The organism is Saccharothrix obliqua, assembly GCF_019375475.1.
In the GTDB taxonomy this organism is placed as follows: domain Bacteria; phylum Actinomycetota; class Actinomycetes; order Mycobacteriales; family Pseudonocardiaceae; genus Actinosynnema; species Actinosynnema obliqua.
In genome coordinates, this window is sequence record NZ_JAHXGQ010000014.1 from 57,672 (window position 1) to 141,134 (window position 83,463).

At 73.7% G+C, this 83,463-nt stretch carries 76 protein-coding genes (1 of these 76 cut by a window edge); 59 read left to right on the forward strand and 17 right to left on the reverse strand.

Translation table 11 applies throughout. From position 1 onward, the window contains the following. The 4 genes from KZQ38_RS32095 to KZQ38_RS32110 all read left to right on the forward strand — a co-directional run. On the forward strand, window positions 1-1,808 hold the 3' portion of the coding sequence (locus KZQ38_RS32095) for a KedN5 family methylcobalamin-dependent radical SAM C-methyltransferase (RefSeq protein WP_219447627.1). 130 nt of this gene lie to the left of the window's left edge; the window shows 1,808 of its 1,938 coding nt (coding positions 131-1,938); its start codon lies beyond the left edge, outside the window; it ends in the stop codon at window positions 1,806-1,808. Further along, window positions 1,805-3,079, forward strand: coding sequence for a GNAT family N-acetyltransferase (locus KZQ38_RS32100; RefSeq protein WP_219447629.1), 1,275 nt, complete (start codon window positions 1,805-1,807; stop codon window positions 3,077-3,079). Before KZQ38_RS32095 ends, KZQ38_RS32100 begins: the two co-directional genes overlap by 4 nt. Before the next feature lie 15 nt (window positions 3,080-3,094). Then, a complete protein-coding gene (locus KZQ38_RS32105) occupies window positions 3,095-4,345 on the forward strand; it encodes an activator-dependent family glycosyltransferase (RefSeq protein ID WP_219447631.1) in 1,251 nt (416 codons plus the stop codon). 121 nt (window positions 4,346-4,466) lie between these two features. Next, window positions 4,467-4,685 (forward strand): helix-hairpin-helix domain-containing protein, encoded by a 219-nt coding sequence (locus KZQ38_RS32110; protein ID WP_219447632.1) that lies wholly within the window; start codon window positions 4,467-4,469, stop codon window positions 4,683-4,685. Between the two features lie 389 nt (window positions 4,686-5,074). On the opposite strand, the gene KZQ38_RS32115 is transcribed toward KZQ38_RS32110, so the two are convergent. Genes KZQ38_RS32115 through KZQ38_RS32125 form a run of 3 tightly spaced genes read right to left on the reverse strand, consistent with a single transcriptional unit; the run spans window position 5,075 to window position 8,315 of the window. Continuing rightward, window positions 5,075-6,175 carry an LLM class flavin-dependent oxidoreductase gene (locus KZQ38_RS32115; protein ID WP_219447633.1) on the reverse strand — a complete coding sequence of 367 codons (1,101 nt, stop codon included), beginning with the start codon at window positions 6,173-6,175 and terminating at the stop codon, window positions 5,075-5,077. Then, window positions 6,172-7,167, reverse strand: a complete 996-nt coding sequence (locus KZQ38_RS37355; RefSeq protein ID WP_219447635.1) for an acyl-CoA dehydrogenase family protein — start codon at window positions 7,165-7,167, stop codon at window positions 6,172-6,174. The genes KZQ38_RS32115 and KZQ38_RS37355 overlap by 4 nt, the downstream gene beginning before the upstream one ends. An 8-nt stretch (window positions 7,168-7,175) precedes the next feature. Further along, window positions 7,176-8,315, reverse strand: a complete 1,140-nt coding sequence (locus tag KZQ38_RS32125; protein ID WP_219447637.1) for an acyl-CoA dehydrogenase family protein — start codon at window positions 8,313-8,315, stop codon at window positions 7,176-7,178. 141 nt (window positions 8,316-8,456) lie between these two features. On the opposite strand from KZQ38_RS32125, the gene KZQ38_RS32130 reads away from it, so the two are divergent. The 17 genes from KZQ38_RS32130 (at window position 8,457) to KZQ38_RS32205 (ending at window position 24,354) form a co-directional block, all read left to right on the forward strand. Continuing rightward, a complete protein-coding gene (locus KZQ38_RS32130) occupies window positions 8,457-9,647 on the forward strand; it encodes a steroid 3-ketoacyl-CoA thiolase (protein ID WP_308258694.1) in 1,191 nt (396 codons plus the stop codon). Between the two features lie 8 nt (window positions 9,648-9,655). After that, window positions 9,656-10,876 carry a CaiB/BaiF CoA transferase family protein gene (locus KZQ38_RS32135; protein WP_219447640.1) on the forward strand — a complete coding sequence of 407 codons (1,221 nt, stop codon included), beginning with the start codon at window positions 9,656-9,658 and terminating at the stop codon, window positions 10,874-10,876. An 85-nt stretch (window positions 10,877-10,961) separates the two neighbouring features. After that, window positions 10,962-11,702, forward strand: coding sequence for a beta-ketoacyl-ACP reductase (locus tag KZQ38_RS32140; protein WP_219447641.1), 741 nt, complete (start codon window positions 10,962-10,964; stop codon window positions 11,700-11,702). Next, window positions 11,699-12,154: an ApeI family dehydratase gene (locus KZQ38_RS32145; RefSeq protein WP_219447643.1), complete on the forward strand. Its 456-nt coding sequence runs from the start codon at window positions 11,699-11,701 to the stop codon at window positions 12,152-12,154. Before KZQ38_RS32140 ends, KZQ38_RS32145 begins: the two co-directional genes overlap by 4 nt. Then, window positions 12,147-12,626, forward strand: coding sequence for a 3-hydroxyacyl-ACP dehydratase FabZ family protein (locus tag KZQ38_RS32150; protein ID WP_219447645.1), 480 nt, complete (start codon window positions 12,147-12,149; stop codon window positions 12,624-12,626). Before KZQ38_RS32145 ends, KZQ38_RS32150 begins: the two co-directional genes overlap by 8 nt. Before the next feature lie 40 nt (window positions 12,627-12,666). Continuing rightward, on the forward strand, window positions 12,667-12,921 hold the full coding sequence (locus KZQ38_RS32155; RefSeq protein WP_219447647.1) for an acyl carrier protein: 255 nt from the start codon (window positions 12,667-12,669) through the stop codon (window positions 12,919-12,921). 3 nt (window positions 12,922-12,924) lie between these two features. After that, on the forward strand, window positions 12,925-14,130 hold the full coding sequence (locus tag KZQ38_RS32160; RefSeq protein WP_219447649.1) for a beta-ketoacyl-[acyl-carrier-protein] synthase family protein: 1,206 nt from the start codon (window positions 12,925-12,927) through the stop codon (window positions 14,128-14,130). A 5-nt stretch (window positions 14,131-14,135) separates the two neighbouring features. Then, entirely contained in the window at window positions 14,136-15,185 is a 1,050-nt protein-coding gene (locus KZQ38_RS32165) for a beta-ketoacyl synthase N-terminal-like domain-containing protein (RefSeq protein WP_257902781.1), read from the forward strand. 73 nt (window positions 15,186-15,258) lie between these two features. Beyond that, on the forward strand, window positions 15,259-16,383 hold the full coding sequence (locus KZQ38_RS32170) for a beta-ketoacyl synthase N-terminal-like domain-containing protein (RefSeq protein ID WP_219447653.1): 1,125 nt from the start codon (window positions 15,259-15,261) through the stop codon (window positions 16,381-16,383). Continuing rightward, window positions 16,380-17,252 (forward strand): beta-ketoacyl synthase N-terminal-like domain-containing protein, encoded by an 873-nt coding sequence (locus KZQ38_RS32175; protein ID WP_308258695.1) that lies wholly within the window; start codon window positions 16,380-16,382, stop codon window positions 17,250-17,252. The genes KZQ38_RS32170 and KZQ38_RS32175 overlap by 4 nt, the downstream gene beginning before the upstream one ends. Next, window positions 17,245-18,039 (forward strand): alpha/beta fold hydrolase, encoded by a 795-nt coding sequence (locus KZQ38_RS32180; protein WP_219447655.1) that lies wholly within the window; start codon window positions 17,245-17,247, stop codon window positions 18,037-18,039. The genes KZQ38_RS32175 and KZQ38_RS32180 overlap by 8 nt, the downstream gene beginning before the upstream one ends. Beyond that, the gene (locus KZQ38_RS32185) at window positions 18,036-18,956 is read left to right on the forward strand and encodes a thioesterase family protein (protein WP_219447657.1); all 921 of its coding nucleotides are present in this window, start codon (window positions 18,036-18,038) and stop codon (window positions 18,954-18,956) included. Before KZQ38_RS32180 ends, KZQ38_RS32185 begins: the two co-directional genes overlap by 4 nt. Further along, window positions 18,953-19,588 carry a 2-hydroxychromene-2-carboxylate isomerase gene (locus tag KZQ38_RS32190; RefSeq protein ID WP_219447659.1) on the forward strand — a complete coding sequence of 212 codons (636 nt, stop codon included), beginning with the start codon at window positions 18,953-18,955 and terminating at the stop codon, window positions 19,586-19,588. The genes KZQ38_RS32185 and KZQ38_RS32190 overlap by 4 nt, the downstream gene beginning before the upstream one ends. Then, window positions 19,585-19,707: a hypothetical protein gene (locus KZQ38_RS36685; protein ID WP_257902751.1), complete on the forward strand. Its 123-nt coding sequence runs from the start codon at window positions 19,585-19,587 to the stop codon at window positions 19,705-19,707. The genes KZQ38_RS32190 and KZQ38_RS36685 overlap by 4 nt, the downstream gene beginning before the upstream one ends. Further along, window positions 19,704-20,441: a class II aldolase/adducin family protein gene (locus KZQ38_RS32195; protein ID WP_219447661.1), complete on the forward strand. Its 738-nt coding sequence runs from the start codon at window positions 19,704-19,706 to the stop codon at window positions 20,439-20,441. Before KZQ38_RS36685 ends, KZQ38_RS32195 begins: the two co-directional genes overlap by 4 nt. A gap of 32 nt (window positions 20,442-20,473) precedes the next feature. Then, window positions 20,474-23,362: a cytochrome P450 gene (locus tag KZQ38_RS36690; RefSeq protein ID WP_257902755.1), complete on the forward strand. Its 2,889-nt coding sequence runs from the start codon at window positions 20,474-20,476 to the stop codon at window positions 23,360-23,362. 2 nt (window positions 23,363-23,364) lie between these two features. Beyond that, window positions 23,365-24,354: an NAD-dependent epimerase/dehydratase family protein gene (locus tag KZQ38_RS32205; protein ID WP_219447663.1), complete on the forward strand. Its 990-nt coding sequence runs from the start codon at window positions 23,365-23,367 to the stop codon at window positions 24,352-24,354. 195 nt (window positions 24,355-24,549) lie between these two features. On the opposite strand, the gene KZQ38_RS32210 is transcribed toward KZQ38_RS32205, so the two are convergent. The 7 genes from KZQ38_RS32210 to KZQ38_RS32240 form a co-directional block, all read right to left on the reverse strand. Continuing rightward, a complete protein-coding gene (locus KZQ38_RS32210) occupies window positions 24,550-25,830 on the reverse strand; it encodes a class I SAM-dependent methyltransferase (protein WP_219447665.1) in 1,281 nt (426 codons plus the stop codon). After that, the gene (locus tag KZQ38_RS32215) at window positions 25,830-27,503 is read right to left on the reverse strand and encodes a (2,3-dihydroxybenzoyl)adenylate synthase (RefSeq protein WP_219447673.1); all 1,674 of its coding nucleotides are present in this window, start codon (window positions 27,501-27,503) and stop codon (window positions 25,830-25,832) included. The genes KZQ38_RS32210 and KZQ38_RS32215 overlap by 1 nt, the downstream gene beginning before the upstream one ends. A 249-nt stretch (window positions 27,504-27,752) precedes the next feature. Beyond that, window positions 27,753-28,190 carry an enediyne antibiotic chromoprotein gene (locus tag KZQ38_RS32220; RefSeq protein WP_219447675.1) on the reverse strand — a complete coding sequence of 146 codons (438 nt, stop codon included), beginning with the start codon at window positions 28,188-28,190 and terminating at the stop codon, window positions 27,753-27,755. Between the two features lie 202 nt (window positions 28,191-28,392). Further along, entirely contained in the window at window positions 28,393-30,075 is a 1,683-nt protein-coding gene (locus KZQ38_RS32225; RefSeq protein ID WP_219447677.1) for an MFS transporter, read from the reverse strand. A gap of 176 nt (window positions 30,076-30,251) precedes the next feature. Beyond that, entirely contained in the window at window positions 30,252-31,862 is a 1,611-nt protein-coding gene (gene cmdF, locus KZQ38_RS32230) for a tyrosine 2,3-aminomutase (RefSeq protein ID WP_219447679.1), read from the reverse strand. A gap of 7 nt (window positions 31,863-31,869) precedes the next feature. Further along, complete coding sequence (locus KZQ38_RS32235) at window positions 31,870-35,376, reverse strand: AMP-binding protein (protein WP_219447681.1); 3,507 nt, start codon at window positions 35,374-35,376, stop codon at window positions 31,870-31,872. Further along, window positions 35,373-36,749 (reverse strand): condensation domain-containing protein, encoded by a 1,377-nt coding sequence (locus tag KZQ38_RS32240; RefSeq protein WP_219447684.1) that lies wholly within the window; start codon window positions 36,747-36,749, stop codon window positions 35,373-35,375. The genes KZQ38_RS32235 and KZQ38_RS32240 overlap by 4 nt, the downstream gene beginning before the upstream one ends. Before the next feature lie 281 nt (window positions 36,750-37,030). Between KZQ38_RS32240 and KZQ38_RS32245 the strand changes: the two genes are divergently transcribed. From KZQ38_RS32245 to KZQ38_RS32320, 18 genes are all read left to right on the forward strand, one after another. After that, window positions 37,031-38,500, forward strand: a complete 1,470-nt coding sequence (locus KZQ38_RS32245; protein ID WP_219447685.1) for a nitroreductase family protein — start codon at window positions 37,031-37,033, stop codon at window positions 38,498-38,500. After that, entirely contained in the window at window positions 38,497-38,625 is a 129-nt protein-coding gene (locus KZQ38_RS36695; RefSeq protein ID WP_257902759.1) for a hypothetical protein, read from the forward strand. The genes KZQ38_RS32245 and KZQ38_RS36695 overlap by 4 nt, the downstream gene beginning before the upstream one ends. Next, window positions 38,622-38,750, forward strand: a complete 129-nt coding sequence (locus KZQ38_RS36700) for a hypothetical protein (RefSeq protein WP_257902760.1) — start codon at window positions 38,622-38,624, stop codon at window positions 38,748-38,750. Before KZQ38_RS36695 ends, KZQ38_RS36700 begins: the two co-directional genes overlap by 4 nt. After that, a complete protein-coding gene (locus KZQ38_RS32250) occupies window positions 38,747-39,913 on the forward strand; it encodes an acyl-CoA dehydrogenase family protein (protein WP_219447687.1) in 1,167 nt (388 codons plus the stop codon). The genes KZQ38_RS36700 and KZQ38_RS32250 overlap by 4 nt, the downstream gene beginning before the upstream one ends. Then, complete coding sequence (locus tag KZQ38_RS32255; protein ID WP_219447689.1) at window positions 39,910-41,370, forward strand: class I adenylate-forming enzyme family protein; 1,461 nt, start codon at window positions 39,910-39,912, stop codon at window positions 41,368-41,370. The genes KZQ38_RS32250 and KZQ38_RS32255 overlap by 4 nt, the downstream gene beginning before the upstream one ends. A gap of 1 nt (window position 41,371) precedes the next feature. Beyond that, window positions 41,372-41,644 (forward strand): hypothetical protein, encoded by a 273-nt coding sequence (locus KZQ38_RS32260; RefSeq protein WP_219447691.1) that lies wholly within the window; start codon window positions 41,372-41,374, stop codon window positions 41,642-41,644. Further along, entirely contained in the window at window positions 41,641-42,525 is an 885-nt protein-coding gene (locus KZQ38_RS32265) for a hypothetical protein (protein ID WP_219447693.1), read from the forward strand. The genes KZQ38_RS32260 and KZQ38_RS32265 overlap by 4 nt, the downstream gene beginning before the upstream one ends. A gap of 1 nt (window position 42,526) precedes the next feature. Next, the gene (locus KZQ38_RS32270) at window positions 42,527-43,399 is read left to right on the forward strand and encodes a 4-hydroxy-tetrahydrodipicolinate reductase (RefSeq protein ID WP_219447694.1); all 873 of its coding nucleotides are present in this window, start codon (window positions 42,527-42,529) and stop codon (window positions 43,397-43,399) included. Beyond that, a complete protein-coding gene (locus tag KZQ38_RS32275) occupies window positions 43,390-45,288 on the forward strand; it encodes a non-ribosomal peptide synthetase (protein ID WP_219447695.1) in 1,899 nt (632 codons plus the stop codon). The genes KZQ38_RS32270 and KZQ38_RS32275 overlap by 10 nt, the downstream gene beginning before the upstream one ends. Further along, complete coding sequence (locus tag KZQ38_RS32280; RefSeq protein ID WP_219447696.1) at window positions 45,285-50,693, forward strand: type I polyketide synthase; 5,409 nt, start codon at window positions 45,285-45,287, stop codon at window positions 50,691-50,693. Before KZQ38_RS32275 ends, KZQ38_RS32280 begins: the two co-directional genes overlap by 4 nt. After that, window positions 50,690-51,586, forward strand: coding sequence for a 3-hydroxyacyl-CoA dehydrogenase family protein (locus KZQ38_RS32285; protein WP_257902761.1), 897 nt, complete (start codon window positions 50,690-50,692; stop codon window positions 51,584-51,586). The genes KZQ38_RS32280 and KZQ38_RS32285 overlap by 4 nt, the downstream gene beginning before the upstream one ends. Next, on the forward strand, window positions 51,583-51,858 hold the full coding sequence (locus KZQ38_RS32290) for an acyl carrier protein (protein ID WP_308258696.1): 276 nt from the start codon (window positions 51,583-51,585) through the stop codon (window positions 51,856-51,858). The genes KZQ38_RS32285 and KZQ38_RS32290 overlap by 4 nt, the downstream gene beginning before the upstream one ends. A gap of 5 nt (window positions 51,859-51,863) precedes the next feature. Next, window positions 51,864-53,057, forward strand: coding sequence for an acyl-CoA dehydrogenase family protein (locus KZQ38_RS32295; protein ID WP_308258697.1), 1,194 nt, complete (start codon window positions 51,864-51,866; stop codon window positions 53,055-53,057). Beyond that, on the forward strand, window positions 53,054-54,121 hold the full coding sequence (locus KZQ38_RS32300) for an HAD-IIIC family phosphatase (protein ID WP_219447701.1): 1,068 nt from the start codon (window positions 53,054-53,056) through the stop codon (window positions 54,119-54,121). The genes KZQ38_RS32295 and KZQ38_RS32300 overlap by 4 nt, the downstream gene beginning before the upstream one ends. Next, on the forward strand, window positions 54,118-54,861 hold the full coding sequence (locus tag KZQ38_RS32305) for a thioesterase II family protein (protein WP_308258698.1): 744 nt from the start codon (window positions 54,118-54,120) through the stop codon (window positions 54,859-54,861). Before KZQ38_RS32300 ends, KZQ38_RS32305 begins: the two co-directional genes overlap by 4 nt. Before the next feature lie 13 nt (window positions 54,862-54,874). Beyond that, window positions 54,875-55,423, forward strand: coding sequence for an ACT domain-containing protein (locus KZQ38_RS32310; RefSeq protein ID WP_219447703.1), 549 nt, complete (start codon window positions 54,875-54,877; stop codon window positions 55,421-55,423). Between the two features lie 10 nt (window positions 55,424-55,433). Continuing rightward, window positions 55,434-56,624 (forward strand): cytochrome P450 family protein, encoded by a 1,191-nt coding sequence (locus KZQ38_RS32315; protein ID WP_219447705.1) that lies wholly within the window; start codon window positions 55,434-55,436, stop codon window positions 56,622-56,624. Between the two features lie 458 nt (window positions 56,625-57,082). After that, complete coding sequence (locus tag KZQ38_RS32320; protein WP_219447711.1) at window positions 57,083-57,856, forward strand: helix-turn-helix transcriptional regulator; 774 nt, start codon at window positions 57,083-57,085, stop codon at window positions 57,854-57,856. Window positions 57,857-57,911: 55 nt separating this feature from the next. On the opposite strand, the gene KZQ38_RS32325 is transcribed toward KZQ38_RS32320, so the two are convergent. Then, complete coding sequence (locus KZQ38_RS32325) at window positions 57,912-58,181, reverse strand: phosphopantetheine-binding protein (RefSeq protein ID WP_219447712.1); 270 nt, start codon at window positions 58,179-58,181, stop codon at window positions 57,912-57,914. A gap of 255 nt (window positions 58,182-58,436) precedes the next feature. Here KZQ38_RS32325 and KZQ38_RS32330 point away from each other — a divergent pair, with 255 nt between their 5' ends. The 3 genes from KZQ38_RS32330 to KZQ38_RS32340 are packed head-to-tail and all read left to right on the forward strand — an operon-like array spanning window position 58,437 to window position 61,502. Then, complete coding sequence (locus KZQ38_RS32330) at window positions 58,437-59,912, forward strand: tryptophan 7-halogenase (RefSeq protein ID WP_219447713.1); 1,476 nt, start codon at window positions 58,437-58,439, stop codon at window positions 59,910-59,912. Next, window positions 59,909-60,898 carry a Gfo/Idh/MocA family protein gene (locus tag KZQ38_RS32335; RefSeq protein WP_219447715.1) on the forward strand — a complete coding sequence of 330 codons (990 nt, stop codon included), beginning with the start codon at window positions 59,909-59,911 and terminating at the stop codon, window positions 60,896-60,898. Before KZQ38_RS32330 ends, KZQ38_RS32335 begins: the two co-directional genes overlap by 4 nt. Before the next feature lie 7 nt (window positions 60,899-60,905). Then, window positions 60,906-61,502, forward strand: a complete 597-nt coding sequence (locus KZQ38_RS32340; RefSeq protein ID WP_219447717.1) for a dTDP-4-dehydrorhamnose 3,5-epimerase family protein — start codon at window positions 60,906-60,908, stop codon at window positions 61,500-61,502. 262 nt (window positions 61,503-61,764) lie between these two features. On the opposite strand, the gene KZQ38_RS32345 is transcribed toward KZQ38_RS32340, so the two are convergent. After that, entirely contained in the window at window positions 61,765-62,199 is a 435-nt protein-coding gene (locus KZQ38_RS32345) for a DUF6389 family protein (RefSeq protein WP_219447720.1), read from the reverse strand. A 125-nt stretch (window positions 62,200-62,324) separates the two neighbouring features. On the opposite strand from KZQ38_RS32345, the gene KZQ38_RS32350 reads away from it, so the two are divergent. Continuing rightward, window positions 62,325-63,539, forward strand: coding sequence for a TolB-like translocation protein (locus KZQ38_RS32350; protein WP_219447722.1), 1,215 nt, complete (start codon window positions 62,325-62,327; stop codon window positions 63,537-63,539). Window positions 63,540-63,607: 68 nt separating this feature from the next. Here the strand turns inward: KZQ38_RS32350 and KZQ38_RS32355 are convergent, their stop codons facing one another. Then, window positions 63,608-64,075: a GNAT family N-acetyltransferase gene (locus KZQ38_RS32355; protein ID WP_219447723.1), complete on the reverse strand. Its 468-nt coding sequence runs from the start codon at window positions 64,073-64,075 to the stop codon at window positions 63,608-63,610. A 19-nt stretch (window positions 64,076-64,094) separates the two neighbouring features. Continuing rightward, a complete protein-coding gene (locus KZQ38_RS32360; RefSeq protein WP_219447724.1) occupies window positions 64,095-65,225 on the reverse strand; it encodes a hypothetical protein in 1,131 nt (376 codons plus the stop codon). Window positions 65,226-65,510: 285 nt separating this feature from the next. On the opposite strand from KZQ38_RS32360, the gene KZQ38_RS32365 reads away from it, so the two are divergent. From KZQ38_RS32365 to KZQ38_RS32375, 3 genes are all read left to right on the forward strand, one after another. After that, window positions 65,511-66,653: an MFS transporter gene (locus KZQ38_RS32365; RefSeq protein WP_219447725.1), complete on the forward strand. Its 1,143-nt coding sequence runs from the start codon at window positions 65,511-65,513 to the stop codon at window positions 66,651-66,653. A gap of 107 nt (window positions 66,654-66,760) precedes the next feature. Further along, window positions 66,761-67,132: a YciI family protein gene (locus KZQ38_RS32370; protein ID WP_219447726.1), complete on the forward strand. Its 372-nt coding sequence runs from the start codon at window positions 66,761-66,763 to the stop codon at window positions 67,130-67,132. Further along, window positions 67,129-68,340, forward strand: a complete 1,212-nt coding sequence (locus KZQ38_RS32375) for an RNA polymerase sigma factor (RefSeq protein ID WP_219447727.1) — start codon at window positions 67,129-67,131, stop codon at window positions 68,338-68,340. Before KZQ38_RS32370 ends, KZQ38_RS32375 begins: the two co-directional genes overlap by 4 nt. 13 nt (window positions 68,341-68,353) lie before the next feature. Here KZQ38_RS32375 and KZQ38_RS32380 read toward each other — a convergent pair whose 3' ends face one another. The 3 genes from KZQ38_RS32380 to KZQ38_RS32390 all read right to left on the reverse strand — a co-directional run bounded on the left by KZQ38_RS32380 (window position 68,354) and on the right by KZQ38_RS32390 (window position 70,834). Next, window positions 68,354-68,914 (reverse strand): hypothetical protein, encoded by a 561-nt coding sequence (locus KZQ38_RS32380; protein WP_219447728.1) that lies wholly within the window; start codon window positions 68,912-68,914, stop codon window positions 68,354-68,356. 56 nt (window positions 68,915-68,970) lie between these two features. After that, window positions 68,971-69,612: a hypothetical protein gene (locus KZQ38_RS32385; RefSeq protein ID WP_219447729.1), complete on the reverse strand. Its 642-nt coding sequence runs from the start codon at window positions 69,610-69,612 to the stop codon at window positions 68,971-68,973. 133 nt (window positions 69,613-69,745) lie between these two features. Further along, a complete protein-coding gene (locus tag KZQ38_RS32390; protein ID WP_219447733.1) occupies window positions 69,746-70,834 on the reverse strand; it encodes a phenylacetaldoxime dehydratase family protein in 1,089 nt (362 codons plus the stop codon). Between the two features lie 325 nt (window positions 70,835-71,159). Between KZQ38_RS32390 and KZQ38_RS32395 the strand changes: the two genes are divergently transcribed. From KZQ38_RS32395 to prmC, 13 genes are all read left to right on the forward strand, one after another. Next, window positions 71,160-72,194: a hypothetical protein gene (locus KZQ38_RS32395; RefSeq protein ID WP_219447734.1), complete on the forward strand. Its 1,035-nt coding sequence runs from the start codon at window positions 71,160-71,162 to the stop codon at window positions 72,192-72,194. 715 nt (window positions 72,195-72,909) lie between these two features. Further along, window positions 72,910-74,319: an AMP-binding protein gene (locus tag KZQ38_RS32400; RefSeq protein WP_219447739.1), complete on the forward strand. Its 1,410-nt coding sequence runs from the start codon at window positions 72,910-72,912 to the stop codon at window positions 74,317-74,319. Continuing rightward, entirely contained in the window at window positions 74,309-74,572 is a 264-nt protein-coding gene (locus KZQ38_RS32405) for an acyl carrier protein (RefSeq protein ID WP_219447747.1), read from the forward strand. The genes KZQ38_RS32400 and KZQ38_RS32405 overlap by 11 nt, the downstream gene beginning before the upstream one ends. Further along, entirely contained in the window at window positions 74,569-74,943 is a 375-nt protein-coding gene (locus tag KZQ38_RS32410; RefSeq protein ID WP_219447750.1) for an ectoine synthase, read from the forward strand. Before KZQ38_RS32405 ends, KZQ38_RS32410 begins: the two co-directional genes overlap by 4 nt. A 13-nt stretch (window positions 74,944-74,956) precedes the next feature. After that, on the forward strand, window positions 74,957-76,093 hold the full coding sequence (locus KZQ38_RS32415; RefSeq protein ID WP_219447752.1) for an acyl-CoA dehydrogenase family protein: 1,137 nt from the start codon (window positions 74,957-74,959) through the stop codon (window positions 76,091-76,093). A 10-nt stretch (window positions 76,094-76,103) separates the two neighbouring features. Further along, a complete protein-coding gene (locus KZQ38_RS32420) occupies window positions 76,104-76,757 on the forward strand; it encodes a transglutaminase-like domain-containing protein (RefSeq protein WP_257902764.1) in 654 nt (217 codons plus the stop codon). Window positions 76,758-76,768: 11 nt separating this feature from the next. Beyond that, the gene (locus KZQ38_RS32425) at window positions 76,769-77,686 is read left to right on the forward strand and encodes a pseudouridine-5'-phosphate glycosidase (protein ID WP_219447757.1); all 918 of its coding nucleotides are present in this window, start codon (window positions 76,769-76,771) and stop codon (window positions 77,684-77,686) included. Then, complete coding sequence (locus KZQ38_RS32430) at window positions 77,683-78,360, forward strand: HAD family hydrolase (RefSeq protein WP_219447758.1); 678 nt, start codon at window positions 77,683-77,685, stop codon at window positions 78,358-78,360. Before KZQ38_RS32425 ends, KZQ38_RS32430 begins: the two co-directional genes overlap by 4 nt. 23 nt (window positions 78,361-78,383) lie before the next feature. Next, window positions 78,384-79,766 (forward strand): MFS transporter, encoded by a 1,383-nt coding sequence (locus tag KZQ38_RS32435; protein ID WP_219447760.1) that lies wholly within the window; start codon window positions 78,384-78,386, stop codon window positions 79,764-79,766. 3 nt (window positions 79,767-79,769) lie between these two features. Beyond that, window positions 79,770-80,561 (forward strand): maleate cis-trans isomerase family protein, encoded by a 792-nt coding sequence (locus KZQ38_RS32440; RefSeq protein ID WP_219447762.1) that lies wholly within the window; start codon window positions 79,770-79,772, stop codon window positions 80,559-80,561. Beyond that, the gene (locus KZQ38_RS32445; protein ID WP_219447764.1) at window positions 80,562-81,491 is read left to right on the forward strand and encodes a class I SAM-dependent methyltransferase; all 930 of its coding nucleotides are present in this window, start codon (window positions 80,562-80,564) and stop codon (window positions 81,489-81,491) included. 1 nt (window position 81,492) lies between these two features. Continuing rightward, window positions 81,493-82,326, forward strand: a complete 834-nt coding sequence (locus tag KZQ38_RS32450) for an EamA family transporter (protein WP_219447766.1) — start codon at window positions 81,493-81,495, stop codon at window positions 82,324-82,326. Between the two features lie 11 nt (window positions 82,327-82,337). Then, complete coding sequence (gene prmC / locus KZQ38_RS32455; RefSeq protein WP_219447767.1) at window positions 82,338-83,195, forward strand: peptide chain release factor N(5)-glutamine methyltransferase; 858 nt, start codon at window positions 82,338-82,340, stop codon at window positions 83,193-83,195. Window positions 83,196-83,463 lie beyond the last annotated feature (268 nt).

The following is an 83,463-nucleotide window of genomic DNA, read 5'->3' on the forward strand; positions in this document are numbered from 1 at the left end:
GCATCCACAACTTCGACGGCGGGGTGAGCCTCTTCGAGATGGCCAACTCCCTGTTCCGCGACGGAGCGCCGGACGTGCTGGCTTTTTCCGTCCTGGGCTGGAACTACCACGCCTTCGGAGCGCTGGCGGAAACCTTCAAGCAGATCAACCCCGACGGCTGGGTGGTGTTCGGCGGCAACCACGTCTCGCACCAGGCCGAGCGGGTGTTCGGCACGTTCCCCGACGTCGACGTGGTGGTCAACGGCGAAGGTGAGTTCACCTTCCGCGAACTGCTGTTGGCCAACCTCGACGGGCGTTCGACGGACGCGTTGCACGACATCCAGGGCATCTCGTTCCGGGCGGACGGCGGTATCACGACCACCGAGGACCGGCCGCGGCTGGAGAACCTGGACGAGATCGGCTCACCGGTGCTGACCGGATCGGTGCCGCTGCTCGGCGACGACGGCGAGTTCCGCTACGACGTCGCGCTGCTGGAAACCAACCGCGGCTGCCCTTACAAGTGCTCGTTCTGCTACTGGGGCGGCGCGGTGGGGCAGCGGGTGCGTGCGTTCTCGCGCGAGCGGTTGCGCCAGGAGGTCGAGGTCTTCGCGCAGCACAAGGTGCACACCATCGTGCTGTGCGACGCGAACTTCGGCATGTTGCCGATCGACGTGGAGTTCATCGAGGACGTGATCGCGATCCGGGAGAAGTACGGGTTCCCGAAGAGCATCGAGACGTCCTGGGCGAAGAACAAGTCGAAGGTCTTCTACAAGATAGTCAAGATGATGAAGGAAGCGGGCCTGCACAGCTCGTTCACCCTCGCCCTGCAAACCCTGGACGACAACACGCTCGACCTCATGAGCCGGCGGAACATGAAGGTCAACGACTGGGAAGAGCTGGCCGAGTGGCTGGACCGCGAGGGGATGCAGTGCTACGCCGAACTCATCTGGGGCGCGCCGGGTGAGACCGTCGAGTCCTTCATCAAGGGCTACGACCGGTTGGCCGCGCACGTGTCGCGGGTGGCGGTCTACCCGATGCTGATCCTGCCGAACACGACCTACCACCAGGACCGCAAGCGGTTCGGGCTGGTGACCGTGCGCGGCGACAGCGACGACTTCGAGTACCTGGTCTCCCACGACACGATGTCGGCGGCGGACAACCAGTACATGAACCAGCTCATCTTCTTCGCCCGGCTGGTGGCCGAGAACCCGGTGTTCCGCACCCTGTGGACGCCGTTGCGGGAACTGGGCGGCGTGTCCCAGTCGCAGGCGATCCGCTCGTTGATGGAGTGGTTCGAGGCGGCGGAGGACCAGGCTTCGCAGCCGTTCCGGTCGGGTCTGGAGAAGGCGTTCACCAACCCCGACGTGCTCGGCCCCGTGTCGGAGTACACCTACGGCAGCCGGGACGCCCGCGGCGCGTTGCGCCGCTGGTGGCGGGAGGCGATGCTGCCGCTGGTGCCGAAGGAGTCGGCCGACCTGCTGAACAGGGTGTTCGAGTACGACATGCTGACGCTGCCGGTGTACACCAGCCCGGGGCGCGAGCCGTCGCACGAGGTGGTCAACGAGAGCCTGCCCGTCGAGGTGATCGAGGGCGAGCGCTTCTACGTCTGGCACGACGCGGTCCTGCCGTGCGACGCGCCGACCTTGGCGTGGTCGTTGAAGCACGGCGAGCCTTACGACCACGTGCTTGGCGAATGGCGCACCACGATGTACTACAAGGTTGGCGCGCACCACTTCGTCGGCTCGACCAACCACGAGGAGATCGTCTACTACTCGGGCCGTCCGGCGCGCGAGCTGTTCGGCCGTGGACAGGAAGGGGCAACCGCGTGAGCCAGAACCTCCCGGCCGGGCTGCGGCTCGTCGAAGGCATCCCGGACGACCGGTACCCGGACTGGTTGGACTGCTGGCTCGGCGTGTTCGGCGGCCCGGTGGGCTCCGAGCCCGCGCTGGTGGACTTCTACCGGCGCAACTACCCGCCGGAGCGCGGTCTCGCGGTCGCCGCCGAGGACGACGCGTACATCGCCACGAACATGGCGGTGGACCGGGAACTGGTGCTGCCCGGCGGGCACGTGGTGCCGGCCGCGGCGGGCACCGGCGGCTCCGCGCACCCGGCCGCCGCGCGCCAGGGCCTGATGCGGCTGACCGCCGACATGCTCACCCGCCGCGCGGTGGACGAGGACAAGGCCATCATGATCGGCGGCGCGTCCGAGTGGCCGATCTACGGCAGGTTCGGCGTCGGCCCGGCGACGTGGTGCGACTCGGTGGAGATCGACGTGCGCGCGGCGGGCCTGCGTGACGACGTGCCGGGCCGGGACGTGCGACCGCGGCGCGTGACCGCGGAGCAGGCGCGGGAACTGGCGCGGGAGCTGTACCGGCGGCAGGCGCTGGAGGTGCCCGGCGAGGTGCTTCCCCCGGCGGCGTACTGGGACCGGCTCACCGACGACCCGGCCCTGGGCCGGTTGGAGGAGTCGCTGGCGCTCGGGATGCCCGGCCCGGGGCCGCGGTTCTGCCTGGCGGTCGAGGACCGCGGCCTGGTGACCTACCGCGTCGCGCCGAACTGGACGCCGGAGAGCGCGCCGCACTCCACGTTGCACGTCATCGACTTCCTGGCGCTCGACGCGGAGGCCGAGGGCGCCCTGTGGCGGCACCTGTTCTCCGTCGACCTGGTGCGCGAGGTGCACGTGTGGCGGCTGGCCGTGGACAGCCCGTTGCGCTGGTGGGTCTCGGACGCCCGGCGCGTGCGGTCCAAGCGGCAGGACGCCCTGTGGCTGCGCCCGCTGGACGTGCCGCGCCTGCTGAGCACCCGCGAGTGGGCGTGCGACGGCACCCTCACCCTGAGCGTGCACGACCACCTCGGCTTCGCGGAGGGCACGTACCGGCTCACCGCCGAGTCGGGCAAGGCGTCGTGCGAGCGCACCACCACTGACCGCCCCGACATGGAGATGGACGTCAGCACCCTCGGCGCCATCCTGCTCGGCGGCAACCCCGCCGTCAGCCTGGCCCTCAGCGGTCGCATCCGGGCCACTGAGGCCCGCGTCGCGCACCTCTGGGACACCATGGCGACCCCGGCACGCGCGCCCCACATCAGCTACTGGTTCTGATCGGAAGGACTGCACATGCGGGTTCTGTTCGCCACCTACGCGGAGAACACCCACTACCAGAGTCTGGTCCCGCTCGCCTGGGCGCTGCGCACCGCGGGGCACGAGGTGCGGGTAGCGACGCAGCCGGCGCTGGTCGACACCGTCACGCGGTCCGGGTTGACCGCCGTGCCGGTGGGCGAGGACCACCGGTTCATGGAACTGCTCGCGACCAAGGAGTTCGACTGGGAGTGGGGCGCCCGGGTCGCGCACGCGCTGAAGTCCGGCGGGCAGGACATGGACTACGACGGGTTGCTCCGGTTGTTCGACGAGGCGACCAACGACGTCGGCAAGGTGCTCAACGACCCGATGGTCGACGACCTGGTGGACTTCGCCCGCGCGTGGCAGCCGGACCTGGTGCTGTGGGAGAACTTCACGCTCGCGGGCGCGGTGGCGGCCCGGGTGACCGGCGCGGCGCACGTGCGGGTCCTGTGGGGCGTGGACGCGCAGACCCGGCTCTACCAGAGGTTCCGGGAACTGCTGGAGCAGCAGCCCGAGGAGCGGCGGCGCGACCCGATGCGGGACTGGCTGACCGAGGTCCTGGAGCGGCACGGCTCGACCTTCGACGAGGCGGTCCTCACCGGTCAGTGGACGGTCGACCAGGCGCCGCGCAGCATGCGGCTGTCGTTGGGCCTGCCCACGATCCCGGTCCGCTACGTCCCCTACAACGGGCCCGCGACCGTGCCGGACTGGCTGCGCCGGCAGCCGGAGCGCCCGCGGGTGTGCATCACGCCGAGCATGTCCATGCGGCAGATGCTCGGCCACGACCCGGTGCCGGTGTCCGCGTTGGAGGTCTTCGCCGACCTGGACGTGGAAGTGGTGGCGGCGCTCGCGGTCGGCGACGACGAGCGGGTGAGCGTGCCGGACAACGTGCGCGTGGTGGATTTCGTGCCGATGCACGCGATCCTGCCGACGTGCTCGGCGATCGCGCACCTCGGCGGTGTCGGCGTGGCGTCCACCGCGGCCCTCAACGGCGTGCCGCAGCTGACGCTGGTCTCGCCCGACCTGTGGGAGGTCGAGGTGCGTGCCGACATGGTGCGCGACCTGGGCGCCGGGCTGAGCCTGCCGCTGCCGGAGCTGACGCCGGAGCTGTTGCGGGACAACGTCTTGCGGCTGGTGGAGGAGCCCGGTTTCCGGACGGCCGCGGAGAAGCTGCGGCAGGAGGTGCTGGCCGAGCCGTCGCCGAACGACGTCGTGCCCGAGCTGGAGCGGCTCGCCGCCCGGCGGTGATCGCGCGGCGGTGATAGTCTTCGCGAGACCGGGTGTTTGCCACCCGGTCTTCGCGTTGTGCGGCACCGACCGCGTGGCAGGACGCGCCGGTCGTCCCGCGATCCGACGGACGAGGAGGAACATGGCCGCCGAGGAATCGGAAGTGGAAACCGAGTTCCCGCACCGGATCGGCAGAACCGCCAAGAGGGTGCTCGCCCTGGAGGGTTACACCAAGTACGAGCACCTCACGAAGACCACGGCGAAGGACCTGCTCAAGATCCACGGGATGGGGAAGAAGGGCATCACCATCCTGCGCGAGGAGCTTTCGGCCAGGGGACTCGCGTTCGCCGACGAGTCCTGACGGGGCGGTCCGCTTCGCCCGCGGCGGTTCAGGCCGGCGGCCGGTTCCGGGGCCCCGGCTGCCGGGTTGGCGGCTGGGTTCCGGGGCCGCGGCGGTGCGGGCGCCGGGACGGCGGGCCGGCCGGTGGCCGCGAAGCGGGATTCGAGGCAGCGGGCCGGTGCCGAGCCGGTGGGCCGGGTGTTGGGCCGGTGGCCGCGGCGTGGGTTTCGAGGCGGCGGACCGGGTTTTGGGCCGGGGCACCGGTGTCGGGTCGGCGCGCGGCCGGTCCGCGTGTCGCGGCGTGGTTTCGGAGACGTCGCTTGAGTCCTCAGGCGACTCGGGGCGGGGAGCGTCGACCAGCGGCGCGGCCCGCCCCGAAGCGTTTGTCCGCCCGGGTCGTGCCGAAGCGGTCAGGCCGGTCCGTGCCCGGCCACGACGCCGCTCTCCCGCAGCAGCGGCAGGACGCCCTCGCCGAACGCGTACGCCTCCTCCACGTGGGGCTGCGCCGACAGGATGAGGTGGGTCAGCCCGAGGGCGTGGTACTCGGCGATGCGCTCGGCCACCTCCTCGTGGCTGCCGACCAGGGCCGTGCCGACGCCCGGCCGCACCAGGCCGTAACCCGCCCAGACGTTGGGGTGCACCTCCAACCGGTCGGTGCGCCCGCCGTGCAGCGCGGCCATCCGCCGCTGGCCCTCCGACTCGCTGGCCGCGAAGCGGCGCTGCGCCTGCGCGATCCGCTCCGGCTCCATCCCGTCCAGCAACCGGCGCGCCACCCGCCACGCCTCGGCCGAGGTGTCCCGGCTGATCACGTGGAACCGCGTGCCGAACGCCAGGTCCCGCCCCGCCTCGGCGGCGGCGCTGGTGCCCCTTGCCACGAAGTGCGTCATCGCCGCGGGCGCCTCACCCCACGCGAGCAGCACGTCGGCGTGCCGCGCCGCCACCTGCCGCGCGGCGGCGGAGGAGCCGCCGAGGAGCACCAGCGGGCGCACCGGGTGGGGGCGGGTCACCAGGCCGCCCGAGATCCGGTAGTGGTCGCCGGCGAAGTCGAACCGCTCGCCCGACCACGCCCGGTGGAAGACCTCCAGGAACTCGCCGGTGCGCGCGTAGCGCTGGTCGTGGTCGAGCCAGTCGCCGTAGCGGCGTTGTTCGTCGGCGTCGCCACCGGTCACGATGTTGAGCTGGAGGCGACCGCCGGACACCCGCTGGAACGTCGCGGCGGCCTGCGCCGCCAGCACCGGCGACACCAGGCCGGGCCGCAGCGCGATCATGAACCGGATGCGGCTGGTCGAGCCCGCGAGCGCCGCCGCGACCACCCACGGGTCCTCGCAGAACATGCCGAACGGCACCAGCATCCCGCTGAAGCCGAACCGGTCGGCGGCGAGCGCGACCTGGGTGAGGTAGGCGGGGTCGGGGTCGCGGCGCGCGCCGGCCGGGATCGTCCCGTCGACGCGCTTGGCGACCTCGCGGCCGTCGCCGTGCGAGGGGAGGAACCAGTGCAGTTCGAGCGTCATGGCGTTCCTTCCACGGTTTCCGGGCCGAGCAGCGCCGCGGCGATCGCGTCCACCGGGTCCGGTCCGGCCGCGACGCGTGCCTCCAGCCACAGCGCGCGGCGGTACCAGCGGTGCAGCGGGAACTCCCAGGTGACCCCCATCCCGCCGCAGACCTGGATCGCGGTCTCGCCGCAGCGCGCGGCCGCCCGCGCGGCCGACCACGTGGCGCAGTGCGCCGCGTCGGGCAGGTCCGGCGCGCAGGCGGCCCGGTAGACCAGGGAGCGCGCGGCCTCCACGTCGGCGTAGCACTCCGCCAGCGCGTGCCCCACCGCCTGGAAAGCACCGATGGGGCGGCCGAACTGCACGCGGGTCCGGGCGTGCTCCGCCGCGAACTCCAGCGCACGCGTGGCGACACCGACACCCTCGGCGGCGGCCAGCAGCGCCGACCGGCGCGTGACCTCGGCGAGCACCGGCGCCGCCGCCGGCGGTCCCAGCAGCAACCGGCCGACCACGTCGGTCAGCACCAGGTCCGCCGCGGTCCGCAGCAGGTCCGGTCCCGGTCGGTCGGTCAGCGTCACGCCGGGCGCGTCCGGCCGCACGCCGAACAACGCCACGCCGTCGCCGGTGTCGGCCGCGACGACGATCTCCGCGCACGTCCGCGCGTCCACGACGGCGTTGCACCGGCCGTGCAGCCGGCCGTCCCGGACGACGCAGGAACCCGTGCCGTCAACCGACGTGACGGGACCGGGCAGCTCCGCACCGGCCGCGCGGTAGACCGGGACGGCCCGCGTGGTGGCCCACCACGGCGCGGGCAGCAGCGCGCGCCCGCTCTCCTCGGCCAGCAGCACCAGTTCCACCGCGCCGAGGTCGGGGTCCAGCCAGCCCGTGCGGACCAGCTCCGGCCACAGCTCCGCCGCGTGCTCGGCCGGCCGTGACGGCGGGCACCGGTCGTCGAGGTAACGCCGGGCCGCGGCCCGGATGTCCGCCTGGGTCGGCGTGAGCGAGAGGTCCACGTGTGCTCCTACCGCGACCTGGGCAGCCCGAGCACCCGCTCGGCGATGACGCCGAGCAGGACCTCCGACGTGCCGCCCTCGATGGTGTTGGTCCGCGCGCGCAGCCGTTCACGGGTCCAGTGCGCGTACCACGGGTGGTCGGCGCGGGCGGCCACGCGGCACGCGAGCGCGGTCAGCCGCTGGTTCGCGCGCGACCAGCCGAGCTTGACCACCGTGCTCTCCGGTCCGGGCTCGCCGGTGCGCAGGAGGGTCGCCAGGGCGCGGTAGCCGGTGTGGCGCAGACCCTCCAGCTCGACGTGCAACTCCGCGAACTCCCGGCGGACCACCGGATCGCGGTCCGCGCCGAACGCGGTGATCGTCCGGCGCAGGCGTGCGTGCTGCACGGCCAGCCGCGCGGTCAGGGCGATGCCGAACGTGCCCCGCTCGTGCGCCAGGGTGGTCATCGCCACCCGCCAGCCGTCGCCGGGCGCGCCCAGCACGCTGTCCGCCGGCGTGAACACGTCACGCAGGACGATCTCGCTGAACGAGTCGTCACCGGACAGCTTGCGCAGCGGGCGCACCTCGACACCGGGCGCGCGGAGGTCGAGCAGGAAGCAGGACAGGCCGCGGTGCCGGGGCGCGTCCGGGTCGGTGCGGGCCAGCAGCAGGCAGTGGTCGGCCAGGTGCGCGTAGGACGACCACAGCTTGTGGCCGTTGAGCAGGTAGCCGCCGGGCACGGGGGTCGCGCGGGTGCGCAGCGCCGCGAGGTCCGAACCGGCCTCCGGTTCGGAGAACCCTTGGCAGAAGGTGGTTTCACCCGACAGTATGCGTGGCAGGTGGTGTGCGCGTTGTGCTTCGCTGCCGTGCGCGATGATCGACGGTCCCACCATGTTGAGCCCGATGACGTTGGCCTGGTCGGGTGCTTCGGCCAGCGCGCTCTCCTCCGCGAAGACGGCCTGGTAAGCGGGGGACAACCCGCGCCCGCCGTGCTCCACCGGCCACGTGAGCCCGGCGTACCCGGCCTCGTGCAGCGCCGCGCTCCACGCCCGCAGCTCGCCGTCCGTCCACTGTGGAGGGAGGCCGTCCGGCGCGGCGGGCACCGCCGTCCGCAGCCAGGCGCGCAGTTCCGAGCGGAACGCGCGCTCCTCGTCGCTGTCGTCCAGCCGCATGTCCGGCACGCTAGCCCAAGCAAACCCGGAAACCCCGTCCGCGCGGGAGGAACGGCAACACGGGAGAAGCACCCGTCGAGCGGGTGGTTCCCCGCACGGCAGGAGACGCGGCCCGCGATCACCGGCGGTGACCATCGCTGCGTGACGACCACGGATCTGGCTGACCGCACACCGGTCATCGTGGCGGCGGCCCGGACGCCCATCGGCCGGCGCGGCGGCGGGCTGGCCGGGCTCAAGGCGGTCGAGCTGCTGCGGCACGTGCTGCTGGAGGTGATCGCCCGGGGTGGGATCGAGCCGGGCGACGTGGAGCAGGTGATCGGCGGCTGCGTCACGCAGGCGGGCGAGCAGAGCTTGAACGTCACCCGCAACGCGTGGCTGAACTCGGGGCACGACCCCGGCGTCGGCTGCACCACGGTGGACGTCTCCTGCGGTTCCGGGCAGCAGGCCAACCACCTGGTGTCGGCGTTGATCGCCGCGGGCGCCATCGACATCGGCATCGGCTGCGGCGTGGAGTCGATGAGCCGCGTGCCGATGGGCGTCAACCTGTACCAGGGTCCGGGCCACTACAAGGCCGCCGACTACCCGTGGGACGACCCGCCGCACGCGCAGTTCGGCGGCGCGGAGCGGATCGCGGGCAGGCAGGGCATCACGCGTGCCGACGCCGACGCCTTCGGCGCGCTGTCCCAGCAGCGGGCGGCGCACGCGTGGCGGGAGGGGCGGTTCGACCGCGAGGTGACGCCCGTCCAAGCGCCGGTGGTGGACGGGGACGGCGCACCGACCGGCGAGGTGCGGACGGTGTCCCGCGACGAGGGGTTGCGGGACACCGACGTGCGGGTGCTGGCCGGGCTGCGGCCGAACGTGGCGGACGGCGTGCACACGGCGGGCACGACCTCCCAGGTCTCCGACGGCGCGGCGGCGATCCTGTGGATGTCGCTGGGCCGCGCGCGGGCGCTGGGTCTGCGGCCCCGCGCCGCGCTGGCGCACCAGGTGGTCACCGGGGCCGATCCCTACTACCTGCTGGACGGTCCGGTCGTGGCCACCGAGCGAATCCTGCGCCGGTCGGGCATGGCGATCGGGGACGTCGACCTGTTCGAGGTCAACGAGGCGTTCGCGGCCGTGGTGCTGAACTGGCAGCAGGCGCACGACGTCGACCCGGCGCGGGTCAACCCCAACGGCGGCGCGATCGCGCTCGGGCACCCGCTGGGCGCCACGGGCACCCGCCTGCTGGTCACGGCCCTGCACGAGCTGGAGCGCGCGGACGCCGGGACCGCGTTGGTCACGATGTGCTGCGGCGGTTCGCTCGGCACCGCCTCCCTGCTGCGACGACTGTAGGAAAAGCCTTGCTGGAGAACGAGTTCTTCGCCGAAGCACGTGACGACCGCACCGGGCCGCTGGACGGGCTGCGGGTCCTGGACGTCACCAAGGTGTGGTCCGGCCCGCTGGCCACGTGCGTGCTCGCCGACCTCGGCGCGGACGTGATCAGCGTGGAGCTGCCGCACGGCCGCGAGGGGCAGGTGCCGCCGAACATCCCCGGCACCGAGCTGTCGTGGTTCCGCGAGACGGTGCGGCGCAACAAGCGCAGCGTCGGGCTCGACCTGCGCCTGCCCGAGGACCGGGACGTGTTCCTCCGGCTGGTGGCCACGGCGGACGTCGTGGTCGAGAACTACCGGCCGGGTGTGCTGGCGGGGTGGGGCGTCGGGTACGCGGACTGCCGTGCGGTGCGCCCGGACGTGGTGTACGTGTCGGTGTCCGGTTGGGGCCAGTACGGTCCGGACGTCGACCGGCCCGCGTACGACCCGGTGGTCCAGGCCGCCGCGGGGTGGATGCACCTCAACGGCCCGCCCGACGGCGGACCGGTGCGCGCGCCCACCTTCATCGGCGACGAGCTGGCCGGGCTGCACGCGGCCATCGGCGCGCTCGCGGCGCTCGCGCACCGGGCGCGCACCGGCGAGGGCCAGCACGTCGACGTGTCCATGGTGGACGCACTGCTGTTCGGCAGCAGCGGCTTGCCCACGCTCGCCGCGACCGGCGCGCCACCTGCCCGGCTGGGCAACGAAACGGGTTTCGTCGTCCCGTCCAACGTCTACGAGTGCACCGACGGCCACCTGTACCTGGCCGTGGCGCTCAACAAGCAGTGGCGCGCGCTGGCCGAGGAGATCGGGCTGCCCGAGCTGGGCCGCGCGGACGGCTTCCGCACCAACGCCGAGCGGCTGGCCAACCGGGACGCCGTCAACGCCCTGGTGGCGCGGTGGTGCCGCGGTCGGACGGTCGCGGACGCGGTCGCCGCCCTGGCGGCGCGCGACCTCGTCGTCGCACCGGTGCGCACCCTCGCCGAAGCCGTGGCGGACCCGCACGTGCGGGCGCGGGGGATGCTGCCGGAGGTCCGGCTGCGTGACGGTTCGGTGGTGCCGCTGGTCGGGCCGCCGGTGAAGTTCTCCCGGACGCCCACGGCGATCCGCCGACCCGCGCCCGCACCGGGCGCGGACACCGCGGCGGTGCTCGCCGAGCTGGACCGTCGGTCGGCAACCGATGAGAAGCCTTTGCCGACAAGGGATCTATAGAGTTCCAGACGTGCGCGGGCGTCGCGCCGACCAATCCCGCCCGGTGACCGGGCATGTCGAACCACGACTGTGCCGAGGAGACGACGTGGCCGAGCAACCCCGGGTCCTGGTGACCGGAGCCTCGCGCGGAATAGGCCGTGCGGTGGCGTTGCGGCTCGCCGCCGGCGGGTACGCGGTGGCCGGTTGCCACAGCGGGCCGAGCGACGCGGCGCGGCGCACCGAAGCGGAGGTGCGGGCGCTGGGCGTGCCGTGCCACTTCGGGACGTGCGACGTGTCGGACCACCGCGCGGTGGACCGGTTCGTCCGCGAGGCGGAGGACCGGATCGGGCCGCTCGGGATGCTGGTGAACAACGCGGGCATCAGCAAGGACGACCCGCTGGTGCTGTCCACCGCGGCGGACTGGGACCGCACGCTCGCGACCAACCTCACCGGCACGCGGAACCTGTGCCGCGCCGTGGTGTTCCGGTTGCTGAAGCAACGCGGCGGGGCGGTGGTCAACATGTCGTCGGTGGCGGGCGTGCAGGGCAACGCCGGGCAGACCGCCTACGCGGCGAGCAAGGCGGGGATCATCGGGCTGAGCAAGTCGCTGGCGAAGGAGGTCGCGCCCCACGGGGTGCGGGTCAACGTCGTCGCGCCGGGTTTCATCGAGACCGACATGACCGGCGTGCTCGGCGAGAAGCTGCGCGCCAAGGCCCTCGACCGCATCCCGCTCGCCCGCTTCGGCACACCCGAGGACGTCGCCGAACTCGTCGAGTTCCTGCTGTCCGACCGGGCTTCCTACATCACCGGCCAGGTGTTCCACGTGGACGGGGGTATCGCGCTGTGACCGGGCAGGGCGTCATCGGGGAGGCGTCGCCCTGGCTGGCGCCGCACCCGCCCGTCGCGGCGCGGCCGATCACCGCCGTGGACCGCTGGCGCGCCGTACCCCACGACGAGGGCCTGACGATCACCTCGCGGGTGCGCGTGGACGGCGACGAGCAGCACCTGCGCGGCCACTTCCCGAACCGCCCGGTGTTCCCCGGCGTGTTCGCGATCGAGGCCGTGTGCCAGGCGATGGCCGCCGCCACCGCGGCCGGTGTGCCGCCACCCGAGCTGCGGGTGCTGCGTTCCGCGCGGTTCACCGCGCCGCTGCTCGGCGGTGACGAGCTGACGCTGGAGATCGCCGCGCGCCCGCACGAGGGCGGTTGGGCGGTCGTCGCGCACGGCACCCGGCGGGACGGTACGCCGGCGGTGCGCATCACCGCCGACTTCGGACCGGGTGGTGGCCGTGATGCGTGAGCACGCCGACGTCCGCGCCGCCCTGCCGCAACGCCACCCGCTGCTGCTGGTGGACCGCGTGCTGGAGCTGACGCCGGGCGAGTCGATCACGACCGTCAAGGCGATCACCGCGACCGAACCCTGCTACGCCGGACTGCCCGACGGGCCCGGCGTCTCCTACGCCTACCCGGTCTCGCTGCTGATCGAGTCGTTCGGCCAGAGCGCCGCGCTGCTGTGGCTGGCCGGTGGCGGCGACGCGCGTGACCGGGACGCGGTGCTGATGTTCGCCGGCGCGCGGGAGTACCGCGTCGAGGGCAGCGCGCACCCCGGCGACGTGGTGCGGCACGAAGTGCGGCTCGACTCCGTCATCGCCGACACGGCCATCGCGTCCGGCACGAGCTGGGTCGGCGGGCGGCGCATCGCCACCGTCGCCACGCTCATCGCCACGCGGCGGCCGGTGTCCGGGTCGGTTCCCGGGCAGGCGTCGGGGTGACCGCCACAGACAGGCCATTGATCCGGGAAGGGGTTGTGTGATGGCGCACGCGGAAAACCGTTTGGAAGAGCTGCGCGAGCTGGTCGCGGACGTGTTGGAGATCGAACCGGAGGAACTGACCGACACCGGTGACTTCATGGCCGACTACGAGGCGGACTCGCTGCGCGCGATCGAGATCCTGGCGCGCATCGACAAGCGCTACAAGGTCGAGATCCCGCAGGAGGAACTGCCGGGTCTGACCAACCTGAAGGCCGTCCACGACGCGCTGGCGCGGCACTCCGGCGGGCGGGGCTGAGCCGTGGTCCGGATCGCGGTGACCGGGCTCGGCCCGGTGTCGAGCATCGGGACCGGGGCCGCCGCGTTCGCCGCCGCGCTGCGTGCCGGTGCGTCCGGCGCCTCCCCGATCACCGGGTTCGACGCCACCGGGTTCCCGTACCGGAACGCGGGTGAGGTGCGTGATTTCGACCCGCGCGCCCACCTGCGCAGGCTGGACCCCGCGCGGTGGGGGCGGTCGGGCCAGTTCGCCGCGAGCGCCGCGCGGTTGGCGGTGGCCGACGGCGGCCTGGACCCGGACCGGATCGACCCGGCGCGGGCGCACGCGGTCATCGGCACCACCAGCGGCGAGTCGGCGGTGGCCGAGGCGTTGACCGAGCAGGTCGTCGGCGGGGGTTTCCCCGCCCAGGACCCGGAGCTGGTCGCCCGGCTGCCCGCGCACCGGCTGGCCAACGCGGTCAGCGAGGAACTGGGGCTGCGTGGCGAGTCGCTGACCGTGGCCACCGCGTGCGCGGCGGGCAACTACGCCATCGGGTACGCCTACGACCTGCTGGTGTCCGGCGAAGCGGACGTGGTCCTGGCCGGTGGCGCGGACTCGGTGTGCCGGTGGGCGCACGCGGGTTTCTACCGGCTCGGTGCGCTCACCGAGAGCCGGTGCTCGCCCTTCGACCGGGACCGGTCGGGCATCCTCACCGGTGAGGGCGGTGCGGTGCTGCTGCTGGAGACCTTCGAGCACGCCGAGGCGCGCGGCGCGCGCATCCACGCGGAACTGCTGGGGTACGGCATGAACTGCGACGCGCGGCACGCGGTCGCACCGGACGGGGCGAGCGTCGCGGAGTGCATGCGCCTGGCGCACCGCAACTCCGGCGTGCGCCCGGAGGACGTGGACTACGTGTGCGCGCACGGCACCGGCACGCCCACCAACGACCTGGTGGAGGGCCGGGCCATCCTGGAGGTGTTCGGCACCGAGCCGCCGCCGGTCAGCTCCATCAAGTCGATGATCGGGCACACCATGGGCGCGGCGGGCGGTTTCGGCGCGATCGCGTGCGTGCTGGCGATCGCGGAGGGCTTCCTGCCGCCGACGATCAACTGGGCGAACCAGGACCCGGACCTGGTGGGCATCGACGTGGTGCCCAACCAGGCGCGGCGGGCGCGGGTCCGCGTCGCCCAGAACGACGCGTTCGCGTTCGGCGGCAACAACGCCATCGTGATGCTGGGGGCGGTCGCGTGACGGCGATGGTGATCACCGGGTGGAGCGCCGTGACGGCGGCGGGCATCGGGGCGGAAGCGTTGGCGCGCCGCGTGGCGGACCCGGCGTCCGCCGGCCGGGGTGTGGTGGTGGACGGCCTGTCCGACGTGCCGCTGCCCGCGCCGACCGGGCACGCGTTGCCCGGGTTCGACGTGCGTGCCGAGTTGGGGCGCAAGGGGACGAGCTGGTACGACCGGACGACGGCGCTGGCCGTCGTCTGCTGCCGGGACGCGCTGCGGTCCGCCGGCGCGCCGGCCGGGGGTGACGACACGGCGCGGATCGGTGTCGCGCTGGGCACGACGCTGGGCAGCCACAAGTCCGTCAGCGACTACACCCGCGAGACGCTGGTGCAGGAGCGGCCGTACTGGGTGAACCCGGCGTTGTTCCCCACCACCGTCATGAACTGCGCCGCCGGCCAGGTGGCGATCCGGCTGGGGTTGCGTGGTGTCAACGCGACGCTCGCGGGCGGCCCGCTGGCGTTCCTCAACGCCCTGCGTTACGCCGACACCGTCATCGGGCGGGGGTACGCGGACGTCATGCTCACCGGCGCGGCCGAGGAGTACGCGCCCCACCGCGCGTGGGCCGCGCACCACACCGGCACCACCGCCAACGTGCCGCTCGGCGAAGCCGCCGCGGTGTTCGTCCTGGCGGCGGCGGGGGAGGGCGTGACCGGGCCGCGGGTGCTCGCCGTCGCCACGGGTTACGCACCCGGTGGCGGAGCGGCGGCCGGGCAGGCGTTGGGGGGTTGCGTCGCCCGCGTGCTGCGCCGGGCCGACGTGGACCCGGCGGGGGTTTCCGCGGTCTTCACCGGGGAGGCGGATTCGCGTGACACCCGGGAGTTCGACGCCGTGACGCGCGTGCTGGGCCGTGCGCCCGAGCGCGTGCTCGCCAAGCCGATGTTCGGCGAGTGCGACGCGGCTTCCGGGGCGGTCGCCCTGGCGGTCGCGTTGTCCCGCGCCGACACCGGCCAGGTGCTGCTCACCGCGGTGGGCGCCGACGGCGCGGTGGGCGCGGCGCTGGTGGAGGTGGGTGCGTGATGGGCGCGGTGCCGACCTCTGGGCGCGTGCTGGTCGACGGGTGCTTGTCGGGCGCGGCACTGGTGGGTGCGTGATGGGAGCACTGGTCGCGTCCAGCGCGGTGCGCACGTGCTTCGGCGACGGCGCGCAGACCTTCGCGGCGCTGCTGAGCGGCCGGTGTGGTGCGGGCCCGCTGCGGTACGGCGACCCGGCCGCCCTCAACGTCGCGGTTGGCTACCACGTCCCCGACGACGTGGGCGGCGACCACGCCGGGCGGGCCGGGCGGCTGCTCGCGGACTGCCTCGTGGACGCCGTGCGCCGCGCCGGGCTGGACCCGGCCCGGCAGCGGGTGCCGGTGCTGGTCGGCACGGGGCTGCGCGAGCTGGGCGGTGTGGAGGACTGGGCGCTCACCGGCACGCCGTTCCCGTTGTCGCGCCTGGACTTCGGCGACGTGGTGCGCACGGCGCTGCCCGGTGTCGCGGACGTCGTCACGCTCGCCAACGCGTGCAGCGCGGGCGGGCACGCGTTGGCGTTGGCGCAGGACATGGTCGAGTCCGGCGACGCGGAGGCCGTCGTGGTGGCGGCGGCCGACACCATGACCCGGTCCATGCTCGCGATGATCGGCAAGGTGACCCCGGAACCGGGCACGCGCGTGCGCCCGTTCGACCGGGACCGCACCGGTGTGCTGCTCGGCGAGGGCGCGGCCGCGGTGGTGGTCGTCGGCGAGGGCGGGCCGGGTCCCGCCGTGGCGCGGATCGTGGCCACGGGGCTGTCCTGCGACGCCCACCACGAGACTTCGCCCGACGTCGACGGCATCGTCCGCTCGATGCGCGACGCGTTCGACCGTGCGGGTCGCGCTCCGTCCGAAGTGGACCTGGTGGTGGCGCACGGCACCGGCACCGCGCTGAACGACCCGGCGGAGTGCCGAGCGCTGCGCGAGGTCCTGCTCGCGGCGGGCGGCGATCCGCTGGTGACCGGCGTCAAGGGCGCCGTCGGCCACACCTCGGGCAGCGCGGCCCTGGTCAACCTGGACGTGGCGGCCCGGTGCCTGGAGCACGGGGTGGTGCCGCCGGTCGCCGGGCTGCGGGAAGTGCTGCCGGAGGGCGCGGGGCTGCGGTTCGCGCGCGGCGAGCGGGTCGCCACGCGCCCGGAACTGGTGCAGGTGAACGCGTTCGGCTTCGGCGGCGTCAACGCGGTGACCCTCGTGGAGGCGGCGTGACCCCGACCCTGCTCGCCACCGGCTGGAGCGTCCACCTGCCCGGCGTCGTGCTCGCGGAGAGCCTGGACCGGCCCGGCGCGTGGGCGCACGCCGCCGCGCCCGGCCCGGACCAGGCGGCGACCCTGCTGGGGCGCAAGGGTTTGCTGGCCAAGGAGCCCGCGACCCGGCTGGCGTTGTGCGCGGTGCACCGCGCGCTGGGCCTGCCGCCGGGTCGGCGGCCGGCGGGACCGCCGTCACCGCGCACCGCCGTGGTGGCGTGCGGCAACCTCGGCAACGTCAAGACGGTCGCCGACATCGCGCGCGCGGTGTCGACCGAGGGCCTGAAGGGGGTCAGCGCGTTGGACGCGCCGAACGCGTCCAGCAACGTCCTGGCGGGCACGGTCGCGTTGTGGTTCGGGTTCGGCGGGCCGAACCTCATGGTGTGCTCGGGCGCGGCGGCGGGCGCGGACGGGTTGCGCCTGGCGGACCTGCTGCTGCGGGCGCGCCGGGCCGACCGCGTGGTGCTGGTCGGCGCCGAGCCCGCCGACGAGGTGGCCTCCGCCCTGCACGGGACGGTCGACGCGCGGGGCGGTTTGCGCGCCGGCGCGGCGTGCCTGGTGCTGCGCCGGGCGGAGGGGGCCGACGTGGTCGGTGGCGCGGCGCTGGCGCTGCTGCCCGACCACGCCGCGTGGCCGCGCCCGCCGCACGTCGTGCTGGGACCCGACGGGTTCGACCCGGTCCGCCACTGGGGCGACTGCCACGGCGCGCAGGGCGTGGTGTCGGCGGCGCTCGCCGCGCACCTGGCCGTCGACGACGGGCACGGCGCGGTGGGCGTGCGGGACGGCTCGCTCGCCGTGCTGGTGGAGGCGGCGGGAGGCGGCGGTGGCTGAGCGCGCGCCGCGGGCGCACGTGCTGGCGCCGGGCGGACCGGGTGGTCCGCTGGTGGTGCTCGCCCACGGCCTGGAGGACGGCTGGACCGGGTGGCGTGCCGTGGCCGCGCACTGGCCGGCCGGTGCGCGCCTGGTCGCGCTGGACCTGCCGTGGCGCGCGGGCAACGACTACCGGTGGCGGCAGCGCGACCCGGGGTGGTGGCTCGCCGAGGGCCTGGCACCGCTGGGCGCCGTGCCGGACCTGCTGGTCGGCCACTCGTTCGGCGCGAACGCCGCGCTGGAGCTGCTGTGCGCCACCACCGAGCCGCCACGCGCCGCGGCGTTGCTGTGCCCGCTGTACCGGGTTCCCGGCGCACCGCTGGGCGAGCACGCCGAGCACCGGTCGCGGGCGGCGTTCGCGCGGCTGTTCCGGGAGGGCGTGCTGGCGCGGCTGGGCGACCGGGCGGCGTCGATGGAGGAGGGGCTGCGGGACCGCGTCGTCGCGCTGGCCGCGGGCCAGGTGGGCGCACCCGGCTACCGCGCCGCGTTCGAGCAGTACCACGCCAGCGCCGCCCTGCCGCTGGGCCGGGTCACCACGCCGACGCTCGTGCTCGGCGGCGGGGCCAACCCGACGCTGTCGCGGACCGAGGCCGCCGCGCTGGCCGACGGGATGCCCGGCGGGAGCCTCGTGTTCCACGACACCTACGACCACTTCTGCCACATCCGGCGGGCCCGCGACGTCGTGGCGCAGCTCGTGCGCCTGGTCGAGCCCGCGCCGGCGGCACCGCGAGACGGAGGACCCCGATGACCGCCACCACCCGAGCCGAGCCGACCGTGCTGCGCGCCCGTCCCGCGTACGAGGGCGCCAACATCCGCACGTGGGTCGGGTTCAAGCACTTCGACTACCTGGTCGAGCAGGCGGTGTTGCAGTGGTTGCGCGACCGGGGTACCGGGGCCCGCGCGCTCTACCTGGAGCACGGCCTGGGCGCGGAGATCGTCGACTGCTCGCTGCAACTGCCCGCCGTGCTGGAGCTGGACGACGAGGTGCGCGTCGAGGCGGTGGAGGAGGACGCGGGCGGAGGCCGGTTGTCGGTGCGGATCGCGGTGGAGCGCGAGGGCGCGGAGGTCACCGTGCTGCGCGGGCGCGTGCGCGTGGCGCTGGTGCGGGAGCGCAGCGCCGACCGGTACCGCCCGGCGCCCGCCGCGCTCGCGGCGCTGGAGGTGGCCGCGCTGCCCGAGCCGGCGGGCGTCCCGCTGGCGGGTCGGCCCGCCGCCGAGGTGTTGGCGGAGCGACCCAACGCCTTCGTGTGGTCGTGGCGCGCGCCGTACTACTACTGCCACTTCTCCGACCGGGTCCAGCACTCGGGTTTCGTGCGGGCGCTGGAGGAGGTCGTGGACCGCTTCCTCGCCGATCGCGGCATCTCCGTCGGCCGCCTGCTGACCGAGCGGTCGTGGATACCCGTGGTGTCCCGGGCGCGCGTGCGGTTGCTCGCCGCCGCGCACATGGAGGAGACCGTGCACACGGTGTTCCGCGTCGTGGACGTCTTGCGCGGCACGCTGTTCGACGCCGAGATGGACTGCTACGTCCAGCGGGGCGACGAACTGGTGCCGGTCGCCGCGGGTCGCATCCTGCACGGGTACGCCGTCGCGGCGGGCGACGGGGCGGGCGGCCTGGCCGAGCTGACCGACGACGTGGTGCGTGCGTTGACCGGGGGTGCCGCGTGACCCGCCGCCGCCCGCGCGTGTACTTCTCGCTGCGCAGCCCGTACAGCTGGCTGACCGTGCGGCGGCTGCGCGAGGAGGTGCCGACCTGCCTGGACGAGGTGGACTGGCTGCCCTACTGGGATCCCGACCCGATCACCTCGGCGGCCCTGGAGGAGCGCGGCGGCGAGTTCCACTACGTGCAGATGAGCCGGGCCAAGCACCTCTACATGCTGTTGGACACGAAGCGGTTGGCGCAGGCGCAAGGCGTCGACATGGCCTGGCCGGTGGACATCGACCCGTGGTGGGAGCTGCCGCACCTGGCGTGGCTCGCGGCGCGCCGACTCGGCCGGCCGTGGGAGTTCTACGACGCGCTGGTGGCGGCCCGCTGGGGTCGCGGCGACGACATCTGCCTCCCCGAGGTGGTGCGCGTGGCCGCCGAGCAGGCGGGCCTGGACCCCGAGGTGCTGCTGGCCGCGCCCGACGACCCGGAGATCCGGGAGACCGCGGCCGACTGCCTCCACCAGGCGTACCTGGACGACGTGTTCGGCATCCCCTACCTGAAGTGGGGCCGGCACCGGTTCTGGGGCTACGACCGGCTGGACGCCTTCCTGGACGTCTGGCGACCCGCGCGGGAGGGAGGGAACCCGTCGTGACCGAACCCGAGGAGCCCGGCGTGCCGGCGACCGAGGACGACCCGTGGCACGGCATCCCCGTCGAACTGCTCGACGGGACCACCGGCTACGACACCGACACCGCGGGCGGCTGCGGATGAGCACCACCCGCACCGCCGAGGAGGAGCGGCTGCACCGCAAGCGCAGGCTCGCGGCCACGATGCGGTTGTTCGCGCGGCTCGGCTTCGACGAGGGCTCCGGCGGCCACGTCACCGCGCGCGACCCGGAGCACCCCGACCGCTTCTGGATCAACCCGTTCGGCGTCCACTTCGGCCGCGTCCGGGTCAGCGACCTGCTGCTGGTGGACGAGACCGGCGCGGTCGTGTCCGGCGAGGGCTCGGTCAACGAGGCGGGTTTCGTCATCCACGCCGCGGTGCACGCCGCGCGGCCGGACGTCGTCGCGGCGGCGCACACCCACTCCGTCCACGGCAAGGCGTGGTCGGCGTTGGGTCGGCGGCTCGACCCGCTCACCCAGGACTCGTGCGCCTTCTACGCCGACCACGAGGTGTTCGACGCGTTCAGCGGCGTCGTCCTGGAGCACGACGAGGGCCGCCGCATCGCGGAAACCCTCGGCTCGCACAAAGCGGTGATCCTGCGCAACCACGGCCTGCTCACCGTCGGCGGTTCGGTGGCCGAAGCGGCGTGGTGGTTCATCTCGATGGAGCGCTCGTGCCAGGTGCAGCTCCTGGTGGCGGCGGCGGGCGGCGCCGAGCCGATCCCGGACGCGGCGGCGCGTGCCACCCACCGCACCATGGGCGCCCCCTGGATGGGCCGGCTCAACTTCCGGCCGATGTACGACGACATCGTGCGCGCCCAGCCCGACCTGCTCGACTAGCGCAGCACCCGATCCCGAGGGGAGTGCACACCATGCCGGCACTGCTGGACGACCACATCGCCGCCGACGGCACGGGCATCGCGATCACCGACGAGACCGGCGAGGTCACCTGGGCCGGTCTCGGCGACCGGGTGAACCGGTGGGTCGACCTGCTGACCCGCCGCGGGCTGGGCCGGGGCGACCGGCTCGCCTGCGTGCTGGGCAACCGGCGGGAGACCGTCGAGGTGCTGCTCGCCGCCCTGCACGCGGGCATCACGGTGGTGCCGGTGAACTGGCACCTGACGGAGCCGGAGATCGCGCACGTCCTGGTCGACTCGGGCAGCCGCGCCCTCGTCGTGGAACCGGCGCACGCGGCGGTGGCCGGCGCGGCGGCCCGCGGCGCGCGGGACTGCGGGGTCCGGCTGGTGCTGGGTGAGCACGACGTCGACGGCTTCGCGGCGGTGGAACCGCTGCTGGCGGACGCGTCCGGGGACGAACCGGCCGACCAGGTGTGCGGTTCGGTGATGCTCTACACCTCGGGCACGACCGGCGCGCCGAAGGGCGTCGTCAACGGGTTGTTCGTGGTGGGCGCGTCCTTCGACCGGGTCGGCAGGCTCATCGAGTACGCCCGCGTGCTGCTGCACGTGCCCGCCGGTGGGCGTTACCTGCTCGACGGGCCGTGGTACCACTCGTCGCAGCTCTTCTTCGCGTTGCTGGCGTTGTTGCGCGGCGCGCGGCTGTACTTGAGGCCGCGCTTCGACCCCGTGGCCACGCTCCGGCTCATCGACGCCGAGCAGATCACCGCCACCCACCTGGTGCCCACCCAGTTCATCCGGCTGCTGCGGGTCGATCCCGCGGTGCGGTCGGGGTTCTCCGGTGCGAGCCTGCGGCAGGTGTGGCACGGCGGCGGGCCGTGCCCCGTCGAGGTCAAGCACCGGATGATCGAGTGGTGGGGTCCGGTGCTGCTGGAGTATTACGGCGCGACCGAGGGCGGCGCCGTGACCCTGATCGACTCGGCGGACTGGTTGCGCCGACCCGGCAGCGTGGGTCGCGCCGTGCCGCCGTACGAGGTCGTGGTCGTGGACGACGAGGACCGGCCGCTGCCCGCGGGGCGACGGGGCCGGGTGTTCATCCGCCGCCGGTCCGGGCGGACGTTCCACTACCACAACGCGCCGGAGAAGACCCGTGCCGCGCACCTGGGCGCCGCGTTGTTCACCTTCGGCGAGGTGGGGCACCTGGACGAGGCCGGTTTCCTGTTCCTGTCCGGCCGGGCGCAGGACCTGATCGTGTCCGGCGGGGTGAACGTGTACCCCGCGGAGGTGGAGGCCGTGCTGCTGACGCACCCGGCCGTGCGGGACGTGGCGGTGGTCGGCGCGCCGGACGACGAGTTCGGTGAGCGCGTGGTGGCGGTCGTCGAGGCCGACGGCCCGACAGCCGACCTGCCGACGACGCTGGACGACCACAGCCGTCGCTCGCTGGCCGGCTTCAAGGTGCCGCGCGCGTACCACTTCGTCGCCGAGCTGCCGCGCGAGGCCAACGGCAAGATCCGCAAGGACACCCTCCGCGGTGATGTGGCAGCCGCCGCGCCAAACGGTTCCGCCTCAATCGCCTCAGCCTCGGCCGCCTCCGCTCCGGCCGCCCCCGCCGCTGCCCCTTCGGCTCCCGTGTCGACCGCACCCGTGTCGGCCCCGTCCGCGGCTGCGGTCGACCGGCCCGACATCGCCCACCCGGCGACGTTCGTGGCCGGTGTGCCGCACGACGAGTTCGCCCGTCGGCGGCGGGAGGAGCCGGTGGGGTGGGTGACCGAACCGTTGTTGGTGCGGCACAGCGCCATGGGGCGCACGGCCGAGCGCGGTTCCGGCTACTGGGCCGTGACCGGCTACGACGACGTGGTGTCGGTGTCGCGTCGGCCGACCGAGTTCTCCTCCGCCGCGAAGGGCGCGTTCCTGGTTGACCCGCGCACGCCGGCGGCGTTGCGCCAGACCAGGCAGCTCCTGATCAACATGGACGACCCGGAGCACGTGGCGATCCGCAAGCTGGTCGCGCCGATGTTCACCCCGCGTGCCATCCGCCAACTGCTGGACGGCATCGACGCGCACGCGCGGGCGTTGGTCGACAACGTGGTGCGGGCGGGCGAGTTCGACGCCGTCACCGATCTGGCCGCCGAGCTGCCGCTGCTGGTGCTGACCGACCTGCTCGGCGTGCCCCGGCAGGACCGCCACCTGCTCTACCGGTGGAGCAACCACCTGGTCGGGTTCGACGACCCCGAGTACGGCGGCGGCGACGTGGACGTCTACCGGGCGACCTTCACCGAGGCGTTCCAGTACGCGTTGGACCTGGCCGCCGACCGGCGGCAGAACCCCACCGGCGACCTGGTCAGCCTGCTGGCCAACGCCGAGACCGACGGCAGGCGGTTGAGCGACCGCGAGTTCTGCAACTTCTGGCTGCTGCTCGTGGTCGCCGGCAACGAGACCACGCGGCACCTGGTCAGCGGTTCGCTGGAAGCGCTCGCGCGGCACCCGGCCGAGCGCGCGCGGCTGGTGTCCGGTGAGGTCGGGCTGGACACGGCCGTGGAGGAGCTGATCCGGTGGATCACGCCGATCATGCAGTTCCGCCGCACGGCGGTGCGCGACACCGAACTCGGCGGGCAGCGCATCGCCGAGGGTGACAAGGTCGTCGTCTACTACACGTCGGCGAACCGGGACGCCGCGGTGTTCACCGATCCCGACCGGCTCGACCTCGGGCGCGACCCGAACCGGCACCTGTCGTTCGGGATCGGGCCGCACTTCTGCCTCGGCGCGCACCTCGCCCGGTTGGAGCTGCGTGCGTTGCTGACGGCCGTGCTGCCGCACCTGGGCGGGTTGGCGTTGACCGGGCCGCCGGTCCGCATGGCGTCCAACTTCGTCAACGCGGTCAAGTCCATGCCGGCCCGGATCGGGTGACCATGACCGATCGACACCTGTTCGGGTCCGCCTTCGCGGCCCGCTCCGACCGGCCGCTGGTGGTCGTGCTGGGTGGTTCCGGGTTCATCGGTTCCGCCGTGGTGGACCGGCTCGCCCGCCTGCCGGTCCGGTTGCGCGTGGTCGCGCGTGGCCGAGCCGCGCTGCCCGCGCGGCCGGTGGCGGACGTCCGGTTCCACGCGGCGGACCTCACCGACGCGGACGCGGCACGCGCCGCGGTCGCCGACGCCGACGCGGTGATCCACCTGGCCGCCCACATGGGTGACGGTGGGTCGTGGCGCGCGGCGGGTGACGAACCCGCGCGGCTCAACGCCGACCTGATGCGCGTGCTCATCACCCCGACCGGCGACGTGCCGCCGGTCGTCGTGTTCGCCAGCACCCTCCAGGCGGAGTCGGGCGCGGCGGCCGGCGCGACGGACTACGTGCGCCACAAGGCCGAGGCGGAGCAGGTGCTGCTGACGGCGACCAGCGCGGGCCGAGTGCGGGGCATCGCGATCCGGCCGACGACCGTCTACGGGCGCAGCCCGCTGTCCGGGTCGACCGGGCGCGGCGTGATCTCCGTGCTGGCGGGGCGTGCCGTGGCCGGTGAGCCGATCACCATGTGGCACGACGGTTCGGTGCAGCGGGACTTCCTGCACGTCCGCGACGCCGCCGCCGCGTTCGCCGCCGCGCTGGACCACGTCGAGCCGTTGTGCGGCGGGCACTGGCCGGTCGGGACGGGTCGGCAGGAGCGCCTGTCCGAGGTGTTCGGGGCGATCGCCCGCGCCGCGGCGGAACGCACCGGTCGGCCGCCCGTGCCGGTGATCACCGTGCCGCCGCCGGACTTCGCGAGCGCGCACGACTTCCACAGCCCGGTGGTGGACTTCTCGGCGTTCCCGGCGGTGACCGGGTGGGAGCCGGAGGTGTCGCTGGCCGAGGGGTTGCGCGGGGTGGTCGACGCGGCAGTTGACACGGCGGTCGACGGGACGAGCTGAGCCGCGGCCGCGTGCGCTCGGCGCTTGTGCGGGGTGCTGCCGGCGGCGCGCGGGGTGACCGATGCGGCGTTTTGAGGCGTGGCAAGGGTTCCGGCGCGCTGTGGTAGCCGCATCGGGCGGTCGGCGAGTCAGCGTGAGCCGGGGTGGTCGGGGCCCGGACGCGGTGGGGGTGTGCCGCGTCCGGGCCCGCCTTCGCTAGTTGGTCTCGGTGGCCGGCACTCGGCCGTTGTCGGCGTCGACGACGGTCAGGTCCGGCAGCGGGAACACCATTCGACCGCCGCGGTCCAGGAAGTGCTGTTCCCGGCCCAGGAAGTCGTCGCGGTGCACCCACGGCAGCACCAGCAGCTGGTCGGGCTTGCGGGCGTGGGCCTCCTGCTCGGAGACGATCGGGATGCCGGTGCCCGGCGTGAACCGGCCGGACTTGTCCTCGTTGACCTCGCCGACGCACGGCAGGTCCGCCGGCGTGACGCCGCAGAACTGGAGGATCACGTTGCCCTTGGTCGAGGCGCCGTAGCCGAGGGTCAGCTTCCCCGCCGCCCGTGAGCGGTCGAGGAACTCGCGCAGCTCCTCGCGCAGCCGCGTCGACCGGTCGGCGAACGCGGTGAACGGGCGCATCCCGTCCAGGCCGAGGTCCGCCTCGGCCCGCCGGATGGCCTCGACGCCACCGCGGTCGGGCCGGTGCCGCCGGCCGTTCTTCGCCATCACGAGGTTGAGGCTGCCGCCGTACACGGGGGTGATCTCCGCTCGGACGACGGTGAACCCGACCTGCTCGGCCATCCACTCGAACTGGCGCAGCGCGTAATACTCCAGGTGCTCGTGGCACACCACGTCGTACGCGCCCTTGGCCAGCATCGCGGGCAGGTAGCTCTGCTCGGACACCCACACGCCGTCCTCGTCCAGGACGTCGTAGATGTCGCGCATGGTCTCCAACGGGCTGGGCAGGTCGTAGAACATCGCGATCGACGTGACGACCTTCGCCTTGCGCCGGTCACCGAACCGCGCGGTGAAGACGTCCTTGGAGAAGTAGTCGGTGACCAGCTCGATCCCCGGCGGGTACTGCGCGCGGAACTGCTCGCCGTTGGGGTCGATGCCGACCAGTTCGAGCCCGCGCCGGGGGAAGGCGCGCAGCATGGTGGCGTCGTTGCTGCCGATGTCCAGCACGAGGTCGCCGGGTGCCAGGTCGACCACCTCGGTGATCCGCTCGACCTGCCGTCCGAGGTGGTCCACCATGTACGGCCGGATGCTCGACCGGTAGCCGTAGGACCCGGTGCCGTACATCAGGTCCACGTCGGTGGAGTGCCGGAGCTGCGCCAGGCCGCACCCGTCCGGGCCGCACTTGACCAGCTCCAGCGGCACGACGGGCACGGGCTGGTCGGGCGACTCGGGGAACACGCTGGTGACGGCCTGCTCGCCGAGGTCCAGCACGGGGATCAGCTCCCGGTTGCCGCACACGCGGCAGTTCGTGATCGGCGTCATCACACGGCCGCCCGTTCACCCGCGAGGCGCTGCTCGACGTCCGCCCGCAGCGCCTTCTTGTCCACCTTCTGCATCCCGGTCAACGGCAGCGCGTCCACCACCACGAGCCGTTCGGGCAGCTTGTACCGCGCCACCCCCACGCGCCGCATCAGGTCGAGCACGTCGGCGAGGCGCACCTCGCGGCCCGTCCGGGGCACGACGTACAGGCAGACCCGCTCGCCCAGCTCGGCGTCGGGCATCGCCACGGCGGCGGCCATCAGCACGCCGTCCACCTGGAGGGCGAGGTTCTCGACCTCCTCCGCCGAGACCTTCTCCCCACCGCGGTTGATCATGTCCTTCTCCCGACCCTCCACGACCACGTTGCCGTCCGGCCGCAGCCGCACGATGTCGCCGGTGCGGTACCACCCGTCGGGGGTGAACACGCGGGCGTTCTGCTCCGGGGCGCGGTAGTAGCCCCGCGGCGTGTACGGGCCGCGGGTGAGCAGCACACCCGGCTCGCCCGCGGGCACCGGTTCGCCCGCCTCGTCGACGACCAGCAGCTCGTCGCCCTCGGACAGCGGGCGGCCCTGGGTGTGGCAGGCCACCTCGTCGCCCTCGGCCGGCCGGGTCAGGCAGACCAGCCCCTCGGCCATCCCGTAACCCTGTTGCAAGGCGCAGCCCAGCTCGGGCCCGATCCGGGCCGCGACGTGGTCGGGCAGGCGCGAGCCGCCGACCATCAGGCCACGCAGCGTGCCGAGGTCGTGGCCGGGAGCGGCGGCGCGGTGCTCCAGCCACCGCTGCGCCACCGCGGGCACCAGGCCGGAGTGGGTGACGCTCTCGCGCTCGACCAGCTCGAACGCCTGCTCCGGCTCGGGGGAGCCGAACACCACGCGGCCACCCTCGAACAGGGTCGCGAGCAGCACGCCCAGCGAGAAGTTGTGGCCGACCGGCAGCGCCACCAGGTTCACCGTGTCCGGGCCGTACCCGGCGGCGTCCACCGTGCGGTGCACGTAGTGCGCATAGTCGTCGTGGGTGCGCGCGATCAGCTTCGGCAGCGCGGTGGTGCCGCCGGAGAGCAGGAAGAGCGCCGTGTCCCGGCTGCCCGGCTCCTCCCGGTCGAGCGCGGCCCGCGCGGCGACCGGGTCGGCCGCGGGCGCGCACAGCTCACGCAGGTCGACGTCGCCCGGCTGCCCGCCGCCGGAGACGAGGAGGTGCGTCACGGTGGGGTGGTCGGCCGCGATGTCCGCCGCCAGCGCCCGGTGGTCGAAGCCCTTGAACGTCGCGGGCACGGCGATCGCCGCGGCCTCCGCGTGCTCGGCGAGGTAGGACAGCTCGTGCCGGCGGTGGGCGGGCAGCGCCAGCACGGGCAGCACGCCCGAGCGCAGGCACGCCAGGAACAGCACCACGAACTCCCAGCGGTTGGGCAGCTGCACGAGGACGCGGTCGTCGGCACGCAGCCCGAGGTCGCGCAGCCGCAGCGCCGCGCCGTCCGCACGTGCCGCGAGGTCGTGGAAGGTCAGCCGCGTGTCACCGTCGACCAGGGCGACGGCGTCCGGGGCGGCGTCGGCGGCGGCGAGGAAGTGGCGGCCCAGCGGAACGCCCTGCCAGTAGCCCTTGGCGACGTACTCGGCGACCACGTCCTCTGGCCAGGGCACGGTTCCGGCGCGGCTCGGCCGCACGGCTCGCACAGTCATGCCGGTTCTCCTCGGATCGGGCGGCTTCTTTCCCACGGAACCGATTGTTCGGACGACCTCCGGCAGCGTCGTCTCCTGCTCTGCGGTCGGTTCGCCCGCGCCGCCCGACGCGGGCGAACCGAACCGGTGCTAAACGGGCGTCGCGTCCGGTCTCCCCTGGCGGAGTCGGGGTCGACCGGACGCGACGGTATTCCTGTTGGCCACCGGAAGCCGTTACGGGGTGATCAGTCCCGCCGGTTCCGGCTCATTTCACCCGAAGGAGATGGCCGCGTTGCCGTACTCGCCGGTGTTGCCACCGACCACGATCTGGCAGCCGCCGGGTGCGGTGTCGCAGTCGACCGTGCCGACCTCCGGGCCGTCGGGCATGACGTACCCGGTGAAGCTGCGGCGCACGACCACGGAGGTCGAGCCCGCGCCGCCGCTCAGGTTGAAGTCGTGGAACTCTGCGACGTTGCACGCGCCCTTGCCGTCGGCGAGGATCGCGCACTGGAGAGCGGTGGCCGAGGTGCTGGTCGCGAAGCCGGACGCGGACACGGTGACCGTCGCGCCGTCGGCCAGGCCGGTCGCGGGGGACACGCTGACCGCCGCGGAGGCCGCGGCGGACGCCGGCGTTCCGAGGGTCAGCGCGAACCCGGCCGCGGCCACGAGAGCGGCACTGGTCTTGAGCGCGGTTTTCCACTGAAGCATTGGATGGGTCTCCTTGTGCGCAGACGATATTTCTTCGGACAAGGCAGCGCGGGGCCGGCGCCAGTGAGCCCCGGAAGCGCCCGAAAAAAAGTTATCGCGTTTGCGCGCAGTTCGTCAACCTCTATCGGTCGCCAATGTTCCAGGGGTTCGCGACCAGCACTTCGGACATTATTCCGGAATCATTCCGGCATTGTTCCGGTGGTTATTCGGAACCTCCCCGGCGTTGTTCCGCGCGGGGCACCGGCACGTCCTCGGCCGAGGCCGACCCGTCCGGCAGGCCCTCCGGCGCGGGACCCTCCGCCGCCGCGCTCTCGGTGAGCGGGTAGCCGCCCGCCGGCCCGCCCTCGCCCATCCCGTCCGGCGGGCCCATGGGCGCGGCCTCGACGTTGCGCAGCGAGAAGTAGGCGAACACGGCGAGCCCGACCATCAGCACCGCGCTGACGAGGGACACCACGTTCAGCCCGGACGTGAAGGCCGCCCGCGCCGGTTCGAGCACCTCGGGGAAGCGCTCCGCCGTCTCCAGCGCGCCCGGGATGCCGTGCTGCGCGGTGTCCGCCGCGTCGGCGGGCACGCTGGACGGCATGTTCTCGCTCAACTGACCGCGGTAGACGGCCATGCCGAGGCTGCCCAGGGTGGCGATGCCGATCGCGATGCCGAACTCGTTGCCGGTCTGCTGGAGCGACGAGGCCGCGCCGGTCCGGTCGGGCGGCGCCGCGCCCATCACCAGGGCGGTGCCCAGCGACGACGGCAGACCCATGCCGAACAGCAGGACGCCGAAGCCGGTCACCACCAGGGCCAGGCCACCGGCCGCCTCCACCTGGGAGAGGATCACGTAGCCGACCGTGGAGATGCCCAGGCCGAGGGCGATCACACCACCGGGGCGCAGCTTCGCGGCCAGCGGCGGCGCGAGGAACAGGCCGATCACCATCGCGACGGACGGCGGCAGCAGCCACAGCCCGGCCTCCATCGGCGACAGGCCCGCGATCACCTGGAAGAACTGCGTGACCAGCAACGACACGCCGCTGTTCAGGGCGCCCACCATGATGCCGAGCACCAGCGCGGTGCGCAGCGTGTTGATGGAGAACAGCTTCAGGTCCAGCAGCGGGTTGTCGAGCTGCCGCTGGCGGCGGACGAAGACGACCGAGAACACGACGCCGACCAGGAGCGCGACCAGCGGCGCCACGGCGAAGCCCTGCTTGGCCAGCTCCTTGAAGCCGAACACCAGCGGGATCATCGCCAGCAGGGACAGCGCGACGCTCGTCCAGTCCAGCTTGCCCGCGTTCGGGTCCTTGCGCTCCGGCAGCAGCACCACCGCGAGCACCACGACCAGGACCATCACCGGCACGGCCAGCAGGAACGCCGAGCCCCACCAGAAGAACTCCAGCAGGACGCCGCCGATCAGCGGGCCGATCATGAGCCCGACCATGAAGGTGCTCATCCAGGTGGCGATCGCCATGCCGCGCTGGACCGGGTTCTTGAACATGAAGGTGATCAGGGCCAGCGTCGCCGGCAGCGCCACCGCGCCCGCGACGCCCAGCAGCGCCCTGGCGGCGATCAGCGTCTCGGGGTTGGGCGAGTAGGCGGCCAGCAGGGAGGCGGCGGCGAACGCCGTGCAGCCGATGATCAGCATCTTGCGGTTGCCGATCCGGTCGCCGAGCGTGCCCATGGTGACCAGCAGGCCGGACGTCATGAAGCCGAAGATGTCGACGATCCAGAGCTGCTGGGTGGCGCTGGTGCCCAGCTCGGCGCTCAACCGGGGCAGGGCGAGGTACAGGACGGTCAGGTCCACCGACGCGAGCAGCGTGGGCAGGCACAGCACCGCCAAGCCGATCCACTCCCGCCGCCCGGCCATCGGGCCGGCGGCGGGCGCGGGTGTCGAAGGCATTGGCTCCTCCAGGGGGTGGGTTCGCTCTTGCGAGGCGGCCAGCCTGGTCTGGGGGCGTTCCGGATTGGTTCCGTTCGGGTTTTGGCACCCCTCCCGGCCGGGCGCGGGAACGACGACGCGCGAGGTCGGGGCGTCCGACCTCGCGCGTCGAGTGGTTCAGATCACACGCTGCGGGGCTAGCGCAGCTCCACCGAGTGCTCCGCGGCGGCACGCAGGAACTCGCCACGCGCCACCGCGGCGGCCACCCGCTCCATCTCGTCGGCCATGTACCGGTCGCGGTCCAGGGTCGGCGCGAGCGAGCGCACCAGGTCGTAGGTCGCCTTGCCGACCGGGCTGAGGAGGTCGTAGGTCTCCCCGAGGTCGACCGCCTGCGCGGCCGACAGGAACTCCACCGCGAGGATGTGGTTGTTGTTGGCCAGCACCCGCCGCGCGTTGCGCGCCGCGATCAGGCCCATGCTCACGACGTCCTGGTTGTCGCTGTTGGACGGAACGCTCTGCGTGCTGGCCGGCCCGACCGTCCGGTTCTCGGCCACCAGTGCCGTCGCCACGTACTGCACGGCGGTGAAACCGCTGTGCAGGCCGGGCTCCCCGTTGGACACGAGGTACTCCGGCAGGCCGCCGTTGAGGTGCCGGTTGAGCAGGCGGTTGGTCCGGCGCTCGGACATCACGCCGAGCTGCGTGAGCCCGAGCATGAGGAAGTCCATCGCGAAGGCCACCGGCTGGCCGTGGAAGTTGGCGCCGTGGAACACCTCCTGCCCCTCGAAGAACAGGGGGTTGTCGTTCGACGAGTTCAGCTCGGTCTCCACGACCCGCGTCGCGTGGTAGGCGGTGTCCCGGATCGCGCCCACGACCTGCGGTATCGCGCGCAGGGTGTACGCCTTTTGCAGGTAGGTCTTCGTGCGCTGCACGTTGGCCATGTCCTGCGTCTGCTCCTTGACCTGCCGCCGCAGCTCAGCGTGGTCCAGGGCGATCCGGCTGCCGCTCAGCAGCGCGCGCATGTTCGCGGCGTTGTCGACCTGCCCCTGGTGGGGGCGGGCCAGCTCGTGGCCCTCGGCCATGAACGCGCCGGTGGAACCACGCATGGTCTCCACCACGAGCGCCGCCACGATCTCCGCCTGCCGCACCTGGTCCAGCGCGCGGGCCGTGACCAGCGCGCCCAGGCCGGTCATGGCGGACGTGCCGTTGATCAGCGACAGCCCCTCCTTGTACCGGAGTTGCAGCGGCTCGATGCCCAGTTCGCGCAGCACCGGGCCGGTCGGCACGGGCCGGCCGTCCCGCAGCACGTAGCCCTCGCCGATCAACGCGCTGGCGATGTGCGACAGCGGCGCGAGGTCACCGCTCGCGCCCAGCGAACCGAGTTCCGGGATGGCGGGCGTGATACCCCGGTTGAGGTAGAGCGCGAGCTGTTCGAGCACCTCCACGCGCACCGCCGAGTAGCCGCGCGCGAACGCGTTGAGCCGGGCGGCGACCATCGCGCGCGCCTCGTCCTCGGGGAAGACCGGGCCGACGCCCGCGCTGTGGCTGCGCACCAGGTTCAGCTGGAGTTCGGTCTCCTTGGTCGTGTTGACCGCGATGTAGCCCAGGTCGCCGTACCCGGTGGTGATGCCGTAGACCGGCACACCCTGCTCGACGACCTCCTCGCACAGCGCCCGGCCCGCGGCCACCTTGGCCAGGGTCGCCGGGCTGAGCCGGCTGGGCGCCCCGCCCTCGGCGACGCGCCGGACGGACGGGATGTCGAGCGTCTCGCCGTCGAAGTCGACCTGGGAGGTCGTCTCGGCCGGAGTCATGTCCACCTCACTGTTCGTTCGTCGTTGTGCGCGCCGCGGCCACATCGGCCGCGGCGACCAGCGCGGCGAACTCGGCCACCGTGGGGCGGGCGAGGCAGTCGCGCAGGTGGATCCGGACGCCGAACCGCGCGTGGACGCGGTCCAGCAGGTGCAGCAGCAGCAGGGAGTGCCCGCCGTGCGCGAACAGGGAGTCGTCCGGCGCGGGTGTCGTCCCGACCAGCTCCGTCCACAGCGCCGCCACCGCGGCCTCGACGGCCTCCGCGGCCCGCACCGCCGGCGCGGCCGGTGGTGCCGGCAGCCGGCGGCGGTCGAGCTTGCCGCTCGCGGTGCGCGGCAGGTCGGCCACGGCGGTGAACGCCATGGGCGGCGTGGCCGTGCCGAACCGCTCCCTCAGGTGCGCCCGCAGCGGCGCCGCGAGCGCGGCGGCCTCCCGCGGCGCGGTGGGTTCGGGCACCACGTGCGCCGCGAGGCGCAGCACCAGCCCGTCCCCGTCGACCACCGGGACGATCGCGCACTGCGCGACCGACGGGTGGTCGGTCAGGGCCGCTTCCAGCGAGGTCAGCTCCAGGCGGTTGCCGAAGAACTTGACCTGCGCGTCGCGGCGGTCCTGGAACTCCAGCAGGCCGTCCCAGCGCTGCCGACCGATGTCACCGGTGCGGTAGCACGGCAGCGGGTCGTCGTCGCGCAGCCGGCGGAAAGCCCTTTCCCCGCCACCGCCGACGTACCCCGTCGTCACGTACGGGCTCCGGATCACGAGCTGACCCGGGACACCCGGCGCGCACGGCCGGTCGTGGTCGTCCAGCACCAGCACCTGGCGGCCGGGCAGGGGGCGTCCGATCGGGACCATCCCCCGGACCGGCGTCGTGACGTCGTGCCAGGTCGCCAGGATCGCCTCGGTCGGGCCGTACAGGTTGATCAGCCGGACACCCGGCAGCTCCGCCCGCAGCCGTCCCGCCAGGTCGCCGGGCAGCGGTTCACCCGCCAGCAGGAGTTGCCGCAACGCGGGCCGGGGCAGCTCGGGGTCCCGCTCGCGCAACGCCTTGAGGAGCTGCCGGGCGAAGCTCGGCACCGTCTCGAACAACGTCACGCGCTCGTCGACCAACCACCGCACGAGCTTGCGCGGGTCCACCCGGACCTTGTCCGGCACCGGGCACAGCGTCGCACCGGCCACCAGCGGGGTGAAGATCTGGCACAGGCTCGCGTCGTACCCGGGAGCGGACCACTGCGCGACCCGCGCGCCGGGACCGATGCCCAGCTCGGTGACCACCCAGTCGACGAACTGGGCGAAGCTCGCATGGGTGTGCGCGATGCCCTTGGGCCGCCCGGTCGAGCCCGACGTGTGGACGATGTAGGCGAGGTCGTCCAACCCGTTCGCCTCGTCGTCCTCCTCGACCGGCCCGTCGCCGGGTTCGTCGTCCGGCTCATCGTCCGGGGTGTCACCGCGAGGGCCGACGCCGCCCGACTGGTCGTGGGGTGCGCTGTCCGGGGTGCTGCCGGGTCCGACACCCAGGACGCTGCCGGGCGCGCTGCGGAGGCCGGCGAACTCGTCGTCGGGTTCTCCGGGTGCGGCGGCCGGGTCGTCGCCCCCGCTCGGCTCGTCGCGTGGTCGGACGCCCAGGACGCTGCCGGGTGCGCTGCGCGGCCCGCCATGGGCTTCACCGCGAGCCGCACCACCGGAGGTGCTGCCCGGCGGGACCCGGTCCGGCGGCGCGGAACCGGGTGAGACCGCGCTCGGCAGGCGGGGAGCCGGCACAACGGGGTCCGGCTCGGCGTCGGGCACCGCGTCCGCCACGGCGACCACCTGCCCGCCGATCTCGTCCCGGTACCACCGCGCCAACTCGCCGGCCGCGTCCTCCGCGTCCGCCACCACCAGGCACGGTGGTCGCAGCTCGGCCAGGATCTCCCGGTCCCGGCCGCCGGTGACCCCGCCGCCCAGGCACACCACGTGCCCGCCGGCGGTGAACGCGCCGAGCAGCGCCACGACGTGCTCCGGCCCGGTCGGCACCCGCACCGCCACGGGGCCGCCGCCCGGTCGCAGGCGGGCGGCGAGCGCGCCGGCCCGCGTGGTCAGCTCGGCGTACGTGACGACCTCGCCCTGCCAGGACACGGCGGGCGCGTCGGGCAGGTGCGCCGCCTGCTCGCGCACGGCCACGTGCACCGGCCGCCGCGGTTCCGGTGCGCTGCCGACGAAATCGGCCGCCCGCACCGCCGCCGCGGTCTGCCCCGGCGTCTCCAGCGGCAGTTCGCCGACCGGGGTCGCCGGGTGGCGCAGGGCTGCGGTCAGCAGGGTGCGCCACTGGGCGAGCACCGCGGCGGCGGTGGTCGCGTCGTAGCGGTTCTCCCGGTACTCCAACCGCCCGCGCACGGCGGTACCGACCGGTTCCACGGTCAGGGCCACGTCGGTGAGCAACCCGCCGGTGCCGACCCGCGTGCCGTGCGCGACCAGGCCCGGCAACCACAGCTCCGGCACCGTCTCGACGGCGAAAGTGGTGTCGCACAGCGGAATCCGGTCCACCGCGCGGGGACCGCCCAGCAACCGCACCACATCGCTGTACGGGAGCTGCCGGTGGGCGAGCGCGTCCGCGCGCCGCCAGTCGACGTGCCGCGCGAGGTCGCCGAACGACGCGGTCGGGTCCACGTCGGCGTCGACCAGCACCAGGTTGCCGAACGGTCCCACGACGCGTTCCGACCGGCCGCCGATCGGGCGCGCGTCGACCAGGTGCCCGACCGAGACCCGCCGCTCGCCGCCGTAGCGGGACAGCAGCGCGAGGAAACCCGCCAGCAGGAACACCTCGGGCGCGGCGCCCTCGGCGGCGGACCGCTCCGCCAGCGCACGGCCCAGGTCGGGTCCCCAGTCGAAGCGGATCTCGCCGGCGGCGCGGGACGGTTCGGCGGGGCGGACGCGGTCGGCGGGCACGGCCGCCGGCGCGGGACCGGCGGCGAGGGCCGCCCGCCACCACCGGCGCAGCGCCGCCGCCTCCTCGCCGACGGGTCCGCGGTCGGTGAACCGCGGCGCCGGGGGCAGGTGCGTGCCGGGATCGGCGTAGTACCGGCCCAACTCGTCCACCAGGACCGCGAGCGACGACTCGTCCGCGACGAGCCGGTGCGCCGCGAGCACGACCAGGTGCCGCCGGTCGTGCACGCGCAGCACGGTGAGCGTGACCGGACCACCCGCCGCGAGGTCGAACGGGGTCGCGGCGATCTCCGCGCGCCGCCGCTCGGCCGCCGCCGCGTCACCGGCCAGGTCGACCACCACCGCGTCCGCGCCCGGCCCGGACGCGTCGAGCACCGGCAGCCCGCCGACTTCGCGCACCGAGTACCGCAACGCGTCGTGCCGGCGCAGCAGCGTCCGCCAGGCGGCACGCAGCGCGTCCACGTCGAGCGGTCCCGTGACGTCGTAGGCGAAGCACGTGTTGAGCGCGCTGTCGGGCAGCAGCTCGTGCAGGAACCACAGGCCCTGCTGGGCCGGTGTCGCGGGCTGGTCCGCTGTGGACGGTCGGCGTGGCGCGGTCATCGGGCGATGTCGGCGAGCGGCGCGTCCGGCTCGCCCACCCCGTCGCGGAGCGCCGCGTGGAACTCCGCCATCATCCCGGCGATGGTCTCCCGGTCGTAGCGGTCGATGCTGCTGTTGACCGCGAACAGCAACTCGCCGGAGTGCGCGACCTCCGCCGTCCACAGGATCGCGTCGTCCGGGATGTCCGGGCCGAACTCCTGCGACAGCCGCCGCTGCACCTGCGTGCAGGACAGCCCGCCGGCGGACTCGGCACGCACCGACAGCGGGTAGGGCGACATCTGGAAACCGGGCACCACCATGCCGCCCCGCTCCAGCTGCCCGATGGCGTCGGACGCCTGGCTCGCCAGCTCCACGAACGGGATCTCCCGGGACAGCGCCTCCACGCACGTCGCCTTGGTCCGCTCGACGACCTCGCGGAACGTCGTGCACCCGGCGAGGTCCGTGCGCAGCGGGAACATGTTGACGAAGTAGCCGACCGTGTTCTCCATCCACCGGTCGCGCCGACCCGGACCGGAGGTCAGCGTCCACACCACACCGTCCCGCATCCCGGTGCGCCGCAACAGGTGCAGCCGGTAGGCGGCGAACAGCACCATGAACAGCGAGCAGCGGGACGCCTTGGCGAACTCGCGCGTGGCCGCGCCCAGCTCGGCGTCCAGCAGGAAGCGGTCGCACCGGGTGCCGGTGACGCCGTCCGGCGCGGGCGGCCGGTCCGCGGTCAGGGCGATCGCCTCGGCGCCCCGGAGCTTGTCGCGCCAGAACGCGTGGACCTTCTCGCCCGCGCCCCGCTGAGCCGCCTGCTTCGCGGCGTAGTCCCGGTAGGCGGGGATGTCGGCGGCCTCCGGCTCCCGGCCGGCGGCACGCGCCTGGTACGCGGTCGTGATGTCGCGCGCCACGATGCTCAGCGACCACACGTCGACCACGAGCAGGTGGGCCACCAGGACGAGGACCGCGTCCCGGTCGTCGAACCGGCCCAGGAACGCGCGGAACGCGGGACCCTCGCCGACCTCCCAGGTGCCGCCCTCGATCTCGTTGAGGAAGTGCTCGGCCCGCTCGTCGCGCGGCACGTCCGGGTCGTGGGGGAGGTCCCGGACCTCCAGCGGCGGCGTCGCGGGGGCGTGCACCTGCTGGCGCAACCCGTCCGGGCCGACCACGACGGAGGTGCGCAACGCCTCGTGGCGTGCCACCACATCGGACAGCGCCCGCTCGAACAACGCCAGGTCCAGCTCCCCGGTCAGCCGCCACCCACCGCTGGAGATCAGGCGCGGTGCGGAATCACCGGCCGACCCGTCGTGCTCGTGCTGCGCTCGGAGGAATTCCTGCTCCAGGGATAGCGCGAAGTGCGAGCCGTCCACAGCGCTGGTGCCTTGCCCCATCGTTTCGACCTTCCTTCGGCGCGTGGTGCCGGACGGACCCGCCGCCCGGTCGGCGGTCACGCGACCGGCGTTCGCCCTCCGGCGGGGAATCGGATCCGGTGCAGCCTGGCACCGGCCGGCGCGGTGCGGCGTCTTGTGGATTGCCCGCCGCTGCTTTTTGCTGCGCAAGTTGAAAGACGCCCGCTTCGGCGCCCGGTGACCACGATGGATCCCGGCCGAAGATCACGGCGACGCGCGGCGCTCGGACGTCGGCGCGCCAGGCGGAAAGCGGGTCCGATCAAGTGTCTCTGCTCCGATTCTGGGAGGCCACCAGGCTGCGCGCGGGCCACGCGCTCCCCGCGGCCGTCGCGGGCGACGGGCCCGCGCGGGATGTCGACGGCTTCCGTTCTGCGCTGGCCCTCGTGCTCGGCCGCGGCTGCGGTCCGCGAACAGGGACGGTGGTCGGCAAGCACGGCATCTCCGTGCAGGCGCGCACGACGCCGTCCGCGGGTGCGCTGTACCCGTTCGAAGTCGTCGTCGGGCTGCCCGACGGCACCAGCCACCTCTACGACGTCGACACGGCCCGCATCCGCGCGCTGCCCGGGTGCGGGGTCGTCCCCCTGCCGGAACTGGTCCGGCGCACCGGTTTGGCGGTGCCACCCGACCGGTCGCTGCGCGCGGTGGTCACCCTGGTGGCACGACCGTGGAAGGCGATGGTGAAGTACGGGCTGCGCGGCTACCTGTACACGCACCTGGACATCGGCCACGCCGCGAGCAACATCGCGGTGTCGGCCCGGGAACTCGGGCTGGACGCGGTGGTGCACGTGCGGTTCGACCGCCGACGCCTCGCCGAAACCCTCGCGCTGACCGACATGTGCCGCGAGCCGCAGGTGGTCGTCACGTTGTCCGGCGGCCGGTTCGACGGGGGCGAACCGCACGCCGGCGCGCCGGCACCGGTCTGGCACACCGGCCGACCGGCCCGCCTGGAGCCCCCGGACGCGGAGGAGCGGGCGAACTGGGAGGAGCTGCGCGAGGTCAGCCCGTACGCGGCGGAGGTCGCCGCGCCCAGGCTCGGGCGCTCCACGTCCGTCGAGCCGCCGGAGCAGCCGGCGCGCGAGGTCGTCCCGCTGCCGCACGGCGTGGCCGCGGCAGGCGAGGACTTCACGCGGGTCGCGCTCGACCGCCGCTCGGCCAAGGGTTTCCTCCCGCGACCGCTCACCGCGCGGCAGGTGCTGGACCTGTTCGCCGACGCGGCGGACCCGGCGGACGTCGACTGCGCGGATTCCCGGGGGGTCGGGGTGCGCGTCCTGGTGCGGTCCGCGGACGGGCTCGCGCCCGGCGTGTACGCGTACTCGCCGCCCGCGCACGCACTGCACCTCGTCGGCGAACCCCGTGCGGTGACCGAGGAGGAGGTCCTCGCGACCTGCATGGGCCAGCCGGGGCTGCGGCACGCCGCCGCGTTCGTCCACCTGCACGTCCCCGTGCGCCGGCTGCTGGCCGAGCGGGGTCGCGCGGCACTGGCCGAGATCCACTACCACGCGGCGCACGTCGCGCAGTCGCTGTGCCTCGGCGCGGCGCGGCACGGTGTGGGCATCACGTGCATCGGGGGGTTCGACGAAGTGCGGTGCGGTGACCTGATCGGGCTGCCCGAGGAGGACGAGGTGGTCTACCTGCTGGCGATCGGGGTGCCCGACCCCGGCGCGCGCAAGCTCGATCGCGATGCCGTCGCGTACAGCCACGGCCGTGCGGCGGTGACCGGGTGGGGTGGGTGAGTGTGTTGGGGATCGGGGATCTGGTGGCGTTGTTGGCTTCGGCGCGCTACGTGCCGCGGGTGTGGGGTTTCTTCACCGGCGCGTACAGCCACGGCCGCGAGCCGGGGTCCGGGTGGGGTGGGTGAGTGTGTTGGGTAACGGGAATCTGGTGGCGTTGTTGACTTCGGCGCGCTACGTGCCGCGGGTGTGGGGTTTCTTCACCGGCGCGTACAGCCAGGGCCGTGCAGCGGTGACCGGGTGGGGTGGGTGAGCGTGTTGGAGAACGGGAATCTGGCGGCATTGCTGACTCCGGCGCACCACGCGCTGCGGGCGCGGGCGCGTGACTTCTTCACCGACGCGCGGTTGGCCGGTTGGCGGGAGTCCGCGAACGGGCCGCTCACCGGGCGAGCGTGGCGGGAACTCGGCGAGGCCGGCTACCTCGGGGTGTCGCTGCCCACCGAGTTCGGCGGCGCGGGACTGGGCGTGCTCGGCAGCCTGGTGCTGGGCGAGGCGGTGTCCCGGCTCGGCGATGTCGGTCTGCCCCTGGGGATGCACGTCCAGAACGAGGTCGCGTGCCAGTGGCTGGTCGACGCCGATCCCGCGTTGCGCGCGGAGTTCCTGCCCCGCCTGCTCGACGGCCGCCTGGTCGCGTGCCAGGCCGACACCGACCCGTCGGCGGACGAGCCGACCACGGCGGTCCGCGACGGTGACGACCTGGTCATCAACGGCGCCAAGCTCTTCGTCATCAACGGGGCCGTCGCGGGCCTGTGCTTCACCCGCGTGCTGCTCGACGGTTCGCCCGCCATCGTCGCGGTGGACAAGGACCGGCCCGGCCTGCGGGTCGCCGAGGTGTACGACAAGCTCGGCACGCGGTCCGCAGACTCGGCCCGGCTGGAGTTCACCGACGTGCGCGTGCCGGCCACGCGGATCGTCTCCAGCGGCGGCGTCGGCAGGCACCTGCGCTGGAACCGCGTGATGACGTTGCTGCGCTTCCTCATCGCCGCCGACGCCGCGCTGGTCCACCGCCGCCTGCTCGACCGGATCACGCGGTACGCGGGTGAGCGCGCGCTCGGCGGGCGACCGCTCGCCGCGTGGCCGGTCAACAGCCACGCGCTGGCGCGGTTCCGGGCGGACCTGGAGCTGGCGGAGGCCGGTGTCGCGCGTGCCTGCGCCCGGCTGGACTCAGGCTCCTGGCCGGTGCCGGAAGTCGCGGCGCTCAAGTGGTTCTGCGTCGAGCGGGCGTGCGCGTTGGCCGCCGCGTGCTGCGACCTGGAAGGCGGCGCGGGTTACATGTGGGGCAACCCGTCGCTGCGGGACCTCGCCCAGCTGCGCGGCCTGCGGATGGCGGGCGGCAGCCAGACCACGATGCTCACGATCACCAACCACAGCTTCGCGGCGCGTGCCGAGTGGGACACCGCGGGGGTGGCGCGGTGAACGCCTCGGCGCTCTACGACGACGTGGCCGACGCCTGCCGCCGCGCCGGTGACCGCACCGCGCTCGGTGAAGGCGCGGACCGGTTGTCCTACCGGGAATTGGCGGTCGCGGTGGCGGCTCGTGCCATCGACGTGGACGAGGCGTTGCGTGGTCGTGCGACCGACCGGGTCGCGTTGCACGCGGCCAACAGCGTCGAGTACGTCGTCACCTACCTCGCGCTGCTGCGCACCGGCCGCGTGCCGTTGCTGGTGGACGCCGAGTTCGGCGGTTCCGAGCTGGCGGCGATCCGGGAGGGCTGCGGCGTCGAGGTGTTCCTCGTCGACCAGCCGAGGGTGGAGCGGGTGCCGCACGCGGAACGCGTCGTCCCGCTGCGTGGCGACCGGTACGCGGTGGTCACCACCGCACCCGTCGCGGACGACCCGCCCGCGCTGCACCCGGACACGGCGGTGTGCCGGTTCACCTCCGGCAGCACGGGATCGCCCAAGTGCCTGGAGTTCTCCCGCACAGCGGTGGTGAACGCGGCCCGCAACTGGGTCGAGGGCACCGGGATGACCGCCGACGACCGGACGCTGTGCCTCGCGGCCCTCACCAACGGGTTGGCGTTCAACACGTCCCTGCTGTCGACGTTCCTGGTGGGCGCCGAGCTGCACCTGTTCCGCGGACTGCCGACCTCGGCCCGCGTCCTGCGGGCGATGGCCGACTCGGGTGCGACGCGGCTGGTCGCGTTCCCCGCCGTCTACCGCGTGCTGGCGGACGCCGACCTGCCCGCCGACCGGTTCGCCGGGCTCGCCGTGTCGTTCTCGGCGGGCGCGCCGCTGCCGCCGGACGTGCGGGCGCGGTTCGAGCAGCGCTACTCGGTCCGGATCGCCGACTACTACGGCATCGCGGAGACCGGGCCGTGCACGTTCGAGCGCGACCCCGCCCACCGGCGGGGGCTGGGCACGCCGCTGCCCGGGGTGACGCTGCGCATCACGCGCAACGCCGCCGGGCAGCAGGAGGTCATGGTGCGCAGCAGTTCCATGGCGACGCGCTACCTCAACGCACCCGGCGTCCTGGAGGCCGCGCGGGACGCGGACGGCTTCCACCCGAGCGGCGACACCGGGCACTGGGAGGGCGGTCGGCTGTTCGTCACCGGCCGCACCGGCGGTCCGGTCAACCTGGCCGGGCGCAAGGTCGACCCGCGCGAGGTGGAGCAGGTCGTGCGTGCGGTGCCCGGTGTGCGTGACGCCGTCGTGTTCGCCGACCGGGACGCCGACGACCAGGTCTTCCTGCACGCGGCGGTCGCGGCGGACGGGTCCGTGGGGCGTACCGACGTCGTGGCCGCGTGCCGGGGCTCGCTCGCGCCTTTCAAGGTGCCGCAGAAGGTGACTTTCGTGCCGGACGTCCCGCGCTCGTCGCCGGGCAAGGTCCGGATGACCGACCTGCTGCGGCTGGTGCGCGGCGGAGGGGAGGGGTGACATGAGCGCACGGGGTGTCGGAGACCTGCGTGACCAGGTGGAGTCGCTGGTGGTGGTCGCCACGGGGCGGGTCGTCACGGCGGAGGACCTGCGGGACAGCGGTGGCTCGCTGGAGGCGGCCGGGGTCAACTCGATCGCCTACCTCAACCTGGTCGAGGCGTTGGACCACCGGTACGGCGTCGTGGTGGACCCGGAGCGGGACGGCGACGCGCTCGCCACGGTGGACGGGATCGTGGCGTTGATCCGCTCGGCACGTGGCGGTGGCGTCGGATGAGCGCGTTGACCGGGTTGCTGGTCCGGCTCGCGCCGGGTGAGGCCGTGCCCGCCGACGTGCCGTTCGTGGTGGCGGCGGCGGCCAACGAGCACCTGAACGGCGTCCGGCCGCTGCTGGCGGAGTTCCGCGACCACCCGACCCTCGTGGCGGCGCGTGCCGGGCGGCTGCCCACCGCGCTCGCGGCGTTCACCGCGAACGCCGCGCTGGCCTGGGGGGAGCCCGCCGTCCACGCCCGCGAGGAGGGTGGCCGCGTCGTGCTGGCCGGTCGGTTCCGCGTCGCGTTCCCCGGTGCCGCCGCGGTGGTGGTGACCGGTTTCGCGGACGGGACGCGGCTGTGCCTGGTGGACCTGACCGCGCGGGGCGTGGTGGTCGGGGACGCGGGCTGGGTCGACGTGACCGACGTCGTGGTGGACCCCGCGCTGGTGTCCGGACCGGTGCGGGTCGCGGACCCGGGTGGTCCGTTGCTGCGGGCGATCGACACGTGCGCGTGGGCCTACGCCGGGATCGCGTGGCGGCACGCCACGGCGGTCGTCGCCGATCTGCGGCGCGTGCTCGCGGCTACGGCGACGTCCGGCCCGGTGTTCAGCACGTCGCAGCTCCTCGCGCACGAGTTGACCCGGCTGGACATCGAGCTGTCGTTGCTGGGGGACGCGCTCGGGGAGCACGGCTCGCGCGTGGTGGAAGTCGGTGGTGAGGCGGTGGTCGCGGTGCTCGCGGCGGCCACGGACCTCGTGCACCGCACCGGTGCGGTGGCCGCCGACCTGGTCGCGGACCTGGGCCTGCCCGCCGGGCCCGTCACGCCGGACGGCTACTTCGGCGGGCGGCGGATGGTCGAGGCGGAGTTGGCGCGCCGCATGGGCGTGTCGGGGGGAGCGGGCTGACATGGGTATCGCCACCGCGGTGTGCGGCAGGAGGGGCCGGATGGCCCGCCTGCTCGCCGCCGCCGTCGCGGGCAGCGAGGACCTGGCGCTCGCTGCCCGGCTGAGCCTGCGTGACGGGTGGGAGCGGCCGGACGGGGTTGACGCCTCCGCCGACTCCGAGCGGTCTGCCACAGGGGCTCGTGGGGCGGGCGACGCGCCGGGGTCTGCCGGGAACGGCGGCCACGACCCGGGGCGGTCCGCTGTCGAAGCCCGCGGGGCGGGCGACGAGCCGGGGCCACCGGGCGCGGCCGGTGCGCAGGCGGGCGTTGTCGGGGCGTTGCGCGACGTGCCCGGTGTCGCGCCGGTCGTCATCGACTTCACCACGCCGGAGGGCACGCGGCGGTTGCTGCGCGAGGCGGGCGGGACCCGCTGCTCGCTGGTCATCGGGACCAGCGGTCTCACGGCGGCCGACCTCGACCTGCTGTGTGAGGTCGCGCGGGAACGGGCGGTGTTGCGGGCGGCTAACTTCAGCACCGCGCTGGTCGCCGTGCGCGCCTTTGTCGCCGCACTTGCCGAACGGGTCGGGTCGGACTGGGGCGCGGGCGTGGTGGACGTGCACTTCGCGGGCAAGCGGGACCGCCCCAGCGCCACCGCGCTGGACCTGGCGGACGTGTGGCGCGGGCGGCACGGCGAGCTGCCGGAGATCGCCTCGTTCCGGATGGGCGGCGGCGTCAGCGAGCACCGGTTGCTCGCCGCCGGCGCGGGGGAGCTGGTCGAGCTGCGGCACCGGGTGGACGACCGCGCCGCGTTCGTGCCCGGTGTCCTGGCCGCCGCCCGCTTCGTCGCCGAGGCCGCTCCCGGTCTGTACACATTGGAGGACGCGCTATGCCGGTGACCGACACCGAGGACCACCTGCTCGACGTGCTGGAGGCGCGGGCCGAGGCGCTGGGCGACGCCGCCGCGCTGTCCGCGCCCGACCACCGCGACCTCGGCTACCGGGCGCTGGTCGCGCTGGTGCGCCGGACCGGCGAGGCGCTGCGCGGGCTCGGCGTCGGCCGGGACGACGTGGTCGTGCTCGCCCTGCCCAGCGGGCCCGCGCTGGCCGCCGCGTTCCTCGGCGTCGCGGCGCACTCGCTCGGCGCGCCGCTGAACCCGGCGCTCCCGGCGGACGAGCTGGGCCGGCTGTTCACGGCCCTGCGCCCGCGTGCCGTGCTGGTGCCGCCGGACGCGGCCGGTGCGGCGGCGGACGTGGCGCGGGCGCACGGCGCCGCAGTGCTGACCGTGACGCCGGATTCCGCCGTCGCGGGGGTGTTCGAGCTGGCGGGCGAGCCGGTCGGGCCGCCCGCGCCGGACCGGCCGGCCGCCGCCGAGGACGACGCGCTGGTGCTGTTCACCTCCGGGACGATCGCGCAGCCACGCCAGGTGCGGTTGACCCACCGCAACCTGTGCGCGGCGGCACGCAACACCGCGCGTGCCTTCGCGCTCGGCCCCGCCGACCGCTGCCTGAACGTGATGCCGCTGTTCCACGCCCACGGCCTGGTCAGCACGCTGCTGGCGTCGGTGGTGCGCGGCGCGTCGGTGATCTGCCCGCCGGGCTTCGACGCGCACGGGTTCTTCACCTGGCTGAGCGAGTCGCGGCCGACCTGGTACACGGCCGTCCCGGCGATGCACCGGGCGTTGCTGGAAGCCGCACCGGCGCACGCCGCCGAACTGGCCGCCACGCGCCTGCGGCTCATCCGCTCGGCGTCCGCGCCGCTGCCCGGTCCCGTGCTGGATGAGCTGGAACGCGTGTTCCGCGCGCCGGTGATCGAGGCGTACGGCATGACCGAAGGGGCTTCGCTGGTCACCAGCAACCCGCTGCCGCCGGGTGTCCGGAAGCGGGGTTCGGTGGGCCTGCCGGTGGGCGAGCCGGTGCGCGTGCTCGACGCCGCCGGCCACGACGTGCCCACCGGGACCGACGGCGAGATCGCCATCCGGGGCGCGAACGTGACGCGCGGCTACCACGGCGACCCGGACGCGACCGCCGCCGCGCGCGTCGGCGACTGGCTGCGCACCGGTGACTTCGGCCGGCTGGACGAGGACGGGTACCTGCACCTCGTCGGCCGGGTCAAGGAGATCGTGAACCGGGGCGGGTCGAAGGTCGCGCCCGCCGAGGTGGACGCGGTGCTGGCCGACCACCCGGACCTGGCGCAGGCCGCCGCGTTCGCGCTGCCGCACGCCACCCTCGGCGAGGACGTGGCCGTGGCCGTCGTGCCCCGGCCCGGTGTCGAGGTGGACGAGGAGGGGGTGCGGGCGCACGTCGCCGCGCGGCTCGCCCCGTACAAGGTGCCCAGCCGCGTGTTCGTGGTCGACGACCTGCCGCGCAACGCCACCGGCAAGGTGCGCCGGCTCCGGCTGGCCGAGCTGTTCGCCGCCCGCGTGGACGGGCCGGGCGCGCCGCCCGGCACCGGCACGGAACGGGCGGTCGCCGCGATCTGGGGCGAGGTCCTGGGCCGGGAGGTGGTGGACGCGCGGGTCAACTTCTTCGACCTGGACGGCGATTCGCTGGCCATGGTGCGGGTCGCGGACCTGATCGCGGCGCGGATGGGCCACGAGGTGCCGGTGTCGGTGCTGCTCGTGCACCCCACGGTGCGCGCGCTCGCCCGCTACCTGGACGACCCCGCGGCGGTGCCCGACGTGGTCGCCGCCGGGGACGTCGCCGCCGGCGCCGCCCGGCTGGCCGCCGGCCGCGACCGCCTGCTGCGTGCGCGGCGCGAGGCCGATCAGCGCGAGGAGGACGCGTGACCACCGGTCTGGAGATCGCGATCATCGGCATGGCGTGCCGGTTCCCCGGCGCGCGCGACCGGGACGAGTTCTGGCGCAACGTGCGTGGCGGCGTCGAGTCGATCACGCGCTTCACCACGCGGGAACTGGCTGACGCGGGCGTGCCCGAGGACGCCCTGGCCGACCCGGCGTACGTGCGCGCGCAGGGCGTGCTCGCCGGGGCCGACCTGTTCGACGCGGGCTTCTTCGGCTTGAGCCCCAAGGAGGCCGACCTGGTCGACCCCCAGCAACGCGCGTTGCTGGAGTGCGCGTGGGAGGCGTTGGAGGACGCGGGGTGGGACCCGGCCCGCGTGCCCGGTCCGGTCGGCGTCTTCGCGGGCACCTACTACAACAGCTACCTGCCGGGGCTGCCGCCGACGGACGACCCGGCGGAGCGGTTCGCCCGCGACATCGCCAACGAGAAGGACTACGTGGCGGCCCGCATCGCCTACAAGCTCGACCTGACCGGTCCGGCCGTGACGGTCCAGTCCGCGTGCTCCACCTCGCTGGTCGCGGTGCACCTGGCCGGGCAGGCGTTGCTGAGCGGCGGTTGCGACCTCGCGCTGGCGGGCGGCGCGACGGTGCGCGCCCGTCAGGTGGTGGGCTACCACCACCAGCCCGGCGGGATCTTCTCCGCCGACGGCAGCTGCCGCGCGTTCGACGCCGACGCCGACGGCACGGTGCCGGGCAACGGCGCGGGCGTCGTGGTGCTCAAGCGGCTGGCCGACGCGCTCGCCGACGGGGACACGGTGCACGCCGTGATCCTCGGCTCGGCGATCGGCAACGACGGCGCCGACCGCGCGGGTTTCACCGCGCCCGGCGTGACGGGCCAGGCCGCGGTGATCAGGGCGGCGCACGCGATGGCGGGCACGGACCCGGCGAGCGTCGGCTACGTGGAGACCCACGGCAGCGCGACCCGGCTCGGCGACCCGATCGAGGTCGAGGCGCTGACCCGGGTGTTCCGCGCGGCGGGCGCGCCCGCCGGCACGTGCGCGATCGGTTCGGTGAAGACCAACATCGGGCACACCCACGCGGCGTCGGGCGTCGCCGGGCTGATCAAGGCGGCGTTGTCGGTCCGCGACGGCGTGCTGCCGCCGAGCCTGCACTTCACCCGCCCCAACCCGGAGATCCCGTTCGACCGCACGCCGTTCCACGTCAACACCGAGCTGCGCGACTGGCCCGCGGACGGGCGTCCGCGCCGCGCCGGGGTCACGTCGCTGGGCATGGGCGGCACCAACGCGCACGTGGTGCTGGAGCAGCCGCCACCGCCGCCGCCCGCCCCGACCGGTGGTCCGGCGCGGCTGCTGGTGCTCTCGGCGCGCACCGCGGACGCGTTGGAGGAGGCGACCGACCGGCTGGCCGGGCACCTGGCCCGCACGGACCAGGAACCGGCCGACGTCGAGCACACCCTGCGCACCGGTCGGCGTGCGTTCGCGCACCGGCGGTTCGTCATCGCCGACGACCTGGCCACCGCCGCGCGGTCGCTGGCCACCCGCGACCCGCGTGCCGTGCACACCGGCCCGCCCGCCGGGCGGGAGCGGCCGATCGCCTTCATGTTCCCCGGCCTCGGCGAGCAGCGCCCCGGCATGGGCGCGGGCCTGTACCGGACCCAGCCGGCGTTCCGGGAGGCGGTGGACCGCTGCGCCGAGCTGCTGCGCCCGGAACTGGGCCGCGACATCCGCGAGCTGCTGCACCCGGCCGACGCCGAGGAGGGCGGCCGGGTCGACCTCCGCCGCGTGCTGGGCCGCGGTGGCGCGCCCCGGACGTCGGAGCTGGACCGGACCCGGTACGCGCAGCCGGCCGTGTTCGTCACCGAGTACGCGCTCGCACAGCTGTGGTTGGCGCACGGCGTGCGCCCGGACGCCATGATCGGCTACAGCATCGGCGAGTACGTCGCCGCGTGCCTGTCCGGTGTGCTCACGCTGGAGGACGCGCTGCGCCTGGTCGCGTGCCGGGCGCGGTTGATCGACGGCCTGCCGCCCGGCGCGATGCTGGCCGTGCCGCTCGCCGAGGACGAGGTCTCCGCGTCGCTGCCGCCCGGTGTCGCGGTGGCGGCGGTCAACGGGCCGCGCCTGTGCGTGGTCGCGGGACCGGTGGACGACGTCGCCGCGCTGCGTGACCGGCTCGCCGCGCGGGGCGTGGCGGCCACCGCCGTGCAGACCTCGCACGCCTTCCACTCGCCCATGATGGACCCGATCGCCGAGGAGTTCGCCGAACTGGTGGCCGGCACGCCGGCCGGTGCGCCGCGCATCCCGTACCTGTCCAATGTGGATGGTCGGTGGGTGACGGCGGAGGACGTGGCGGACCCCGCCTACTGGGTGCGGCACCTGCGGATGCCGGTGCGCTTCGCGCGGGGCGTCGAGCGGCTGTGGGAGCAGCCGGGCAGGCTGCTGCTGGAGGTCGGTCCGGGTAGGACGTTGAGCAGCCTCGCGCTCCAGCTCGCGCCCGACGACCCGGACCAGGGCGTCCGCGCGGTGCCCAGCCTGCCCGGCGTGTTCGACCGCGAACCCGAGGACCGCTTCTTCCTCGGCGCGGTCGGGAAGCTCTGGCTGTCCGGGGTGGACGTCGAGCGGCCGGCCGAGCCGGGGCCCGCGCCCCGCCGGGTGCCGCTGCCCACGTACCCGTTCCAGCGCGAGCGCCACTGGGTGGAGCCCGCGCCGGAGCCCGCGCGGGCGCGACCGCCCGCCACGCAGGAACCCGCCGTGGCCGACTGGTTCCACGCGCCCGCCTGGGCCCCGCTGCCGCCGCACCCGCGGCACGCGGCCGTCCCGACGTCGACCGGCGAGCACTGGCTGCTGCTGGCCGACCGGGCCGGGGCGTGCCGCGACCTCGCGGACGCGTTGACCGCGGCCGGGCACGAGGTGACCGTGCGGGGCGGCCCGCCGCCGGACCACGACTACGACGCGTTGCTGGCCGAGCTGCGGGAGCAGGGCCGGGCGCCCCGGCGGATCGCGTACCTGCTGGGTCCGGACGCGGTCGGCGAGGACGGTTCGACCGCGTTCTCCGACCTGCTCGCGTTGACCGGCGCGCTCGGCAGGCTGCCGGGCACCGACCCGGTGGACCTGGCCGTCGTGACGCGCGAGCTGATGGTGGTCACCGGAGCGGAGCGCGGCTCGCCGGAGCAGGCGGCGGTCCTCGGCCCGTGTCGGGTGCTGCCCCTGGAGCACCCGCACCTGGCGTGCCGCGTCGTCGACATCGCGTTGGACGGCGACCCGACCGAGCGCACCGGGGGCCTGTTCGCGGAACTGGTCGACCCCTCCGGTGAGGCGGTCGTCGCGCTGCGCGGGCGGCGGCGCTGGCGGCAGGTGTTCCACCGGGTGCGGCTGGCCGTCGACCGGCCCGCGACGCCCGGCCGCCACTACGTGATCACCGGCGGTCTCGGCGCGGTCGGCCTCGCCCTCGCCGACCACCTGGTGCGCGTCGAGCACGCCGTGGTGACGTTGATCGGCCGCACCCCGCTGCCGGACCGCGCGGAGTGGCCTGCCTGGCTCGCCCGCGCCGGCCACGCCGACGCGACCACCGCCCGCATCCGGGCGATCACCGCGTTGGAGGAGGCGGGTGGACCGGTGCTCACGCTCGCCGCGGACGTCACCGACACCACGCGGCTGCGTGCCGCGTTCGCCCGCGCCGCGCGGGTCGCGCCGATCGACTGCGTCGTGCACGCCGCCGGCGTCGCGGGTGGCGGCCTCATCCAGCTCAAGGACCCCGAGGCGGCCGAGCGCGTGCTCGCGCCGAAGGTGCGTGGCGGCGCGGCGGTGGTGGAGCTGGCCGAGGAGTTCGACGTGGCGCAGGTGGTGCTGTGCTCCTCGACGCTGGCCGTCACCGGCGCCATCGGCCAGGTCGACTACGTGGCGGGCAACGCCGTGCTGGACGCGCTCGCCCACCACGCCGCCGCGCGGGGCCACCGCGCGGAGGTCGTCGCGGTCGACTGGGACGCCTGGCGGCAGGCGGGCATGGCGCACCGCCACCTCGCGGGCGACCACGGCGGTCCGGGTCCGGTGGACCACCCGCTGCTGGACGCCTGCCTGGAGCACACCAGCACCCACGCGGTGTACCGGGCGGCGCTCGGCGGCGAGGCGTCGTGGTTGACCGACGAGCACCGGATGCGGGGCGAACCGGTGGTGCCGGGCACCGGCCACCTCGAACTGGTCCGCGCGGTGTGCGCCGAACTGGCCGGACCGGGCCCGGTGACGTTGACCGACGTGCGGTTCTACACGCCGTTCATGGCGAGCGCGGGTCGTGAGCTGCGCGTGGTCGTGGACAAGACCGCGGTGCCCTGGCAGTTCACCACGGTGAGCCAACTGCCCGACGGGCGGTGGCAGGCGCACGCCGCGGGCGGGGTGGGCCCCGCGCCCGCCGCCGAACCGCGGGTGTTCGACCTCGCGGCGATCACCGCGCGCACCGCGGACCTGGGCCGGGTCGAGCACGTGGGCCCGATGGGCTTCGGCCCGCGTTCCCGCTGCGTGCGGCGGATTCACGCGGGCGAGCGGGAAGCACTGGCCGAGCTGGAGCTGCCCGCGGAGTTCGCGGGCGACCTGGACCACCTGGAGCTGCACCCGTCGCTGCTGGACCTGGCCGCCGGTTTCGTCGGCCTGCACCTGGACGAGGAGTTCCGCGTCCCGGTCACCTACGGCGAGTTGCGCTGCCTGCGGCCGATGCCGCGCCGCCTGTTCAGCTACCACCGCTACGCCGACACCGCCGCCGAGCGCGCCGGCCGGGAGACGACCACGGCCGACTTCGTCCTGCTGGACGAGGACGGGCGGGAACTGGTGGCCGTCGACGGTTTCGTGCTCAAGCGGGTCGGCGACCTGGACGAGGTGCTGGCCGGCGCCCGCGCCGGCGACAGCCGGGAGATCGCCGTGTTCCGGTACCCGGAGTCGGCGACGCCCGCCGCCGGCGGCGCGCCGCTCGCGGCGCACCTGGAGACCGGCATCCGGCCCGCCGAGGGCGGTGTGGCGCTGAGCCGCGTGCTGGCCGCGGGCATCGGGCCGCAGGTCGTGGTGTGCACCAGGGACCTCGCCGCGGTGGCGGCCGACATCGCGCGCGACGCCGCGGGCGACCGGACGTCGATCAGCAGGCGGGCGGGCGACGGCGACCGGCGGCGCGACGTCCTGACGCCCTACCGCGCGCCGGGCGACGAGTTGGAGCGGCTGCTCGCGGGCATCTGGCAGGAACTGCTGGGCGTCGGCCGGGTCGGCGTGGACGACGTGTTCGCCGAACTGGGCGGCCACTCGCTGACCGGGCTGGAGGTGGTGGGCCGCATCAACCGGCAGCTCGGCGTGCGCACGTCGCTGGCCGAACTGCTGGCGGCGCCCACGGTGGCCGAGCTGGCGGCGCTGCTGCGGCCGGCGGTGGCCCGGACGTGGGCCGGTGGGGTGGACGCATGAGCACGACGACAGGGGAGAACATGAGCGGCACGAAGCTGGTGGGCGTCGTCGGGGCCGGGGTGATCGGCACCGGGGTGGCGCAGGCCGTGGCGGCGGCCGGGTACGGGGTGGTCCTCGTCGACCGCACCGAGGACGTCCTGGACACCGCCCGGCGGGGCGTGCGGGACGGGCTGCGGATGCGCCGCCTGCTCGGCGGCGGTGGTTCGCGCGAGGAGGACGCGCGCACGTTCGACCGGATCGCGTTCACCACCGATCCCGCCGAGCTGGCGCCCGTCGACTTCGTGATCGAGAACGTCACGGAGGACTGGGAGATCAAGAAGTCGGTGTACCGGGTGCTGGACGAGGTGTGCCGCCCGGACCGCGTGTTCGCCGCGAACACGTCGGTCATCCCGATCACCGGTATCGCGGGCCTGGTCCGCGAACCGGGGCGGGTGCTGGGTATGCACTTCATGAACCCGGTGCCGCTGAAGGCCGTGGTGGAGGTCGTCCGCGGGCACTACACCACCGACGCGACGGTGGGCACCGCGCTGGACCTGCTCGCGCGCATGGGCGCGGAGGGCGTGGTGGTGGCCGACTCGCCCGGTTTCGTCACCAACCGGGTGCTGATGCCGACCATCAACGAGGCGGTGTTCCTCCTCCAGGAACGGGTGGCGGGCGTCGAGGAGATCGACCGGCTCTTCAAGGGCTGCTTCCACCACCGCATGGGTCCGCTGGAGACGGCCGACCTGATCGGGCTGGACACCGTGCTGCGCTCCATCGAGGGGCTGTTCCACAGCTTCGCGGACAGCAAGTACCGGCCGTGCCCGCTGCTGCGCGGCATGGTCGACGCCGGTCTCCTGGGGCGCAAGAGCGGGCAGGGCTTCTACTCCTACCGCGGGGACGTGGCGCGGTGAGCACGGCGGAAGGCGGGCACATGGACGACATCAGGCAGCGGGTACGGGCATTTCTCGACCAGTTCCTGCACGGGCACCGGATCGACGACGACGAGAACTACTTCGCCACCGGGCACTTCAACTCGTTGTTCGTCATGCAGCTGGTGCTGTTCGTCGAGAACGAACTGGGCGTGCCGGTCGAGGACGAGGACCTGGAGATGGAGAACTTCAACAGCGTTTCGGCGATCGCGCGGATGGTCGAGCGCAAGAGCCGCGCGGCCGACCGGGGCTGACGGCGGTGACGTTCGCGAGCACCGGGCTCGACCCGGACCAGCGGCTGGCGCGGGAGCGGTTCGCGGCGTTCGCCGACGAGCACCTCGTGCCGCACGCCGACGCGTGGGACGCGGCCGGCGAGTTGCCGCCCGCCGTGGTGGCGTTGCTGGCCGACCACGGCTACCTCGGCGCCGCCGTGCCGGTCGGGCACGGCGGCGAAGGACTGGACGAGATCAGCTTCGGGATGCTGTGCGAGGAGGTGGGCCGCGCGTGCTCGTCGGTGCGCAGCCTGCTCACCGTGCACAGCATGGTGTCGCACGCCGTGGCCAGGTGGGGCAGCCCGGGGCAGCGCGAGCGCTGGCTGCCCGAGCTGGCGACCGGCCGCGCGGTCGGCGCGTTCGCCCTCACCGAGCCGGGCGCGGGCAGCGACGCGGGCGCGATCACCACCCGCGCCGAGCGCGTGCCCGGCGGGTACGCGTTGACCGGGCACAAGCACTGGATCACCTGCGCGGGCATCGCGGGCGTCTTCCTGGTGTTCGCCAAGCTGGCCGGCGAGCCGACCGCGTTCCTGGTGGAGCGCGACCGGCCGGGGCTGTCCGTGACACCGCGCGGGGGTGCGCTGGGCACCCGCGCGTCGCACCTGGGCGACGTGCTGCTGGACGACTGCCGGGTGCCCGACGACGCGCGGGTGTCGCGGCCCGGTTTCGGGTTGACCGCGGTCGGCGCGAGCGCGTTGGAACTGGGCCGGTACAGCGTCGCCTGGGGTTGCGTCGGGCTGGTCGAGGCGTGCGCGGCGGCCTCGCTGGCACACGCGGACAGCCGCGAGCAGTTCGGCCGACCGCTGCGCGAGCACCAGCTCGTGCAGCGGATGCTCGCGGACATGGTCACCGCCGCCGCGGCGGCGCGGCTGCTGTGCCGCCAGGCGGGCCTGCTGCGGCAGGCGGGCGACCCGCGGTCCGTGCAGGCCACCTGGCTGGCCAAGTATTTCGCCGCGGGCGCCGCGATGCGTGCCGCCGACGACGCGGTGCAGGTGCACGGCGCGCGGGGCATCGGCGGCGACCACCCCGTGCAGCGCTACCTGAGGGACGCGAAGGTCATGGAGATCATCGAGGGCAGCACCCAGCTCCAGCAGATCACCATCGCCGAAGCCGCCTACATGTTCCGCGCCCGGTCCGAACCGGACCGGGCGCCCGGACGGCAGTGGAGTGTGACGACGTGACGACCCATCCCGCGCGCCCGCGCGCCCGAACCGTCAAGTGCGTGGTCTGGGACCTCGACCACACGCTGTGGGACGGGATCCTGCTGGAGGACGGCGAGGTGACGCCGCGACCCGAGGTCGTGGAGGTCATCCGGGAGCTGGACGGCCGCGGCGTGCTGCACTCCATCGCGAGCCGCAACGACCACGACGCGGCCACGGCGGCGCTGCGCCGGTTCGGGCTGCTGGACTACTTCCTGCACCCGCAGATCAACTGGGGCGCCAAGTCCGAGTCGGTGCGCGCGGTCGCCGAGGCGTTGAACATCGGGCTGGACGCGCTCGCGTTCGTCGACGACGACGAGTTCGAGCGGGCCGAGGTGGCGTTCGCCGTGCCCGAGGTGCTGTGCCTGGACGCCCGCGACCCGGGGCGGCTGACCGGGCTGTCGGAGCTGACGCCCGCCGTGGTCACCGAGGACGCCTCCCGGCGGCGTGAGATGTACCGCGCCGAGGAGCGCCGCCGGGAGGTGGAGGAGCGGTACACCGGCGCGCCCGCGGAGTTCCTGGCGACGCTGGACATGCGGTTGCGCATCGCGCCCGCCCAGGAGGGCGACCTGGCGCGGGCGCACGAGCTGACCGTGCGGACCAACCAGCTCAACACGACGGGCCGGACGTACTCCCGCGAGCAGCTCGACCGGCTGCGGCTGTCGGCGGACCACGAGCTGCTGGTGGCCCGGTTGGACGACCGGTTCGGGCCCTACGGCACGATCGGGCTCGCCCTGCTGGAGACCGGCGAGCGGGTGTGGACGGTCAAGCTGCTGCTGATGTCCTGCCGGGTGCTCTCGCGCGGTGTCGGCGGCGTGCTCATCACGCACCTGCGCCGGCTCGCGGAGCAGGCCGGGGTGCGGCTGCGCGCGGACTTCGTGCCGACCGACCGGAACCGGATGATGCGGGTGACCTACCGGATGAACGGCTTCCGCGAGGTCGACCGGGACGGCGACCAGGTGGTGCTGGAGGCCCGCCCGGACGACATCCCGCCCTTCCCGCCGTACCTGCGGGTGGAGGCGTCGTCGTGGCGGGAGGACGGGTGACGACCGCGTCGCCGGTGGGCGTCGTGGTCCACCGGCCGGTCGCCGACGCCGCCGTCCGGCTGGTGTGCTTCCCGTACGCGGGCGGCGGCAGCTCCGCCTACGCCGGGTGGCCCCGCCACCTCGACGGGCGGGTGGAGGTCGTCGCCGTCCAGCTCCCGGGCCGGGAGGCCCGCCTGATGCGCCCGGCGTTCACCGACCTGGACGCGCTGGTGCCCGCCGTGGGCGAGGCGCTGGAGCCGTACCGGGACCGGCCGCTGGCGTTCTTCGGGCACAGCATGGGCGCGTTGCTGGCGTTCGAGCTGGCCAGGTGGTCGCGTGCGCGTGGGCAGGACGGACCCGTCCGCCTGTTCGTGTCGGCCCGGCCCGCGCCGCACCTGCGTGCCACGCCGCCGCCGGGGCTGTCCGAGCCCGACGACGTGGTGCTCACCCGGCTCGCCCGGCTGGGCGGCACGCCGCCGGAGCTGCTGGCCGACCGGCGGCTGATGTCGTTGCTGCTGCCGACGCTGCGCGCGGACTTCGCGGTCGTGCGCGGCTACCGCTACCGGCCGGACCCGCCGCTGCCGTGCCCGGTCACCGCGTGCGGCGGCGTCGACGACCCGGAGGTGGGCCGGGCGGACCTCGCCGCGTGGGCCGGGCACACCGCCTCGTCGTTCGACCTGCGGATGTTCCCCGGCGGCCACTTCTACCTGCGGGACTCGGCCGCCGCGCTGCTGCGGGTGGTGCGCGAGTCCCTGACCTGACGGGAGGCGGGTGATGGCGGACGTCGCCGGGCCGCCGGGCGAGCGCGCGGTGTTCACCGACCTGACGCACGACCTGACCGGCACGGCGATCACGGTCCGCGCCGGCGGGCCGGCCGACGTGCCCGCGGCCCTGGCGGCGGCCGGCGTGACCGCCGACCTGCTCACCGCGTGGCCGTCCGGGTCCGGGTTCGAGACCCGCTTCGTGGTGCCCCGCGACCGGCTCGCCGCCGTGCTCGCCGCGCTGGCGGCGGCCGGTCGGCGGGACGTGCGGGTCGAGGATGTGGTCCGATTGGCGGTACACGGGATCGGCATCCGCGTCGAACCCGCGGTGGTGGCGCGGATCCGGTGGGTGTTGGGCGAGGCGGGCGTGGACGTCCTGGCGGTGTCGACGTCGAACCGGCGGATCACGGTGGCGTGCCCGGAACGGCAGCTCAACGCCGCTATTGGTGCGCTTCGGGGCACGTTCGCGACCGAATCGGGCGCTGGGACGCTTCGGGATGTCGAAGTCACTCGCGTCGAGCGGCGCACGACGGAAGATGCGGCGGCCCGCGTCGGCGAGTGACGATCCGAACATGCAACAAGATCTACAAAGCACCGAGTTCCTGTTCGCGGGTGCGTCGCAGCGGCACGCCGGCAACGCGCGGCTGCACGCCCGGGGCCCGGTGCACCAGGTCACCCTGCCCTCCGGCGGGGAGGCTTGGCTGGTCACCGGCTACGAGGCCGCCCGCCGCGCGCTGGCCGACCCGAGGTTGCGGGGTCGGACCGGCGCGGTGGGCGACCGCCGCCGGCTGTCGGCCGAGACCGACCTGGGCATGAACACGCACATGCTGAACCTGGAACCGCCCGACCACACCCGGCTCCGCCGGCTCGTGTCGGCGCCGTTCACCCACCACCGGACGGCCGCGCTGCGCGGGGACGTGCAGCGCATCACCGACCGGCTGCTGGACGACCTGGCCGACCGGGACGAGGTCGACCTGGTCGAGGAGTTCGCGCTGCCGCTGCCGATCCGGGTGCTCACCCGGCTGCTCGGCGTGCCGGCGGAGGACACCGACGCGTTCCACCGCTGGACGGCGCTGCTCACCGCCAGCGGCGTGCCGCTGGCCGAACTCGACGAGACCGCCCTGCGGATGCTCGCCTACGTGCGGGAACTGCTGGCGGAGAAGCGCCGCGCGCCCGGTGACGACCTGTTGTCGGAGTTGTGCGCGCTGCGTGACGGGCAGGACCGGCTCGAAGAGCACGAATTGACCTCCATGGTGTTCCTGCTGCTGATCGCGGGGCACGAGACCACGGTGAACCTGATCGGCAACGGGCTGCTCGCGGTGCTGTCGGACCCGGAGCTGGCGGCTCGGGCGCGGGAGGGGGAGGACGCCGTCGCCACCGTGGTGGAGGAGGTGCTGCGGCACGAGAGCCCGGTCCAGGCGGCCATGCGGATCAGCACCGAGGAGGTCGACCTGGCCGGGGTGACGATCCCGGCCGGTGCTGTGGTGATCGTCTCGCTGCTGGCCGCCAACCGCGACCCGGCCCGGTTCACCGGCGCCGACCGGTTCGACCCGGCCCGGCCCGACAACCAGCACCTCGCCTTCGGGCACGGGATCCACCACTGCCTCGGCGCGCCGCTGGCGCGGCTGGAGGGCCGGATCGCGCTGCACTCCCTGCTGACCCGCTTCCCGCGGCTGCGCCTGGCCCGGCCGCAGGAGGAGCCGGTGTGGCGGCGGAGCCTGATCATGCACGGCCTCGCCGGGTTACCCGCGCGCACCCGCTGACCGACCCCGCCACCGTCCACGCCGGCCCACGGGCCCGGCGTGGATTCCGCGCGCGGGTCGGCGGACGGGTGCGGCACGCGGCGCGGTCCGCACAGCGCAACCTCGGAGTTGTCGCCCGGAATCGCCGCGTGTGAGGCTGTGCAAGTCGCTGGGGTGACTTTTCAGAGTGCATCCGAAGTTATCTGCGGCTGCCCGGCGGAGGGGCCCCTCCGCCGGGCAGCCGGACCCCGGCTGCGCCGCGGGGGCGGTGTGGTCGGGGACGGTCGGGGAAATGAGGAAAAATGTTCACGATGGGTGCTGGGTGGGTTGACTCCATTTCGTTGTCCGGACGTCAGTGCTGGTAGGAGGGTGCAGGCAGTGGTCGGGGTCACTGCTGTTCGAATGATTCACGTCTGCGCGTCCAGGTGGAACCGAAAGGGGTTCTGGTGCTTCTAGCTATCCGCGATGCGATTTCTATGATGCATGAGCGATACCTCTACCCCATCACCATCAACGACATCTCGGCGGCTGTCTTCGTCAGTCCTTTCCACTTCTCGCGCACCTTCTCGAAATTCACCGGGGTGGCGCCGGGGAGGTACCTCACGGCGGTGCGGCTGTTCGAGGCCAAGCGCCTGCTGCTGACCACCGACCACACGGTGTCGAACATCGTGTGCAGCGTGGGGTACAGCAGCGTCGGCACCTTCACCAGCCGCTTCAGCCGGTCGGTCGGCATGACGCCGACCCAGTACCGCGACCCGCTGGTCGGCGACCTGCTCGTGTCGTGCGCGCCGCACTTCCAGCACCTCGCGCCGCTGGACGTGCTGCTGGCCGAGAGCGAGAGCTGGGCGGCCGAGCGGCAGGGCGGGGGAACGGTGTCGGGACGCCTGGAGCTGCCCGCGTCGGCCGGTGGCGGGCACGCCGTGGTCGGCCTGTTCGACGAGCTGATCCCGCAGCGCGGGCCGGTCGCGTTCACGGCCGTGCCGATCGGACCGGGCACGTCCGAGGTCGTGCTGGACAACGTGCCGCCCGGCCGCTGGTACGTGCTCGCCGCCGCCGAGCACGTCGACGGGCGCACCGGCGAGAAGAAGTTCGCGGTGGGCCACCGGCGCACCCCGATCAAGGTGGTCGACGGGGGTTCGGCCGCGTTCTCGGTCCCGCTGCGCGCGAGCCGGCCGACCGATCCGCCCATCGCGGTCACCCTGGCCCGCCAGTCGGACCTGGGTGCCCGGCGGACCCTGTGCACGGTGGCCTGACCGGTTGGTAGCGCGGTGGGTCGCCCGGGGGTGCGGGCGACCCACCGCGTCGCGTTCAGCGGTCGGCGAGCGACTCACGGGACAGCCGGGCGACGTGCTCGATGAACTGGTCCAGGCGCGGGTCCTCGAACAGCTCGCCGATGTCGACGACCACCCCCAGTTCCTCCTCGATCCGGTTCACGATCAGCACCGCGGTGATCGACTGGCCGTTCAGCTCGATGAACGTCGCGTCCTCGTACCCGCTGGGCACGTCCAGGACGTCGCGCCAGATCTCCTCGACCACCGCTACGACGGTCGTCCGGTCCGCCCGGCTCTGGTCGGTCATGCGTCGTCTTCCCCTCGGGTCGTGCGGTCGGTGGACCGTCCGGTGTGGACACTCGCGGCGCACCGGCCGCCGTGACGAGGATCGCGCCCGGACGCGCCCCGGCGCGTCTCTCCGAATGCGGCGAACGGGTGGCCGGGAGCAGCAGCGCAGGAGTAGCAGCGCCGGAACGCGGTGCCGGACAATGGAATCCGGAAGATCAGCGCGAGCGCGACCGCGTGTCGCCCGCGCGTTCCCCGGTGCACCAGAGGAGATGCCGTGAAGGACGAAGACCGGTACGACGTCGTCGTCGCGGGTGGTGGGCCCGGTGGCTCCACCGCGGCGGCGCTGATCCGGCAGCGCGGGCACCGCGTGCTGCTGCTGGAGAAGGAGCGCTTCCCGCGCTACCAGATCGGCGAGTCCCTGCTGCCCGCGACCGTGCACGGCATCGCGCACCTGCTGGGCGTCCAGGACGAGCTGAAGCGGGCCGGTTTCACGCACAAGCTCGGCGGCACCTTCAAGTGGGGCGTCAACCCCGAGCCGTGGACGTTCGAGTTCGCGGTGTCCCGGAAGATGGCGGGTCCGACGTCGTACGCCTACCAGGTCGAGCGGATGGAGTTCGACCGCATCCTGCTGGACAACGCGCGCAGGCTCGGCGTCGACGTGCGCGAGAACAGCCCCGTCACCGAGGTCCTGCGCAGCGACGACCGGGTCGTGGGCGTGCGGTACCGGGACGCCGACGGCGTCGTCCACGAGGTGGGCGCGAAGTACGTGGTGGACGCCACCGGCAACACCAGCAGGCTCTACGGCGCGACCGGGACGAAGCGCGAATACTCGCCGTTCTTCCGCAACCTGGCCCTGTTCGGGTACTTCGAGGGCGGTCGACGCCTCGACCCGCCGCTGTCGGGCAACATCCTCAGCGTCGCGTTCGAGCACGGCTGGTTCTGGTACATCCCGTTGCGCCCCAACCTGACCAGCGTGGGTGCCGTGGTCAGCCGCGAGTCGGCGGGCCTGGTGCAGGGCGACCCCGAGCGGGCGATGCGCGAGTTCATCGAGGCGTGCCCGCTGATCTCGGAGATGCTGACCGACGCGACCCGCGTCACCGAGGGGCCGTACGGGCAGCTGCGCGTGCGCAAGGACTGGTCGTACCTCAACACCCGCTTCTGGTCGCCGGGCATGGCCCTCGTCGGCGACGCCGCGTGCTTCGTCGACCCGGTGTTCTCCTCCGGCGTCCACCTGGCCACCTACGGCGCGCTGCTCGCCGCGCGGTCGATCAACTCGTGCCTGGCGGGCACGGTGGACGAGGAGAAGGCGTTCGGCGAGTTCGAGCGCCGGTACCGCAAGGAGTACGGGCTCTTCCACGAGTTCCTGGTCGGCTTCTACGACATGGAGCAGTCCGAGGACTCCTACTTCTGGCAGGCCCGGCGGCTGTCGAACCGCGACCAGACCGAGGTGGAGGCGTTCGTCGAGCTGGTCGGCGGCGTCGCCTCGGACGACATCGCCGACGGCGCCATGCTCAAGGCGCGGCTCACCTCGGGCGCGCGCAACATCAGCCGGATGCTGGACGACAGCACGGACGACCGGGTGATCGGCGCGAGCGCGGGTCAGCTCCTCGAACAGGGCACCGCGCTCCAGGCCCGCGCGCTGGTCGGCGCGAAGTCCCGCGAGGGGCGTGCCGTCGAGCCGGACGGGCTCGCGGCCTCGGAGGACGGCCTGAGCTGGGTACCGCAGGGCGGGACCGGCGAGGGGCGATGACCCGGATCCGGGTCGGCGTGCTCGGGTGCGCCGACATCGCGGCGCGGCGCACCGTGCCCGCGATGCGGCGCACACCGGGGCTGGAGGTGGTGGCGGTCGCGAGCCGGGACCCGGCCAGGGCCGAGCGGTTCGGCGCGCGCTTCGGCCTCCGGCCCGTGCCGGGGTACGAGCGGCTGCTCGCGGACGACGGCGTCGACGCCGTCTACGTGCCCCTGCCCGCCGTGCTGCACGCGGAGTGGGTCGAACGCGCGCTGCGCGCCGGGAAGCACGTGTTCGCCGAGAAGCCGCTGACCGACCGGTACGACCGGACCGCCGCGCTGGTCGACCTGGCCCGCGAGCGCGGGCTCGTGCTGATGGAGAACACCATGTTCCTCCACCACTCCCAGCACGAGGAGGTGCGGCGGCGGCTCGCCGACGGCCTGCTCGGCGAGTTGCGCGGCCTGTCGGCGGTGTTCACGATCCCGCCGAAACCCGCGGGCGACATGCGGTACCTGCCCGACGTGGGCGGCGGCGCGCTGCTGGACGTCGGCGTGTACCCGGTGCGGACCGCGCTGCACTTCCTCGGCCCGGACTGCGACGTGGTCGGCGCGGTGCTGCGGGACTCGCCGCGTGGCGCGACCCTGTCCGGCCACGTGCTGCTGGCGGCTCCCGGCGGTGTGGCCGCCGAGCTGTCGTTCGGCATGGAGCACCCCTACCGGTCCCGCTACGAGCTGACCGGCAGCCTCGGCCGGCTCCGGCTGGACCGGGCGTACACCCCGCCCGCCGACCACCGCCCCGTGCTGGAGCTGGACCCGGGCGACCGGGTGGTCCTCGCGCCGGACGACCAGTTCGCCGGCAGCACCGCCGCCTTCGCCCGCGCGGTGGTGGCGGGCAGCGCGCCCGCCGGGCACCTGGAGGGCGTGCTGCGGCAGGCGGCGCTGGTCGACCGGATCAACGCCGCCGCCCGGCGGGTGGTCATCGAACCCGATCCCGGAAGGACGTGGTGAGCCGATCGTGCGAATCACCGAGATGGCGGTCCCGGGTTGCTTCCGCCTCACGCCCGAGGTGTACCGCGACCAGCGGGGCCTGTTCTACGAGGCGTTCCGCCACGAACCGCTCGCGGAGGCGATCGGGCACCCGTTCACCGTCCGGCAGGCCAACTGCTCGGTGTCCCGCTACAACACCCTCCGCGGCATCCACGGCACCGTGTTGCCGCCCGGCCAGGAGAAGCTGGTGACCTGCGTGGACGGCGCCGTGCTGGACGTGGCGGTGGACATCCGCGTCGGCTCGCCGACGTTCGGCATGTTCGACGCGACGCGGCTGGAGGAGGGTTCCGGCGTGTCGGTGTACCTGGCCGACGGCATCGGGCACGCGTTCCTGGTGCTGACGCCGACCGCGCGAGTGCACTACCTGGTGTCGACCGAGTACGTGCCCGGCACGATGATCGACCTCGACGCCCTGGACCCGGACCTCGGCCTGCCCTGGGACACGCGGGAACCACCGATCAGGTCCGAGAAGGACACCACCGCGCCCACGCTCGCCGAAGCCGCGTCGGCCGGTCTGCTGCCGACCTACCAGGAGTGCCTGGACTTCGCGGCGGGTCTGGGCTGAGTGCGGGGTGTGCTTGGACTTCGCGGGTGGGTCTGGTCTGAGTGCGGGGTGTGTCTGGACGTCGCGGTGGGTTCGCGCTGAGCGCGGGGTGTGTCTGGACTTCGCGGGTGGGACTGGGCTGAGTGCGGGGTGGCCTGGACTTCGCGGCGGGATTGGCCTGAGTGCGGGGTGGCCTGGACTTCGCGGCGGGATTGGCCTGAGTGCCGGGCGTGCCTGGACGTCGCGGTGGGTTCGCGCTGAGCGCCGGAGGTGGTGCGGCCGGCTAGTCGGCCGTGAGCGGCCGGGGGAGGTCGGTTCCGAGACCGTCCGGTGAGTCGATCTCCCACCCGGTCGTCGTGCTGCCGCGCACGTGCTCGTCCCACACCGCGCCGAGCCAGTCGGCGACGGTGTCGACGAGCACGTCCTGGCCGGCGGACCGCGGCAGGAACGGCACGTCGGGCTCCCAGCCCTCCGCGCCGTGCACCACGCCGAACAGGTGGCGGTGGGCGTCGATGGGCTTGTTCAGCGCGAAGAAGTCGGGACCGTCGAACCGGGCCCAGACGTTGAAGGAGCCCTCCCCGTCCTGGTCGGTGAACACGTCGAGCACCACACCCCGCACGTCGTCGGTGACGGCGTCCGCGATGAACCGCAGCCGAGCGCCCACCTCCGCGGAGTGCGCGTCGAGAACCTGCCGGAGCCGCGAGCGGTAGTCGTCCACGGCACCAGCTTAAGGCCGCGCGTCCGATGTGGACGGCGTGGTGGCGGCCCGGTGAAGAGTTCCCCTTCGGGCAGCCGGAATTCTGCCACACTCTCGGTCATCGCCCGGCTACCGAGAGGATGGCTATGGGGAATTTGCGCAGGACAACGGCGTTGCTGGCGGCGGTCGCGGCAGTGCAGATCGGCGTCACGCCGGTGTCCGGGGCCGCTCCGCCGGCGGACACCAGGTTCACCCGGCTCGACACCGACGCGGCGGGGAATCCGGAGTCGGCCAGGGAGAGGATGTTCATCGACCTGTCCGGCAACGGCCGGTACGCGTTGTTCGCGGTGCGCACCAACAGCAACATGGTGCCCGAGCAGTACCGCACGAACCGCGAACTGGGGTACTTCCTGGTGCGCAAGGACGTGCGGGCCAGTGGCACCACCCTGGTGAGCCGGAAGGAGGACGGCAGCCCCCTGCGTGCCGACTGGCGGCACTCCGCGATCGGTTGGGACGGCACGACGTTCGCCTACTCCACCGGCGAGAGCGGCCTGGACCCGGCGGAGCGCGGCGCGTTGTTCCACCACGACCTGCGATCCGGTGTGCGGCGCATCGCGACCATGCCGGACCGGTGGTTCTACGAGACGGTCGACCTGTCGGCGGACGGCCGGTGGCTGACCTGGGCGGGTCTGGGCGAACGGGGGCACGACAACCTGATCCACCGCCACGACCTCGTCGGCAACCGGACCACCACGCTGCTCGCGTGCGACATCGACCCCGCGAGCTGCCGGCGGACGGGCGGAGCGGTCGTGTCCGACGACGGCGGCAAGCTGGTGTTCCACTACCAGGCCGACGACAGCGAGGCGTCGCGGCCGACGCTGCTGGACGCCACCACGGGCGAACTGCGCACCCTGCCGGCCGGTGGCTCCTACCGGATCAGCGGTGACGGCGCCTGGCTCTTCTACGTGACCCGGGCGGACAACTACCGCTTCCAGCTCCACCGGGTCTCCACCGCGCCCGGCAGCACCCCCGTGACGTTGCGGACGTGGGCGGAGGACAGCCAGACCTGGACCGCGAGGGTGGTGTCCGCCAACCGCTCCGGCAGCGTGATCGGCCACGACCGGCTCGGCCGTGCCCAGGACGCGTTCGCCGACTCCCACGCCTTCGTGCTCGACCAGTCGACCGGCGCCGAGATCACCCTGCCCGAGCCGCGACCGGGCACCGCGTTCGTCACCTCGCCCACCGTCAGCGGCGATTCCCGGCTGGTGGTGGTGGAGGAGCGCTGCCCGTGGCAGACCCACTGCGGTCCGACCGGTGTCTACGCGATCTCCCTCGACGGCCTGCTGCCCGGACGGGGCTGACCCGGTCCACCGAGGACGGTCCGAAAGGGATGGCCCCGCGCGGTGACGTCCCTTTCGGACCGCGCGGTTCAGCGCTTCCCGAGCTGGTAGGTCATGTCGGGTTCGTTCTCCTCGTTGCGCGTGCCGTCGTCGTGGTCGACCGCGACGAAACCGTGGTGCTCGTAGAACGCGCGCGCGGCGGTGTTGCGCTGGAAGACCCGCAGCCGCAACGCGTTCGGCGCGGCGTCGACCGCGATCCGGAGCAGTCGGCTGCCGATGCCCCGGCGGCACGCGTCCGGGTGGAGGTACAGGTGGTCGAGTTCGGAGCCGTCGAGCGCGCTGAACCCGACCACCTCCGCACCGTCGACGGCCACCCACACCGTGCTGTGCGCCAGGACGACGTCCCTGATCCAGGCCGCGGTCGCCGCGTCGGAGTGCAGGCGGGGCAGGTAGGGCATCGCGGCGGCGCGGGAGGCGAGGAACACCGCCGTCACGGCTTCCGCGTCCGCCCGGGTGGCGCGGCGGATCGAGATCCGCGTTGTCGTCACGGGGTCCACCGGGCCGAGGGTAGTCGGTTCACAGGTGCCAGCGGACCGCGTGCCGCGCACCTCCCGGGACCTCGGTGGAGCCGACCGCCACGCCGTGGTCGTTGACGTCGTGCGCGCCACCGCTGACGCCGCCGAGAGTCGGCAGCCGCGTGCCGTCCTCACCGTCGCGCCCCCAGGCCATCGCGTGCACCACCCGGCCGCCACCCCTCGTCGCGCCCACGGTCACGCCCCGGCGGCTGACGGCGGCGATCTGGAAGTCGAGGGACAGGAACTCGGGTGCCGTGGTGCCCGGGAGCCAGCGGCAGCCGTGCATCCGGCCCCGGTCGGAGCGGTAGCCGAGGACCGTGCCGTCGTCGCCGACACCGGTCGCGCGGAGGTCGGCGCCCAGGTCGTCGACTTGGCCGCCCGGCCGGAAGCGGGTGGCGTGGCGGCGGCCGTCGCGGTCGACGACGGTGGCGGCGATGACGCCGGCGTCGTCGATGCCCGCGGCGAAGCCCCTGTTCGAGCCGTCGAACGTCAGCGGCGTGACACTGCCGTCGGGCGCCCAGACCACCGGGTGGAGGTCGGCGACCGAGCCGTGCCCGCCGGAGTAGCCCACGATGCGCCCCGCGCGGTTGATGTCGATCGCCTCGGAGGTCGGGTCGCCGGGCAGCTCGGCCAGCCGGACGAGCCTCCCCGAGCGCTCCCACGCGACCGCGTGCTCCTCGGTGCGGTCGGCGTTGGCCGAGACGCCGACCACGGTGCCCGCCTCGTTGACCGCCGCCGCGCGGCTCTCCACGTGACCCGGCAGCGGCGGCAGCGCCTCGATCACGTGATCGACCCAGCGGACCGCGTGCAGAGGCCCGTTCCCGGTGTAGGAGTGCCCGTACACCACACCGGAGTCGCTGATGCCGTCGGCGGAGCTTTCCTCGTCGCCGGGCAGCGTGCCGAGGTCGGTGATCCGGTTGTCGCGGGACCACGACACCGCGTGCGTCAAGCCGGTCCCGGTGTTCGCGTAGCCGACCGCGGTGCCCGCGTTGTCGACCGCGGCGGCGGAGCTGCGGTCACCGCCGGGCAGCAGGCCGAGGTCGACGGCCCGCACGGCGGCGGACGCGGGTGCGGGAACCGCCGTGAGGGCGAGCACGACGGCGGCGGTGACGCTGAGCAGTCGGCGCATCATGTCCTCACGCTAACGCCGCCCGCGAACCGCCGGAAGTGACCACAAGACGGCACTGCCGCGACCCCGCTCGGAGCAGGATTCCCCACGACGCAAGGGATTCCGCGTGACGAGGCCGTCGCTGTCGACGGGTGGTAGGCTCGCGGCGTTCTCCGCCTTGTCGGCGTTCACCCTCCGGCACGCGCTCCGACGTTCGAGTCGGCTGTTCCGGCGTGCGCTTCCCCCGCTGACTGACCCGTCAACCTGTGGCGGCTCCGGGTCGCCACGTGTGTGAGAGGTGGTCGGTCGATGAGCGCACGCACCGGGCAGCGGTGGGCGTTGATCGCGGTGGCGCTCGGCGTCTTCTGCGTCCAACTGGACTCGTTCGCGTTGAACCAGGCCCTTCCCGCGATCGGGAGCGCGTCGGGTGGTGGCTCGCCCGACGTGCGGTGGGTGGTCAGCGCCTACCTGCTCGCGGTGGGTGTGCTGATGCTCGGCGGTGGCGCCCTGGCGGACCGGCTGGGCCGCCGACGCGTCCTGCGCGCGGGTCTCGGCCTGTTCGGGGTGGCGTCGGCGGTGTGCGCGGTGTCGCCCGGACTGGCCGTGTTGGTGGCGGGCCGGGTGGTGCAGGGCGCGGGTGGGGCGCTGCTCATGCCGGCGGGTCTGGCGCTGCTGTCCGCGGTCGGTCCGCCCGAGCGGCGCGGGCGGGCGGTCGGCGTCGCCCTCGGGCTGGGCGGTGTGGCCACCGCCGCGGGGCCGTTCGCGGGCGGGGTGCTGACCGACGTGTTCGGCTGGCGGTCGGTGTTCTGGCTCAACGTGCTGGTCGTGGCGGTGGCGGTGGTCGCCGCGTCGCGTGCTCCGGAGTCCCGGGGTGCGCGGGGGAGCGGGCCGAAGTTCTCGTTGGCGCGCAACGGTTCCTTCGTCGCGCTGACCGCGGCGGGGATGGTCGCCAACGCGGTGACCGTGGTGTTCCTCTTCGTCGTTCCGCTGACGCTGCACCGGGTCTGGTCGCTGGACGCGACCACCGCCGGGTTGGTGTTCCTGCCGTCCGCCGCGCTGATGGCCGTGGCGGGGCCGGTGGCGGGCGGTGTGGCGGTTCGTCGCGCGGTACCCGTCATGGCGGCGTGCCTGACCGTCGCGGCCTCGGCCACGGCCACTCTGCCGCTGATGGGCACGTTGCCGCTCTACGCCGCGGTCGGCGCGTGCGCCGCGGCGGCTCTCGGGGTGGCCAACGCGTTGACGTTGGTCGCCACGCAAGCGGTGGTGCCGCCCGAGCGCGCGGGCGGGGGTTCCGGGATCACCAAGGCCGCCGTCACCGTCGCGGCAGGCGTCGGCGTCGCGCTGACCGGTCCGGTGAACACCGGCACGGCGGTGTTGACCACGGCGGCCTGCGGCTGCCTCGTGGCGGCGGTCGTGCTGGTGCTCTGGTGGCGTCGCCGACCGGTGGTGTGACGACGGACACGTGCATGGGATCGGGTGGGATGTCAAAACGGCGGCATCCGGTCCGACGAACCGGTGGCGAGCCCGGACGGGGCTCGTGGACCCACGAGGAGCACTTGGTGAAGTTCCTGATCAGCATGCACATCAACCCGGCCGTGCTGGACGCGTTGACCGACGAGGAGCGGGCGGCGCTCGGCGCGGGCCACGGCGAGTTCATCGAGGAGGTCAAGCGATCCGGTGAGCTGATCGCCATGCAGGCGCTGGTCGACCCGTCGCAGGCGGCGGTGGTGTCCGTGCGCGATGGTCGGCCGGTGGTGACCGACGGGCCCTTCCTGGAGGCCAAGGAGCACCTGGGCGGCTTCTACCTGGTCGACTGCGAGGACAAGGCGCGGGCGGTCGAGCTGGCGACGCGGATCCCGGACGCCGCGATCGAGGGACTGGGGGTCGAGGTGCGACAGGTGATGTTCGCCGACGGACAATTGGAGGCGTGACCCCACCCGCCGTCGTGGACCTGCTGCGTGAACTCGCGCCGCAGGTCCTCGGCGCGCTGGTGCGCCGGCACGACCGGTTCGAGGGGTGCGAGGACGCCGTGCAGGAGGCCGTCCTCGCCGCCGCCGTGCAGTGGCCGGTCGAGGGGCTGCCGGCGAACCCGCGCGGCTGGCTGCTCACGGTCGCGTCCCGGCGGTTCGTCGACCAGGTGCGCAGCGACCACGCACGGCGCGCGCGGGAGGCGGCGGTGGCCGCCGAGGTGCCGCCGGGGGAGGTGCCCGACACCGACGACACGCTCGTCCTGCTGTTCCTGTGCTGCCACCCGGCGCTGACCGAGGCGTCCCGGATCGCCCTGACGCTGCGTGCGGTCGGCGGCCTGACCACGGCCGAGATCGCCCGCGCGTTCCTGGTGCCGGAAGCCACGATGGCGGCCCGGATCAGCCGGGCGAAGCAACGCGTGCGGGCCGCGGGTGGTTCGTTCGGCCCGCCGGTCGGCGAGGAGCGCGTGGAGCGGCTGCGTGCCGTCCTGCACGTGCTCTACCTGATCTTCAACGAGGGCTACACCGCCTCCTCGGGCCGCGAGTTGCACCGGGCCGACCTGGCACGCGAGGCGATCCGGCTGACCAGGGCGGTGCACGCGCGGCTGCCCGCGGACAGCGAGGTGACCGGGCTGCTCGCGTTGATGCTGCTGACGCAGGCGCGCCAGGCGGCCCGCACGACGGCGACCGGCGACCTGGTGCCGCTGGCCGAGCAGGACCGGGCCCAGTGGGACCGCGAGCTGATCGAGGAGGGTGTCCTGCTGGCCAAGGCGTCGCTGGCGGGTCCGGCGCTCGGGCCGTACCAGGTGCAGGCCGCCGTCGCCGCCACGCACGCCGACGCGGCCTCGGCGGGTGAGACCGACTGGGCGCAGGTGCACGCCCTCTACCTGGTCCTGGAGCGGATCGCGCCGAACCCGGTGGTCACCCTCAACCGGGCGATCGCGCTCGCCGAGGTGCGTGGTCCGGCCGCCGGGCTGGCGCTGCTGTCCACACTGGACGGCGACGGGCGGTTGGCCGAGCACCACCGGCTGCTGTCCGTGCGGGCGCACCTGCTGGAGAAGGCCGGTGACGTGGCGGGCGCCCTCGCGAACTACCGCCGCGCCGCGAAGGCCACCGCGAGCATCGCCGAGCAGCGTTACCTGGAGTCCCGCGCCGCCCGGCTGAAGGCGTGAGCCGGGTGGCCGGTCACCGGGGCACGGCTTCCACGGTGTCCGCGATGTTCCCGCTGTAGCAGGTGGCCGCGGCGACGTCGGGCGCCTGCACCTCGGTGCCGTGGACCACGTACGTCCCGCCCGTTTGGAGGTTCATGCAGACGATCTTGACCGTGTAGCGGCCGGTGTCGCACTGCGCCTTGCCGCGACCGTAGTAGTGGCTGATGCCCTCGGCCACCCACTCCGCCCACGAGACGCAGCCGGTGACACCGGACGGCGGCGGGTCTTCCACCGCGTGCACGCTCCGCGCGACGTTGCCGCTGTGGCAGGTGGTCGTGGCCGTGGCCGGCGCGTTGACCACCTGCGTGCCGTAGACGACGTATCCGGTGCCTGCCTGGAGGTCCGAGCAGACGACCTTGACCTTGTAACGGCCGGTGTCGCACCGCACGTTGCCCCGGCCGTAGTAGTGGTTGCTTCCCTCGTGCACCCACTCGATCGAGGTGGTGCAGCCGACGGGTTCCGCCTGCGCCGGGGCGATCGCGCACGCCAGCCCCGAAATCGCCACCGCCAGTGGCACGAGCGCTCGTCCGATCAACTCCGCCTCCTGCGGAACCGTTGTGCGGCAGGCGATGTGCCGCGCTCAGGCGCCGATCATCGGCACGGGGGCTGGTAGCCGTCCACCTGGAGGCCGCGGAACTCCAGCTTGTTGGGCGTCTTGCCGACGAACACCAGACCGCGGGCCTCGCCGAGCGCCGACGCCAGCGAGTAGGCCGGCTTGCCCAACTCGGGCAGCCACGTCCACTGGTCCGGGGCGAAGCTGAAGAACTTGCGCACCACCTGGCCTCCCGTCGACGGGATCGGCGTGAGCCACTTGTCCCCGCCGCTCCAGCGGGAAGCCGGGCGCAGTTGGACGTAGAGGTCGTCGGTCGCGCTGTAGGTCAACCAGAACCCGCCGGAACGGGAGAGGTCGGCCTGCGCCTCGAACCGGTTGCCGAGCCACAGCACGACCACGTGCCACTCGGCCTTGAGGAAGGCCACCTTGGCCGCGTACCCGCGGCCCTCGCGCACCAGCAGGCTGCCCGTCGCCGGCACGGTGGTGCCCTCGCCGGAGGCGAGCCACTGCTGGTACCGGTCGATGGACGGGGTCGCGCACTCGCACGCGCGCACCGGGCCCCTCGACGTGCCGGCGTGGGCCACCGCGCCCGAACCGAGGAGGGACACCGCCAGCACGAGCGTCGCGAGAACCCGGTGGAACGCGACCGTCGCACGACCTTGCGTCGAAGTTCCGCGCATTCTGCGGAAGGTAGCACACCGGCGACCACCGCGATGATCTTGGAAATCGCCTCGGCCGGCGCCGCCGCACCACGCACCGCCACGCGGGCGAACCCGGTGCCCGCCAACGGGTCGACCCGCGTGCGCCGCGTGGTCAGGGCAGCAAACCCGTGCGGGGTCGGCAGTTGACGTACTCCGCGATCAGCGAGTTCTCCGGGAGCACGTGGACCTCGTGCCACAGCACCAGGCGCAGGGCTTCGGGGCCGAACGGGGCGATCATCGCGGTCCAGAAGGCGTTCAGGATCGCGTGGTGGGTCGGGTGGTCGCGTGCCCACCGCAGGAGGTCGTGCAGCGACCGGAACCAGAGCACGGCCTCGGAACCCGTGCCGCGTCGGCCGTCCGGCCCGACGGCGTCGAGGAACTGCGCCGACAGGCAGCCCTCGGTCCGCCGCGCCAGGTGGCGCACCGCGGCGAGGTAGGCGGGTTCGACCTCGGCCCGGTACGGGCGGAGCTGTTCGTCCGGGGCGCGGGTCCAGTCCTGGGCGGTGCGGATGAAGCAGAGGCCGTCGTCGGAGGCCCGGATCCGCACGCGGCGGCCGAGCGGCGAGCCACCGGGTTCGAGGTCCGGGTCCGGGACCCCGCCGGGGCCGAGGTCGCCGGTGGCGGGTATGCGGTCGCGGGCGGCGCCGGGGTAGTCGTGCAACCCGGTCCAGCCGACCTTCGCCAGCGTCGCGGAACCGGCCGCGTGCGGCGCGGAGTACATGGTCTCGGTGCGGCGCACCGGGGTGGTGGTCGTCTCGACCCAGTGCCCGAGCGGGCCGTCCTCGGGCAGGGTGTCCCACCAGGCCCGCACCGGCGGCGAGTTCCACCATCTCACGTGTGTCGACGGGTCGGTCCAGTAGCACACCAGGACCTCGTCGGCGGGCGTGCCGGGCAGGTGGCCGGTCAGGTCCCGGAGGCGGCAGCGCTCGACCTTGTCCGGCCGGTGCGGTCCGGCCAGCAGGCGCAGCGCCACGGCCGCGGCGGCGCGCCCGGCCGCCGCGTCGGGGTGCTGGACGCCGATCCTGGTGACGGTCAGGTGGGTGACGTCGTCGGGCCAGCGGGTCTCCACCGCCGGGCCGCCACGCGGGCAGTGGCCGCGGGGGCGGTGGAGCGCGGGGCGGTCCGGTCCGGGCCCCGGCTCGAAGGTCAACCCCGCGGGTAACGCGGTGATGTGCTCGCGGTGTGGCTGCGTCTGCGTCATGACGGGCTCCTGTTGAGACGGCGGTGGTACCCGATCGAGGTAATGCTCAGGCGGGTTCAACTACAGGTTGTAGTTTTTCGGGCGTTCGTCAAGGGAGAACACCCGCAGCTGCACCGCCATACCGGTGTTCGCGCAACGGAGGACGTGCACAGTTCGCGGTCGGAGAACGCCGATGTCCGAGGTGGCCGCGTCCGCCGGCCGGCCCCGGCGCCGAACCGGTGGCACGGATACCCGGGTCCGACCGGTCGGGGCGGGCGATCGGTGGCACGGGTGAACATCGCGGCGGCGAACCCGGCCGGGGCGGCGCCCGTGGCAGGGTGTCGCCATGCGCAGGGTGATCTTCGGTGCGGCGCTCGTCCTCGTCGTCGTGGTGGTGCTGGCGCTCCGCGGTTCGGTGTCACCGCCGACGGCGGAACCCGAGCAGGTCGAGAGGGTCGGCGTCACGGGGTTGGCCTGGGCGGACGTCGTGCTCGCGGACGGGGTCGACCGGCCGGAGCACGTCGCCGCCGACTCCCGGCACGCGGTGTTCGCCCGGCGCGCGCCGGACGGCGCGTGGCGGCTGGGCAGCCGGGCGGTCGGCGGCGGGCCGGTCGCGGACGTCGTCCTCGGGCGGGCCGCGCCCGCCCCGCTGAAGTTCGAGTTGATCGGCGGCGGGCTGGTCGCCCACCAGACGTCCGGTGACGGCGTGGACGTCTTCGCGGCGGACGTCGCCGGTGGGGCCAGGCCCGTGGCGACGGCGCGGTTCGCCACCGGGAGCTTCGCGGCGGCCGGCGGCGTCCTCGCCGTCCAGGAGGGCGAGAACTGCCTGACCTTCCTCGACGCGGCCGACCTCGGCCGCCGCGGACAGCGCTGTCCCGACGCGGGGTGGACCACGTCGCTGCTCACCGGTGAGGCGGATGCCGTGCAGTGGCGGGAGACGACGCCCGGCCAGGAGTGCGCGGTCTGGTACCGGCTCGGCGCGGACGCGACGCCCGAGCGCGTCCCGAGCGGTCCGGACGCGTGCCGGTCGGCCCTGCTGGTGCGTGCCGACGACTGGGAGCTGACGGCGGCCTTCCCGCCCTACGAGGTCGGTGTGGCGTTCCCGGGCCCGCTCACGGCGAGGCAGGGCGACCGCGTGCTCACCCTGGACACGTCCGTGCTGAACGTGCACCGCTGCGGCGGGCACGTCTACTGGTTGAGCAACCCGGGCAACACCGACCGGCGTGGCGAACTCGCGCGTTGGACGCCCGGTGAAACGACCGTCGAGGTTCTCGGCGATGTTACCGGCGCCACACCGCCCCGGTGCGTCAACGGCGTGCTGAACGTTCTTTTCCACGGCGTCGACGGTGTTCCGCGACTGCGGACGCTCGCTAATCCGTGACCGCGTTCCACAAATCCGCTGGTCGCCCGCGGGTCGATCATGAGGAATGCTCGGAATTGTGCCGGGCGGGTCCGTTGCGCACACCACCCCTAATGAGGCAACTCGTGGGAACGTGATGTTGGTTTGCTCGGACAACGACGAATTCTCCGGCCGCGGAGAGGTGAACCGGGGGGCGGCTTTCCGCGCCGGGCCACCTGAGACGGCGGTCGCACCGCGTGACGGAACGTGCCGACCGCACGTCCCCCGTTCAGGCCACCGGGAGGTCTGTTCCCCAGGTCGGTGCGCCGGGTCGCCTGCCGTGCCCGGTACCAGGGCACGGCGGGGCGCGCACCGCGCGTAACCTGCGCGGGGCCGGACCGCAGATCGGCGGTCCGGCCGAACGGTGCGCGTGAGGTGAATCCCGGGCCGTCGTCGAACGCAAAGCGGTGGCGGGACAACGAGTAGTGACACCTTGGTCCGATCGACTGACCGACCCGGGGTGTATTGTCGCTCTGGACCCGTCACTGGTAATTTGCCTATCAAGCGATCGAGGCGTGGTCACCGTACTGACGGTTCTGGGGGTCGCCTGCATGGTCGACTGACGTTCGCGTGTTCCGCGCGCCCCTTGCCCGTCGTGCCTTCGACGTCTTCCGCTCCGTTGTCGACTCAGCACATGACCGTGGTAGAGGGGCGCCGCATGCCTTCCGAGGCATTTCTCCGGACGTTTTCCGAAAGGGTGTCCAGCGAGCCGGGCGCCCCGGCGCTGGTGCAGGGCGACGTCCTGCTGACCTACGGCGAACTGGCCGAACTCGCCGCGGCGGCACGGGCCGTCGTCACCGGCCTCGGCCTGCCCGACGGCGCGGCGGTGTGCGTGCCCGCGGCGAAGTCGCCGGCGGTGATCGCCCTGGTGATCGGGTGCCTCCAGGCCGGGCGGCGGGTCTTCCTGCCCTCGCCCGACCTGGGTGCGGAGGTGCTGGCCGAGCTGTGCGAGCGGATCGGCTGCGCCTACCTCCTGGAGCCGGGCAGGCCGCCGCGGCCGACCGGCGCCGGGCCGGGTCCGGAGTGGACCGGACCGGGCCTGCTGCTGGCCACCTCGGGCTCGACGGGGCTGCCGAAGACCGTCGTGCTGTCCGAGTCCGGTGTGGACGGTTTCCTCGCGTGGGCCGCCGACCGCTTCGACATCGGACCCGGGACGACCGTGCTCAACCACGCCCCGCTCAACTTCGACCTGTGCCTGCTCGACATCTGGACGACCCTCCACGCGGGTGGCCGCGTGGTGCTGGTGGAGCAGGACAAGGCGGCCAACGGCACGTACCTGCGCGACGTCTGCACGCGTCACCCCGTGGACGTGGTCCAGGCGGTGCCGATGTTCTACCGGCTGCTCGCGGACGCGAACGACGCCGCCGGGGCCGCCGCCTTCACCGGCGTCAAGCACGTGATCTTCACCGGGGACGCGATGCCCCTGAACCTGCTCGGCCGGGTGCCCGGCCTCTTCCCGGCGGCGAGGCTGTGGAACGTCTACGGGTGCACCGAGACCAACGACACCTTCCTGCACGAGGTCGACGTGGCGGAGGCGGTCGCGCGTGGTGCGCTGCCGATCGGGCGGCCGATCGACGGGGTGACCGCGCGGATCGTCGACCGCTCCGGCGCGGTCGTGCCGCACGCGGGCTCGGGTGAGCTGGAGGTGGACAGCCCCTTCCGGGCGCACGGCTACCTCGACCCGGAGCTGACCGCGCGGAAGTGGCGCGACGGCTTCTACCGCACCGGCGACCTGGTCACCCGGGACGAGCACGGGCTGGTGTTCCTGGCCGGGCGCGACGACTTCCACGTGAAGGTGCGGGGCGTGCGCACCAACCTCCAGGAGGTCGAGCAGGTCATCCAGCAGCACGAGGACGTGGCCGAGGCGGTCGTGCTCGCGGTGCCCGACGAGGTCGCGGGGCACCGGCTGCGCGCCGTGGTCCGCCGCCGGCCGGGTTCCTCGCTCGACAGCATCCGGCTGCGCGTGCACTGCGCGGCCCGGTTGCCGAAGACAGCGGTGCCGACAGCGGTCGAGTTCGTCGACCGCGAACTGCCCCGCACGTCGACCGGCAAGGTCGACCGGCGGGCGCTGAACACTACTGGGGAAAGGAACCGAGTTGTCGACTGAGGTCGAGATCAAGAGCTTCATCGTCCGGAACTTCGCGCCGGACGTGCCGCCGGACCAACTGGAACCCGACCTGAACTTACTGGACAGCGGGGTGGTCGACAGCCTGGGGTTGCTGCGCCTGATCGCCTGGGTCGGCGAGCGCTTCGACATCGCGGTGGAGGAGGCGGACATCTCGCCGGACAACTTCCGCTCGGTCGACGCGATCGCGGCCTTCGTGGCGGACGCCCGGCGGAACAGCGAGGTCGCGCGATGATCGTGCGGGCCAAGGCGGACGTGGAACCCGTCGAGTGGGGCAACGGTCTGAGCTACCGCTTCCTGGTCGAGGCCGACAACATGGGCTTCACGGTCGCGCACACCATGGTGCGCGCGGGGTCCAAGTCGCCGCTGCACTACCGCAGGCACCTGGAGGCGTGCTACTGCATCGCCGGCCGCGGCCAGGTGGTCACCGGCGACGGGGTCGCGCACAACATCGAACCGGGCGTGATCTACGCGTTGAACGAGCACGACGAGCACTTCCTCATCGCCGGGCCGGAGGAGGACCTGGAGCTGATCAGCGTGTTCAACCCCGCGTTGCGCGGTGACGAGCGGCACCACCTCGACAGCGGCGGTTTCTCCCACTACTGAGGGACGGGAAGCGATGCGGTGGAACGACGACCAGCAGGCGCTGCACGACGCGATCACCGAACTCGGCGACCTGCTCAGCGAGAACCGGGCGGAGCGCGACGCCGCCGCGGTGTTCCCCAGGGCGAACTGGGACCGCGTCCGGGCCACCGGCCTGCTCGGCCTGCCCTTCCCCGACCGGTGGGGCGGGCTCGACCAGGACCTGCTCACGACGATGTACGTGCTGGAGGGGCTGGGCCACAGCTGCCGCGACAGCGGGTTGAGCTTCTCGGTGTCGACGCACATGGTCAGCGTCGGCGTCCCGCTGCTGCGGTTCGGCTCGGCGGCGCTCAAGGAGCGCTACCTGCCGAAGGTGTGCGACGGGTCGGCGATCGGCGCGCACGCCATCACCGAGCCGGACAACGGTTCCGACATCATGGGTATGCGCACGACCGCCGTGCGCGACGGTGACGAGTACGTGCTGACGGGCGGGAAGACCTTCGTCAGCAACGCGCCCGTGGCCGACCTGTTCGTGGTGTACGCCCGCACCGGCAAGGCGGGCAGCCCCAACGCGATCACGGCGTTCCTCGTGGAGCGGGACACGCCGGGGCTGTCGGTGGGCACGCCCATCGGCAAGATGGGCCTGCGCACGTCGCCGTTCAGCGAGGTGTCGCTGGACGGCTGCCGGGTGCCCGCGACCAACCGGATCGGCGGCGAGGGCGCCGGGTTCCTGGTCCTCGACCACGTGATGAAGTGGGAGATCCTGTGCTCCTTCATCATCAACGTGGGCGAGATGCAGCACCGGCTGGAGCGGTGCGTCGAGTACGCCACCACGCGTGAGCAGTTCGGCCAACCCATCGGGTCGTACCAGTCGGTCAGCAACCGGATCGTCGACATGAAGATCGCCGTGGAGACCTCCCGGAAGTGGTTGTACGACACGGCGGACAAGCTCCAGCGCGGCGAGAACGTCACCACCGACATCGCCATCGCCAAGCTGACGGCCAGCGAGGGCAACGTCAGCTCCGCGCTCGCGGCCGTGCAGATCTTCGGCGGCTACGGCTACACCACCGAGTACGGCATTGAGCAGGGGCTGCGTGACGCGGTGGGCGGGACGATCTACTCGGGCACGTCCGACGTCCAGCGCCAGCGCATCGCGCGGATGCTCGGGATCTGACGGGGGGATGATGAGCACCGAGGCCACCGATTTCCTCGACCACGGGTCGCCGGTCGTGCGCGAGTTCGTGCGCCGGGCGGTGCCGGACGAGTCCGCGCCGGACCTGGAGAAGGCCCGCGCGCTGTACTACGCGGTCCGGGACGGCATCCAGTACGAGATCCAGGGCGCGGACGTCTCCCGCGCCGGTCTGCGGGCCAGCTCGATCATCCAGCGGAACATGGGGTTCTGCGTGCACAAGTCGGTCGTGTACGCGGCGGCGCTCCGGTCGGTCGGCATACCCGCGCGGCTGTTCTACGGCGACGTCCGCAACCACATCACCAACCCCAAGCTCGAACGGCTCATCGGCGGCGACGTCTTCACCTACCACGGCCTCACCACCGTCTTCCTGGAGGGCAGGTGGGTCAAGGTGACGCCGGTGTTCAACAAGCTGCTGTGCAAGCTCTACAAGATCACCCCGCTGGAGTTCGACGGCCGCGCCGACAGCGTGTACCACCCGTACGACGAAACCGGGCAGCGGCACATGGAGTTCGTCCGGGAGCACGGCGACTTCGACGACGTCCCCTACGACACGATCCTCAACGGCATCCGGGCGAACCACCCGCTGCTGTTCGAGACCTGGAACCGACTTGCCGGCGGATCGCTGGTGGCCGACGCACAGCGGTGAAGGAGGAGCACATGACCGACTTGATCTCGGTGCACGACGAGGTGGCCGACGCGGTCCGGAGCGGGCAGGCGGTGGTGGCGCTGGAGTCGTCGGCGGTGGCGCACGGCCTGAAGTACCCGATGAACCTGGACACCGCGCGCGACATGGCGAAGGCCGTCCGCGCGGCGGGCGCGGTGCCGGCCCGCGTCGGCATCGTGGACGGCAGGTTCGTGGTCGGCATGACCGACGAGCAGATCGAGCGGTTCGCCACCACCCCGGGCATTCCCAAGGTCAGCACCCGGGACGTCGGCCCGGTGATCGCCGGCGGCGGGCTGGGCGCGACCACGGTGTCGTCCACGCTGCTGGCCGCCGCGCACGCGGGCATCGAGGTGTTCGCCACCGCGGGCATCGGCGGCGTGCACTTCAACGCGCAGGAGACGTTCGACGTCTCGCCGGACCTCATCCAGTTCACCCGCCACCGGGTCGCGGTGGTCTGCGCGGGCGCGAAGTCCATCCTGGACCCCGCGCTGACCCTGGAGTACCTGGAGACGCACGGGATTCCCGTGGTGGGTTACCGCTGCGACGACTTCCCGGCCTACTACAGCGTGTCCAGCGGGCAGCGCAACCCGCGGCGCGTCGAGGACCTGGGCGACCTGGCCAGGGGCATCCGGGCGCACTGGGCGGTCGGCAACGAGGGCGCGTTCGTGGTGACGCACCCGATCGCCGAGGCCGACGCCCTGCCGTCCGAGGAGGTCTACGCGCTCATCCACGAGAAGATGGCCGAGGCGCGGCGCGAGGGCGTCAGCGGCCCGGAGGTCACGCCGCACATCCTCGGCGCGGTGGCCGCCGCCACCAAGGGCGCGACCGCCGAGGCCAACCGGTCGGTGCTGCTGTCCACCACCGCGCTGGCCGGCGAGGTCGCCGTGGCACTGGCCCGGGAGGCGGCGTGACGCACGCGGTGCTGTTCGACGTGGACGGCACGCTCGTCGACACCCCGGCGGGCATCCTCCGCGTCTTCCGCGAGGTGCTGGCGGAGCGGAGCCGCCCGGTGCCCGAGGCGGACCTGCGTGCCACGATCGGCCGTCCCCTGGCCGCGTCCCTGGCGTCCCTGCTGGACCTGCCCGTCGAGCACCCGGACGTCGCGGACGCGGTGGCGCGCACCAGGGCGCTGTTCACCGAACTGGTCGTGCCGAACGCCCGGGACCTGGTGTTCCCGGGCGTCCCGGAACTCCTCGACGGGTTGCGGGCGCAGGGCAGGCCGCTCGCCGCGGTCACCAGCAAGGTCAAGCCGAGCGCGGTGGAGCTGCTCGGCGCGGCCGGCCTGCTGGACCGGTTCGACGTGCTGTCGTGCCACGGCATGACCGAGCGGGGCAAACCGCACCCGGACCTCGCCCTCCTGGCGGCGTCCGAGCTGGGCGTGCCGCCGGAGCGGTGCGTGGTGGTCGGCGACGGCGTCGACGACATCCGCATGGCCAACGCCGCCGGGATGCCCGCCTACGGCGTCGACTTCGGCGTGGCGAGCCGGGACCAGCTGCTCGCGGCCGGTGCGGTCGAGGTGTTGGGTTCCGTGCCCGGGTTGGTGGGCGTGCTGTCGCCCGACCACCAACCGGCGCGGGGCAAGTGACTGGACAATCGGAAGAGAGTTTCATGCCTGCCGAATCGACGATCCGGAGCAAAGGGGCGGTCGCGGGGTTGATGGTCCTCGCGGTCGCGCAGTTCCTGATCGCTTTGGACTACTCCATCGTGTACATCGCGCTGCCGAGCATCGGTGACGACCTGGCCCTGACCGAGAGTTCGCTCCAGTGGGTGGTGAGCGGCTACGCGGTCTTCTTCGCGGGCTTCCTGGTGGTGGGCGGTCGCGTGTCCGACCGGTTCGGCGCCCGGCGCATCTTCGTCGGCGCGATGCTGGTGTTCGGGGTGGCCTCGCTGGCGGGTGGTTTCGCGGGCGGCCCGGAGGCGTTGCTGATCGCCCGCGGCGCGCAGGGCGTGGCCGCGGCCATGCTCCAGCCCACCATCATCTCGCTGATCAACACCACGTTCGCCGCCGGACCCGCCCGCACCAGGGCGTTGTCGGTGTGGGGCGCGGTCGGCGCGTCCGGGCTGGCCGCCGGGGTGATCCTCGGCGGCCTGCTCACCACGGCGTCCTGGCGGTGGGTGTTCTTCATCAACCTGCCGCTGGCGATCTTCTGCGGTCTGGCCGCGCCCAAGTTCCTGGCCAAGCCCGCGGAGTCGCGGTCGCGCGAGCGGACCACGCTGAACGTGCCCAGCGCGGTGCTGTGCACCGGGACCGTGCTGGCCGCCGCGCTCGCGTTGACGCAGGCGTCCAGCGTCGGCTGGGGACACCCCTCGACCCTCATCGGCCTGGGCGTGTCCGCCGTGCTGCTGCTCGCGTTCATCGCCCAGGAACGGCGCAGCAGCCAGCCGCTGGTCGACCCGCTGCTGCGGCGGACCCGGTCCCTGGTGGTCGGCAGCGGCTCGGCCGCGTTGTACATGGCCAGCGTCGGCAACCAGTTCTTCCTGGTGACGCTGCTGCTCCAGCAGCTGCTCGACTACGGCCCGCTCGCCGCGGGCCTGGCGTTCCTGCCGATGGCGGTCGCGATCGCGGTCGCCAACGCCGTGGCGGGCAAGGTCATCGGCTCGCTGGGCGTGCGCCTCTCGCTGGCCCTGGCGTTCGCGGTCGACGCGATCGGCCTGTTCCTGCTCGCGTTCCAGGTGCACGGCGACAGCTACGTGGTGAACATCCTGCCGGGCCTGCTGATCACCGGGTTCAGCCACGGCATCACCTACATCGCCACCTACGACGCGGGCACCCGCGACATCGCCGACCGCCACCAGGGCGTGGGCAGCGCGATGATGACCACGTCCCAGTACATGGCGGGCGCGCTCGGGATCGCGGTGCTCGTCCTGGTGCTGGGCGCCAACCCCGACTCGGACCGCTTCGCGTGGGCGTTCGCCACCACCGGGATCGCGGCGGTGCTGGGCGCGGTGCTCGTCTGGTTCGGCCTGACCGGCAAGCGGACCGGGAGGTGACCGGTGCCTGACGGGAACTGGCTGGCCCAGTTGGGCGCCCTGGTCATCCACAACGACCCGGTCGCCGAGTCCGAGCTGTGGGCGATGGCGCCGCCCGGCGTCACCCTGCACTCGGCCCGGTTCGAGAGCCCGACCAGCACCGGCGCCGAGTACACCGGCAGCTCGTGGCGCATGTTCGTCGACTCCGCCGACGTGACGCGCGGCCTGCGCCAGCTGGGGCAGATGGAGCTGTCCGCGATCTGCCTGTGCTTCGGCTCGTGCAGCTTCTTCGGCGGCGCGGAGTTCGACGAGGGTTTCACCGCCGCGGCCCGCGAGAAGGCCGGCGGGACACCCGTTTTCACGGCGGCGCAGGCGATCCTGGGCGCGCTGGCCGCGGCGGGCATCCGCCGCCCGCTGGTGGTGATGCCGCCGTGGTTCACCCGGCCGACCTTCGACGCGGCCGAGCGGTACCTCGCCGCGGCGGGTTTCCCGGCCGCCGGGGTGCTCCGCTTCGAACTGGGCGGCCGGTGGCGGGACGTGCCCCACCACCGGCTGTTCGACCTGGGCGCGCACCGGGAGATCCGCGTCGAGGACGTGTGCGAGCAGGTCGGCGCGGCGTTCCCGGCCGACGCGGACGGCGTCCTGGTGCCCGGCAGCGGGTTCCGCTCGTGGGAGGCGATCGAGCCGCTGGAACGCGCGCTCGGCGTGCCCGTCGTGACCGCCAACCAAGCAGTCCTGTGGCGGTTGCTCGACCGCACCGGGGTCGAGGTGGCCGTGCCCGGTGGAGGCCGGCTCTTCAGCGAACACGGAGGATGAATGACGCTGGAACGCATCTGGGACGCGCACCGGTCGGGCGCGACCCCCGCCGAGCTGGAGCCGCTGGCCGGCACGGCCCGTGAGCTGTTCTACCTCGCCGTGCTGGCCGACGACCGGGCCGCGGCCGCGGCACTCGCCGCCCGCGCGGCGAAGCTCGACCCGGACTCGGCCGTGTACGCGGAGACCGCGCGGTACCTCGCGCGGCCCGCGGCGGACGACCCCTACGAGGACCCGGAGCCGTTCACGGCGTTCGCCACGGGTGGCGGCAACGTCGGGCTGTACCGGAACACGCACGAGGTGTTGCGCTCGGTCTACGCCGAACTCGGTTCCGTGCGGCTGCTGGACATCGGCACCGGCGAGGGGCACGCGCTGCTGCCGGCGCTGACCCCGGAGGTCGTCGAGGTCGACGTGGTCGAGCCGTCGGCGGCGCGCCTGGCGCGGGTCGCCGCCGAGCTGGAGCGGCGCGGGATCACCCACCGCGCGCACACCCGGACGGTGCAGGAGTTCACCGCGCAGGCGTCGTCGCTGTCGTGGGACCTGGTGCAGGACACGTTCGCGTTGCTGGCGCTGACCCGCGCGGAGCGGGTCGAGCTGTTCAAGTGGTTGCGCCCGCGCACCAAGCAGCTCGCGCTGGTCGAGTTCGACGTGCCCGACCTCGGCTCCGGCCGGGACCCCCGGCGCTTCGAGCACCTGGTGGACCGCTACGAGCAGGGCATCCGCGAGTACCACGACACCAGGGAGCTGGTGGCGCAGCGCTTCCTGGTCCCGGTCCTGCTCGGCACGCTGGCCGAGGACGACGGGCCCGCGCACACCGAGCAGCCGATCGCGCACTGGCTGGAGGACCTGGCGTCCGCCGGGTTCACCCCGCTCGAACCGCGGTGGGTGTTCGACTACTGGTGGGCGCCGGCGCACCTGATCCGGGCGACCTGACGTGCTGGGGGAGATCGCCGCGTCCGGCACCGCGCTGGCCTGGGGCGCCGCGGACTTCTGCGGCGGCAAGGGCAGCCGGGGCGCCGGCGCGCGGGCCGTCGTGGTGGTGTCCCAGCTGGCCGGCGTGCCCCTGCTGGTCGGCGCGCTGTGGCTGACCGCCGACACCTGGCCGAGCGCCGCCGACGTGGGGTGGGGGTTCCTGGCCGGGTTGTCCGGCGGGGTCGGGCTCCTGCTGCTGTACCGGGCGCTCGCGGCGGGTGCGATGAGCCTGGTCGCGCCGATCACCGGGGTGACCGCCGCGGCGTTACCCCTGGTGCTCGGGTTGGTGGTGGACCGGACGCCCGGTGCGCTCGCCGTCGTCGGCGCGGTCGTCGCGGTCGTGGCGATCGCCCTGGTGTCCGCGATGCCCGCCACGCGGAGCCGGCTGTCCGGGCCGCTGCTCGGGCTCTCGCTGGCGTCCGGTCTGGGTTACGGGTTGTTCTACGCGTTGCTCGAACCGGTCGGCGAGGACGCCGGCCTGTGGCCGCTGGTCGGCATCCGCGTGGGCACGCTGGTGACGGCCGTGGTGCTGGCGCTGCGCGGCGGATCGCCGCGACTCACCGCGCCCGCCGCCCGCTGGGCCGTGGGCGCGGGTGTGCTCGACGTGATCGCCAACGCGTGCTTCCTGGTCGCCTCGCACGACGGCGCGCTCAGCGTCGTCGGCCCGATCGCCTCGCTGTACCCGGTCTGCACCGTGTTGCTGGCGGTGGCCGTGGACCAGGAGGTGTTGCGGCCACCGCAGTTCGCCGCCCTCGGCCTCGCGGCGGCGGCGCTCGTCCTCACCCACCTCGGCTGAAAGGCGCACTCGTGGAGCGGCAAACCCTTGCCCTGGTGATCCGGGACGCGGAGGAGGTGTTGACCGACGCGGGCGTGTGGAGTCCGCGCACGGACGCGGAACTGCTCGCCGCGCACGTGCTCGGGGTTCCGCGTGGCGAGTTGGCGCGGGACGAGACCGTGGACCCGGAGGCGTTGGCGCGCATCCGCCTGCTGGTGGCGAAGCGCGCCGACCGCGTGCCGGTCCAGCACCTGACGGGGCACGCGGACCTGGCGGGGATCGAGGTGGACCTCGGCGACGGCGTCTTCGTGCCCCGCCCGCACACCCGACTCCTGCTCGACTGGGGGCTCGGCGTCGTCCAGGACGTCCGGGAGCCGGTCGTGGTGGATCTGTGCACGGGGTCGGGCGTGCTGGCGCTCGCGGTCGCCCGCGCCCGGCCCGACGCGACCGTGCACGCGGTCGACCTGGACCCGGTGGCGCTGGAGTTCGCGCACCGCAACGCGGCCCGCCGCGCCGCCGCCGGCGACACCGCCGTTTACGTGCACCGCGGCGACGTGGCCGATCCCGGGCTGCTTGCGGAGCTGAACGGGAAGGTGGACCTGGTGCTGGCCAACCCGCCGTACGTGGCGGAGGGGACGGCGCTGCTGCCGGAGTGGTCGCGGCACCACCCGCGGCACGCGGTGTTCGCGGGCGACGACGGCCTGGCGGTGATCCGGCACGTGGTGCGGCGCGGCACCCTCCTGCTCCGCCCGGGAGGCGCGATGGCGATCGAACACGACCCGCCGCAGGCCGATGCCCTGCTGGACCTGCTGGGGCAGGAGTTCACGGAAGTCGAGACCCGACTCGACCCTTCGGGGCGTGCGCGCTACACGACCGGGCGACGGGGGTAGGGCCTGTCCTGAAAGCCGGTGCGCGGCCCGACCACCTCCCGCCGACGTGGGAAGGACGGTGGTCGGGCAGCGCATTAATTATCAGGCAGGCTCCCTGAAAGTTTCCGGGCGGACAGCTTCGGAACCCCCGCTGGCACGGGGAAGACAGGCAGTCGGTCACGACCGCCAGGCGGCGTTCCGGACCACCCTCGCTGGCGCGGGGAAGACGTCACGCGCCGGTACTGCGTGCCCTCACCCAGCGGACCACCCCCGCTGGCGCGGGGAAGAC

Excerpts from the sequence above, each read along its gene's own strand:
- KZQ38_RS32105 (WP_219447631.1), top strand. The coding sequence starts at position 3,095 with ATGCGGGTTCTGTTCGCCACCTACGCGGAGAACACCCACTACCAGAGT.
- KZQ38_RS32110 (WP_219447632.1), top strand. The coding sequence starts at position 4,467 with ATGGCCGCCGAGGAATCGGAAGTGGAAACCGAGTTCCCGCACCGGATC.
- KZQ38_RS32115 (WP_219447633.1), bottom strand. The coding sequence starts at position 6,175 with ATGACGCTCGAACTGCACTGGTTCCTCCCCTCGCACGGCGACGGCCGC.
- KZQ38_RS32125 (WP_219447637.1), bottom strand. The coding sequence starts at position 8,315 with ATGCGGCTGGACGACAGCGACGAGGAGCGCGCGTTCCGCTCGGAACTG.
- KZQ38_RS32150 (WP_219447645.1), top strand. The coding sequence starts at position 12,147 with ATGCGTGAGCACGCCGACGTCCGCGCCGCCCTGCCGCAACGCCACCCG.
- KZQ38_RS32155 (WP_219447647.1), top strand. The coding sequence starts at position 12,667 with ATGGCGCACGCGGAAAACCGTTTGGAAGAGCTGCGCGAGCTGGTCGCG.
- KZQ38_RS32165 (WP_257902781.1), top strand. The coding sequence starts at position 14,136 with ATGGTGATCACCGGGTGGAGCGCCGTGACGGCGGCGGGCATCGGGGCG.
- KZQ38_RS32170 (WP_219447653.1), top strand. The coding sequence starts at position 15,259 with ATGGGAGCACTGGTCGCGTCCAGCGCGGTGCGCACGTGCTTCGGCGAC.
- KZQ38_RS32185 (WP_219447657.1), top strand. The coding sequence starts at position 18,036 with ATGACCGCCACCACCCGAGCCGAGCCGACCGTGCTGCGCGCCCGTCCC.
- KZQ38_RS32195 (WP_219447661.1), top strand. The coding sequence starts at position 19,704 with ATGAGCACCACCCGCACCGCCGAGGAGGAGCGGCTGCACCGCAAGCGC.
- KZQ38_RS36690 (WP_257902755.1), top strand. The coding sequence starts at position 20,474 with ATGCCGGCACTGCTGGACGACCACATCGCCGCCGACGGCACGGGCATC.
- KZQ38_RS32205 (WP_219447663.1), top strand. The coding sequence starts at position 23,365 with ATGACCGATCGACACCTGTTCGGGTCCGCCTTCGCGGCCCGCTCCGAC.
- KZQ38_RS32210 (WP_219447665.1), bottom strand. The coding sequence starts at position 25,830 with ATGACGCCGATCACGAACTGCCGCGTGTGCGGCAACCGGGAGCTGATC.
- KZQ38_RS32215 (WP_219447673.1), bottom strand. The coding sequence starts at position 27,503 with ATGACTGTGCGAGCCGTGCGGCCGAGCCGCGCCGGAACCGTGCCCTGG.
- KZQ38_RS32220 (WP_219447675.1), bottom strand. The coding sequence starts at position 28,190 with ATGCTTCAGTGGAAAACCGCGCTCAAGACCAGTGCCGCTCTCGTGGCC.
- KZQ38_RS32225 (WP_219447677.1), bottom strand. The coding sequence starts at position 30,075 with ATGCCTTCGACACCCGCGCCCGCCGCCGGCCCGATGGCCGGGCGGCGG.
- cmdF (WP_219447679.1), bottom strand. The coding sequence starts at position 31,862 with ATGACTCCGGCCGAGACGACCTCCCAGGTCGACTTCGACGGCGAGACG.
- KZQ38_RS32235 (WP_219447681.1), bottom strand. The coding sequence starts at position 35,376 with ATGACCGCGCCACGCCGACCGTCCACAGCGGACCAGCCCGCGACACCG.
- KZQ38_RS32240 (WP_219447684.1), bottom strand. The coding sequence starts at position 36,749 with ATGGGGCAAGGCACCAGCGCTGTGGACGGCTCGCACTTCGCGCTATCC.
- KZQ38_RS32260 (WP_219447691.1), top strand. The coding sequence starts at position 41,372 with ATGAGCGCACGGGGTGTCGGAGACCTGCGTGACCAGGTGGAGTCGCTG.
- KZQ38_RS32265 (WP_219447693.1), top strand. The coding sequence starts at position 41,641 with ATGAGCGCGTTGACCGGGTTGCTGGTCCGGCTCGCGCCGGGTGAGGCC.
- KZQ38_RS32270 (WP_219447694.1), top strand. The coding sequence starts at position 42,527 with ATGGGTATCGCCACCGCGGTGTGCGGCAGGAGGGGCCGGATGGCCCGC.
- KZQ38_RS32275 (WP_219447695.1), top strand. The coding sequence starts at position 43,390 with ATGCCGGTGACCGACACCGAGGACCACCTGCTCGACGTGCTGGAGGCG.
- KZQ38_RS32285 (WP_257902761.1), top strand. The coding sequence starts at position 50,690 with ATGAGCACGACGACAGGGGAGAACATGAGCGGCACGAAGCTGGTGGGC.
- KZQ38_RS32310 (WP_219447703.1), top strand. The coding sequence starts at position 54,875 with ATGGCGGACGTCGCCGGGCCGCCGGGCGAGCGCGCGGTGTTCACCGAC.
- KZQ38_RS32315 (WP_219447705.1), top strand. The coding sequence starts at position 55,434 with ATGCAACAAGATCTACAAAGCACCGAGTTCCTGTTCGCGGGTGCGTCG.
- KZQ38_RS32320 (WP_219447711.1), top strand. The coding sequence starts at position 57,083 with ATGCATGAGCGATACCTCTACCCCATCACCATCAACGACATCTCGGCG.
- KZQ38_RS32325 (WP_219447712.1), bottom strand. The coding sequence starts at position 58,181 with ATGACCGACCAGAGCCGGGCGGACCGGACGACCGTCGTAGCGGTGGTC.
- KZQ38_RS32335 (WP_219447715.1), top strand. The coding sequence starts at position 59,909 with ATGACCCGGATCCGGGTCGGCGTGCTCGGGTGCGCCGACATCGCGGCG.
- KZQ38_RS32350 (WP_219447722.1), top strand. The coding sequence starts at position 62,325 with ATGGGGAATTTGCGCAGGACAACGGCGTTGCTGGCGGCGGTCGCGGCA.
- KZQ38_RS32360 (WP_219447724.1), bottom strand. The coding sequence starts at position 65,225 with ATGATGCGCCGACTGCTCAGCGTCACCGCCGCCGTCGTGCTCGCCCTC.
- KZQ38_RS32365 (WP_219447725.1), top strand. The coding sequence starts at position 65,511 with ATGAGCGCACGCACCGGGCAGCGGTGGGCGTTGATCGCGGTGGCGCTC.
- KZQ38_RS32385 (WP_219447729.1), bottom strand. The coding sequence starts at position 69,612 with ATGCGCGGAACTTCGACGCAAGGTCGTGCGACGGTCGCGTTCCACCGG.
- KZQ38_RS32390 (WP_219447733.1), bottom strand. The coding sequence starts at position 70,834 with ATGACGCAGACGCAGCCACACCGCGAGCACATCACCGCGTTACCCGCG.
- KZQ38_RS32395 (WP_219447734.1), top strand. The coding sequence starts at position 71,160 with ATGCGCAGGGTGATCTTCGGTGCGGCGCTCGTCCTCGTCGTCGTGGTG.
- KZQ38_RS32410 (WP_219447750.1), top strand. The coding sequence starts at position 74,569 with ATGATCGTGCGGGCCAAGGCGGACGTGGAACCCGTCGAGTGGGGCAAC.
- KZQ38_RS32415 (WP_219447752.1), top strand. The coding sequence starts at position 74,957 with ATGCGGTGGAACGACGACCAGCAGGCGCTGCACGACGCGATCACCGAA.
- KZQ38_RS32420 (WP_257902764.1), top strand. The coding sequence starts at position 76,104 with ATGAGCACCGAGGCCACCGATTTCCTCGACCACGGGTCGCCGGTCGTG.
- KZQ38_RS32425 (WP_219447757.1), top strand. The coding sequence starts at position 76,769 with ATGACCGACTTGATCTCGGTGCACGACGAGGTGGCCGACGCGGTCCGG.
- KZQ38_RS32435 (WP_219447760.1), top strand. The coding sequence starts at position 78,384 with ATGCCTGCCGAATCGACGATCCGGAGCAAAGGGGCGGTCGCGGGGTTG.
- KZQ38_RS32445 (WP_219447764.1), top strand. The coding sequence starts at position 80,562 with ATGACGCTGGAACGCATCTGGGACGCGCACCGGTCGGGCGCGACCCCC.